This is a genomic window from Methylobacterium sp. E-016, from assembly GCF_022829745.1.
GTDB lineage: Bacteria > Pseudomonadota > Alphaproteobacteria > Rhizobiales > Beijerinckiaceae > Methylobacterium.
On record NZ_JAKSYF010000085.1, the window covers coordinates 1 to 112,701 of the forward strand.

Here is a 112,701-nt window from a genome sequence, read left to right on the forward strand (position 1 = left end):
ACCTTCGTCGTCTGCAACGCGTTCAGAAAATCGCCGACGGCTGCCGGGTTCGCGCCGGTTCCGCCGCCGCAATCGGTCGGGCCCGGCCAGAACCCCCACTCCGCGCCGGCGTGGTAGGCGCCGAGCCCGGCGCCGTAGAGCAGGCCGGCCGCGGCCAGCCCGAGGGCGAGGCGCGAGAGCCGCTCGGGCAGGAACAGCGCGAGGACGGCGAGCGGCACCGCCGCGTAGTAGGGCAGGCGCTCGGTCAGGCAGAGCTTGCACGGCGCGTAGCCGTAGCCGAACTGCAGCACCAGGGCGGCGCCGACCGTGAGGATCGAGCCGATCAGGACGGCGAGCGCGGCGCGGCGCAGGCGCAGCAGGGCGGCGTAGCTCATCTAGAGGATCACCTTGAACAGGACGAAGCCGAGGACGATCACCGCGACCGAGATCGCGACGACCGCGTTGAGATGGCGGTCGAGCACGCCGCGGATCTGGACGCCGTAGCGCCCGAGCAGCCCGGCGAGGATGAAGAAGCGCGCGCCGCGGGTGACGATCGACAGCAGCGTGAACCAGAACAGGCTGTAATGGGCGAAGCCCGAGGTGATGGTCACGAGCTTGTAGGGGATCGGCGTCAGCCCCTTAAGCAGGATCACCCAGTGCCCGTACTCGGCATAGGATTGCTGGAAGGTCGCCGCCTTGTCCTGCAGGCCGTAGAGCCGGATCAGCCAGGTTCCGAGCGAGTCGAACAGCAGCGCGCCGATGGCGTAGCCGACGAGGCCGCCGAGCACCGAGCCGACCGTGGCGATCAGCGCGTAGAACCACACCCGGTCGGGCCGGCTCACCGCCATCGGCACCAGCATCGCATCGGGCGGGACCGGGAAGAAGGAGCTCTCGGCGAACGCCACGGCGCCCAGGACGTAGGGCGCGGAGGGCTTGCCCGAAAGTGCGAGTATCCACTCGTAGAGGCGGCGGATCATCGGGCCTGTCTGTGCATCGGGTTCCTCGGGGCAGGGCGCCCTTTGAGCACAGCCGGCCCGACCGCACCAGCGTGCCGGCTATCCGCCGCACGCCGTGCGCGACCCCGGGAAAGGGCTTGGCCCGGCCACGGGACCTGTGCGAAAAGGCTCCCCGTCGCGGGTATGGTGGAACTGGTAGACGCGGGCGACTCAAAATCGCCAGCCGCAAGGCGTGGGGGTTCGATTCCCTCTACCCGCACCAACCTTCTCATTCCTGCTCCAGGAATCGTCGGATCCAGCCCGCCACCCGGTGCCGGTCGTCCGGTGCGTCGAGCGAGGCGAGCGCCGCTTGCGCCCGCTCCGGATCGTCATGCGCATCGGCATGGCCGGCGATCAGGGCGCGGGTGTAGTCGGGCTCGAATTCCGGGTGGAACTGCACCGACAGCGCGGCGCGGTCCCGGTATTCCAGCATCGCGTAGGGCGTGAAGGCGCTCGCCGCGAGCACGCGGGTCGCGGGCGGGGCCACCACGACCTGATCCTGATGGAACGCCGCCACCGCGATCCGCGTCGCGTCGTCCATGAACGGCGCCCGCTCCGTCACCGCGTAGCCGTGCAGGCCGAGGGCGCGCCCCTTCTCCGAACGGATCGCGCGGCCGCCATAGGCCTCCGCCATCACCTGATGCCCGAAGCAGATGCCGACGAGGCGCTTCTCCGGCGGGAGCGCGCGCAGGGCCGCGATCAGCGGCGCAATCCACGGCAGCGGATCGTAGACGCCGGCCGCCGAGCCGGTGACGGCGTAGCCGTCGAACGCCTGCCAATCGGTGGGCATCCGTCCTGCGCGGACATCGAAGATCGTGCTGTCGTGCGCCGGCCCGATCATCCGAGCCGTCATCGCGCCGTAGGAGGGGAAGCGGTCGAGCCGCGCCGGCGGCGATCCGGCTTCGAGGATGGCGATGCGCACGTGACCGACCGCTGCTGATGATCCGCGACCGGCATCGCGCCGTTCGCGCCGCGATGCAACCGGGTCAGGCGGGGCGCGCCGTCCGCCCGACCCGTCGCGGCCGGACGACGGGCTTGAGGCGGATGTCCATGGCGTTGCCGCGCCAGACGATCGCGCGATGGGTCCAGGCCGCGCACCAGACCAGCGGGATCAGCGCGTCGCGCAGAACGAAGGCGAGGAGCAGGCGGGGGGCGTGGAACCAGCCGGCGCGCGTCGCCAGCCGGAGCTCGGCGGCGTAGCCCAGGGCTGCGAGAGCGGCGAGGCCGGCCGCCGCCGTCCAGGTTCCGGCCAGGAGCCCTGCGAGCAGGAACGGCAGCAGCGTGCCGCTGGCGATCTCGGGCGCGAAGAACAGCGGGAACGTCACCCGGCGCAGGCGCGCCCAGCGGATCTGGCGGGACCAGACCTCGGACGCCCTGCGGCGCCCCAGCGGCTGTTCGAACGGCGCCGCGACGAGGTGGACGCGGCGGCCGGCCGCGCGCACCAGCTTCGTCGCCGCCGCGTCCTCGGCGATCTCAGCGGCCAGCGCCCGGATGCCGCCCTGCGCCTCGAGTAACGGGCGATGCCAGAGCATGCTCTTGCCCTGCGCGAAGCCGAGCCCCACCGCCTCGCCGGCATATTGCCAGCGCGCCTGGAGGGTGTTGAGGAAGGCGCACTCGACCGCGGCCCAGATCCCGTCCGGCCGCGCGCCGATCGGCGTCGAGCAGACGAGGGCGGTGTCGGCGCGCCACGCCGCCTGCATCCGCTCCAGGTAGTCCGCCGGCATCAGCACGTTCGAGTCGGCGATGACGATCCAATCGTGTCGCGCCGCCTCCCAGCCTCGCACGCAGTTGTTGAGCTTCGGGTTGTCGCTGATGCGCTCGTCGCCGATCAGGATGCGGGCCGGAACCTGCGGATGCGCCGCGACCAGGCGGCGGACCAGCGGCAGCACCGGATCGGCGGCATCGGCGACGCAGAACAGGATCTCGTAGGCCGGGTGGTCGAGCGCGAAGCCGCGGGCGAGGGTCTCCTCGCTGAAGGTCTCGAGGCCGCAGACCGGGCGCACCAGGGAGATCGGTGCGCCGGCCGGGAACGTGGTCTCGCCGGGCGAACGGCCGATCCGCCGACCCGCCACGATCAGGCTCGCGAGGTGGACGATCGTCAGGAGCGCGCACGGCGCGAGGGCGAGCGCGGTGCCGTCGAGGGCCGGTAAGGTGCTGGCGAGACCCATGCGGCACGCATCTCCGAACCGGCCTGTCCCGCGGCGTGCGGCCGCGCCGGCGGACTGCCCCTAACAGGGTGCGCATTTCAGCCGTATGACAGCCTCGGGCGCACCTAGGGGAGCGAAGCTTTGGCCGAAGGCGGAACCGTCGCGATCCTCGGAGCCGGCATGGCGGGCGGCGCCGCCGCCCAACGCCTCGCCCAAGCCGGCATCGCCGTCCGCATCTTCGACAAGGGCCGCGGCATCGGCGGGCGCATGGCGACGCGGCGCACCGGGACGGGCCAGCGCTTCGACCACGGCGCGCAGTTCTTCCGCGCCAAGGGCGACGCGTTCCGCGCGCAGTGCGCAACCTGGATCGCGTCCGGCGTCGCTGCGCCCTGGGGCGAGGACGGCCGCACCGTCGGCCTGCCCGGCATGCCGGCGCCGGTCCGCGCCCTGCTCGACGGCTTTCCGGTCTCACTCGAGACCACGATCATCCGCATCGCGCGCTCGGAGGCCGGCTGGATGCTGACGGATGCGGACGGCGTCGCCAGCGGTCCCTTCGCCGCCGTCGGCCTGACCTTTCCGGCGCCGCAGGTCGTGGCGTTGATTGCGGCGAGCGGTCTCGTCCTGGCCGGGCCGGAGCGGGCGACCTACGCGCCGTGCTGGTCGCTGCTCCTCGACCTCGACGAGCACCCCGGCTTCTCGGAGGCGCATCTGGCGTTCGCCGACGGTCCGATCGCGCTGATCGTGCGCGAGGAGACCAAGCCAGGCCGCGCGGCCGGTCACGCCCTGGTGGTGCATGCCGCGCCGGACTGGTCCCGCACGCATCTGGAGGATCCGCGCGAGGCGGTCCGGGCCGCGCTGTTCGGCGCGCTCGAAGCCCGTCTCGGCCGGGCGGTCCGCCCGGCCTACGCCGCCGTCCATCGCTGGCGCTACGCCATGGTCGAGACGGCGCTCGGCGAGCCCTGCCTCTATGATCCGGCGCAGCGGCTGGGCGCGGCCGGCGATTGGTGCCTCGGCCCGCGGATCGAGGCGGCCTTCGACAGCGGCCGGGCGCTGGGCGAGCGCATCGTCGCGGACCTGAAGGGCGCGCGGTGATCCCGCCGATCGTGTTCCACCCGGCCTACGAGGCGAGCCTGCCGGCCGGGCACCGGTTCCCGATGCGCAAGTACGGGCGGCTCGCCGAAGTCCTGACGGAGCGCGGGCTGGCGCCGCGCGGGTTCGTGACGCCGGAGCCGGCCTCGCCCGAGCTGCTGCGGTTCGCCCACGATGCGGCTTACGTCGAGGCCGTCCTCGCTCTTTCGGTCCCGCGGGCGATCGAGCGGGCGATCGGCCTGCCGGTGGACGCGAGCGTCGTCCGCCGCTCGCGCGCCTCGGTCGGCGGCACGCTGCTCGCGGCGCGCCTCGCCCTCGCGCAGGGTCTCGCCGGAAGCGCCGCGGGCGGGAGCCATCATGCCCGGCGCGAGCAGGGGGCGGGGTTCTGCGTCTTCAACGACGTCGCGGTCGCCGCCCGCGCCCTGCAGGCCGAGGGCGCGATCCGGCGGGCGCTCGTGGTCGATTGCGACGTGCACCAGGGCGACGGCACCGCCGACTGCCTCGCGCGCTCGCCGGACCTCTTCACCCTCTCGATCCACTGCGAGAAGAACTACCCGACCGCCAAGATCGCCGGCGACCTCGACATCGGCCTGCCCGACGGGCTCGACGATGCCGGCTACCTCGCCGTGCTCGAGGCGCGGCTTCCGCCCCTCCTCGACGCCCTGGCGCCCGACCTCGTGTTCTACAATGCCGGCGTCGACCCGCATCGCGACGACCGCCTCGGCCGGCTCGCGCTCAGCGACGACGGGCTGCTTGCCCGCGACCGCTTCGTCGTCGGGCAGGCGCGCGCCCGCGGCATCCCGCTCGTCGCGGTGATCGGCGGCGGCTACACGCACGATGTCGACGCGCTCGCGGGCCGCCACGCCCTGGTGTTCCAGGCGCTGGCGGCCAACGCCCTCTACTGATCCGCGGGCAGCGCCCGCGCCTGGGTCTCGAGAGCGTCGAACAGGCAATTCAGCGCCGCGCCGTCGAGGCGGTGGAAGTCGAGCGAGCGGCTCAGCATCAGGCCGAGGATCGAGAAGGTCAGCGCCGCACCCTGGCCCGCGCGCCCCTCGATCGCGCCCATCGCCGCGAGCTGCTCGGCCAGGAAGTCGGAGAAGGCCGCCACGGCCTCGGGGTTGTCGGCCGACGCGATCAGCAGGGCATCCGGAAACCCGCATTCCTCGGCGTACATCTCGCGGGCATGGGCGATCACCGCCAGCGGCAGTGCGGCGGGCCCTCGCGGGCCGGCGGCGAGGCAGGCGGCGATGCCGGCGCGAAGCCGGCCGACCTTGCGGACCGCCAGCGCGGTCACGAGCGCATCCTTCGAGGCGTAGTGGTGCAGCACGCCGCCCTTGCTCAGCCCGGCTTCCACCGCGACGGCGTCGATCGTCAGCGTGCGGCTGCCGGAGCGTCGCAGCAGGGCTTCGGCTGCGTCGAGGATCACCTCGGCGCGATCCTGTCGCCGGCTACGCGTCTTCGCCGTCCCGTCGTCCATCGACACCACCCGTAAAAACCGTCTGGACGGTCGGTAAGATAGCGGATAAGTTTCGGCCGCGATAGATCGAGTCGGGACCATGCACGCCGTGAACCGAGGTTTTTCCATCGTCCTGGCGTCGACGCTGCTGGCGGCGACCGCCGTCCGTGCCGATCCGGTGCCGCTGATGGCGCAGACCCTAGTGCGCACGGTGATCGCGGCGGAAAGCCCGATCGCCGGCGACGTCGTCTTCACCGGCGACGTGCAGGCGCAGGGGCAGACCAGCGTCTCGTTCCGCACCGCCGGCAAGATCGAGACCCGCCTCGTCGAGGTCGGCGACCATGTCGCGGCCGATCAGGTCCTGGCCCGGCTCGACCCGCGCGAGCAACGCTCGAACCTCGCCAACGCGCACGCGGCGCTGGCCTCGGCCGAGGCGCTGTCGACCCAGGCCAAGCTCGGGTTCAAGCGCCAGGAAGCGCTAATGGCGAGCGGCTACACCACGCGGCCCTCCTACGACAACGCCGAGCAGCAGCTGCGCACGACCCAGGCTGCGGTCGATTCGGCCAAGGCGGCCCTCGGCACGGCGCAGGAGCAGCTGTCCTACACCGAGCTGAGGTCGGGCGTGGCCGGCATCGTGCTCAGCCGCTCCCTGGAGACCGGGCAGGTGGTGCAGGCCGGCCAGTCGGTCCTGACGCTGGCGCAGGACGGGCCGCGCGATGCGGTCTTCAACGTCTACGAGGCCTTGCTGGCGTCCCCTCCGCAATCCGGCACCGTCGACGTGACGCTCCAGGGCGACCCGTCGGTGACCGCCATCGGCAGCGTCCGCGAGATTTCGCCCAGCGTCGATCCGACCTCCGGCACCGTCCGCGTCAAGGTCGGCCTCAAGCAGACGCCGCCCGCGATGACCCTCGGCGCGGTGGTGATCGGCCGTGGCCGGTTCCAGAGCCACGCGGCGATCGTGCTGCCGTGGTCGGCGCTCTACCGCTGGGAGGATAAGCCCGCGGTCTGGGTACGCGATCCCGCCGGCGGCACGGTGGCGCCCCGCATCGTGACGATCGACCGCTACGGCCCCGACAGCATCGCGCTGTCGAGCGGGGTCGCGTCGGGCGAGGAGGTCGTCATCGCCGGCATCCAGTTCCTTCGCCCCGGCCAGACTGTGACGGTGGCCGAGCAGGTCGCGACGGGAGCCGCGAAGTGACGGTGTTCGAGCGTTTCTTTGCCGCCGCCTTCCCTTCCTCCTCCCGCGCAGGGGGGGGAGGGGGGCGGTTTCGGGCCCCTTCCATCATCGTCGGAACGTCGCTGCTCGCGCTCGCCGCCTGCAAGCCCGCCGAGGAGGCGAAGGCGCCGCCGGTGCGGCCGGTCCTGTACGCCGTCGCCAAGCCGATCGCGTCGGTGCGGTTCGGGCCGTTCGCCGGCACGGTCGAGCCGCGCTACCAGTCGCAGCTCGGGTTCCAGATCGCCGGCCGGGTGGTCGCGCGCGACGTCACCGTCGGCGACCTCGTGAAGAAGGGGCAGCGGCTGGCTGCCCTCGACACCGTGGTGCCGCGCTTCGCCATGACCCGTGCCGAGGCCGACGTGGCGGATGCCAAGGCGCAATCCGAGAACGCCGCCGCCACCGAGGCGCGGACCCGGCGCCTGATGGAAGGCGGCAACGTCACCCAGGCGCAGCTCGACAGCACCGTCGCCAACCGCGACACCGCGCAGGCGCGGCTGACCCAGGCGCAGGCGAGCCTGGAAAAGGCCCGCGACCAGATGGGCTACACCGAGCTCCATGCCGACTTCGACGGCGTCGTCACCCAGCGCAACGCCGAGATCGGGCAGGACCTCACCGCCGGGCAGACGGTGGTGACCGTGGCGCGGCCCGAGGTGCGCGAGGCGGTGGTCGACATCCCCGACGACCTCGTCGCGGCCATGCCGAAGGACGGCCGCTTCACCGTGGCGCTGCAGAGCGCCCCCGAGATCACCGCCGTCGGCACCGTGCGCGAGACCGCGCCCTTCGCCGATGCGAGCACCCGCACCCGGCGTATCCGGATGTCGCTCGACAACCCGCCGCGCGCGTTCCGGCTCGGGGCGACGATCACCGTGTCGCTGGTGCGCAGGATCGCGCCGCGCTTCGTGCTGCCCGCCACCGCCATCCTCGGCGCCGACGGGCGCGATTCCGTGTGGATTGTCAACGCCGCCGGCGACGCGGCGAAGCGGTCCCCGGTCACGGTCTCGGACCGGAAGGGCGACTATGTCGGCGTCGCGAGCGGGCTGGCGGCGGGCGACCGCGTCGTCGTCGCCGGCGTCCACTCCCTCGCCGACGGCCAGACGATCCGCCTCGCGGATGCGCCCATCGTCGTTCCCGGCACGCAGGACTTCTGATCGTGGGTAGCTTCAACGCATCGGAATGGGCGCTCTCGCACCGCTCGTTCGTGTGGTTCCTCATGGCGATCTGCCTGGTGGCCGGCACGCTCGCCTATCGCGGGCTCGGCCGCGAGGAGGACCCGCCCTTCGCGATCAAGACGATGGTGGTTCAGGCGGTATGGCCGGGCGCCACCATCGGCGACACGCTCGAGCAGGTCACCGACCGGATCGAGAAGGAGCTGCAGCAGGTCGCGACCCTGGACTACGTCCGCAGCTACACCACGCCGGGCAACGCGACGGTGTTCGTGCAGCTGCGCGACACCACGAAGGCGTCCGAGATCCAGCCGTCGTTCTACCAGGTCCGCAAGCGCCTCGGCGACATCCAGGGCACCTTCCCGCAGGGGATGCAGGGGCCGTTCTTCAACGACGAGTTCGGCGACGTCTACGGCAACGTCTACGGCTTCACCGCCGACGGCCTGAGCCACCGCCAGCTGCGCGACTACGTCGAGGGCGTGCGCACCGAGATCCTGAAGGTACCCAACATCGGCAAGACGCTGCTGCTCGGCACGCAGAAGGAGACGATCTTCCTCGACTTCTCGACGCGCAAGCTCGCCGGCTACGGCATCGACATCCAGTCGCTGATCAAGACGCTGCAGAGCCAGAACGCGATCTCGCCCTCGGGCGTCGTCCAGGCCGGGCCGGAGCGGGTCTCGGTGCGGGTGAGCGGGCAGTTCTCGTCCGAGACCTCGCTGGAGACCATCAACCTGCGGGTCAACGACCGCTTCTTCCGCCTGTCGGACGTCGCCGAGATCAGCCGCGGCTACGAGGACCCGCCGGCCGCGCTGTTCCGCGTCGACGGCAAGCCGGCGATCGGGCTGGCGATCGCCATGCGGCCGAACGCCAACCTGCTGCATTTCGGCGAGGACCTGAAGGCGCGCATGCGCCTGATCGAGGCGAAGCTGCCGATCGGCGTCGGCATCCACCTCGTCTCGGACCAGCCGCGGATCGTCGAGGAGGCGGTCGGTGGCTTCACCCAGGCGCTTCTCGAGGCGGTGGTGATCGTGCTCGCGGTCAGCTTCCTCAGCCTCGGCATCCGCGCCGGCCTCGTGGTCTCGATCTCGATCCCGCTGGTGTTGGCCATCGTCTTCGTCGTGATGCAGATCATGGGCGTCACCCTGCAGCGCATCTCGCTCGGTGCGCTGATCATCGCGCTGGGCCTGCTCGTCGACGACGCGATGATCACCGTCGAGATGATGGTCGCGCGGCTCGAGCTCGGCGATTCGCTGAAGAAGGCCGCGACCTTCGCCTACACCTCGACCGCCTTCCCGATGCTGACCGGCACCCTGGTGACGGTGGCCGGCTTCCTGCCGATCGGCTTCAACGGCTCGTCGGCCGGCGAGTACACCTACTCGCTGTTCGTGGTGATCGCCGCCTCGCTCCTGGTCTCGTGGGTGGTGGCCGTGCTGTTCGCGCCGCTGATCGGCGTGACGCTGCTGCCCAAGACCATGAAGAAGCACAGCCACGAGCCCGGCCGGATGGGGCGGTTGTTCCTGCGCGCGCTCGTCGCCGCGATGCGCTTCCGCTGGCTCACCGTCGCGGGCTGCGTCGCGCTGCTCGGCCTGTCGATGTACGGCATGACCTTCGTGCAGCAGCAGTTCTTCCCTGCCTCCGACCGCACCGAAATCCTGGTCGACTTCACCCTGCCGCAGAACGCGACGGTTACCGAGACGCAGGCCCAGATGGACCGTTTCGAGGCGACCCTGACGGGCAACCCCGACGTCGAGCGCTGGTCGTCCTATGTCGGCCAGGGGGCGGTCCGCTTCTACCTGCCTCTCGACCAGCAGCTCGCCAACAGCTTCTTCGGGCAGGTCGTCGTGGTGACGAAGTCGCTGGAGGCGCGCGACCGCCTGTTCCCCAAGCTCGAGGAGCGGGCGAAGCGCGACTTCGTCGGCACCGACGTGTTCGTGAACCCGCTCTCGCTCGGCCCCCCGGTCGGCCGGCCGATCCAGTACCGCTTGAGCGGGCCCGACCTCCAGGTGGTCCGCGCGAAGGCGCTCGCGCTCGCCGACATCGTTGCCAAGAGCCCGCATGTCGGCGTGCCGACCTTCGACTGGAACGAGCCCGGCAAGGTGCTGCGGGTCGAGATCCTGCAGGACAAGGCACGCCAGCTCGGCGTCACCAGCCAGGACATCGCCGGCATCCTCAACGGCGTCGTCGGCGGCACGGCGATCACGCAGGTGCGCGACTCGATCTACCTCGTCAACGTGATCGGGCGGGCGCAGGCGGCGGAACGGACCTCGCTCGACACCCTGCAGAGCCTGCAGGTGACGCTCGCCAACGGCTCGGTGGTGCCGTTGCTCGCCTTCGCGCGGATCGCCTACGACCTGGAGCAGCCGATCGTCTGGCGCCGCGATCGGGTCGCGACGCTGACGGTGCGCGCCCCGATTATCGACGCGACGCAGCCGCCGACCATCGTGGCGGCGCTCGCCGCCGACATCGACGCGTTCGCCGCGGCCCTGCCGGAGGGTTACGCGCTCGCCACCGGCGGCGCGGTCGAGGAGGCGGCCAAGGGCCAGGGCCCGATCGCCGCGGTGGTGCCGGTGATGCTGCTGACGATGGCGGTGTTCCTGATGATCCAGCTGCAGAGCGTGCAGAAGCTGTTCCTGGTGTCGAGCGTGGCCCCGCTCGGGCTCATCGGCGTCGTCGCGGCGCTGCTGCCCTCGGGCAAGCCGATGGGCTTCGTCGCGATCCTCGGCATCCTGGCGCTGATCGGCATCATCATCCGCAACGCGGTGATCCTGGTGAGCCAGATCGAGGAATGCGAGGCCGACGGCCTCGGGCCCTGGGACGCGGTGGTGGAGGCGACCCGCCACCGCATGCGCCCGATCCTGCTGACGGCCGCGGCGGCGAGCCTCGGCATGGTCCCGATCGCCCGCGAGGTGTTCTGGGGGCCGATGGCCTACGCGATGATCGGCGGCATCATCGCGGCGACCTTCCTGACGCTGTTCTTCCTGCCGGCGCTCTACGTCGGCTGGTACCGGATCCGGCCGCCGGCCCCGAGCCGCCCGGCCGCTACCGCGGCTTGATCGGCCGGCGCGGCGATGTCGGCGGCGCGGTCTCGTCAGGGGCGACCGCCTCGGGCGGGATCGCCACCGGCTTCGAGAACGCGCCGAGGTTGTCGACCAGCTTCGTCAGCAGGCGGATCGTCTCGGCGACCTCGTCCGCGCTGAGCGCGGCGAGGAAGTTGCGCTCGCGCTCCAGCGCCACGACGGTGATGCGGTCGTGCAGGTCGAGGCCGGCGGGCGACAGCGCCAGCAGGCGGCGGCGGGCGTCCTTCGCGTCGCCCTGGATCAGCACCAGGCCGCGGCTCTCCATCCAGGCGATGCTGCGGCTCACCACGGCCTTGTCGAGGGCCGACAGCTCGCAGATCCGGTGTGCGGTGATCCACGGCTCGGAGGCGAGCCGGTACATGATCCGCCAGTCGGTCAGGCCGACCCCGAAATGCTGCCGGTAGAAGATCGAGGCGTTGTTGGTCAGCGTGTTCGACAGGTGCGTCAGCAGTGCCGGAACGTAGACGTCGGGATCGACGATGGCGGGCTCGTCCCGGCTCACCGCGGGAAATTCCTGTGCGCCGGTGATCGATCCACCCATTGACCATGCCCCGCCGAGACGTGTTCCGCCGCGCATCCGCTCGCGCGTTGCCGGATCGTCCCGGTATCCGGAATACTTAGACCCGATCGCACCCGTTGCGCACCTGCCGGCTGGAAACTTGTCTCCGCCGACACAACCTTTTTGGCCGTGCGCGGATCCGATCAGGGCGGCGTTGGGTCGCACAGGGCCGGCACGAGCGCGCCGAGCACGGGCCGGTAGGCCGCAAGGTGGAGCCCGTCGCGCATCGTGCCGGGCTTGGCGAAGCCCGTCGCCCCGTCGCGGATCGCGGCGAAGGGATCGGCGAAGCGGCAGCCGAGCCGCGCGCACAGGGATTTGAGCCGATCCGAGTAATCCGCGACCGCGAGCGGGTCGAGGCGCCCGTCGAGCGCGCGACCGATCGGCGGCAGCGCTGTGACGACGAGGCGATCCGTGTTCGCCGTCAGCTGGCGGATGATCCGCGTCGCCGCCGCCTCGTAGCGCGCCGCCGCCGCGGCCTCGCGCGGGTGGTTCTTGGCCAGGATGTCGTTGGTGCCGATCGTCAGCACCGCCGCCCGCGGCCGGACCGGAAACCGGATGGTCGCGACGAGGTCGGCGTAGACCGGCGCGCTGGCGCCGCTGACCCCGCCGTTCACGAGTTCCAGGCCGCAGGGTCGTTGCGCCGGCGTTTCCAACTCGGCGTGGGAATCGCCGGCCAGGAAGACGTAGTCGGCGGGCGCCTCGTCGAGATGGACCTGCACCGCGGTGAGGCGGCCCTGTGCGTAGGCGCGGACGTTGACCGGCGCGACCGCGAGCATCCGCCCGATCAGGATGCCGGTGCCGACGAGGGCGAGGGCGGCGAGGCCGGCGACGATGCGGCGCCTCATGCGCGGGCGGTTCCGGCCCGGTCCACCGTCGCGTCGGGCCGGGAATCGGTCGTCGCATAGTAGGGCTTGATGTCGAGGAGCGGGGTGCCGTCGAGGCAGTCGAGACCGCGCACCGTCAGGGTCGCGCCGTCGCGTCCGAGCAGCTCCACCACCGAGAGCGCGATCGGGTTCGGCCGCGCCGGCGAGCGCAGCGAGAACGTGCCGCGGCTGCCGTCGGCGTGGCGCGGGCGCTGCACCAGCAGGCCGCGCTCGGCCCGGTCCATCCAGTACAGCAGGATCAGGTGGCTCGCGCCCTCGACGTTCTGCAGGCCCGGCGCGTAGCGCGGATCGACCGCGACGGTGCAGGCCGCGTCGGTCTGCAGCCCGTTCTTCGGGCAGTCTCCGCGAACCGTCCACGGCGTGCGGATACGGCCGATGAAGTGGAGCCCGGCATCGGCGCGATCGGGGAGGGCGACGGCCTCCTCGCCCGCGCGGCGAGCGAACGCGTCGCCGGCGGCGTCCATGCTGGTCGCGTTCTTGGCATCCCGATCGGTCATCCGCCGGCTTTCGGGCAACGCGACGCCGACCGCAAGCCCCGTCTCGCGCGCACGGGCGCCGGGGTGTAGAGCCGGGCGGGACGGGCCAGGCAGGATCTGAACGGGGAACGCGCGTGATCGAGAACGAACTGCGCCCGATGGAGGCGGTGGCCGACGTCGCGACCGCCGTCGACCGGCTGGTCGAGCTGCATGCCGGCGCGACCCAGGCCCTGCGCACCGCGCTGACCCGCACGCTGGACGGCGGCAGGCCGCCGGACGCCGCCGAGCGGCTGCAGTTCCGCTACCCGGAGCTTCGCGTGACCTACCGGCCCGCCGGCCCGGTCCCGCGCATCAGCCGCGCGACCGCCAAGATGCAGGCGCCGGGCACCTACAGCACCACCGTCACCAGCCCCGCCGACTTTCGCGCCTACCTGACGGCGCAGCTCGAGCCGCTGGTGGCCGATTACGGGGTCGGGCTCGAGGTCGGCCTGAGCGCGCAGGAGATCCCGTATTCCTACGTGCTCGAGCCCGGCACCGACCTCGGCGCGGGACGCGTCAGCCCGGCCGAGCTCGCGACCTGGTTCCCGGTGCCGCTGCTCTCGCTCGTCGGCGACGAGATCGCCGACGGGACCTGGCAGCCGATGGCCGACGAGCCGCGCCCGCTCGCCCTGTTCGACGCCGTGCGGGTCGATTACTCGCTCCGTCGCCTCGTGCACTACACCGGCTGCGACTGGCGCGAGGTCCAGCCCTGGATCCTGCTGACCAACTACCACCGCTACGTCGACCAGTTCGTCCGCCACGGGCTGGAGCGCCTCGCCTCCGGCGCGGAGGGCTTCACCAAGCTGGTCATGCCGGGGGGCATCACCGTGACGCGCGGCGAGGCCGCCTCCGCCGACCCGGCGGCGCTGATGGCCGCCTCGCCCTGGCACCGCTTCCAGATGCCGGCCTACCACCTCGCGTCCGAAGGTGCCGACGGCACCGCGCAGGGCACGACGCTGGTCAATATCGGCGTCGGCCCCTCGAACGCGAAGACGATCACCGATCACCTCGCGGTGCTGCGCCCGCATTGCTGGCTGATGGTCGGGCATTGCGGCGGCCTGCGGCAATCGCAGACCATCGGCGACTACGTGCTCGCCCACGGCTACATGCGCCGCGACCGCATCCTCGACGAGCTGGTGCCGCCGGACGTTCCGGTGCCAGCGCTCGCCGAGGTGCAGCTCGCGCTCCAGGCCGCGGCCGCGCAGGTCACGGGGGAGAAGGCCGACGCGCTGAAGCGGCGCCTGCGCACCGGCACGGTCGTCACCTACGACGACCGCAACTGGGAGCTGCGCTTCAGCCAGGAACGCCGCCGGATCAACCTCAGCCGCGCCATCGGCGTCGACATGGAGAGCGGGACGATCGCCGCGCAGGGCTACCGCCTGCGGGTGCCCTACGGCACGCTGCTCTGCGTCTCCGACAAGCCGCTGCACGGCGAGATCAAGCTGCCGGGCGCGGCCAACGCGTTCTACGAGCGAGCGGTGGCCGAGCACTTGCTGATCGGGCTAGCCGCCCTCGACATCCTGCGCGGCGACCGCCACGGCCTGCACTCGCGCAAGCTGCGCAGCTTCGACGAGCCGCCGTTCCGGTAGGCCGCGCCGCTACTTCAGCCTGCCGGCGATCCATCCGATGATCGCGTCGGCGACCTCGCCGTTGTTGGTCTCCAGCATCATCATGTGGCCGTTGCCGTGGATGCCGTGCTCGGCCAGCGCCAAGCGGTCGGGCTTAGCGCCCGCCTGCTCGAGGAAGGCGCCGGTGCAGTCGTCCATCGTCGCGCGGAACGAGGCCTCGGCCGTCACGATCACGGCCGGTACGCGGGCGAGATTCGGCAGCTTGCGTGCCGGCTCGGCCTGGAGCCAGCAGCGGATCTGGCCGGGACGGAGCGGCGCCTCGGACTGCGCTACGACGAGGTCGGTCGGGGTCGAGACCGGCGGATCGAAGGTGAGTGGCACGCGGGTGATGCCGTAGGGCCGGGCACGCGCCTCGCCGACCTTCTCGTACCAGGCCGCTCCCCCCTTGAAGCGGATGTCGTAGAAGGTCGGCCCGTTCGGCTCGACCGCGACATGCGCCTTCACCAGGTCGGGGCGCCGGTCCGACACCGCCCATCCGAACACGCCGGCCTGCGAATGCGTCAGCAGGACGGACGGCCCGATCTTCTCGAGCAGCGCGATCAGCGCGGGGTCGACGAGCTCCTCGCTGCGCAGGGCGCTGGCGATGAACGGCACCTGCGAGAAGTAGAACTGGTCGAACGCCGCGTTGCCCCTCACGCCGGCCCCGCCCGGCCAGCGGGTGTGAAGCTTGGCCTGCGGAAACAGGTCGAAGCGCTCCTGCCCGGTGAAGATCGTCTCCAGGTCGTTCGGCGCGAGCCGCGCATAGGGGCCGTAGGCGTCCGGATCGTCGCCGGACCGGCCGCGGCCGACCTGATCGACGACGTAGACGGCAAACCCCTTCTCGACGAACCGATCGACCCAGCCGGGACGCCCGTCCGGCGTGCCGAGGAAGTTCACGCCGGTCTGCGCCGTGCCGTGCACCATCACCACGGGATAGGGCTGCGCCACCTCGACCGGCGCGTGATACTGCACGAACATCTGCCCGACGGCGGCACCCTTGCCCGCGACCGTCTCGTAGGCGCCGCCGACGAAGAAGTAGCCCTCGCGCTGCGCCGGCTTGAAGGTCGCCGGATGGTCGGGCGCAGGCTCGGCCAGAGCCGGTGACCCGAAGCTCAGCAGCGCCCAGGCGAGACCCAGGACGGGTTTCCGCATCGTGACCTCCCGCAGACGTTCTTGTTCGAGTGGGATCGGACGCTAGCAGCCGCCGGCGACCGCGTCAGGCCGTTTGGCTCGCGGACCGATAGGGCGACGGCCGTCTGTCGCCGAACCCGACCCTCGAAGGCACGGGCGCCACCGGCAGAGAGGATCAACGCGGCGGGGTCGCCGCCGCCGATGCGGCAGCGGGGGGCCTTCCGTTTCCGCTCGCATCGGGCTTCCTCGACATCCTGCGCGGTGACCGCCACAGCACGCGCCGCATGTCCCGGCGCCGTCCGATCATGCCGCAGGGGACGCCGTCGAGCGCTGACGGAGCCCGTCACCGACGCCAGTGAATCCACGGGTGCGATGGGGTGGCGTCAGGCCGCCTCCGCGCGCGCATCGTACGATGCCTGTGCGGCGTCGATCCGGGCGAGGTTGTCGAACGCCCATCGCCCGAGCGCCTGGATCGGCTCCGCAAGGGAATGCCCGATCTCCGTGAGTTCGTAGTCGACGCGCGGCGGGATGGTCGGCGTCACCGTCCGGGTCACCAGACCGTCCCGCTCGAGATGGCGCAGCGTGAGGGTCAGCATCCGCTGCGAAATCCCGTCGACGCCGCGCTTGAGTTCGCTGAAACGGCACGCGCGCTCACGCAACAGCATGATCACGAGCACGGTCCACTTGTCGCCGATGCGCGACAGCAGTTGCGAGACGCGCAGGCACTCGGGCGAGTGCTTCGCCTGGGACGCGGTCACATCCATGTAACCTCGGTATCCGGTTTGTGCCGTCTTGCGACGGCTCCGCGAACTCATATCATGACCCGGTCACTAATCGAAACCGAGGCACGAGACGGAACCCCGTGCATCGGCGCGCGCGACCGGCGATCGCTCCGGCTTCACCGTCCAGCAAGGAGATCGCGCATGTCGCAGACCCTCGTCGCTCCTGCAGCTGCGCCCGCGCGCGCTCGCGACATCACCGTCCTGGTCCTGACGGCGTTGCTCGTCGTCGCCTTCCTGGAAACCGGCGGTGCCAGGCGCGGCGGCGTTCCGATCATGATCCAGTTCTTCGATCAGATCGGCCTCGGGCAATGGCTCGGGATCGTCACGGGCGTGATCGAGGTCGTCGGAGCCGCGCCCCTCCTGGTGCCGGGCTACGGATTCTTCGGTGCCGTCTGGCTCGCGGCGAACATGACAGGCGCGATCCTCGCCCACCTCCCGGTGCTGCCGTCCTCGCCCGCGCCGGCGATCCTGCTGCTGGTCGTGAGCCTCGCCGTCGCCCGGCTGTGCTGATGCCTCTCAGGATAGCGTCGGACGTCGTTTGCTCCGGCCGCATCGACCTTTCGAGCCCGCATCGAAGAGGAAAACCGCCTATGACCGATACCCCGTTCAAGCCCGTCATCTACCTGATGGCCGGCTGCCCGTTCTGCTTCAAGGTCCGCCTGTTCCTCCTGGAAACCGGGCAGCTCGACCACGTGACCTTGCGCGAGTTCGTCCCCGGCACGAAGGAGCAGACGGAGATCGGCAGTCTTCTCGCACGAACCGGAACCCGGGTCGCCTATCCGACGGCCGAGCTGACGCCCGGCGTCCTCACCGCCGAGTCCGATGCCATCGTCGCGCATTTCGCGACACGCGCGGGCGTCGCCGTAGACACCCTGCCGACCTACGCGTCGTATCTCGCCGGCGTCTTCAAGAGCCTCCAATTGCTCTACCGCGAGAACATGGAGCTGAAGAGGCGCCAACCGGCGGGCTGACGCGGAGGCGCGAACCCGGTCCCTCGCCCTTCCCACGAGTTCCGAAGCGAAAGCCTGCCCGCCATGACGGTCGAACCCATCCTGACCCTGGAAGGGATCCCCTTCCTGGACGACGCGACCCGGCCCAGGGCACCGGCCATCCCCGGCGTCACCCCGATGCAACGCGCCCGAGGGCGGCGCCTGGGCCTGTATCACCGGCACCACCTCGCCGAGCTTGCCGCCGTCCGCGCTGCGCTCGACCGGTTCCGGTCGGGGACCGGCACCGTCGAGGCCGTGTCCGAGGGCGTCGCGTCCCTGTCGATGGTCGCGAACTACCGCGCGTTCGGCAACCTGTGCGGGCAACAATGCCAGATGCTCCAGATGCATCACGACATCGAGGAAGGCAGCGTCTTCCCGGCCATCAGGCAGGACGCTGGCATGCGCCCGGTCCTCGACCGCCTCGGCGCAGAGCACCGGACCGTGCACGCCCTGCTCGAACGCATCCTGCAGATCGCGCGCGCCATCGCCGTGGATCCGCGCCACGACTACGCCCTCGCCCTGGGCAGGATCTACGAGCGCTTCGAGCGGATCGTGATCTCGCATTTCGGCTATGAGGAGCGCGAGCTCGAGGAGGCGATTGGGTTCTACAACGCGTTATGAACGGCCGCCTCGGACCGGAGCGCTGCGTCGATCGCCGCGGGCCCGGATCGGATGGAAGGCCCCGGGTAAGCCGGGACGTTCCCTCAGCGGCGCCCGCCCCACATCCCGGTGCGTTCCGACCGCGCCTGCTCCTCCGCCGCGAGCAGGTCGGGCGGCGCGTCCTCGCTGGCGCGGGCGCCGCCGGCCGAGAGGATCAGCGCGGCGAGGTCGTCGCCGTCGATGCGGCAGCGGGTGCCTTGGGTTCCGCCGGCATCGGGCGCGCACACCACCTCGCGGCGGCGCAGGTAGCGCGCGAGCTGGCGGGCGAGGTGGCCGCCCTGGCCGTCGACGCCGGCAAGCCGCACGGTGCGGCCGCGGAACGACAGGGTCCCGGTATCGATCACCTCGGGCACGCCGCGCGACTCGGGGCCGGCGGCCGGCGCGGCGGCCGCGGGCGGCGGCGCTTCGGCCGGCTGCGGCTCGGCCTTGACCGCGGAGGGGCGCTTGCGGCCCTTGGCCATCTGCGCCGAGGTCCGCTGCACGAAATCGCGGAAGATCGAGGCCGGGACGTCGCCGCCGCCGACGCGGTTCATCGCGGAATTGTCGTCGTTGCCGACCCAGACGCCGACGACCATGTCGGGCGTCATCCCGATGAACCAGGCGTCGCGGTAATCCTGCGTCGTCCCGGTCTTGCCGCCGACGGCCAAGCCGGACACGCGCGCGCCCTTGCCGGTTCCGCCGTCGACCACCGCCTGCAGCGAATCGAGCATCATCGTGCGGCTGTCGCCCGGCAGGCCGGCGGCGGGCTTGGCGTCGGGGCGCAGATAGAGCGGGGCCGGCGCTCCGCCGCGGATCGCGTGGATGTCGAAGCTTTCCACCGGCGTGCGGTTGGCCAGAACGCCGGCATAGGCGCGTGTCATCTCCAGCAGCGTCACCTCGGCCGAGCCGAGCGCGAGGCTCGGCACGTTCGGCAGATCGGACTGCACCCCGAGGGATTTCGCCGTCGCGATCACGGCCGGGATGCCGAGCTCCTCGCCGAGCTGGGCCGCCACCGTGTTGATCGAGAGCGCGAAGGCGGTCCGCAGCGGCACGGCGCCGCGGAACCGGTTGTTGGCGTTCTGCGGCTCCCAGTCGCCGATCTGCACCGGGCGGTCGACCAGCACGGTCTCCGGGGTCAGGCCGTTCTCGTAGGCGGTGAGGTAGACGAACAGCTTGAACAGCGAGCCGGCCTGGCGCTTGGCCTGGGTCGCGCGGTTGAACTGGCTGTCCTCGTAGTCGCGCCCGCCCACCATCGCGAGGATCGCGCCGTCCTTCGACATCGCGACGAGCGCGCCTTGGCCGATCTTCTTCTTGCCGCCCTCGGCGTCGAGGCGGCGTGCGACGATTCCCTCGGCGAGGCTCTGGAGGTCGAGGTTGAGGGTCGAGCGCACGGTGAGGTCGCCCGGCGCGTCGGTGAGCTTCTTGGCGTCGGCGGCGAGGAGGTCGAGGAAGTAGTTGCTGCCCGGCGGCGTCTCCGGCGGCGTGCGCAGCGTCACGGTCTTGGCCCGCGCCGCGTCGGCGGCCTCCGCGGTGATCGCGCCGGTCTCGACCATGGTCTGCAGCACCACGTCGGCGCGCTCCTTGGCGCCGCCGAAGTTGCGCGTCGGGGCGAGCTGCGAGGGCGCCCGCACCAGCCCGGCGAGCATCGCCGCTTCCGGCAGGGTCAGCGCCTTCGCGCCCTTGCCGAAGTAGCGCCGCGCCGCCGCGTCGGCACCGTAGGCGCCGGCCCCGAAATAGGCGGTGTTGAGGTAGCCGAGGAGGATGTCGTCCTTGCTCATCTCAGACTCGACCCGCAACGCCAGGAAGGCCTCCTGGATCTTGCGGCGCAGGGTCTTCTCCTGGTTGAGCGACGTCAGCCGGACATATTGCTGCGTGATCGACGAGCCGCCCTCGCGCACCCCGCCGCCGACGGCGTTGCGCCAGGCCGCGCGCACCAGCCCACGCAGGTCGATGCCCCAATGGCTGTAGAAGCGCCGATCCTCGATGGCGACGATCGCCTGAGCGAGATGCGGCGGAAGCTCCGCCTTGGTGATCGGCTGCCCCCGGAACGCGCCGCGGGTGGCGAAGACCCGGCCGTCGTCGGCCTCGACGGTGAGCGCGCGCTGGCCCTGGTCGATCACCACGCCGCCGAGCGGCGGCAGCGTCAGGAACGCGAACAGGACGTAGCCGGCCAGCGCGACGAGCGGCAACGCGACGACGGCGCCGGCAACCAGGAGGGCGGGGCGCAGCGAACGCCCGCGGATGGCGAAGCGCGACGGCGCGGACCCGGCGGTCGCCGGACCCGCGATGGGGGCGTCAGCCTCGGCCGGAGCTTTGGATCGGCGGCGTGCCGCGAGGACCCCGACGAGCGATCCGGTGGCGCGCGCCGCCTCCCGGCCCCTGCGCCCGGCGCCGCGCGCGGCACCGGCTGCGAGGATGCCGAGCTGGCGCGCCAGCACCTTGGCGGCGGCAGCCGCCTCCCGCGCCGCGGCACCGGCATCGGGCGAGGCGTCGTCGGGGGGGCGTCGATCCGGATCGGGTGAAGGCATCGTGTTCCTGAACGGCGGCCCGTGCGACGCCACAGCCCCGCCGGCGCTGCCGTTCTAGAACGATCGGGCGGAGCGAAGCTATGCCGTGTGGCGTCCGCCGGGACGTCCGGTCTCTCAGACGCCGTGGCGGAAGGGCATCGGCGAGCCGGCAGCCTCGTGGCGGTCGCGCAGGCGGAAGCCGAGGACGACCAGCAGGACGCCGAAGGCGACGGCGTAGGCGCCGAGCCACCAGGTGAGCACCAGCGCCGACATGCCCGGCTCGACGAGCAGCACCGCACCGAACAGGATCGAGACCACGCCGCCGAGGCCGAGCCACCAACGTCCGAAATGCAGGTGCAGGCGGAAGGCGGCCGCGATCATCAGCGCGCCCGTGACGATTGCCCAGATCGCGACGAGCAGGACGAAGGCCCAGACGGCGGCGCCGGGCACGAAGAAGGCCGCGACGCCGACCAGGATGTCGAGCAGGCCCTCGATCAGCAGGAAGCCCCAGCGCTCGTGGGCCTGTGCCGCCCGGACCGAGGCGACGATCGCGAACACGCCGTCAACGACCATGTAGGCGGCGAAGAACCACACCAGTGACAAGACGAAGGCAGCCGGCGCCACGAAGGCCATCACGCCGAACAGGATGGCGACGACGCCGCGCAGGGCGACGAGCCACCAGTTGCGCGCCAGCGTCCGGCTCATCGCGTCGAGGCGCGCGGTCCCGACGAGCGGGACGCCGGTCGGATGGGTTCGAGAGAAGAGGGCCATCGCATCGGCTCGCTGGTGATCGGTACGGTACTCCGGCGCGAAAACGCCGCACCGCAACGCCCGTTCCCCTCGGTCCTGTCCCGCGGGGTCGAACGGCGCGGCGAAGCGCAGCGGAACTTTGCCGTCGCATCGCCTTTTTAGTCGGTGAGGCGGGTTATTCGTTCGCTCCGGCCGCTTCGGCAGTGTTCGGCGCGGGCGCAGGCGGTTTCTTTTCGATGCTAGACGATCAGCGCCAGGCGACGGCCCTGGACCCGCAGACGCGCCCCGACGACCGGGAGGCGCCCGACCGACGCGACATCATCGATCTCAAGCCGCAGGAGAAGGATCCTCCCGCGGGCGACGAGGCCGACGAAGCCGACGAGAGCAAGGCCGAGCCCGATCAGGACGCGTCGTCCGAGGGCGAGGACGACGAGAACCGGCCGGGTATCCTCAAGCGCCATCCGTGGTGGTTCGTCCTCGGCGGGATCGCGATCGTGCTGCTCGGCATCGCCGGGTTCTTCTACTGGCAGATCTACCTGCACCCTTACGAATCCACCGACGACGCCTTCGTCGACGCGCGCCAGTTCTCGATCGCGCCGAAGGTGTCCGGCTACGTCGTCGCGCTCTCGGTCACCGACAACCAGCACGTCGACACCGGCGCGACCCTGTTCCAGATCGACCGGCGCGATTATCAGGTCGCCCTCGAGCAGGCTCAGGCGCAGATCGCCTCGGCCAAGGCGTCGATTCAGAACGTCGACGCGCAGGTCGAGGCGCAGAAGGCGCAGATCGACGTCGCCAAGGCGCAGGTGACGCAGAACCAGGCGGCGCTCGACTTCGCGAAGGCGGATGCCGCCCGCTACAAGGATCTCGCCAGCCGCGGCGCCGGCACCGTGCAGCAATCGCAATCCTCGACCTCGACCCTCGAGCAGCGCCAGGCCGCGCTGACGAGCGCGAACGCCAGCGTGGTGCAGGCGCAGAAGCAGATCGGCTCGCTCCAGGCGCAGCGGGCATCGGCCGAGGCCAGCCTCGCCAACGCCGAGGCGCAGGCGGCGCAGGCCGTGCTCAACCTCGGCTACACGACGGTGACGGCGGCGCAGCCGGGCCGGGTCGTGCAGCTCACCGGCGCGGTCGGGCAGTACGCTCAGGCCGGCCAATCGCTGGCGATGTTCGTGCCCGACGAGAAGTGGGTCGTCGCCAACTACAAGGAGACGCAGATCACCGACATGCGCCCCGGCCAGTCGGTGAGGATCGAGATCGACGCCTATCCCGACCGCAAGATCAACGGGACGGTCGCCTCGGTTCAGCCCGGCTCGGGCACCGCCTTCAGCCTGCTGCCGGCGCAGAACGCCACCGGCAATTACGTGAAGGTGGTGCAGCGCGTCCCGGTGAAGATCGTCGTCGACGAGTGGCCGCAGGACGTGTCGATCGGCCCCGGCATGTCGATCGTGCCGACGGTGCGGGTGCGATGAGCGCCGGGGCCGCCGCGGCGGGCGGCGGTTCGCGCAAGGCCGGCGGCAAGGATGCGGGAAAGGCAAAGGCGACGTCCGGCGGCCTGCCGCGCACCGCGGGCGGCCACAGCCCGTGGGCGGTGGCGCTCGTGGTCGCGCTCGCGACCTTCATGGAGGTGCTCGACACCACCATCGCCAACGTCGCGCTCCGCTATATCTCGGGCGGGCTCGCGGTCGGGCCGGACGAGGCGGCGTGGGTCGTCACGAGCTACCTCGTCGCCAACGCGATCGCGCTCACCGCATCGAGCTTCCTGGCCAAGCGCTACGGCCGCAAGGCGTTCTTCATCGCCAGCGTCGCGCTGTTCACCATCGCCTCGATCGCCTGCGGCTTCGCCTGGGACCTGAACTCGCTGCTGGTGTTCCGCGTGATCCAGGGGCTCGGCGGCGGCGGCATGGCGCCCCTGGCGCAGTCGATCCTCGCCGACTCGTTCCCCCCCGCCAAGCGGGGTCAAGCCTTCGCGCTCTACGGGCTCGCGATCGTCGTCGCGCCGGTCGTCGGCCCGACGCTCGGCGGCTGGCTGTCCGACAACGTCTCCTGGCACTGGTGCTTCCTGATCAACGGCCCCGTCGGCGTGATCGCGCTGGCGCTGATGTGGTGGCTTCTGGAAGATTCCGAAGCCGCGGTGAAGGAGCGCAAGGCGCTGCGGAAGAAGGGCATCCGGTTCGACGTCGTCGGCTTCCTCCTGGTGGCGACCTTCCTCGGCTCGCTCGAGGTCTGCCTTGACGAGGGCCAGCGCAAGGACTGGTTCGGCTCGCCGCTGATCCAGGTCTTCGGTGTTCTCGCCGTGGTGTCGTTCGTCGCGATGATCCCGTGGCTTCTGAGGGCGAAGAACCCGGCCGTCGACCTGCGCCTTCTCGGCAAGCGCCAGTTCGGCTCCTGCTTCCTGGTCATGCTCGCCACCGGCGCGATCCTGATCGCGACGACGCAGTTCATCCCGCAGATCACGCAGGACTATTACGGCTACACCGCCACCATCTCGGGGCTCGTGCTGGCGCCCGGCGGCCTCGTCACCGTGGCGATGATGCTGGTGATCGGGCAGGTGTCCGGCTACTTCCAGCCGAAATGGCTGATCGCCACCGGCGCGACGATCGTGGCGCTGGCGATGTACGACCTGACCCGGATCTACGGCGATTCCACGTTCTGGTTCTTCGCCTGGTCGCGGATCTACATCGGCATCGGCCTGCCGATGATCTTCATCTCGATCACCGCCGCCTCGTACGAGGGCATCGAGAAGTCGCAGACCGACCAGGCCTCGGCCTTGATCAACGTCGCCCGCAACGTCGGCGGGTCGATGGGCGTGTCGCTGGCGCAGAACATCCTGGCCTATCGCAGCCAGTTCCATCAGAGCCGGCTGTCGGAGAGCGTCACCACCACGAGCCCGGCCTACCAGGAGACCATGCGGCAGGCGACGCAGTACTTCACGGTGCACGGCACTCCCGGCGTCGACGCGCAGGGGCAGGCCACCGCCTGGATCGGGCAGCAGCTCGCGACGCAGACGGCGTTCTTCGCCTACATCGACGTGTTCTGGGCGCTCTGCCTCGTCTCGGCTTCGGCGGTGCCGCTGGCGATGATCCTCAAGCGGGTCGAGCGCGGCGGCGACGCGCCGGCGGGGCATTGAGGGAACGCCCTCCGAGATCCGGTGCGGCCGCGGATCGATGCGCCGGCGACGTTCGTCCGGTTCGACAGTTCGCGGGATAACGCTTACCGGCTGCAACCAGAAGAAATCATCTCGGCCCTGCGCGCCGAGCGGGAGGAAGCCGGCGTGCCGCGTTCATCGAGGACGACATCGACCGTTGCCGCCGTGGCGCTCCTTGCGCTCGCCCTGCCGGCGCGGGCCGCCGAGCCCGCCGGCGAGTGGCGGACCTTCGGGCACGACCATTCCAACCGGAATTTCTCCGATCTCTCGGCGATCGACCGGAGCAACGTCGGGCGGCTCCGGCCGGCCTGGATGTTCCAGACCGGGGTGACCGGCTACTTCCAGGCCCAGCCGGTGATGGTCGACGGCGCGCTCTACCTCTCGACCACGCAGAACAACGTCGCAGCGCTCGACGCGAAGTCCGGCCGGGTGCTGTGGACCTACACCCACAAGCCGCGCACCGAGAAGATCTTCGGGCCGCCCTCGAACCGCGGCGTCGCCGTCTCCGACGGCCTCGTGTTCCAGGCGACGATGGACGGGCGGGTGATCGCGCTCGACGCCAAGTCCGGAAAGGTCGTGTGGGACCACGAGGCCGTACGCCCGGAGGAAGGCGAGTCCGAGACCGCATCGGGGCTGACGGCGCAGCTCGGCGGCAAGCCAGTGCAGGGCTCGAGCCGCCTCGGCTTCAAGATGCCGCCGCTCGTCGCCGACGGTCTCGTCATCGTCGGGGTGAGCGGCGCCGGCTACGGGCTCCATGTCGAGGACGAGAAGGGCGGCCTCGACGGCGGCTCGGTCGTCGGGATCGAGGGCGGCTACGGGCGCCGCGGGTGGCTCGCCGCCTACGACGCGAAGACCGGCGAAGAACGCTGGCGCTGGTACGTCACCAAGGCCGACGGCTGGGAGGGCGGATACGTCGAGACCACCGCCGACGGCGTCCCGCTGCATCGCGACGTCGCCGCCGAGAAGGCGGCAGCGCCGGCCAACCGAGAGGCATGGCGGGTCGGCGGCGGATCGCTCTGGATGACCCCGGCCTTCGACCCGGATCTCGGCCTGATCTACCTCGGCACCGGCAACCCGGCGCCGCAGAATTTCGGGCTCTCGCGGCCGGGCGACAACCTCTACACGATGAGCCTCGTGGCGCTCGACGCGAAAACCGGCGCGCTGCGCTGGTACTATCAGCAGGTGCCGCACGACGAGTGGGGCTACGATGTAGCGAGCCCGCCGTTCCTGCTCGACCTGAACGGGAAGGACGGCCCGGTGCAGGCGGTCGCCTCCGCCAGCAAGACCGGCTGGATCTACGTCCACGACCGCGCCACGGGCCGGCTGCTCGAGCGCTCGGCCCCGCTGATCGCGCAGAAGAACCTGTTCGCTCCCCCGACCGCGGAAGGCACCGTGGTCGCGCCGGGACCCCTCGGCGCCGTGTCCTGGCCGCCGACGGCCTACGATGCCGCAAGCGGTCTCGCCTTCGCACAGGTCCGGCACGGGGCGACCACCTACACCGTCAAGACCGTGCCCGGCGGCCCCGGACGGCCGGAGATACGCTACACCGAGACCGGCGAGGCGAAGGGCGAGCCGAGCTTCAGCACGCTCACGGCGGTCAACCTCGCCAAGGGCGGCACCATCGCCTGGTCGGTGAGGTCCGAGAGCCGGCTTGCCGGCGGCACGCTGGCGACGGCGGGCGGCCTGGTCTTCTCCGGCGAGGAGGACGGCCATCTCGACGCGCACGATGCCGGCACCGGCGAGATCCTGTGGCGGTTCCAGTGCGGCGCCGGCATCAGCGGCCCGGCGATCACCTACAGCCTCGACGGTAAGCAGTACGTCGCGGTGGCGGCCGGAGGCTCGTCCTTCACCAAGGCGTCCGGCTTCGGCACCGGCGACGCGCTGGTGGTGTTCGCGCTGCCGGACTGAGCGTGATCGCTCAGCCCTTCGGCCGCGCCTGCAGGATCGCCGCGCGGACGAACGGGCGCTTCAGCGCGATGCCGACATCCTCGCGCTCCATGAAGACCCGTGCGCCCTGGTGGTTGCGCACCGCCTTCATCAGGTTCAGCCGATAGCCCTGCCGGAACACGAAGATCGGCGGCAGCGGGTCGGCGAGGTAGGCGGCCACCGCGGCGTCGACCTCCTCCTCGGCGATGTGGTGGGCGTTGCAGAGGTCGCCGACGGTCTGGAAATCGATCATCCCATCGACATAGGGCGTCGCGCCCCGCCTGTCCCGGGCCGCGACCGCCGCCGTCGCGTTCGGGTCAGGCGACCGGGCGGTAGGCGGTGCGCAGGCGCAGGCCGAACACCGCGAGCATGGTCATGCCGCACAGGACGGTGTTGGCGTTCAGCAGCACGTTCTCGAACGAGGCCGAGATCACCGCCAGCATCCAGATGCGCAGGAAGAACAGCGTCTGAGCGTCGAGCGGCCGCCCGGCGCTGGCCCGCTGCAGGTCGCGGATCGGGGCCACGACGAGAGCGTTCAGGAGCAGCAGCGCGCCGGGCAAGCCCATGATCAGTGCGGCGTCGAGGAAGGAGTTGTGCGCCTGCGTCGCGGTCTGCACCCAGTCCGAGCCCGGGTCGGCGCCGCCGCCGTAGACGGTGCGGTCGGTCAGCCAGAAGGCGCCGTAGCCCCAGCCGCGGATCGGGTGCACGACGACGTGCTCGATCGCGAAGGCCCAGATCTCGTTGCGCGCGGTGAAGGTCGCGTCGGGAATGATCGCGTCCAGCACCGTTCGGATCGGCGGCAGCAGCACCGAACCGATGGTCGCGACGATGAGCAGCGCCACCGGGCCGACCAGCAGCAGCCCGCGCATCGTCCCCCCGCGCAGACGGCTGCACAGGACCGAGATCAGCAGGACGAGGGGCAGCACGGCCAGCGGCGTCTTCGAGCCGGCGAAGACCATGAAGACCAGCGCCCCCGCCGTGATGGTCCAGCCCAGGCCCCGGTGCAGCACGGCGGCGACGTAGAGGCCGCAGACCGCGATCATCGACATCGCCGAGCCGGCCTCGTTCTTGTGGGTGAAGATCCCGCGCCACAGGCCGATGTGGTTGTATTCCCCGGTGACGTCGAAGGCCGAGTGGATGGTGAGGTTGGGTACGAGCGCGACGCCGAGATAGCTCGCGGCCAGCACGATGCCGGCGGCGAGCGCCAGCGCGGTGGCGAATTGGCGCCCGTTGCGCGCGACCACGAGAACGCCCGCGGCGAGCAGCGCGACGATGCCGAACAGCACGATCCGGCGGATCGACAGCATCGGGTCGGTGGAGAGGAGGGTGGTGATGCCGAGCCAGCCGCCGAGCAGCAGCAGCGGCCAGGAGGCGAGGGGGCGCAGCCTGGCGAAGCCGAGCCGCCCGAGCACCATCAGCATCGCCGTGCCGAGGATGACGAACAGCGCCTGGGTGAAGAGGCTGCCGGTTTCCGGGTCGCTCAGGAGGCTGCGGTTGGCGAGGTCGCTGAACCAGAGATGGTTCCAGAGCAGAACCAGCACGACGGTGACGAACGGCAGGCGGACGGCGTCCGGGATGTCGCGTCCCGGCAGCGATCGCGACCGCCTAACGGCCGCCTCAGCCCTGATGCCGTGCGCCGCTGACACGAACCCGCCCTCACCGGCCATCCGCGGTCTGGAACCGCGCTCCATCATAGTCCGGACGGAACACGCCGTCGCCCCGAACCTGCCCGCGGTCTCATCCGATCGCGGGTAACCTTGACGGAGCGATCAGCGCCGCCCGATCGTCATCGATTGCCGGCTCGCCGCCTGCGTCCGGAGGAAGGCCGCCATCTCGGCGAGCTCCGGCGCCTTCGACCGGAAGGTGACGGAGAGCGCGAGCAGGGTGTCGGCGTGGTCGAGCCCGGGATAGATCCGCTCTTGCACCGGCACGCGGGCGTTGCGCAGCGTCTCGGCGAGGCTCTGGGTGTTGCGCGGGCGGACGATCGTGTCGTCGGCGCCGGTCGCGAGGAAGGCCGGCGGCGCGCTCGGGCCGGCGAAGGTCACCGGCTGAGTCGCGCGCGGGTCCGGCGCTTGGCCGAACACCTTGCGCGAGGTGTCCTGGTCGAACGGTAGGAAGTCGTAGGGGCCGGACAGGCCGGCGACCGCACGGATCACCTTCGGGTCGACCCCGGCCGCCTTGAGGTAGCGGGTGTCGAGGCCGAGCATCACCGCGTTGTAGGCACCGGCCGAGTGCCCGGCGAGCACGATGCGGCGCGGGTCGCCGCCAAAGGTTGCGATGTTGTCGCGGACCCAGGCGACGGCGGCTGCGCCGTCCTCGAGGAAGCCGGGGAAGGGCGCCTCGGGATAGAGCCGGTAGTCCGGCAGCACGGTGACGAAGCCCTGCGCGGCGAGCGCCTGTCCGACGAAGGCGTAATCCGCCTTCGAGCCGTTCTGCCAGGAGCCGCCGTAGAAGAACACCAGCACCGGCGCGTTCTCGGGCGCGTTCACGGGCGCGTAGACGTCGAGGCGACGCCGCGGGCCCTCGCCGAACGGCTCGTCCCGCAGCACCTGCCGGCCGCCGGAATCCCGCGGGCCGATCGCATCGAACAGGGCGAGCGGCGAGCAGGCGGCGATGCCGATTGCGGCGAGCGCGAGGCATGCCAGGCTGGCGAGAGCCGTGAGGATTCGTGTCATTCGATGTCCGATTGGGCCGCGAAGGCCAGATGCATGCGGCTCTGGGCGGATTCATGACCGGATCGCGCCGAACTCCGTCGACGCGTCAGGTGCGCAGCACGATGCAGGCGCCGCCGACGCTGCGGATCCGGCCGCACAGCCCGTCGGCCGCCTGCCGGCTCTCGGCCGGGATGCGGATGCGGTAGAACGCGCGGGTGCCGCGATTGCGCAGGCGCGTGCCGATGATCATCGGGCGGACCTCGCCGACCACCTTGGCGTAGGTGGCGCGCGCCCGGGAGAAAGTCGCCAGCGCCAGGGACTTCGAGAAGTTGCCGGCGAGCTGGATGCCCCACGGCGCGGCCGGCCCTTCGTTGGCGCCGATGGCGAAGCGGTCGCCGCGCGACGGCATGCGCAAGGCGGCCGTGACCTGAAGGCAGGTCTGCGCCGGCTCGGGTGAGGTCTCGGCCTTCGCCGACGCGGGCACCCGGGCGTCCGCGGGCTTCGTCCCGCCGGGTTTGGCCTCGCCCGGCTTGGTCTCGGCGCTCTTGGTCTCAGCGCTCTTGGTCTCAGCGCTCTTGGTGTCAGCGCTCTTGGTGTCAGTGCTCTTGGCCTCGCCCCCTTCCGGCGGCCCCATCTCGATCCGGGATGCGCCGCCGCGCCAGTCCTCGGCGGGCGCGCCGGTGATCGCGAGCACGTAGGCGCGGGTCTCGGCGGGCAGGCCGCCGCTGCCGGCAAGCCAGCTCGTCACCCGGCCCGGGCCGCCGTTGTAGGCGGCCGCCGCCAGGCCGAGATTGCCGAACTGCCGCTTCAGGTCGGCCAGCAGGTGGGCGGCATGCGGGATCGCCTGCTCGGGGTCGAACGGATCGGCCAGCCCGCGCTCGCGCGCCGTGCCGGGCATGAACTGGGCGACGCCCTGCGCCCCGACCGGGCTGACCACGCCCACGCGGAACGCGCTCTCGCGCCAGATCAATCGCGTCAGGAACGGCACCGGCAGCCCGCGCGCCCGCGCCGATCCCTCGATCAGCCGGCACAACGCCTGCTCGACGGTCTCGGTGGCGCCGTCGGAGGGGACGGCGTGTGCGGGCGTGGCGAGGAGGAGGGTGGTCGCCAGGAGGGCGAAGGCGGCGCGATGCCGAGGGGATTTGAGCAACCCTCCGGCGATGCGAGCGCATGCGTTGCACCAGGCATAATCAAGAATGCTGGTGTGATACCGCTCCGAACACGCGCGTTTCCCTCCCCCCTCTGCGGGGGAGGGAGGGCCTCGCGTCAGCGAGGGTCGGGAGAGGGGAGCGACAGTGCCGGATGCGGCGCTCCCCTCTCCCGACCCGCTGCGCGGGCCACCCTCCCCCGCAGAGGGGGGAGGGAAGGGTGCTGAACGAGGGGGTATCTGGAAACACCTCACGCCACGAATGGGAATGGTCATGCCTCGCGATCGTGCCCCTTGCGGTCGCGGGCGCCGTGCGCCGCAAGACCGATCCATCCCACGTGCACCGTTCTAGCGCCCTGCAACCGGCGATCAATCCGCCGCGTCACGTCCAGGCGGGGCGGTCGGTGCCGAGGCGGCGCGCGGGGAGGGACCATCGGACCGGCGCGCCGGCGACCGCCAGGGGCGGGCGCAGGCGATGGGCCGGCCCCCACGGCGTCGCCTCGACGCCGGCATCGAAGTCGTCGTCGGTTTCCGGCGCGAACGCCTCCATCGAGCCCGTCCGCTCGGCGTCGAGGAGCAGCCGCGCCGTCCGGGCCAGCGAAAGGCGCGCCGCGCCGGCACGCCCGTCGCGCAAACGTCGCTCAAGGAGGCGGATCGCGGCGGCGGCCAGAAGGTAGCCGGTGGCGTGGTCGAGGGCCTGGACGGGCAGCGGCACCGGCCGGTCGGCGTTCCGCCACGCCTGCCCGGCCTCCGCGATGCCGCAGCTCATCTGCACCAGGCTGTCGAAGCCGCGGCGTCCGGCCCAGGGGCCGGTCCAGCCGTAGGCGTCGAGGCTGACGTCGATCAGCCCGGGCGAGAGGGCACGCCGTGCCGCGGCGCCGTAGCCGAGGCGGTCGAGCGCTTCGGGCCGGTAGCCGTGCACGAGGATGTCGGCGCCGGTGAGCAGCGCCTCGAACCGGTTGCGGTCGGCCTCGCGGCGAAGGTCGAGCCGGGCGCATCGCTTGCCCAGCGTCACGTCCGCCTCGACGCCGGGCTCGTTCCAGCCCGGCGGGTCGATGCGCAGGACCTCGGCGCCGAAGCCGGCCAGGAACCGGGTCGCCACCGGCCCGGCGAGCACCCGCGTCAGATCGAGGACGCGCAGGCCCGCGAGCGGCCGCGCGGGCTCGGGCTTCCAATCGGAGCGGGCGGCCGCGCCGGGATCGAAGGCGACGAGCGGCTCGGCCGCGACCGCCGCCCCCTGCGGATGCGCGGCCCAAACCTCGACCGAGCGCATCACGGCCGCGCAGCCGCCCTCCGCCACGATCGCCGCCTCCAGATCGGATTTGTCCCAGCCGGCGACGGCGGCCGCCATGCCCGCGCGGTCGGCTTGCGCGCCGAGCACGCGCTCGGCCGCCGCGCGGTGATGCGGCGCATTGGTGTGGAGCCGGATCCAGCCGTCGCGGGTGCGGTAGTCGCCCGCCACCGGGTCCCACAGGTCCGGCAGCGTCCATCCGATCGGGCGGAGCGAGGTGCGGAACCACAGCGAGGCGAGGCGGCGGTCGACCGAGACGGCCGGCGTCGCGCCGACGGTGCCGACGAGGTCGGCGATCGCCAGCCCCGCCGCGGCGACGGAGCCGGCGGCGAGGTCGGTGACCGGAAAGGCCGAAGGCAGGGTCCCCGTCCCGGTGATCGTCCGCGCCCCGGTGCCCGCCGCGCTGCCCAACGCCGCACGGATCGTCGCCGCGAAGGTCTCTGCCGACATGCCGCCCCCCTGTTGGCCCCCGGGTGGTTCGCCGTCGGGCCGCCGCCGCGCTATAGAGACCGCACCTGCCCCGGAACGAACGCGATTGATGCCCGAGCCGCTGCTTTCCGTCGAGGATCTCTCGGTCGCCTTCCGATCGCGCGAAGGCGAGAGCCGCGCCGTCGATGGCGTGTCGTTCACGATCCTGCCGGGCGAGACCGTGGCGCTGGTCGGCGAGTCGGGATCGGGCAAGTCGGTCACCGCGCTCTCGATCCTGCGGCTCCTCGACGGCGCCGCCCACCATCCGGGCGGGCGGATCGTGTTCAAGGGGCGCGACCTGCTCGCCCTGCCGGAGCGCGCGATGCGCAAGGTCCGCGGCGCCGACATCACCATGGTGTTCCAGGAGCCGATGACCTCGCTGAACCCGCTCCACACCATCGAGCGGCAGATCGGCGAGGTTCTGGGATTGCACCGCGGCCTGTCCGGCAAGGCGGCGCGGGCGCGCATCCTCGAATTGCTGGAGCTGGTCGGCCTGCGCGATGCCGCGCGCCGCATGGGCGCCTATCCGCACGAATTGTCCGGCGGCCAGCGCCAGCGGGTGATGATCGCGATGGCGCTCGCCTGCGAGCCGGATCTGCTCGTCGCCGACGAGCCGACCACGGCGCTCGACGTGACGGTGCAGGCGCAGATCCTCTCGCTGCTGGCCGACCTGCAGAAGCGGCTCGGCATGGCGATGCTGTTCATCACCCACGACCTCGGCATCGTCGAGCGCATCGCCGCGCGGGTCTGCGTGATGCTGAACGGTCGGATCGTCGAGGCCGGCCCGGTCGCCGCGGTGTTCGCCGACCCGCAGCACGCGTACACGCAGCGCCTGATCGCCTCCGAGCCGAAGGGCCGGGGCAACCCGGTCGCGGCGGATGCCGAGGCGCTGGTCGAGGCCGGCCCGCTGAAGGTGTGGTTTCCGCTCAAGGAGGGCTGGCTCCGGCGTACCGCCGGCTACGTCAAGGCGGTCGACGGCGTCGCCCTGCGGGTCCGTGCCGGCGAGACCGTCGGCGTCGTCGGCGAATCCGGCTCGGGCAAGACCACGTTGGGCCTCGCGCTGCTGCGGCTGACGGCGTCGGAGGGGCCGATCGTCTTCCTCGGCCGCGACATCGAGACCTACGGCGTCGCGGCGATGCGGCCCCTGCGCAAGGACATGCAGGTGGTCTTCCAGGACCCCTACGGCTCGCTCTCGCCGCGGATGTCGGTGGCCGACATCGTCGCCGAGGGGCTGGTGGTGCAGGGCGTGCCGAAGCGCGAGCATCGCGCCATCGTCGCGCAGGCGCTGACCGATGTCGGGCTCGATCCGGCGGCGATGGACCGCTACCCGCACGAGTTCTCCGGCGGCCAGCGCCAGCGCATCGCCATCGCCCGGGCGATGGTGCTCGACCCCCGCTTCGTCGTCCTCGACGAGCCGACCTCCGCGCTCGACCGCTCGGTGCAGTCGCAGATCGTGACCTTGCTGCGCGACCTGCAGCGCACCCGCGGCCTCGCCTACCTCTTCATCAGCCACGACCTCAAGGTGGTGCGCGCGCTCGCGAACTACGTGCTGGTGATGCAGAACGGCGTGGTGGTGGAAGAGGGACCGGCCGACGAGATCTTCTCCCGGCCGAAGACCGCGTACACCCGCACCCTGTTCTCGGCGGCCTTCGCGCTGAAGAGCGACACCGTCGCCGACGTCGAGCCGGTCTAGGATGATGGCGCGGGCACTGCTCATCGTCCTCGATTCCGTCGGAATCGGCGGCGCGCCGGACGCCGAACGCTACGGCGACGCCGGCTCCGACACGGTCGGCCACATCGCCGAGGCCTGCGCCGCGGGGCGGGGCGACCGTACCGGCCTACGTTCCGGCCCGTTGCGCCTGCCGCATCTGGCCGCCCTCGGCCTCGGCCTCGCCTGCGAGGCCGCGACGGGTCGGATGCCGCCGGGGCTCGCGCCGCCCGGCGCGCTCGCGGGCGCCTGGGGCCACGCCGTCGAGAACGCGGCCGGCAAGGACACGCCGTCCGGGCATTGGGAGATCGCCGGCCTCGCCATGCGCGAACCGTGGGGATACTTCCCGGATATGCGGCCGGCCTTTCCCGAGGCGCTGACGCGCGACCTGATCCGGCTGGGGGACCTGCCGGGCATCCTCGGCGACCGCCACGCCTCCGGCATCGCGATCATCGATGCGCTCGGCGCCGAGCACGTCCGGACCGGCAGGCCGATCTGCTACACGTCCGCCGACAGCGTCTTCCAGATCGCGGCCCACGAGGACGCCTTCGGCCTGGAGCGCCTCTACGACCTGTGCCGGATCGCGCGCGAGCTCTGCGACGCCTACCGGATCGGCCGGGTGATCGCCCGGCCCTTCGCCGGGACGGCCGAGGCAGGCTTTCGCCGGACGAGCCACCGCCGCGACTTCTCCGTCGCGCCGCCGGCCGACACCCTGCTCGACCGCCTCCAGGCCGCGGGCCGCGACGTGGTCAGCGTCGGCAAGATCGGCGACATCTTCGCCCACCGGGCCACCGGCCGTGAGATCAAGCCGGGCGGCAACATGGCGTGCCTCGACGCCGCGCTCGATGCGCTCGGAAGCCTCGCCGATGGCGGGCTGGTCTTCGCCAACCTCGTCGACTTCGACAGCGAGCACGGCCACCGCCGCGACGTGCCGGGCTACGCCGCCGAGCTGGAAGCGTTCGACGCCCGCGTTCCCGACATCCTGGCGACGCTTCGCCCGGGCGACCTTTGCCTCGTCTCCGCCGACCACGGCAACGACCCGACCTGGCACGGCACCGAGCACACCCGCGAGCAGGTGCCGGTCCTGGCCTTCGGGCCGGGGATCGCGCCGGGCCCGCTCGGGCGGCGCGCGACGTTCTCCGACATCGGCGCCACCGTCGCCCGCCATCTCGGCCTGCCGCCCGGCGCCGGGACGCCGGCCTTGTGAGGAGTTTTGTTATGCGGGACGACGACGAGCGTGTGAAGCGCCCGGTCCGCCACGAGATCGGGCAGGGGATCGACACCCTGTCGGTGGACGAGATCGATCACCGGATCGCGCTGCTGCAGGACGAGATCCGGCGGCTCGAGGCGGCCCGGACGGCCAAGCAGGCGGCGCTCGGCGCCGCGGACGCGTTCTTCAAGCGCTGAGGCGGCGCGTTCAGTAGCGCGTCGTGAGCGCGTTCAGCCAATCCGGCGAGGCGTCGACCAGCACCGCCTCGATCCGCTTGTCGGCGCCGAGCACGATCACCAGCCCGGTGGCGACGAGGATGAGACCGAGCGCCGCCTTCATTCCCTTGCCGGCCCGCATCAACCGGTCGCGCCAGCGCATCAGGACGGATCGCGAGAGGGCGCCGAGGATCAGGAGCGGCAGGGCCGCGCCGAGGCCGAAGACCAGCATCGTCAGGCCCACCGCCCCGAGGTCGCGTCCCTGCGCCGCCAGGATCGAGGCGGCGCCGAGCGTCGGGCCGACGCAGGGGCTCCAGACGGCGCCGAGCAGCAGCCCGACGCCGAACTGGCCCCACAGGCCGGTGGCCGAGAACCCGCCGAAGCGCGCCTCGGTCCAGTTCGCGACCGGCCCAGCGGCGACCGCGAGGCGCGTCTGCGCCGACGGCACCAGCAGGACGATCCCGACGAGGATCAGCAGGATCGCGGCGACGCGGCGGAACACGTCGCCGTCGAGCCCGAGGCCGAAGCCAATCGTGGCGACGAACAGGCCGATCGCCACGAACGACAGGGCCAGCCCGCCCGCCAGCGCCGCCGGCCCGTAGCGATGCTCGGACGCCGCCGCCCCGAGCACCAGCGGCAGCAGCGGCAGCACGCAGGGCGAGAGCGTCGAGAGCAGTCCGGCGAGCAGCGCGAGGCCGAGGTTGACGAGCATCGCGTTCGGCCTAGAGGGTCTTCTCGACCAGCCCCTCGATCCATTCGGGCTGCGTCTCGCCGACCGAGCGGCCGGTCTCGACGGCGCCCTTGTAGGCGATCAGCGTGCTCTGCATGCGGACGTCGAGCTTGCGCAGCAGGTCCTTCTGGCTGTCGAAGTCGATGTCGAAGATCTGCAGGTCCTTGAAGCGCGGGTCGGCGCTGAGCTTGGCCAGGATCGGCTTCTGCGTCTTGCAGATCGGGCACCACGGCGCGCTGACCTCGACGAGGATCGGCTTGCCGGCCTTCTGCGCGGCGTCGAACGCCTCCTGCGAATAGAGCTTCATCTCCCCGGCCTGCGCCTGGGCGAAGGCCAGCGGCGCGAGGGCGAGGAGGGCGATGAGCGTACGGCGGCGTGTCATGAGCGTCGGATCCCCGGTTGGCGAAAGCCCGGCCCGCTCGGGCCGGGCGCGTCGTCGTCGATCAGTTGCTGACGGCCGGCACCGGGAAGGTGTGGTCGAACGTGCCGCCCTGGCTGTCGGTGGCCGCGACCGTGATCGGCGCGCTGCCCTCGGGGCGCATCTCGAAGCCGATCACCGGGTTCGACGAGATCGAGATGTCGCCTTCCAGCGTGAAGACGTTGCGCGCGCCCTGGCTGACGCTGATCCGGTCGAGGTAGCGGGCGGGCGTGTACTCGCGCGAAACCTGGTTCATCTGCATGCCGGAGAAGTTCGGGTGGCGGATCATCAGCGTCGCCGGCATCGCCTTGTCGGCGGTGAGGTCGGAGAACTTCATCCGCATGTCGCCCATGCCCTTCATCGCGTCCGCGTCGGTCATCCCCATCGGCGCCGAGCAGCCGCCCGATGCCTTCACGAAGATCTCGGACGCGACGAGGCGCCCGTCCTTGGTCTCGGCCACGGCGTGGACGTTGGAATAGGTGTTGACCCGCACCCGCATCTTCAGCTGCGCCGGGTCGCCGGCCGGCCCGAAGTCGACATGGGCGGCGAGCGGTGCCGGGTTGTCGTCGATGATGAGGTACAGCCCCTTCACTTGGTCCTTGTCGGCGACGGTGAGCGTCACCGGGACCAGGGCGGCGTCCTCGGCGCGCACCGGCATGTCGATCGACACAAGCTTGCCGGGCTCGACCTTTCGGTCGCCGAACACCTGCTTCTGCAGCTCCTGCCAGCGTGCCGCGCGCTCGGCGTCGCCGTCGCCGGCCGCCGCGAAGGCGACGCCGGCCGAGGCCAGCACGGGCAACGCGACGGCGAGGCCGACGACGGTCTTTTGGATGATGTGGCGCATGGCGTTTCCTCGTAATCTCTTCGTTCGTTGCATCGGTGCTCTTGATGGCACCGCCGTCACGATAGACTTATAGAGGAGATTGCCGAATTTGCCCGGTCAAAACATAGTGCGCCGCGCGTCGTGCCGAGCCGCCGGCACGGTTGCGCCTAAGATGCGTTCGGCTTGCGGAGCACCCGCTCGTCCACGACGAGCCGCTCGAGCTCGGCCTCGCCGACCGCATCCATCGGCGCGCGGATGCGGATCGCCCGCGTCGGCTCGTTGGCGCGCATCACCAGCACCACGGTCTCGATGTCCGGGCAGCCGGGGTCGGCGCAGGCGATCTCGTTGACGGTGATCGCATCCTCCGCGCCGAGCCCGAGGGCATCCGAGCATGCGACCTTCAAAAGCTTGGCGCGCTGAGCCTGCTCGGCCGAGCGCGCCCGCCACGCCTTCAGGCTGACGAAGGCCATGCTCTCGATTCTCCGTTCCGCGCCGAAGGGGGCCGCACGGCATCCCGAGCCCTGCCGATCACCGGATGAAACACTGTTGCATCGGGCGTGGCTGTCAAGCCTCACGCCCGCGTCCATCGTCGACTGGTAGACGCAACGATGTCGGGGAAAGCCGGATTTCTGGTAAGCTCGCACGATCGCCGAAACAAACGCGACGCTCGCTCGTAAACGTCGCGCGCCCGCGTCCGGGGTGCAGGTGAGGAGTACCCGGTGCGACCCTGGCGAGACGGACCCGCTGATCGACGTGGCTACCACCACGGCAACCTGAAGGAGGCGCTGATCGAGGCCGCGCGCCGCTTCATCGCCGAGCGCGGCATCGGCGGCTTCACCCTGGTCGACGCCGCCCGCCTCGTCGGCGTCACCCCGGCCGCGCTCTACCGGCATTTCCGCGGCCGCGAGGCGTTGCTCGAGGAACTCGCCGGTCGCGGCTTCGCGGATCTGGCCGAGCGGCTGGCGCGCGCGCTCACAGCCCGCGGCACCCCGCTGGAGCGCTTCACCCGGATGGGCGAGGCCTACCTCGCCTTCGCGGAGGAGGAGCCGGGCTACTACGCGGCGATCTTCGAGACCCGCGGCGTCCACGCCCCGAACGAGGCCGGGCCGCGCCCGAGCCCGTTCGACCTCCTGGTCGAGGCGTTGCAGGCGACCTTCCCCGACGGGTTCGGCGGCGTCGCCCCGCGCTTCATCGCGCTGGAGGTCTGGGCGCTTTCGCACGGGCTAGCGACCCTCGCGGCAGCGGGACACCTGCCGAAGGGGCCGGGCATTCCCGACAAGTACGAGCTTCTGCGCGCCGGCGTGCTCGCCCTCGTCCACGGCGCCGGAGCGGGCAAGCCGGGGTGATGCGCATCGCGCGTCGCACCCCTTGAAAGGCCTTCGCGCCACCCGCATGTTAACGCTGTTCACATGAACAGCGGAGCCTTACCGTGAGCACTTCCACTTCCTCCCCCTGGGCGAGCGGCAAGGTCAGCCGCTGCGGCCCGTTTCCGCGCCGCTCGATCGAGATCGGCGCGATCGTCGTGAGCTTCATCTACTGGTGGCCCGTCGGCCTCGCCCTGGTGGCGTGGAAGATCGCCGGGTATCCGGCCCTCGGGGAACTCCGCGACTACGCCAAGCGCGGCGCCGCGGGCTGGGAGGGCGGCACCGCCCGGGCCTCGCGCTTCGCCCGCGCATTCGAGGCCTCGAACCGCCGCGGAACCACCGGCAACTGGGCCTTCGAGGAGTATCGCAAGGCCGAGCTCGACCGGCTCGACGCCCAGCGCCGCGCCCTGCAGGAGGAGAGCCGCGCCTTCGCCGAGTTCGTCGAGGAGCTGAAGCGCGCCAAGGATCGCGACCAGTTCGACGCCTTCATGGCCAAGCGCCGCGCCGACGGGACCGACAAGTCCTTCACCGCCTGATCCCGATGCGCGACCGACGAGATCGAGGGCCTTCCGTGCGAGCGAAAGGCCCTTTTTCGTGGGGTTCGCGTTGCGCCCGGGATCGCCGTTCGGCAAAGCGGGAGGGCACGCGTCGGGAGGACAGGATGAGCCAGGCAACGGTCACGGTGGTCGACCACCCCCTCGTCCAGCACAAGCTGACGCTCCTGCGCGACAAGAACCGCTCGACGCAGGGTTTCCGCAACCTGCTCAACGAGATCGGGATGCTGCTCGCTTATGAAGTGACGCGCGACCTGCCGCTGGAGCCGGTGACGATCGAGACGCCGATCCAGACGATGGAGGGGCGCCAGATCCAGGGCAAGAAGCTGGTCCTTGCCCCGATCCTGCGCGCCGGCGTCGGCTTCCTCGACGGGATGCTGTCGCTGCTGCCCTCGGCTCGCGTCGCGCATGTCGGGCTTTACCGCGACCCGGAGACGCTCGAGGCAGTCGAGTACTACTTCAAGGCGCCGTCGGACCTCGCCGATCGCACGGTGCTGGTGCTCGACCCGATGCTCGCCACCGCGAATTCCGCCATCGCCGCGCTGACGCGGCTGAAGGCTCGCGGCGCGCAGGACCTGCGCTTCGTCTGCCTGCTCGCCGCGCCGGAGGGCGTCGCCCGGCTTCAGGCCGCTCACCCCGACGTGCCGATCTGGACCGCGGCGATCGACAGCCACCTCAACGATCACAGCTACATCGTGCCGGGCCTGGGCGATGCCGGCGACCGGATGTACGGCACCCGCTGAGACGCGCGGGCCTTGGACCCGGGCTTGCCAACGGAGCGTCCGGCAGCAACTAGGGGCGAACCCTCGCGAGGAGACCGCCCGATGACGACGACGCTGCCCGAGACCATGCGCCAGGTCTGCTTCAACGGAGCCGGCGGCCCCGAGGTGATCGGCATCGAGACGGTGCCGCTGCCGAAGGCCGGGCCGGGCCAGGTGCTGATCGAGGTGGTGTCGGCCGGCGTCAACCGTCCGGACGTGATGCAGCGCGGCGGCAAGTATCCGCCGCCGAAGGGCGCCACCGCAGTGCCGGGCCTCGAGGTCGCGGGCCGCATCGCGGCGCTCGGCGAGGGCGTATCCGGCCTCTCCCTCGACGACGAGGTCTGCGCACTTCTGATCAGCGGCGGCTACGCCGAGTTCGCGGTGGCGGAGGCCGGGCATTGCCTGCCGAAGCCCGAGGTGCTGTCGCTCGTCGATGCCGGCGGCATCCCCGAGACGTTCTTCACGGTCTATTCCAACGTGGTGCAGCGCGGGCGGCTCGCCGCGGGCGAGACCTTCCTCGTCCATGGCGGATCGAGCGGCATCGGCTCCACGGCGATCCAGATCGCCACGCACCTCGGCGCCCGCGTGCTGACGACGGCCGGCTCGGCCGAGAAGTGCGCGTTCTGCGAGTCGCTCGGCGCTGACGCCGCGATCAACTACCGCGAGGCCGACTTCGCCGAGGAGGTCCAGCGGCTGACCGACGGCAAGGGCGTCGACGTCATCCTCGACATGATCGGTGCGAGCTACCTCGCCAAGAACCTCGCCTCGCTCGCGATCGAGGGTCGCCTCGTGCTGATCGCCCTGATGGGCGGCAACAAGGTCGAGGCGCTCAACATCACGCCGATCATGATCAAGCGGCTCACCTTCACCGGCGCCACGCTGCGGCCGCGTCCGAACGCCGAGAAGGCGGAAATCGCCGACGGGCTCCGCCGCGACGTGTGGCCGGAGCTCGATGCCGGCCGCATCCGCCCGGTGATCCACGCGACCTTCCCCCTGGAAGAGGCGCAGAAGGCGCATGCTCTGATGGAGTCGAGCGCCCACCTCGGCAAGATCCTGCTCGTCACCGGCCGCTGAGGCCGAGCGCGGCCGTATCGGGAGGAACCCCCGGCGACGGACCGGCGTTTGCCGGGTCGAGAACGCGTGCCGCCCTTCGGCACGCGGCGACGCCCTGACGGCGTATCGGTGAGGTCCTTGGAATGGTCGAGAAGCTTCCCAATCAGAACGCGCGCCAGGGCGAGCGCGGCAAGTCGGTGCTGTGGGTGCTGGTCGGCAGCCTCGTGCTGCTCGCGGTCGCCACGATCGGCCTGCTGACGTGGAACGGAGCCAACGCGCCGAAGGATTATGCCAGCCAGAGCCAGGACGCATCGCGCAAGGAGATCACCGGGTCGGTGACGGGCTCGAGCAATGCGCCGGCGTCGAGCAACACCGGCGCCGTTCCGGCCGGAAACCCGACCTACCCGCAGCCGGCCCAGCCGAGCGCCAACGGCAACCAGCCCAAGTAGGCGATGAAAGCGACCCGGCCCGCGCTCAGCGGGTCGGGACCGGCGTCTCGCCGCGATAATCGTAGAAGCCGCGCTTGACCTTGCGGCCGAGCCAGCCGGCCTCGACGTACTTCACCAGCAGCGGGCACGGCCGGTACTTCGAATCCGCCAGACCCTCGTAGAGCACCTGCATCACCGACAGGCAGGTATCGAGGCCGATGAAGTCGGCGAGCTGCAGCGGGCCCATCGGGTGGTTCGCGCCGAGCCGCATCGCGGTGTCGATCGATTCCACCGAGCCGACGCCCTCGTAGAGCGTGTAGATCGCCTCGTTGATCATCGGCAGCAGGATGCGGTTGACGATGAAAGCCGGAAAATCCTCCGACATCGTCGAGGTCTTGCCGAGCTTTGCGATGAACGCCTTGGCCGACTCGTAGGTCGGGTCCTCCGTGGCAATGCCGCGGATCAGCTCGACGAGCTGCATCACCGGCACCGGGTTCATGAAGTGGATGCCGATGAAGCGCTCGGGCCGGTCGGTCGAGGCGGCGAGCCGGGTGATCGAGATCGAGGACGTGTTGGTGGCGATCAGCGCATCGGGACGCAGCGACGTGCACAGCGTCGAGAAGATCTGCCGCTTGGTCGCCTCGTTCTCGGTCGCGGCCTCGATGACGAGGTCGCAGGGGCCGAGGTCGTCGTAGCTGCGGGCGGCGACGATGCGCTCGCGGACGTCGCGGCGCTGTCCCTCGTCCATCGTGCCCTTCAAGACCTGGCGGGCGAGGTTGCCGTCGATGTTGGCGAGGCCGGCGTTCAGGCGGTCGGGATCGCGGTCGTTCAGCAGAACGTCGAGGCCGGCCGCTGCGCAGACGTGAGCGATGCCGCTCCCCATCTGCCCGGCACCGATGATGCCGACCCGCTTGATATCGATGCCCATCTGTCGATCCATGCCCCCGACGCCGACGACCGAAGCGGTTGTCGAGCTGCCCTACGCCGCACGGCCCACCATCCGACGCCAAAGCTGGAAGGACTGTGCGGCGTTTCTTTTAGACCCTTCGTCGGCCCAAGTGGAACCCGTCGCGCACGCGATCGCGCGACGGGTTCGACCGGGTGACCCGATCCGACGACCTTCGGATCGCGACGAACGACTTCAGTTGCCCTTGGCCTTGCCGATCTCGGCCTGCAGTTCCGGCACGATCTGGAACAGGTCGCCGACGAGCCCGTAATCCGCCACCTGGAAGATCGGCGCGTCCTCGTCCTTGTTGATCGCGACGATGACCTTCGAATCCTTCATGCCGGCCAGGTGCTGGATCGCGCCGGAGATGCCGACGGCGACGTAGAGGTCGGGCGCGACCACCTTGCCGGTCTGGCCGACCTGCCAGTCGTTGGGGGCGTAGCCGGCATCGACCGCGGCGCGGGAGGCGCCGACGGCGGCGCCGAGCGAGTCGGCCAGCGGCTCGATCAGCTCCTTGAACTTGTCGGCCGAGCCGAGCGAGCGACCGCCGGAGACGATGCTCTTGGCCGCCGCCAGCTCCGGCCGGTCGGACTTGGCAATCTCCTCGCCCTTGAAGGTCGAGCCGCCGGCAGGGGGCGCCGCCGCCGTCACCGCCTCGACGGGGGCCGCCGCTCCGCCCTCGCCGGTGGCCTTGAAGGCGGCGGTGCGGACGGTGATCACCTTCTTGCCGGCGCCGGCCTGGACGGTCTGGATCGCGTTGCCGGCATAGATCGGGCGTTCGAACGTGTCGGGCGACACGACCGCCATGATGTCGGAAATCTGCGCGACGTCGAGCAGGGCGGCGACGCGCGGCAGGATGTTCTTGCCGGTGGTGGTCGCCGAGCACACGATCGCGTCGTAGGGCTCCGCGATCGCGACGATCAGCGCGGCGACCGGCTCGGCGAGGTCGTGGTCGTAGGCCGCGTCCTCGGCCAGCAGCACCTTGTCGACGCCGTCGAGCTTGGCCGCCGCGTCGGCGGCGGCCCGGCTGCCGGCGCCGACGACGAGGGCGTGGATGGGGGCGCCGAGCTGCTTGGCGGCGGTGAGCGCCTTCAAGGTGCCGTCCTTGATCTCGGACTGGCCGTGCTCGACGAGGAGGAGGGTGGTCATCGGTTCAAACCTCGGATCTCGGATGAGGCGCGCGCTCGACCGGATGCGGGAGCGCGCGCTGCGGGACTAGATGACGTTGGCCTCGGTCTTCAGCTTCTGCACGAGCTCCGCGGCCGAGCCGACCTTGATGCCGGCCGAGCGGCCCGGCGGCTCGGCGGTCTTGAGGACCTTCAGCTTCGGGGTGACGTCGACGCCGAGGGCGTCGGGCGCCATCTCCTCGAGCGGCTTCTTCTTCGCCTTCATGATGTTGGGCAGCGAGGCGTAGCGCGGCTCGTTGAGGCGCAGGTCGGTCGTGACGATCGCCGGGAGCTTGAGCGACACCGTCTGCAGGCCGCCGTCGACCTCGCGGGTCACGTCGAGGCTGCCCTCGCCGGCCTCGATCTTGAAGGCGAAGGTGCCCTGCGGCCAGCCGAGCAGCGCCGCGAGCATCTGGCCGGTCTGGTTCGAATCGTCGTCGATCGCCTGTTTGCCGAGGATCACCAGCTCCGGGTTCTCCTTCTCGACGATCGCCTTCAGGATCTTGGCCACCGCCAGCGGCTCGCAGACCGTGTCGGTCTTCACCAGGATCGCGCGGTCGGCGCCCATGGCGAGCGCGGTGCGGAGCGTCTCCTGGGCCTGCTGCGGGCCGATCGACACCGCCACGATCTCGGTGACCTTGCCCTTCTCCTTCAGGCGGATCGCCTCCTCGACGGCGATCTCGTCGAAGGGGTTCATCGACATCTTGACGTTGGCGAGCTCGACCCCGGAGCCGTCGGCCTTGACGCGGATCTTGACGTTGTAATCGACGACCCGCTTGACGGGCACCAGAACCTTCATGGCGGTCTACTTCCTCCGCGGCCGGATTGTTGTGATCGGCGAATTTCGGAGCGCCTTCGCAGGCGGCTCGCACAGGGCGCGGACCGTAACGGCCACATTTCCGCCTTGTCAACGCGGCGCGCGCACGCGCTTTCGAAAAGCCGCGGACGGTCGGCGAAGGGAATTCGGATCGGCGGTACGGCGGCGGGCGCGGATCGGCCCGGGCCCGCCCTAGCGGTTCTTGCCGGGCACCCAGAGCACGTCGTCGGCGCCGTCGGCGTTGGCCGCGCGGCTCGCCACGAACAGGAAGTCCGACAGGCGGTTGAGGTACTTCAGCGCTTCGGGCGAGACGATCTCGCCCTCGGTCGCCGCGAGGGCGACGGCGAGCCGCTCGGCCCGGCGGCTGACGGTGCGGGCGAGGTGGAGCGCGGCGGCGGCCGGCGAGCCGCCGGGCAGCACGAAGGACTTCAGCGGCGCGATGTTGGCGTTGAGCGCGTCGATGTCGGCTTCGAGCCGCGCCACCTGCGAGGCGACGATCCGCAGGGGCTCGTAGGCCGGGGGCGCGTCGCTCGGGGGCGTCGCGAGGTCGGCCCCGAGATCGAACAGGTCGTTCTGGATCGCGCCGAGCATCGCGTCGATGCGCGGCTCGGCGTGCTGGCGGGCGAGGCCGACGCAGGCGTTGGTCTCGTCGACGGTGCCGTAGGTCTCGACCCTTAGGTCCGCCTTCGACCGGCGCTGGCCGTCGGCCAGGGCGGTGGTGCCCTTGTCGCCGGTGCGGGTGTAGATGCGGTTGAGGGTGACCACGGGTGCGCCGACGCTTTCAGGTCAGAAGATGTAGCCGAGCTTGCAGATCAGAAGGTGTAGCCGAGCTTGCCGCCGAAGTTGGTCAGGCCGCGGTTCTCGCCGCACAGGCCGGCATTCGACATGTGCTCGACGGTCGCCATGATGCTCCAATGATCGGTGATGCGGAAGCCGAGCGCCGCGGCCTCGCGGAACAGAGGCGAGCAGCCGAGCGAGTTGAAGCCGTACGGGGCGAGCGCCTTCGGGCCGGTATAGCCGTTATGCGCGGCGCCGCCGAAGAAGCCGTCGATGAAGACGCGGCGGTCGAAGGTCTCGGGGAAGAGGTCGACCGACCAGGTCGCGCCGAGATAGGCGTAGCTGGTCCGGCCGCCGGTGTTGTAGCTGCCGCCCACCGTCGGGCGCGGCACGAAGGCCTGCCAGAACGGATCGGCGCTCACCAGCGGCTTCGAGAACAGGATCTCGCCGTTGACGTTCTGCTTCTCGAAGCCCGGGAGCTTGCCCTCGGCGCTGCCGGGATCCTGCACGGCGCCGCCGATCCGGACTTCGGAGACGATGCTGAGGGGCTGCACCGGCGGCGCGTAGGCCGCGGGCCGCGGCGCGTACCCGAGATCGGCTGCCGCGACGGGCGAGGCGATCGCGAGGGCGAGAGCGCCGGCGACGAGACGATGCGAGGAGGACTTCATGCGGGGCGGATCCGGTTGAACCCGGAATTCCTAGCATGGGCCGGCCTGCCGGGGGCGCCGTTTCATCCGGCCCGCGCTCGAATGCGCCCCGGTGCGGCCCGGCGGTCACAGTCCCGGGCCGCCCCGATCCATCAGGCCGAGCGCCACCAGGCCACGCCCATGATCACCAGAATCGCCACGAACTGCAGCAGCACGCGCAGGCGCATCAGGCGCTGGGACAGGTTGGCGTCGCCCCCGCGCATCATGTTGGCAAGGCCGAGGAGGAGGATGACCGCGACCGCGAGGCAGGCGACGAGGACGACGGAGTTGCCGGACATGGACGGACGATCTCGACTGCGAGCGATTCCGCCCTTGTAGGCGCTTCGCCGGGCGAACGGCAGGGGCGATGCGACGCGGGACGCGCCTCGGCTCAGTTCCGGCGCAGCAGGCGCTCGAAGTAGTCGAGCTCCTCCTGCGAGCGGGTCGGGTCGCCGAGCTTGCGCCGCAGCTCCTCCATGATCCGGCGCGCCCGCTGCACCGCCGATTCGTCGGCGGTCGGCACGCGCACGCGGCCGTCGCTCATGTCGCGCCCGCGGGTCGGGCGGCCGAGCGGGTCGTCGTCCTTGGCACCGGCCTGTCCCTGCTGGCCGGGCTGCTGGCCGTCGGGCTTGTCGCCCTGGCCCTCGCCCTCGGCTTCGGCCGATTCCTGCATCTGCTGCTGCATGCCGTCGGCACCGCGCTTGAGCCCGTCGAGGGCGCGGCCCTGCGCGTCGACCGCGTCGCCGTCCTGGCCGTCCTTCAGGGCGTTCTCGGCCTCGCGCATCGCATCCTCGGCATCCGAAAGGCCTTCCTCGCCCTTCATGCCGTTCTCCTTCATGCGGTTCTGAAGGTCCTGCAGGCGCTGGCGCAGGGCCTGCTGGCGCTCGCCGACCCCGCCCTGCTGGCCTTGCCCGCCCTTACCTTGCTGACCCTGGCCCTGCTGCCCCTGCTCGCCTTGACCTTGCTGGCCCTGGCCCTGCTGGCCGGGGCTCTGCTGCCCCTTCTGCCCCGGCTTCTGCCCCGGCTGACCGCGGCTCGGCGGACGCTGGCCTTGCTCGCCGCCGGGCTTCTCCTGGCCTTCCTTGAAGGTCTCGTCGCGCAGGCCCTGCTGCTCGCGGGCCATCTGGTCGAGCTCCTTCATCTGCTTCTGCATCTCGCGGGCGGTCGGGTCGGACTTGCCGCCCTGCTCGGCGCTCTGCAGGTTCTCCAGGATGTTGCGCAGCTGCTCCATCAGGCGCTGCGCCTCGGCCGTGTCGCCGCGCTTCATCGCCTCGGCCATGTCCTTGAGCATCTTGTCGAGGTCGTCCGGCGTCACGCTCTTCGATGGCTGGCCCTGCTTGTCGTGCGAGCCCTGCTCGCGCGGCTGCTTGCTCTGCTTCTCGGCCAGCTGCTTCATGAACTTGTCGAGGGCCTGCTTGAGGTCCTGGGTCAGGCGCTGGATCTCGTCGTCGGGCGCATTTTTCTCGATCGCCTCCTTGAGCCGGTCCTGCGCCTGCCGGAGCTTCTTCTCGGCGTCGGAAAGGTCGCCGTCCTCGATCTTGAGGGCCATCTCCCAAAGCAGGTCCGCGACCTCGGTGAGCGCGGCATCGTTGCCGGCCGTCCGCAGGCGCCGCGCCGCGGTCTTCAGGCCGAGGAACACCCCCGGCTGCGGCGTAAACATCTCGGGCGCGACGAGCAGTCCGTCGAGCGCCATCTGCACGCGGGCGCGGCCCTCGTCCGGCGTCACCACGAGGCGACGGCGCTCCTCGGCCAGCGCCCGCGCCAGCGGATCGCGGAAGGGGCGGGCGGGCAGCACCATCTCGATCGTCGGCGTGCGGCCCTCCTGGCCGGCCTCGTCCTTGACGAGATAGGTGAAGCGCACCTTCGCGCCCGACCAGGGGTTGTCGGTCAGGTCCACGAGCGTCTTGGTGTCGGTCTCGCCGCTCGCATCGCCCGGCAGCGCCAGGGCGATGCGCGGCGGCGGCACAAGCGAGCGCGTCCCCTCCAGCGGCTCGACGATCCCCTCGGCCGAGGCGATGCCGTAATCGTCCTTGGCGCGGTAGCTCAGGTTGAAGGTGCCACGCCCGTTCACCTCCGGGCCGCCGACCGCGTGGACCTCGGGCGGGGTGTCGGGGATCGCGTCGACGATCAGGCGCTGGGTCTGCCCCGGCGCGGCGATGGTGAGCTCGGCCGTCGGCCCGACGATCTGGAACCGGTCCTCGCGCAGGTCGGGTCGCGGCTCCTTGCCGGGCACGGCCTTGAGCCCGGCATTCGGCGTCAGCACGGTCTGCGCCGGGCCTTCGCCGGCGATGCGCACGATCAGCTGCGAATTCACCGGCACGCGCAGGCGCTGCTCGCCGCCAGACATCGCGACCGCGAGCGGCGGAAGCCGGGTGTAGAGCGGCGGGTCGATCCAGCCGTCGATGCGGTAGTTCGGGCCGGCCGAAGCGGCTTCGCGCCAGTCGAAGGCGCTGCCGAGGCGCTCGCGCCATTCCGGGCCGGCGACGAACAGGCTCGCCACCGCCGCGACCACGAGGCCGGCGCGCAGCGCGAACGGGTCGTGGCGCGGCATGCCGGGCCGCGGCCGGCCGACGCGCAGCGTCGCGACGGCGCTCGCCGCCCGCGCCTGATGCAGGGCCCAGAGCGCCCGCGTATCGGGATCGGTGGTGCCGACGGCGAGCGTGTCCTCGATCGTCGAGGCCGGGGCGTGAACCAGCGTCGCGTCGCGCGCCGCCGCCTCGCGGTCGATGCGGGCGAGCGCGGCGCGCCGGTCCGACCGGCGCAGCCGAGCGAGCGGGGCGAGCACGGCGACCAGCGCGGCACCGAAGGCGACGAGGCCGACGATGCGCCAGGTGGCGGAGAGATCGAGCCAAAGGCCGAGCCAGGAGACGGCGAGGAAGGCCAGGACGACGCCGAGGCCGCGCCACAGCACCGGCCAGGCCCGCTCCCACAGGCCGGCGGCGTTGGAGCGCGCCACCAGCCGGTCGAGCCGTGCGGCGGTGCCGGATCGCTTCGGATCGTTACTGCTCACGCCCGCAATCGCCTCGCCGCCCTCGAACCAGCACGTTCGTGCAGGCAAGCTAGCATGGTGCGCATCGTGCGCGTGCGGGTCAAATCCGCTCAGGGCGGGGCGGCCGTCCTCAGTTGTGCGACTGGATGAAGTTGCGCACCAGCGGGTAGGTCTGCCCCTCCCACTTGCGGCCCGAGAACACCCCGTAATGGCCGACGCCGGCCTGGAGGTGGTGGCTGCGCATGTGCGGGGGCAGGCCGGTACAGAGGTCGTGCGCCGCCATGGTCTGGCCGACGGCGCAGATGTCGTCGCGCTCGCCCTCGACCGTCATCAGCGCGGTCTTGCGGATCGCGCGCATGTCGATCCGGTTGCCGCGATAGGTCAGCTCATTCTTGGCCAGGGTGTAGTCCTGGAACACCGTCTTCACGGTCTCGATGTAGAACTCCGCCGCGAGGTCGAGCACGGCGAAGTACTCGTCGTAGAACCCGGCGATCGCGTCGGCCTTCTCGACCTCGCCGTTGGCCATGTGCCAGAACAGGTCCGCATGGCCCTGGACGTGGCGCTTGGTGTTCATCGAGACGAAGGCCGAGACCTGGACGAAGCCGGGATAGACCCGGCGGCCGGCGCCCTTGTGGCGCCGCGGCACGGTGGCGATCAGGTTCTTCTCGAACCACTCGATCGGCTTCGAGGTGGCGAGCGCGTTCACCGAGGTCGGGCTGATCCGGCAATCCACCGGGCCGGCCATCAGCGTCATGCTGCGGGGCGTGGCCGCATCCTTCGATTCCGCCATCACCGCGGCGGCGGCGAGCGCCTGGACGGTCGGCTGGCAGACCGCAAGCACGTGCGCGGGGCCCCCCATCGCCCCGAGGAACTGCACGAGGTGCCCGACATAGTCGTCGAACCCGAACGCGCCGTCGGAGAGCGGCACGTCGCGGGCGTTGTGCCAGTCGGTGATGTAGACGTCGTGGTCGGGCAGCAGGGTCTTCACCGTGCTGCGCAGCAGCGTCGCGAAATGGCCCGAGAGCGGGGCCACGACCAGCACCTTCGGCTGCTCGGAATCGATGTCCTTGCGAAAGCGCAGCAGGGTGCCGAACGGCGTGACGAGCACCGGCTCCTCGACCACCGAGACCTCGCGGTTGCCGACCGTCACCGCCTCGATGCCGAAGGACGGGCGCGCGAAGGTCAGTCCGGCGCGCATCATCATGCGGGCGCCGGCCGACATCCAGTTCACCGGATCGCCGAAGGCGGTCCAGGGCGAGACCGCATCGTGCAGCACGCGCCCCCAGGCCCGCGTCTGCTGGGCCAGGTCGCACTGCATCTCGAACGCGTCGTACAGCATGGGGCGGGCACTCGTGCGCGACCGGCCCGACAGGCGGGCGGTCGCGGCTTCGGGATGGGGCTGATACGCCGCTTCGTGCTGCATCATCATGCGGTGAGGATCAGACGGGCGCGCACCCACCGCAACCGTCTAAAAGTACGAAGCCGTCGGCCTGTGTCTTCGCAGTACCACGTTTGACGGCGCGGCGCTTGTCAGTTCGTGCGCCGCCATGCTCAACCGCTGAGATGATCGACGGAGGCAGGCCCGCGGCCGGGCAGACCAAACGCTATGCCCTCAAGCGCGGGGCGATCCTCGATGCGGCGGCACGGCACTTCAATGCCCGCGGCATCCGCGGCACGGCGCTCAACGACGTCGGCGGCAGCGTCGGGCTGATGCCCAACAGCATCACCTACTATTACCGCCGCAAGGAGGACCTCGCGGCCGCCTGCTACGTCAGCACGATCGCGTGGCACGAGGCGCTGCTCGCCGAGACGGCGGCGCTCGCCGACCCGGCAGAGCGCCTCTCCGCATTCCTGGCCGCCTACTTCCGCGACCTCGCGGCGATCGAGACCGGGGCGCGGGCGCCTCAGGTCCGGCTGACCGACATGCGCGCGCTGCCCGAGCCGCAGAGCGCGGCGGTCTACGCCGCCTACAACGCCTTCTTCCGGCAGGCGCGCGCCGCGTTCTTCCCCGAGGCCGCCTTCCCCGGCCTCGACCGCGACGCGTTGCGGGCACGGACGCACCTCGTCGTTTCGGTGGTGCACACGGTCCGCGCCTGGATCGACCGCTACGAGGCGGCGGATTACCCCCGCGTCGGGGCGCGGATCGCCGATCTCCTGCTGCACGGCTTGGCGAGCCCGGAGAGCCGCTGGAGCGGCGACGCACCGGACCCGATCACGGCCCAGGGCGACCCGACCGAGCCGTTCCTGCGGGCGGCGACGGCGCTGATCAACGAGGAAGGCTATCGCGGCGCCTCGGTTGAGAAGATCTCGGCGCGGCTCAGCGTCACCAAGGGCTCGTTCTACCATCACAACGACAACAAGGACGACCTGATCGCCCAGTGCTTCGCGCGCACCTTCGCCATCCTGCGCCGGGAGCAGGAGGCGGCCGAGGCGGCCGGCGGCACCGGCTGGACTCGGATCACCGCCTGCGCCCGTGCGCTGATGCGCCATCAGGTCTCCGAGGGCGGCCCGCTCCTGCGCTGCACCGCCGTCGGCGCCCTGCCGGACACCCTGCGCGCCGAGATCCCGCTGACCATGCGCCGCCTGTGGGAGCGCCTGGCCTTCCCGATCGGCGACGGCATCGCCGACGGCTCGATCCGCGCCGTCGACCCGTCGATCGCCGCGCAGGTGGTGAGCAGCATGATCGACGCCGCCTCCGACCTCGACCGCTGGTGCGACGTCGCCGGCGCCGATGCGGCCGAGATCTTCGTGCGCCCGCTGTTCATGGGGATCCACGCGGCCGCCGACTAACGCGTCCCCGGGGTTCTCGGATCGCGTCAGCCCGCGATCAGGCCGCCGTCGTCGGCGACGCGGCGCAGGTGGTAGGGCGTGTCGCCGAGCTGGTACTCGATCATCGCCAGGCGCTTGAAGTGGTGCGCGCCGATGTACTCCATGGTCATGCCGATGCCGCCGTGGAGCTGGACCGCTTCCTGGCCGAGGAAGCGGCACGCCTTGTTGACCTGCACCTTCACCGCCGACAGGGCGGCGGCACGCTCGGCGGCATCGCCGGCCTTGACCATCATCGCCCCGTAGATCGCCATGGAGCGCGCTTGCTCGAGGGCGATCAGCATGTCGACCGCCCGGTGCTGCAGCGCCTGAAAGCTGCCGACCGTGACGCCGAACTGCTTGCGCGTCTTGAGGTAATTGACGGTCAGCGCATGCAGCGCCGACATCGAGCCGAGGGCCTCGGCCGCCAGCGCCGCGATCCCATGCTCGGCGACGCGCACCAGCAGCGGCAGGCCGCCCTCGGAATCGCCGAGCACGTCGCCGCCATCGACGGCCACGCCGGCGAAGGTCACCTCCGCGGCCCGGCCGCCATCCTGGGTCGGATAGGGCTCGATGGTGACGCCCGGCGCATCGGCCGGCACCACGAACAGGCCGATCCCGTGCGGGTCGCGGCGCTCGCCCGAGACTCGGGCGCTGACGACGATCAAGCCGGCGGAATCGGCGTTCAGCACGACGCTCTTCTGCCCGTCGAGCACGAAGCCCGAGCCGTCGCGGCGGGCCCTGGTCGCGACATCGTGAAGGTCGTAGCGGGACTGCCGCTCGGTCTGGGCGAGGGCGAGGCGGGTCGAACCCTCCACGATCCCGGGGAGCCAGCGCGCCTTCTGGGCCGAATCGGCGCCGAGCCGGATCGCGGTGGAGCCGAGCACGCCGCTGGCGAAGAACGGCTCGACCGCGAGGTTACGGCCGATCGCCTCCATCACGATCATCGTCTCGACGGCGCCGCCGCCGAACCCGCCATCCTCCTCGGAGAAGGGCAGGCCGCAGACGCCGAGTTCGGCGAGCTTGCCCCAGCTCGGCTCGGAGAACCCCAGAGGCTCGCGGGCCCGGGCCTGGCGCGCCTCCAGCGACGGGTAGCCGTCGGCGCAGAAGCGCTCGACGCTGTCGCGCAACAGGTTCTGCTCGCCGCTGAAATCGAAGTCCATGGTGTCATCCGTTCGAAGCCGCGAAGAGGCTTCCGAGAGAAACGCGGGTCCCCTCTCCCGTGCGGGAGAGGGACAGGGTGAGGGCTCCAGGTCTTTCCTGCGACCTCGCATCCCTCTCCCCAACCCTCTCCCGAACGGGAGAGGGCGGCGCAGTGCGTCCTGCGGGAGGTCTCACAAGCCCAAGATGCCCTTGGCGATGACGTTGTGCTGGATCTCGTTCGAGCCGCCGTAGATCGAGACCTTGCGGTTGTTGAAGTAGCTCGGCGCGGCCGCGTCGACCCAGTCGAAGCCGCCGGGCGGGTTGTTGGCGCCGGCGCCGCGCTGGGGCGCGGCGAGCGAGAACGGCCCTGCGAGCTCCACCAGCAGCTCGGTCGCCGCCTGCTGCAGCTGCGAGCCGCGGATCTTCAGGAGCGAGGAGGCCGGGTCGGGCTGCACCGAATCGGCGCGGCCCTGCTTGGCCGCGACCCGCATCTGCGTGATCTCGAGCGCCTTCAGCTCGATCTCGACCTCGGCGACCCGTCCGCGGAAATCGCCGTCGTCCCACATCGAGCCGGCGCCGGAGGGCATCTCCTTGGCGAGGCGCTTGATGCGCTGGATGCGCTCCTTGGTCAGGCCGATGCGGGCGATGCCGGTGCGCTCGTTGGCAAGCAGGAATTTCGCGTAGTCCCAGCCCCTGTTCTCCTCGCCGATCAGGTTCTCGACCGGCACGCGCACGGAATCGAAGAACACCTCGTTGACCTCGTGGCGCCCCTCCAGGGTGATGATCGGGCGCACGGTGATGCCGGGCGACGTCATGTCCATCACGAGGAAGGAGATGCCGCGCTGTTTCTTCGCCTCCATGTCGGTGCGCACGAGGCAGAAGATCCAGTCGGCATGCTGGCCCAGCGTCGTCCAGGTCTTCTGGCCGTCGACGACGTAGTGGTCGCCGTCCCGCACCGCCTTGGTCTTGAGCGAGGCGAGGTCGGAGCCGGCGCCGGGCTCGGAGAAGCCCTGGCACCACCAATCGTCGAGATTGGCCGCCCGCGCGAGGAAGCGCTGCTTCTGCTCCTGGTTGCCGAAGGTCGCGAGCACCGGGCCGAACATGTAGCAGTTGAACTGCTGCGGCAGCGGCACCGCCGCCTGCAGCAGCTCCTCGGTGTAGATGTAGCGCTGGATCGGCGTCCAATCCTGGCCGCCCCATTCCTTGGGCCAGTGCGGCACGGCCCAGCCGCGCGCGTTCAGGATACGCTGGGACGTGACGACGTCGTCCTTGCCGAGGCCGCGGCCTTCCGAGACCTTGCGCCGGATCTCGGCCGGGATCTTCTCGCGGCAGAAGCTGCGGACCTCGTCGCGGAACGCGATCTCGTCGGCGGTGTAGCGCAGGTCCATCGGTGTCTCCTGATCGTCGCGGATCGCTAGGCGGCGATCTCGAAGAGGCCGGCGCAGCCCATGCCGCCGGCCACGCACATGGTGACGACGGCGTAGCGCGCCTTGCGCCGCCGGCCCTCGAGCAGGGCGTGGCCGACGAGGCGGGCGCCGCTCATGCCGAAGGGGTGGCCGACGCTGATCGCGCCGCCGTTGACGTTGACCCGCTCGGGATCGATCCCGAGCGTGTCGCGGCAATAGAGCGACTGGCTGGCGAAGGCCTCGTTCAGCTCCCACAGGTCGACGTCGGCGACCTTGAGCCCGTGGCGTTCGAGCAGGCGCGGCACGGCGAAGACCGGGCCGATGCCCATCTCGTCGGGGCCGCAGCCGGCCGAGGCGAACCCGCGGAAGCTGCCGAGCGGGGCCAAACCGCGCCGCGCCGCCTCCGCCCCCGACATCACCACGCAGGCGGACGCGCCGTCCGAGAGCTGGCTGGCGTTGCCGGCGGTGACGAACGCGTGCTCGCCGCGCACGGGCTTGAGCTTGGCCAAGCCTTCCAGCGTCGTGTGGGGGCGGTTGCCCTCGTCCTTGGCGAGCCGGGTCTCGACGGTGCGGGTCTCGCCCGTGGCCTTGTCGGTGACCGACATCATCGCGGAGATCGGCACGATCTCGTCGTCGAACAGGCCCCGCTCCTGCGCCGCCGCGGTGCGGCGCTGGCTTTCGAGCGCGAACGCATCCTGCGCCTCGCGCGAGATGCCGTAGCGCCCGGCGACGATGTCGGCGGTCTCGATCATCGGCATGTAGATCGCCGGCAGGTGCGCCAGCAGCCAATCGTTCCGGGTCAGCTCCTTCTGCACATTCGGCTGCACGAGGCTGATCGATTCGAGGCCCCCGGCCACCGCCACAGGGACGCCGTCGAGGATGACGCGGCGGGCGGCGCTGGCGATCGCCTCCAGGCCCGAGGCGCAGAACCGCGACACGGTCACGCCGGCCGACCCGACCGGGATGCCGGCGACGAGGCTCGCGTGCCGCGCGACGTTGCCGCCCGTGGCGTTCTCCGGGTAGCCGCAACCGAGGACCACCTCCTCGACCTCGCCCGGCTCGACGCGCGCGCGCTCGACGGCGGCGCGGATCGCGTGCGCGCCGAGATCGGCGCCGTCGGTGAGGTTCAGCGCGCCGCGGAACGCCTTGCCGATCGGCGTGCGGGCGGTCGAGACGATGACGGCGTCGGTCATGCAGGGTCGGCTCCGGTCTTCGCGCGCTCTTCGGCGACGAGCACGCTGGCGAGCAGCTTGCCCGCCGGGCTGCGGGGCAGGGCGTCCCGGAACTCGAGCGCCCGCGGGATCTCGTGGCGGCCGATGCGGCTGCCGAGGAAGTCGTTGAGCGCGTCGAGGCTGAAGCGCTCGGCGCCGGGCTTCAGGGTGACGAAGGCCTTGGCCGCCTGCCCGCGGTACGCGCAGGGCACGCCGATGACGATCGTCTCGGCGACGGCGGGGTGCTCGTAGATCGCGCTCTCGATCTGCACCGGATAGACGTTGTAGCCGCCGGAGATGATCATGTTCTTGCGCCGGTCGACCAGGTCGAACAGGCCGTTCTCGTCCACCCGCCCGATGTCCCCGGTGAGGAACCAGCCGTCGCGGAACGCGTCCGCGGTGGCGTCGGGTTGCTCGAAGTAGCCGACGAAGACGTTCGGCCCGCGGATCGCGATCTCGCCGGTCTCGCCCCTCGGCACCTCCACCGACGGTTCGTCGAGGGAGACGACGCGCATGTCGACGCCCTTCAGCGGAATGCCGATCACGCCGGGGCGGCGCTCCCCCGCCCGCGGCAGGCGGGTGCCCGCCGGCGCGGTCTCGGTCATGCCCCAGCCGACGGCGAGGTTCACGCCCATCAGCCGGCTGAGGCGGCTCATCACGTCGAAGGGCAGGGGCGCCCCGCCACTCATGCACGAGCGCAGCGACGAGAAGTCCACCGCCTCGATGCCGGGGCGGTTCAGCAGCGCGAACCACATTGTCGGCACGCCCGGCAGCGCCGTGGCGCGGCGGACCTCGATGTCGGCGATGATCTCGTCCAGGTCGAAGCGCTGGCGCAGCAGGATCTGGGTGCCGCCGCGGATGCCGCGCAGCAGCACCGTCGTCAGCGCGTAGATGTGGAAGAGCGGCAGCACGCAGACGGTGCGGGCCGAGGCCTCGCCCTCGTCCCCGTCGTCGGTCCAGAGCCGGTACATCGAGACGGAAGCCGTGAGGTTGCCGTGGGTCAGCATCGCCGCCTTCGGCAGCCCGGTGGTGCCGCCGGTGAACTGCAGCAGCATCACGTCGGAGGGCTTGCGCTGCGGCCAGGCCGCCGGACGCGGAGCCCGGCGCAGGGCCGACAGGGTCACGACGCCCGGGCGCTCGGGGATCGGCAGCGGCTCGGACACCGTCGAGGCGCCCCATTCCGCGTCGTCGCCGACGAGCAGGGTGTCGACGGCGCCCTCGTCGAGGAGCTTCAGCGCCACCGGCAGGAAGCCCGGGAGGTTGGTGGTGACGAGGACGCGCGCGCGGGTGGTGCCGAGCTTGTGCGCGAGTTCGCGCGGCGCATCGAGACCGGACAGGTGCACCACCCGCAGGCCGGCCCGAGCCGCCGCGAAAAAAGCGACCGGGTGGAACGGGGTGTTCGGCAGGTGGAGGCCGATCGTGGCGTCGGGCGTCAGCCCGCGATCGATCAGGCCGGCGGCAACCGCCTCGACGTGGTCGGCGAATTCGGGAAAGCCGATCGCGCGTCCGCGGAAATCGAAGGCCGGGCCCTTCGCCGCGGTGACGCCCGCTGCCAGCAGGTCTGGGATGGTGCCGATCTCGACCGGGCCGTCCCAGTCGCAGGCATCCGGGAAACGGCGTGCCCAGGCCTGTGCCCGCGACTCCGCCGTCGGCTCGGTCTCCCGGATCGCCTGATGCGACACGCCAACCTCCCAGACGCGGCCTCGTGCGGGCCGCTGTTCCATGATTGCGAAATTCGATCTATGCCGATGCCGGGCGGTGTCAACCGAACATACCGGTTTTTCGAAACTGGAACGGGCGGACCGGTGTCGAGCGGCGCCGCAGACGTGCCGGACACGGGGCCAGGAGGAGCCGATGGAGCGGACGACGGAACCGGACCTGCCGTTGGCGGGCATCCGCGTCCTCGACCTGTCGCGGGTGCTCGCCGGGCCGTGGTGCGGGCAGGTGCTGGGCGATCTCGGCGCCGACGTGATCAAGGTCGAGCATCCGACCCGCGGCGACGACACCCGCGACTGGGGCGTCGCCACGAGCCCCGGCAACACGACGTATTTCGACAGCGTGAACCGCAACAAGCGCTCGCTCGGCCTCGACCTGGCGTCCGAGGAGGGTGCGGCGCTGGCCCGAAGGATCGCGGCCGGCTGCGACGTGCTGATCCAGAACTTCAAGCGGGGCGGCGCCGACAGGCTCGGGCTCGGCTACGACCGCCTGTCGGCGGAGAACCCGGGGCTGATCTACTGCTCGGTCGCCGGCTACGTCGGCGACGGGCCGGAGGCGGAACGCCCGGGCTACGACCTCGTGGTGCAGGGCGAGGCGGGCCTCATGGCGCTGAACGGCCGCCCGGACGAGCCTCCGCTGAAGTTCGGCGTCGCGGCCGTCGATCTGTTCACCGGCCAGTATGCGGCCCAGGCGGTGCTCGCGGCGCTCCTTCAGCGCCACCGCACCGGGCGCGGCCGCCACGTCGAGATGGCGCTCTACGATTCCGGCCTCAGCCTGACCTCCTATGTCGGCCTCGCGGCGCTCGCGCTCGGGCGCGACCCCGAGCGGGTCGGCAACGCGCACCCGGCGATCGTGCCCTACGGCGTGTTCGAGGCGGCCGACGGCCCCCTGGTCATCACCGTCGGCAACAACGGCCAGTACCGCCGCTTCTGCACGGTGATCGGCCGGGAGGACCTCGCGGTCGATCCGGACTACGCGACCAACCTCGGCCGCTCGCGCCACCGCGACCGGCTCGCGCCCGAGATCGACCGCGAGCTCGCGCGCATCCCGCGGGCGACGCTGATCGCGGCGCTCCGGGACGCGGGCATTCCCTGCGGCGAGGTCGCCGGCCTGCACGAGGCATTCCGTTCCGATCGGACGGCCGAAGCGCACATGCTGCATGCGGGACGATCGCCCATCCTCGCGCCGCCCTACCGCCTCGACGGAGCCCGTCCCCCGGTGCGCCGGCCGCCGCCGGGCCTCGGCGAGCACACGCGCGCGCTGCTCGCGGAACTCGGCCTCGATTCGGAGCATATCGCCGACCTGCGGACGCGCGGCATCGTCGCGGGCTGACGCCGGCCCGCGCGACCGAACCCCGATCTCGAAAACCGCCGACGCCCGGACCCGGCCGGACGCGGCGCACGATGAGGAAGCCAGCATGACCGACACCCCGACCACCCTCCGCCGCGACGGCCGCGTCGCCGTCATCACGCTCGCCTCGCCGCCGGTGAACGCGCTCGGCGCGGCCGTCCGCGAGGGCCTGCGCGACCGGATCGCGGAAGCCGGGGCGGATGCGGAGGTCGGGGCGATCGTGCTCACCGGCTCGGGCAAGCTGTTCTCCGGCGGCGCCGACATCACCGAGTTCGGCAAGCCGCCCCGCGGCATGGGGCTCGGCGAGCTGCTCGACATCGTCGAGACCTCGTTCAAGCCGGTGGTCGCGGCGATCCACGGGCAGGCGCTCGGCGGCGGGCTCGAGCTGGCGCTGGCCTGCCACCACCGCGTGGCGACGCCCTCGGCGAAGCTCGGCCTGCCGGAGGTGAAGCTCGGCCTCGTCCCCGGCGCCGGCGGCACGCAGCGCCTGCCCCGTGTGGTCGGCCCGCAGAAGGCCCTGGAAATCATCACCTCGGGCCAGCCCGTCGGCGCGAAGGCGGCGCACGCGATGGGCTTGCTCGATGCGCTGACCGGCGCGGACACGCTGGTCGCCGACGCGACCGCCTTCGCCGAGCGCATCCTCGCCGAGGGACAGGCCTCGCCCCGCATCCGCGACCGCGACGACCGCATCGCGGAAGGGCGCGACGACCCCGCCCTGTTCGACGCCTTCCGCAAGGCGAACGCCAAGAAGTTCCGCGGCTTCGAGGCGCCCGAGGCCTGCATCCGCTGCGTCGAGGCGGCCTGCAACAGGCCGTTCGCGGAGGGCATCGTCTTCGAGCGCGAGACCTTCGAGCGGCTGATGCACGGCGCGCAGTCGATCGCCCAGCGCCACGTCTTCTTCGCCGAGCGCGAGGCCGCCAAGATCCCGGGCCTCGGCAAGGACGTCCCGACCCGCCCGGTCGCCCGCGTCGGCATCATCGGCGCCGGCACCATGGGCGGCGGCATCAGCATGAACTTCCTCAACGCCGGCATCCCGGTGACGATCGTCGAGGCCAAGGCCGAGGCGTTGGAGCGCGGGCTGAAGACGATCCGCCGGAACTACGACGGCTCGGCGAAGAAGGGACGCATCACCGCCGCCGACGTCGAGACCCGCATGGCGCTGCTCACCGACAGCCTCGACTTCGCGGACCTGGCCGGCTGCGACCTGATCATCGAGGCGGCGTTCGAGGACATGGATCTCAAGCGCACGATCTTCCGGACGCTCGACGCCATCGCCAAGCCCGGCGCGATCCTCGCCTCCAACACCTCCTACCTCGACATCGACGTGATCGCCGGCATGACCCGGCGCCCGCAGGACGTGATCGGGATGCACTTCTTCTCGCCGGCCAACGTCATGCGCCTGCTCGAGGTGGTGCGCGGCGCCGAGACCGCGCCCGACGTGATCGCCACCGCGATGGCGCTCGGGCGCCGGATCGGCAAGGTCGCGGTGCTGGTCGGCGTCTGCCACGGCTTCGTCGGCAACCGCATGCTGGAGCAGCGCCAGCGCGAGGCGAACAAGCTGATCCTCGAAGGCGCCCTGCCGCAGGACGTCGACCGGGTGGTGGAGGGCGTCGGCCTGCCGATGGGACCGTTCGCGATGAGCGATCTGGCCGGCCTCGACATCGGCTGGTCGGCGGAAACCTCGAAGGGCGAGAGCGTGCGCGACATCCTGTGCGAGCAGGACCGCCGGGGGCAGAAGACCGGTCGCGGCTTCTACGATTACGACGAGAACCGGAAGCCCTCGCCCTCGGATGCGGTCGAGGCGGTGATCCGTGACGTCTCCGAGCGCAAGGGCATCGCCCGCCGCACCGTCACCGACCAGGAGATCCTGGAGCGCTGCCTCTATCCGATGGTGAACGAGGGCGCGAAGATCCTCGAGGAGGGCAAGGCTTTGCGCGCCTCCGACATCGATACGGTCTGGATCAACGGCTACGGCTGGCCGGTCTACACCGGCGGCCCGATGCACTGGGCCGACGGCATCGGCCTCGGCAAGATCCTCGACCGGATGAAGACCTTCGAGGCGGAGCACGGGCCGGAATTCGCGCCCTCTTCCCTGCTGGAGAAGCTGGTCGCCGAGGGCGGGAGCTTCGCCGGGTACGATAGAGCGGCACGGAATATGGCGTAGAACCCGCGTCTCCCTCCCCCGCAGAGGGGGGAGGGCAATGCGCGGCGTCTACCCGATCGCCCCGCTGGCGATCGTCACGCCGCCGTCCACCACGATGGCCTGGCCCGTCGTGAACCGCCCCGCGGCCGAGGCGAGGAAGATCGCCGCACCGGCGATCTCGTCGGGCTCGCCGATGCGGCGCAAAGGCGCGAGCGAGGTCGCGGATTCCAGGACCTTCGGATCCTCCCACAGGGCGCGGGCGAAGTCGGTGCGGACGAGGCCGGGGCAGATGCAGTTCACCCGGACGTTGTGCGGGCCGTACTCGACCGCGTAGTTCCGCGCGAGCTGCATGTCGGCCGCCTTCGAGACGTTGTAGGCGCCGATCACCGGCGAGCCCTTGAGGCCGCCGATCGAGGAAACGATGACGATCGCGCCGTCGCGCCGGGCGATCATCGCCGGCGCCACCAGCTGGATCAGCCAGTGGTTCGAGACGATGTTGTTCGACAGGATCTTGGTGAACTGCTCGTCCTTGATGTCGGCCAGCGGCCCGTAATACGGGTTGCTCGCGGCGTTGCAGACCAGTGTGTCGACCGCGCCGAAACGGTCGTTGGTCTCGCCGATCAAACGGACGAGGTCCTCCTTCACCGAGATGCTGGCCGGCACCGCGATGGCGCGGCCGGCGCCGTGCGCCGCCTCGATCTCGGCGACGACCGCGTCGCAGGCCTCGCGCTTGCGCGACGACACCACCACCCGCGCGCCCTGCTCGGCCATGCGGAGCGCGATGGCGCGCCCGATCCCGCGGGACGAGCCGGTGATGACGGCGACCTTGCCGGTGAGATCGAACAGCGACATCGGATCATCCTCTCGCGCGTCTGAGCTTGGCCATGCCGCCGATCCAGCGGTCGTGGTCGTCGGCCTTGCGGCGCACGTAACCGGCGACCTGCGGGTGCGGCAGGATCAGGAAGCGGCCCTCGGCGAGGCCGGCGAACGCCGCCTCCGCCACCGCTTCGGGGCTGAGCAGCCCGTCGAGGAGCGCCGGCTCGCGCGCCGAGGCGCCGCGCACCATCGCGGTGTCGACCCCCTGCGGGCAGAGCGCGGCGACGCGGATGCCATGGTCGCGATGGGTGATCGCGAGGTGCTCGCAGAAGCCGAGGGCGGCGTGCTTGGTGGTGGAATAGGTCGCGCTGCCGATCTGGCTGAGCAGGCCGGCCGCAGAGACCGTGGCGAGGAAGGTCCCCGCGCGTCGGGCGATCCAATCCGGCAGCAGCGCGCGCGACGCGTGGACGTGGGCCATCACGTTAACCGCCCAGGCGCGCGCCCAATCGGCATCGGGCGCGGAGGCCGCATTCTCGGGATCGGGGTCGCGCAGCAGGATGCCGGCATTCGAGCAATAGACGTCGACCGGCCCGTGCTCCCGGATCGTCCGCGCGACGAGGTCGGCGACGCTCTCGGCCGCGCCGACGTCGCAGGTCGCGGCGACGCCGCCGATGCGCGCCGCGGTCTCGGCGGCGCCGGCCGCGTCGACGTCGGCGGCGATCACCGTGGCGCCGTCGGCGGCGAAGCGCTCGCACAGCGCCCGGCCGATGCCCTGGGCTGCGCCCGTCACCACGACGACGCGCGCCATCGCGGTCAGGCCCCGGCTTTCACGGCGAACGACCACGCGGCGTCGGCGAGCTTCGGCACGCGGGCGGCCATGTCGGCGGCGTGCTCGCTCGCGGCGGTGCCGGCCTTCATCCGGCCGGCGATGCCCTGGAGGATGCCGACGAGGCGGAACAGGTTGTAGGCGAAGTACCAGTTCAGGTCGGGCAGGCCGTCGCGACCGGTCTCGCGGCAGTAGAGCGCCACCGCCTCGTCCTGCGTCAAGATGCCGAGCGCGTGGAGATCGAGCCCGCCGAGCGCGCTGCGGCCGTCCGCCGGCAGCACCCAGTGCATCAGAAGGTAGCTGAAGTCGGCGAGCGGATCGCCCAGCGTCGACAGCTCCCAGTCCAGCACCGCGGCGACCCGGCCATGGGCGAAGATCATGTTGTCGAGGCGGAAGTCGCCGTGGACGATCGAGACCCGGTCCTGCTCCGGCACGGTCCGCGGCAGCCAGGCGATCAGCCGCTCGGCCGCCTCGAGCCGGTCGCCTTCGGCGGCGCGGTACTGCTTGGTCCAGCGGTCGACCTGGCGGGCGAAGTAGTTGCCCGGCCGGCCGTAATCGCCGAGCCCGATCGCGGTGGGGTCGGCCCGGTGCAGGCGGGCGAGGGTCGTGATCATGCCCGCGTAGACGTCGCGCCGCTGCGCCGGCTGAAGCTCCGGCAGGGCCGCATCCCAGTGCACGGCACCCTCGACCGCCTCCATCACGTAGAAGGCCGCGCCGATGACGCCGGCATCCTCGCACAGGGCGTCCGCCCGCGGCACCGGGAAGCCGGTGCCGTGCAGCGCCCGGATCAGGCGGTACTCGCGCTCGACCGCGTGGGCCGAGGGCAGCAGCGGGCCGAAGGGCTTGCGCCGCAGCACGTAGGCGCCCCCCGGGGTCTCGACCCGGTAGGTCGGGTTCGACTGGCCGCCCTTGAACTGGCGCAGCGTCAGCGGGCCGTCGAACCCGGCGACGTGCTCCGCCATCCAGGCCGCCAGGGCGCCCTCGTCGATCCGGTGGCGTGGGTCGACCGCCTTGGTGCCGGCGAAGGCGGAATCCCCCGTCCCGCTCACGCGGCGGGACCCGCGTTGCTTTGCCGGGCGAATTCGAGGCGGGCGATCGAGCGGTTGTGGACCTCGTCCGGCCCGTCGGCGAGCCGCAGGGTGCGGATGTGGGCGTAGGTGCGGGCGAGGTCGAAGTCGTCGGAGACGCCGGCGCCGCCATGGACCTGGATCGCGTCGTCGAGCACCTTTAGCGCGATGCGCGGGGCGGCGACCTTGATCATCGCGATCTCGAGCTTGGCCGCCTTGGCGCCGACCTTGTCCATCATGTCCGCCGCCTTCAGGCAGAGCAGGCGCGTCATCTCGATGTCGATGCGGGCCTCGGCGACGCGCTGCTCCCACACCGACTGGTCGGCCAGCCGCTTGCCGAAGGCGGTGCGCGCGAGCAGGCGCCGCACCATCGCCTCGAGGGCGGCCTCGGCCGCGCCGATAGTGCGCATGCAGTGGTGGATTCGGCCCGGGCCGAGGCGCCCCTGCGCGATCTCGAAGCCGCGGCCCTCGCCGAGGATCAGGTTCTCGGCCGGCACGCGCACGTCGCGTAAGGTGACCTCGGCGTGGCCGTGCGGGGCCTCGTCGTAGCCGAACACCGAGAGCAGGCGCTTGATCTCGACGCCGGGCGCGTCGAGGGGCACGAAGATCTGCGATTGCTGTTGGTGGCGCGGGGCGTCGGGGTCGGTCTTGCCCATCACGATCGCGACCTTGCAGCGCCGGTCGCCGACGCCGGTCGACCACCACTTGCGGCCGTTGATCACGTAATGGTCGCCGTCGCGGCGGATCGAGGTCGCGATGTTGGTCGCGTCCGACGAGGCGACCTCGGGCTCGGTCATCAGGAAGGCGGAGCGGATCTCGCCCGCCATCAGCGGCTTGAGCCAGCGCTCCTTGTGCATCGGGCTGCCGTAGCGGTGCAGCACCTCCATGTTGCCGGTGTCGGGGGCCGAGCAGTTGAACACTTCCGAGGCCCAGGCCACCCGGCCCATCTCCTCGGCGCAGCGCGCGTAGTCGAGATTCGTCAGCCCGGCGCCGTGGAACGCATCGGTGTCGTGCTCGGGCGAGGGCGGCAGGAACAGGTTCCACAGGCCCGCCGCGCGCGCCTTCGCCTTCAGGCCCTCGATCGCCGCGGAGGGCGCCCAGCGGTCGGGCACGGACTGTGCCGTCTCGGCCTTCACGGCGTCGAGCGCCGGATAGACCTCGGCGGCCATGAAGTCGCGCACGCGCTTGAGCCAGAGCTCCTGCGTCGAGGACGGGGAAAAATCCAATGTTCCACTCCCTGAGCCCGCCGACGTCGTCGCGTGGCTGGGCGGTCCGAGCGTACTCCCGCTTCGAATCGGGCCACAAGCCCCAACCCGGCCGGCCCTGACAGATCGGCGCCCCCGTCCACGACCGCCCGGCGTACCGAAACCTTGAACCGACGTTCCCACGGCGATCGGCGCTACGACGGCGCGGCCGCTCCGTGCTGTCGAACGAAGGCTCCGTTTGGTACAGAGGCAAGCATTCGCTCGCTGTGACGCCGGAAATGTTGCAGATCGACGCTTGGAAAATCTATAAAAGACTTAACGTGCGTGAAGGCTCGCCCGTCCGATCGATGGCATTCACGGCGGGCCGGGACAGCGTTTCTCCTCCGGCGGCACCTTCGCCGGTCAACGTCCCCCGACCTCCCGGCGAAGGTGCTTTTCGTCGCGGCAGCGCGTCAGGCTTCCATGCCGCGAGGAGCCGCCGCGCCCCCAGAAAGCGGAGTGCCCGTCGTGTCCGAGCCGATCACAGCGCGCTCCCTCGTCGGTCGGGATCCCGCCGTGACGATGATCATCTTCCTGGTGCTCCTCGTCGAGAGCGTCTTCCTGCTCGCCTGCCTCCTTTACCTGTAGGGCGCCGCGGGCGGAGCGGGGCGACGGACGCCATCCCCCGCCCGGCGTTCGCAGGACCATGCCCGAGGTCGGCGATCCCGCCTGAGGGGTCCGGCCGCGATGAAGCGCTTCGGGCTTCACGTTTCGTCAACCCTATCGCTAGGTCGCCGACGCTCGCGCTTTACATGGAACAAAACAGGAACAAAGTAGGGTCATTGAAACGGAGTGCCCGACATGCTCAAGCGGATGGTTCTGGTCGGCGTCGCGGAGTTCATGGCCTTCGGGCTGCTCGCGGTCGCGGTGGCGGGTTGGGCGGTAGCCTTGGCCCCGATCCGTTGAGGGATGCCTTCGGCGCGGGCGGCCGGACTGCCCGTGCACAGGATAATCGGTCGCAGGCCGCGCGTCCGAAACGCCACATCGGCGGTGGATATCGGCAATCGCGGCCTGCCGGCCATCGACTCCTGCGGCCGAAGGACGGATCTCTGGGGCACCCGCACAAGGACCGTCATGGCGCGCCAGCTCAAGGAGGTCGGATTCGTCCACCTCCACGTCCACTCGTCCTATTCCCTGCTCGAGGGCGCCCTCAAGGTGGGCGACATCGTCAAGTCGGCTCTGGCCGACCACCAGCCGGCGCTGGCGCTGACCGACACCAACAATCTGTTCGGCGCGCTCGAGTTTTCCGAGAAGGCCGCCGGCAGCGGCATCCAGCCGATCGCCGGGATGCAGCTCTCGGTGGCGTTCGAGGCCGTCGACCCGATGGCACGGGTGGCGCGGCCCGCCGGCAGCCTCGTCGTGCTGGCGCAGGACGAGACCGGCTACGGCAACCTGCTGCGGCTGGCGAGCCGCGCCTACTTCGACACCGGGCTCGGCGAGGCGCCCTGCGTGAGCGCCGCGGCGCTCGCCGAATCGTCGGCGGGCCTGATCGCGCTCACCGGCGGCTTCACCGGCCCGCTCGACGCGGCGCTGCGCGCCGGCCGCCCCGACCTCGCCGAGGCGCGGCTCGCCGCCCTGCGCACCACCTTCGGCGAGGGCCGGCTCTACGTCGAGCTCCAGCGCCACGGCCTCGACGACGAGGGTCGGATCGAGGCCGAGCTGCTGCGCATGGCCGACCGCGACGGCCTGTCGATCGCCGCCGCCAACGAGCCGTTCTTCGGCAAGGCGGGCGACTACGACGCCCACGACGCGCTGCTCGCGATCGCCGACGGGCGCGTCGTCTCCGACGACCGCCGCCGCAAGCTCACCGCGCGCCACGGCTTCAAATCCCGGGCCGAGATGGCCGAGCTGTTCGCCGACCTGCCGGACGCCCTGCAGGCGACGGTCGAGATCGCGATGCGCTGCGCGGTCCGCGTCCGCACCCGCAAGCCGATCCTGCCGAACTTTTCGCGGGTGGCGGCGGGCGGGACCGCGCCGATGCAGGACGCGCTCGCCGACGCCGCGCCCTCGGTGCCGGTGGAGGTCGCGGCCGACGAGCCGACCGAGCTGCGCCGCCAGGCCGAGGCCGGCCTCGCCCTGCGCCTGAAGCAGCACGGGCCGTGCGAGGGCTTCACCGAGCAGGCCTACCGCGACCGCCTGGCCTTCGAGCTCGACGTCATCGTCGGGATGAAGTTCCCGGGCTACTTCCTGATCGTCTCCGACTTCATCAAGTGGGCCAAGGACCACGACATCCCCGTCGGCCCGGGCCGCGGCTCGGGCGCGGGCTCGCTCGTCGCCTACGCGCTGCTGATCACCGACCTCGACCCGCTGCGCTTCGGCCTGCTGTTCGAGCGCTTCCTCAACCCCGAGCGCGTCTCGATGCCGGACTTCGACATCGACTTCTGCGTCGAGGGGCGCGAGCGCGTGATCCAGTACGTGCAGGAGCGCTACGGCCACGAGCAGGTGGCGCAGATCATCACCTTCGGCACGCTGCAGGCGCGCGGGGTGCTGCGCGACGTCGGCCGCGTGCTCGAGATGCCCTACGGGCAGGTCGACAAGCTGACCAAGCTGGTGCCGCAGAACCCGGCCAATCCCGTGACCCTGGTCCAGGCGATCGAGGGCGAGCCGAAGCTGCAGCAGGCGATCGAGGAGGAGCCGATCGTGGCTCGCCTCATGGAGATCGCCAAGAAGCTCGAGGGCCTGCACCGCCACGCCTCGACCCACGCGGCAGGCGTCGTCATCGGCGACCGGCCGCTGGAGCAGCTGGTGCCGCTCTACCGCGACCCGAAGACCGGGATGCGGGTGACCCAGTTCAACATGAAGTGGGTCGAGGCCGCGGGCCTGGTGAAGTTCGACTTCCTCGGCCTCAAGACGCTGACGATGCTCAGGTGCTGCACGGACCTGCTCAAGCAGCGCGGCATCGAGATCGACCTCGCGGCGCTGCCGCTCGATCAGCCCGAGACCTACCAGCCGATGGGCCGGGGCGAGACGGTCGGCGTGTTCCAGGTGGAATCGGCCGGCATGCGCAAGGCGCTCTGCGAGATGCAGGCCGACCGCTTCGAGGACATCATCGCGCTCGTCGCCCTCTACCGGCCGGGCCCGATGGCCAACATCCCGGTCTATTGCGAGCGCAAGCTCGGTCGCGACGCCGGCAACGAGGCGACGTGGTACCCGCATCCCAAGTTGGAGCCGGCGCTGAAGGAGACCTTCGGCATCATCGTCTACCAGGAGCAGGTGATGGAGATCGCCAAGCTCCTGGCCGGCTACTCGCTCGGCGAGGCCGACATGCTCCGGCGCGCCATGGGCAAGAAGATCCGCGCCGAGATGGACGCCCAGCGCGACCGCTTCGTGAAGGGCTGCGTCGAGCGCGGGCTGACCAAGCCGAAGGCCAACGAAATCTTCGACCTGCTGGCCAAGTTCGCCGATTACGGCTTCAACAAGAGCCACGCGGCGGCCTACGCCCTGCTGACCTACCAGACCGCCTACCTGAAGGCGAACCATCCGGTCGAGTTCCTCGCCGCCGCGATGAACCTCGACATGGACAACACCGACAAGCTCGCCGAATTCCGGCAGGACGCGCAGCGGCTCAAGATCGTCGTCGAACCGCCCTCGATCAACACATCCGGCGTCACCTTCGAGGTCCATGTCGACGACAATGGCGTCGGGCGCATCCGCTACGCGCTCGCCGCGATCAAGGGCGTCGGGCGCGAGGCGGTGAAGTCGATCGTCGAGGCGCGCGGCGAGCGCCCGTTCAAGGATCTCGCCTGCCTCGCCCGCCGGCTCAACCCGCGCCACGTCAACAAGCGCACGCTCGAGAGCCTGGTCGCCGCCGGCGCGATGGACGACATCGAGCCGGACCGCGCCAAGGCCTGCGCCGCGGTCGAGCCGATGATGAAGCTGGCGCAGGGCGCGGCCGAAGCCGAGAGCGCCGGCATCGCCGACATGTTCGGCGGCGTCACCTCCACCGACGTGAGCTTGCGCATCCCGGCCTACGAGGGCTGGCCGATGGCCGAGAAGCTCAAGCGCGAGTATGACGCGATCGGCTTCTTCGTCTCGGGGCACCCGCTCGACGAGTATCAGGACCTGCTGGGCAAGCTCCGGGTACAGAGCTGGGCCGAGTTCTGCCGCTCGGTTCGCGCCGGCACCTCGAGCGTCGGCAAGGTCGCGGCCTCGGTGCTCGACCGTTCCGAGCGCCGCACCAAGACCGGCAACAAGCTCGGCATCGTCACGCTCTCGGACCAGACCGGGCATTTCGAGGCGATCATCTTCTCCGAAGGCCTCGGGCATTACCGCGAGATCCTGGAACCCGGCCAGCCGCTGGTTCTCCAGCTCCAGGCCAACCTCGAGGGCGAGGACGTGCGCGCCCGGATCCTCGCCGCCGAGCCGCTCGACGCTGCGGTGGCGCGTTACCAGAAGGGCATGCGGATCTACCTGCGCGACGAGGGCCCGATCGGCGCCGTGCAGCAGCGCCTCGCTATGCGCGGCGAGGGCGAGGTCTCGTTGATCCTGCTGCTGGACGGCGGCGAGCGCGAGGTCGAGATCAAGCTGCGCGACAAGTACCAGGCCACCCCGCAGATCGCGGGGATGCTGCGCGCCGTGCCGGGCGTGATCCAGGTGGAGGTGAATTAGGCCGCAAGGGCCGCCTTCATCCTTCGCAAACCATGTTCGCCGGTAAACGCCGTCGCAGCCGGCTCGATGTGCGCCGGCGCAACCTCCTCAAAACCGACCGATCCTACACAGCCTCGCTTAACCAAGCGGGACGGGGTCGATGCGGACGAAGGTGGTGCTGGCGCTGACGGTGGTCGTCTACCTGACGACGGGCCGGGCGCCGGGCTTGCGCGAGTTGCGCAACCCGGATGCGGAGCATGGCGGCGGCCGCGTCGTGACGGCGCTGAAGCGCGCCTGGGTCTGAGGCCGCGTCGATCCAGGCGTCCGCTCTCGCCGCCGCGTGCCTATCGCGGTTTGCAGCCCGAGACCGGCGGGCCGAGATCCAGGCGGGCGGCGACCAGGGCCTGCAGGTTCCAGAGGTGCCGGTCGCGGATGCCGAGCGCCTCGCAGGCCTCGACCGTGCGGAATAGGTACTCGGCGCTCGGCCCGAGATGCCCGCACGCGACCGCGATCCGGTCGGCGATCTCGGCCTCCGTCAGGCGACCGGAATAGCGGTCGCTCGCGCGGTTCACGAGAAAGGTCAGCGCCGAGACCGTTCCCGCCGCCGTCGCCACCGGCAGCCAGCGCGCGACGTAGCCGCGCCCGCGCATCTCGCGGCGCCAGACCGGCATCAGCGTCTCGCGCAGGTTGGTTCCGGCCAAGCGGAACGCGACGCCCCGGCACGAGCCGCCGCGGTCCAGCGCGAGCACGAAGCCGGGCCGCTCCGGCGTGCCGCGAAAGCGCCGTTGCAGCAGGCAGAAGCGCCGGTGGAAGCCGCGCACCGTGCCGATCCGGCTCTCGGCGAAGGCGAATTCCGGCCGCCACATCAGCGAGCCGTAGGCGAACACCCAGAGGTCGTCGGCGCCGCCGCGCTGCTCGATGATCGCGTCGAGGCCGGGCTTCAGCTCCTCGTCGGTCATCACCTGCAGCGCGCTCTCGTCGTCGGCGACGGGAACGGCGTGGGCGCGTGCGATCAGGTCGAGGGAGAGGGCGAGCGGCGTGTTTCGCATCGGTCCGGGGGAGCAAGGACGGGGCCGGAACAACCCGGATCAGCCCCCGATGGTGCCGGCCTTCGCGTTGCCCAGGGTCTCCAGCTCCGGGAACGGCTCTGTGCGGTGGCCCTGGCAGACCTCGTCGTCGTCGATCGCCGTGAGCGCGTTCGCCGCCTTGTCCTCGCGGATCACGACCTTGGGTCGCTCGCCCTTGCCGAAGGTGCGACCCTTCATGTGGCTCGACACGCAGTAGAGCGTGCGCCCGCCATCCTCGAACGGCCCGGCGATCCGGCTCGATTCGAACCGCACCGGCAGCAGCGAGACCGACCCGAACGCGACCTGCCGCAGGGCGAGGGCGGCGATGCGCTCGCGGACGGGTTTTGACGACGCCTGTGCGGCGGGGGAGGGCGCCTCGCCGCGCCCCATGCAACCGGTGAGGATCACGGTGATGGCGAGGATGGGCGCGTACCGTCGAAATGCCCGCCGCGTGGGACGCGCATCGGGTCCCGAGATCGAATTCCGCACCAGCATCCAATCCCCGCAACCTCTCCCAATGCCCGAAGCTACCGCGGCTTTCAGTCCTAGGAAACACGCACCCTCACGCCGCACACCAAAAACGCCTATGTACGGCGGATGCAGTGGACCGATGACGCGCTCGTGCTCGGCGTGCGCAGGCAGGGCGAGACCGGCGTCGTCCTCGAGGCGATGACCCGCGCGCACGGGCGTCATCTCGGCCTCGTCCATGGCGGGCGTTCGCGCCGGTTGCAGCCGGTGCTGCAGCCCGGGAACCTGGTCCGCGCGACCTGGCGCGCGCGGCTCGACGACGGCCTCGGCGCCTTCGCGGTCGAGCCGCTCGAATCGGCCCTGTCGCGGCTGATCGGATCCGGCCTGGCGCTCTACGGCGTCGGCCACCTCGCCGCCCTGCTGCGCCTGCTGCCCGAGCGCGATCCGCATCCCGAGATGTTCGAGGCGGCCCGGGTCCTGATCGGCCACCTGCACGACCGCACGATCGCCCCGGTGCTGATGGTGCGGTTCGAGCTGGCGATCCTGGCCGAGCTCGGCTTCGGCCTCGATCTCGGCGCCTGCGCCGCCACCGGCGGGAACGACGCCCTGATCTACGTCTCGCCGAAGAGCGGGCGCGCCGTCAGCGCCTCGGCCGGGGAGCCCTACCGCGACCGCCTGCTGGCGCTGCCGGCCTTCCTGCGCGACGGCGGGCGGTTGGAGGGCCCGGACGACGTGCGGAATGGGTTTACCTTGACCGGCTACTTCCTCACCCAGCACATCTGGGGTCCGCGGGCGCTGCCCGTCCCCGAGGAACGCTCACGATTCGTCGCGGCCGGCCTGGATGCCGCGCCGTGATGTTCGTGTTATGTTCCACGTGAAACATCTGAGAACGGAGCCGTGATGGGCCAGCCCTTCGAGCCGCCGACCGGGGACGGCATCGAGAGCGTCGAGCTGAAGTCCGCGCTGGAAGAGCGCTACCTCGCCTATGCGCTTTCCACGATCATGCACCGGGCGCTGCCCGATGCCCGCGACGGGCTCAAGCCGGTGCACCGCCGCATCCTCTACGGCATGCGGCTGCTTCGGCTCGATCCGAACACCGCGCACAAGAAGTGCGCCAAGATCGTCGGCGACGTGATGGGCGATTTCCACCCGCACGGCGATCAGGCGATCTACGACGCGCTGGTTCGGCTGAGCCAGGACTTCGCGCAGCGCTATCCGCTGGTCGACGGCCAGGGCAACTTCGGCAACATCGACGGCGACGGCCCGGCCGCCTACCGCTACACTGAGGCGCGGCTCACCGAGGTCGCGCGGCTGATCCTCGACGGGTTCGACGAGGACACGGTCGACTTCCGCCCGTCCTACAACGGCGAGAAGGACGAGCCCTCCGTCCTGCCGGCGGCGTTTCCGAACCTCCTCGCCAACGGCAGCCAGGGCATCGCGGTCGGCATGGCGACCTCGATCCCGCCGCACAACGCCGCCGAGCTCTGCGACGCGGCGCTCTACCTGATCGCCAACCCGCAGGCGACCTCGGCGCAGCTCGTCAGCTTCGTGCAGGGGCCGGACTTCCCCACCGGCGGCATCCTGATCGACTCGGCCGAATCGATCGCCGAGGCCTACCGCACCGGCCGCGGCGCCTTTCGCGTGCGCGCCCGCTGGACCAAGGAGGACCTCGGCCGCGGCACCTGGAACATCGTCGTCACCGAGATCCCCTACGGCATCCCGAAGGCGCGGCTGATCGAGAAGCTCGCCGAGCTGCTGCAGGAGAGGAAGCTGCCGCTGCTCGCCGACGTGCGCGACGAATCGGCCGAGGACGTGCGCGTCGTGCTGGAGCCGCGCTCGCGCAGCGTCGACCCGGTGATCCTGATGGAATCGCTGTTCCGGCTGACCGAGCTCGAAGCCCGCATCCCGCTCAACATGAACGTGCTGGTCGGCGGCCTCGTGCCCCGGGTGATCGGGCTCGCCGAGGCTTTGCGCGAATGGCTCGACCATCGCCGCGTCGTGCTGCAGCGGCGCTCGCGCAACCGGCTCGGGCAGATCGAGCGCCGGCTCGAGATCCTGAACGGCCTGCTCATCGTCTACCTCGACCTCGACGCGGTGATCCGCATCATCCGCGAGGAGGACGAGCCGAAGCCGGCGCTGATGGCGCATTTCGGGCTGACCGAGGTCCAGGCCAACGCGATCCTCGACACGCGGCTGCGCTCCCTGCGCAAGCTCGAGGAGATGGAGCTGAAGCGCGAGCTGGAAACCCTGACGCGCGAGAAGGACGGGCTCGAGGCGCTGCTCGGCTCGGATGCCGCGCAGTGGAAGGCGATCACCCAGCAAGTCCGCCAGGTGAAGAAGGCGTTCGGGCCCGACACCAAGCTCGGCGCCCGCCGCACGACGCTGCAGAACCCGCCCGACACCGCGGGCATCGACTTCACGGCCGCGATGGTCGAGCGCGAGCCGATCACCGTCATCGTCTCGGAGAAGGGCTGGATCCGCGCGCTGAAGGGCCACGTCGCCGACCTGTCGGGCGTCGCCTTCAAGGGCGACGACCAGATCAAGATCGCCTTCCCGAGCGAGACCACCGCCAAGATCCTGGTGCTGGCCTCGAACGGCAAGGTGTTCACGCTCGACGCCTCGAAGCTGCCGGGCGGCCGCGGCTTCGGCGATCCGATCCGGCTGATGGTCGACCTCGACGACGGCACCGAGATCGTCGCGGCGCTGCCCTATCGCCCCGAGACCCGCCTGCTGATCGCCGGCTCTGACGGGCGCGGCTTCCTCGCGCCGTCCGACGGGCTGGTCGCCAACACCCGCAAGGGCAAGGGCATCCTGGGCCTCGACGGGGACGCCAAGGCGGTGCTGCTGGTACCGGCCGAGGGCGACCACGTCGCGGTGACGAGTTCCGACAAGCTGTTGCTGGTCTTTCCGATCACCGAGCTGACCGAGCTCGTGCGCGGCAAGGGCGTGCGCCTCCAGCGCTGCCGGCAATCGACTCTCGTCGACGCCTGCGTCTTCGCCCTGGCCGAGGGCCTGCCCTGGCGCGACGGCTCCCCCCAGCCGCGCCTTGCCAACGCCGGCTTGCTGGAGAAGTGGATGGGCCACCGCACCGATGCGGGCACGCTGATGACCCGGAGCTTCCCGAAGTTCGAGCGGTTCGGTCGGTAGAGAGGGCTTGGTTCTGGATCGCCGGAAGAGGGGGAGCGGCTTCTCCGAATCCGGCGCTCCCTCTCCCGACCCGCTTCGCGGGCCACCCTCCCCTCGAAAGGGGGAGGGAAGAGCCCGAACGCGATCGCGAGGCTTATCCGCTCACCGCACCACCCCCTCGCGCTTCAGCAGTGCCCGCTTGCGCTCGATGCCCCAGCGGTAGCCGGACAGGGCGCCGTCCGTCCGCACCACCCGGTGGCAGGGGATCGCGACGGCGAGGGCGTTGGCGCCGCAGGCGCGGGCAACGGCCCGCACCGCCGCCGGCGTGCCGAGGCTCCGGGCGATCTCGGCGTAGCTCGCGGTCGTCCCCGCCGGGATCCTGCGCAGGGCATCCCAGACGCGCTGCTGGAAGGCCGTGCCGCCGATGTCGAGGGGGAGGTCCACCGGCCGCCCCGGCGCTTCGACCAGGCCGACGACCTGCGCGACCAGCGCCTCGAACGCGGCGTCGCCGCCGGCGAGCGCCGCGTTCGGAAAGCGGTCCTCCAGGTCGCGCAGCAGCGCGTCCGGATCGTCGCCGAGCAGGATCGCGCAGACGCCGCGGGCGGTAGCCGCGACGAGGATCGCGCCGAGGCTGCACGGGCCGACCGCGAAGCGGATGGTCTCGCCTGTCCCACCCTTGCGGTAGGCGGCGGGCGCCATGCCGAGCCGCTCGCCGGCCCCGGCGTAGAAGCGGCTCGCCGCCCCGTAGCCCGCCTCGTAGAGCGCCTGCGTGACGCTGCCGGCGCTCGGCAGGGTCTTCGCCATCCGTTCGGCCCGGCGGGCCTCGCCGTAGGCCTTCGGCGTCACGCCGGTCGTCGTCTTGAACACCCGATGGAAGTGGAACGGGCTCATCCCGGCCGCGCGGGCGAGAACAGCGAGCGCGGGCAGCGATTCGGCCTCGTCGATCAGGCGGCAGGCGCCGGCGATCGCCCCAGCGCGCCTCGTATCGGGCGACGCCTCGTTCGGCCGGCAGCGCTTGCACGAACGGAAGCCCGCATCCTCGGCCTCGGCGCAGGTGGCGTGGAACGCGACGTTCTCGGGACGCGCCGCGCGCGACGGGCAGCTCGGTCGGCAATACACGCCGGTGCTGCGGACCGAGTAGACGAAGCGGCCATCGTACGCCGCGTCTCGCGCCGACACGGCTTCGCGCCGCGCGGCATCCCCTGAGAGATCGGGACGGGTGGCCTCGGTCGTCGGCATCGCAGCCTCATCGATGATCGGGGCCGGATGCGGCCCGCGCGGTCTCCCCGTCATGCGCTGCTCGCTCACGGGCCGCATCCCGTCCCTTGCTCTCGAATCCGGCGGGCATCCTGCGCGCGCACGGCGTCCCCCTCAATCCGCCGGCCGCGCCGCATCGGCCGCCCAGAGGTGCAGCGCCGCGTAGGCGCGGTATGGGCGCCAGCCTTCAGCGCGCAGCAGCAGCTCCGCCGGGCTCGGGCGCCCGGCGCCGTCATCCAGGGCCCGCAGCAGGCCGACGTCCCCGGGCGGAAACGCGTCCGGCGCGCGCAACGCCCGCATGGCGATGTACTGCGCCGTCCAAGGCCCGATCCCGCGGATCGCGGTCAGGCGGGCGACGGCGGTGGCGAGGTCCTGGTCGGGCGCGAACGGATCGGGCTCGGCGAGGCTCGCCGCCGCGAGCGCCCGGATCGCGGCGCCGCGCGCACGCGGCATCGTCAGGATCTGCGCGACGTCCGCCGCGGCCACCCGCTCGGCGGTCGGGAAGACATGGGTCAGGCCGGGTTCGGCAAGGGCCGGGAGGAGCGTTCCGAGCTCGGCGACGAGCCGCCCGGCGAGCCGGGTCGCGGCCGCCACAGAGACCTGCTGCCCGAGGATCGCGCGGAGGCCGAGCTCGAACCCGTCCCAGGCCCCCGGCACCCGCAAGCCGGGCCGCGCGGCGACGAGGGGCGCGAGACGAGGATCGGTCGCGAGATGCGCGCCGATCGCCGCCGGGTCGGCGTCGCAATCGAACAGGCGCCGGAGCCGGGCCGCGATTCCGGGAAGCTCGGCCTCCGCCACGCCCGTCACGATCGCGACGAGCCCATCGCCGCCGGGCGTGATCGCGATCGATCCGGTGCGCCCTGCGACGGCGATGGTGCGCGCGTAACGATCCGGGCCCACCGCCTCGATCCCGGGGATCGCCCGGCCGGCGAGGAAGTCGCGCATCGCCGGCCAGTCGTAGGGCGGGCGGCAGGGCAGGGCGATCGACGCAGGCACCGCGGCCGTGATCCGGGTCAGCCGTTCACCGCCCGCCGCACCGGCGCGGCGTCGCGGCCCGGAAGCCAGCGCGCGATGGCGGCGTAGAGGACCGCGCGGTCGAACGGCTTGCCGACGTGGTCGTCCATGCCGGCCTCGCGGAACTGGCGCACCTCGGCCGGCAGCACGTTGGCGGTCATCGCGATCACCGGCACGTTCGCCGCCGGGCCTTTCAGGCGGCGGATCATCCGCGTCGCGGTGATGCCGTCCATGCCCGGCATCTGCACATCCATCAGCACGAGGTCGAACGCGCCGTCCTCCACCGCCATCACGGCGGCGGCGCCGTCGGCGACCACGTCGACGGTGTGGCCGGCGGCCTCCAGCACCAGCCGCGCCAGCTCCTGGTTGATCTCGACGTCCTCGACCAGGAGGATGTGCCCGGTGGCGTGCGACGCGACGACGGCCGGCACGGCGGTGGGTGCGTCGACGTCGACGCCGCGCGGCAGCGTCACCGTGAACCAGAAGGTCGAGCCCTCGCCGTCGTCGGAGGCGACGCCGATCGTCCCGCCCATCAGCTCGACGAGGCGCCGGCAGATCGCGAGGCCGAGGCCGGTCCCGCCGAAATCGCGGCTCACCGAATTGTCGACCTGCGAGAAGCGCTCGAACAGCCGGTGCTGCTTGGCCTGCGGGATGCCGATGCCGGTATCGCTGACGCTGAAACGGATGGTCTCGCCGGCGGGCGTGGTGCCGGCATGGCGCACCGCGAGGGTGACGCTGCCGCGCCGGGTGAACTTCACCGCGTTGTTCAGGAGGTTGAGCAGGATCTGGCGCAGCCGGGCCTCGTCGCCGACGAGGCTGGGCGGCAGGTCCGGGTCGATCCGGCCGATCACGGTGAGACCCTTCGCGGAGGCGAGCCCGCGCACGATCGAGAGGCCGTTGTCGGCCAGCGCCGCCGGCGCGAAGGCGCGCTGCTCGAGATCGATCGCCCCGGCCTCGACCTTCGAGAAGTCGAGGATGTCGTTGACCACGGTGAGCAGGGCGGAGCCCGACGAGCGCGCCAGCTCGGCGTGGCGCTGCAGGTCGGGCGCCAGCCGCTCGGAGCGCGCCAGCAGGTCGGTGAAGCCGATCACCGCGTTCAGCGGCGTGCGGATCTCGTGGGACATCGCGGCGAGGAAGTCGGTCTTGGCGAGGCTCGCGCGCTCGGCTTCCAGGCGCGCGGCCTCCGCGGCGGTCTTGGCCGCCTGCAGCGCGAGCTCGGCCTGCTTGCGATCGGTCGCGTCGAGGTTCAGGCCGATCACCCGCACGGGCCGCCCGGCGGGATCGTAGTACGCACGGCCGATGCTCTGCAGCCAGCGCTCGACGCCGTCGCCGCCCATGATCCTGAACTCCATCACGAAGCTGCGGCGCGAGGCGATCGCCTCGGCGGCGTCCGCCAGGGCGCGCTCCCGGTCCTCGGGCATCACCAGGGCCTTCCAAGCCTCGATCGGCATGCGCAGGGGTTCGGTGCTCGACAGCCCGTGCAGCCGCGCGCTCTCGGGCGAGAGCAGGACGGAACCGGCGACGAGGTCGAGGTCCCAGGAGCCCGCCTCGGCCGCGTCCTGGGCAAGGCGCAGCAGGTCGCTGGTCTCCTCCAGGGCCCGGCGCGCGGCGATGATGTCGTCGATGTCGAGGGCGGTGCCGAGCCAGCCGACGATGGCGCCCGCCTCGCGGATCGGCATCATCACGATCTTGTGCCAGCGATAGGTGCCGTCGTGCCGGCGCAGACGGCCTTCGATCTCGTGCCCGCGCCCGTCGCGCACGGCCGCCGCCCGGGCCGCCTCCATGCGCCCGGCATCGTCCGGATGGTTGGCCGCGAGCCTTTCGGCAAGGCCGGTCCCGATCGGCCCGTAATAGGCCTCGAAGCGCTGGTTGACGTAGGCCGCCAGGCCATCCTCGGCCCGCACGATCCAGACGAGCTGCGGCAGCGTGTCGGCGAGCGCCCGGTAGCGCGCCTCGCTCGACCGCAAGGCATCCTCCGCCTGATGGCGCGCATCGACGTCGCGGACCGAGGCGACGAAGCCGGCGGGACGGCCGGCGGCGTCCCGCACCAAGCGCCACGAGCCCTCGACCCAGATGTAGGAGCGGTCGCCGCGGCGCAGGCGATAGGTCGCCACCGCGGTCTCGGCCTCGCCTCCCGAGAGGCGGGCGATCATCGCCGAGAGCGCGCCTGCGTCGTCGGGATGGGCCTCGTCCTCCGGCCGCGTCCCGACGAGGTCCTGCGGCGCCAAGCCCAGCAGCGCGTGCGAGGCCGGCGACGCGTAGATCCGCCGCCCGTCGAGGCCGACCTGGACGATCATGTCGCTGGCGTTGTCGGCGAGCAGGCGGTAGCGCGCCTCGCTCAGCGCGATCGCCTCCTCGGCCCGGCGCAGATGGGTGATGTCGCGCACGCTGATGAAGACGCGCGCCACGCGGCGGCCGCCGGCCTCGCGCAGGGGCACCAGGATCACCTCGAAGCGGTGGGTCCCGTCGCCGCCGACCCGCTCCTCCTGGCGCCGCGCCGGCTCGCCGGAGCGGATCACGCCCTCGATGTCGGCCCGCACGATCGCGGCCATGTCGGGCGGCATCACCTCTTCCGGGGTCTTGCCGCGGACGGCCTCCTGCGGGTGCCCAATCAGCGCCGCGGCGCTCGGGTTTAGGGTCTCGAGGGCGAAGCTGCCATCCGCCGCGACGGCGTGGACGAAGAGGTGGTCGGTGGCGTTCTCGAACACGCCGCGGAACAGCGTCTCGGCCTCGCCGAGGGCCCGGTGGGTCTCGACCAGCAGCGCCTCGCGCCGCCGCCGGCGCTCGAGCTCGCGCAGCAGCACCAGGCATCCGAGCAGGATGACCGCGCTGGCGACCGCCCCGACCGCCAGCGCGTTGCGCCGCTCCGCGACGAGCGGCGCAAGCACGACATCCACCGACTTGCCGACCGTGACGACGAGCGGAAGGTTCTCCGTGGCGCGATATCCGAAGATGCGCGCGCGCCCGTCGAGGCCGCTCTCGACAGCGTAGGTTCCCGCCGGCGCCTCGGACAGGCGCGCGAACAGGCCCTGACCGTCGAGCCGCCGGGACAGGTCGCGCTCGTACATGCCCGGCATCGCCGGCTCGCGGATGCGGACGTAGCCGTCGCGGCCGAACAGCCCGACGACCGCGTCGGCGCCGACGTCGAGCGCCTTGAAGCGCCGGGCGAGGTAGTCCGGGTCGACGGCCACCATGAGGACGCCGCCGAAGCTGCCGTCCGGGCGCGTCAGCCGGCGCGCGAGGTTGAAAGTGAAGGTATCCATCAGGCGGCCGCGGATGGTGCGCCCGACATAGAGGCCGGCTTCGGGATTGTCGGCCAGCGACCGGAAGTAGGGCCTGTCCGCGACGTTGGTCCTGCTGAGGGCGGAGGGCACGGCGTCGCGCGTGGCGACGAGGTCGCCGTTCGCGTCGAAGATCGCGATCTGGCGCGCGCTCTCGGCCAGCATCGTGGCGCGCTTCGACCAGCGGGCGAAATCGAAGGTCTCGGGATCGTCGGCGTAGTCGGCCTCGATCAGGCGCATCACCTGGTCGACGCCCTCGATCAGGCGCGAGACCTGCTCGGCCAGCGCGATCGACAGGTTCAGCACGTCGCGCCGCGCCTGGAGCATTTCGCCCTCGCGGCGCTGCTCAAGATGGAACAGCAGGCCGAGCCAAACGAGCGCGAGGAAGACGAGGCCCCCCGTCGCCACGAGCGCTTGCGGCAGCCGGCCGGCGAGGCGATTCGGCACGAGGCCGACCCTCCGTCGTTCCGGCATCTGCGTCGTCGCCACCATCATCCCGCTCACCCAGAACCCGTTCCGCGCGATCGTGGCATGCCGATCGTCACGAAACTGAATACGCGGCGCGGCGTCAGGACGTTTGCGCGACGTCTTCCAGCGCGCGCACGGTCTCGTCGCGCAGGGCGCGGATCTCGGCGAGCGCGGGCGCGAGGTCGGCGCCGTCCTTCGCCTCCGCTTCGAGAGCCCGGCAGGCCGTGGACAGCCGCTCGCAGCCGAGCATGCCCGACATCGAGATCAGGGTGTGCGCCTCCCGCGCGATCTCGCCCGGCGCCCGGCTTCCGGCCGGGAACGCGGTGCGCAGGCTGTCCGTGAATCGGACGATCAGGCGCCGGAGCTTCTCGGCGCCGATCACGCCGCCGAGGTCGTCGAGGACCGGGCGGCTCAGCAGGGGCAGGGTCACGGTCGCGCTCCGAAGTCACGTCTTGCCGGCGGCGCCTTCGCGGACGACGTCTGCATCGTCCGCCCTACGTCGGCCCGGACTGCGAAGTTTCCGTTGCCGACCGGTCGGCAACGGCAGCGGACGCGGCGCTAGAGCAGCGTGCCGCGCAGGATCAGCAACGCCACCGAGAAGTAGATGACGAGGCCGGTCACGTCGACGAGCGTCGCCACGAAGGGCGCCGAGGCGGTCGCCGGGTCGAAGCCGAGCCGTTGCAGCAGGAACGGCAGCATCGAGCCGGACAGCGACCCGAAGGTGACGATGCCGACGAGCGCGCCGCCGACGGTCGCCGCGACCAGCGGCCAGTGCTCGCCGTAATCGTACAGGCCGGTCTTCTGCCAGATCGCGATCCGCACCACGGCGATCACCCCGAGGATGCCGCCGAGCACGAGGCCGGTGGGCAGCTCGCGCAGGGCCACCCGCCACCAGTCGCGCAGGCGGATCTGGTGCAGTGCCAGCGCGCGGATCAGCAGCGAGGTCGCCTGGCTGCCGGAATTGCCGCCCGAGCTCATGATCAGCGGGATGAACAGCGTCAGGACGATCGCCTTCTCGAGCTCGCCCTCAAATCCCTGCATCGCCGAGGCGGTCAGCATCTCGGAGAGGAACAGCGCGCAGAGCCAGCCGGCGCGCTTCCGGATCATCGTCATGAAGCCGATATCCATGTAGGGCTCGGGCAGCGCCTCCATGCCGCCGAAGCGCTGCACGTCCTGGGTCTGCTTCTCGACCATCGCGTCGATCATGTCGTCGACGGTGACGATGCCGATCAGGTGGCCGACCGCGTCGACCACCGGCAGGGCGAGCAGGTCGTATTTCGAGATCAGCCGGGCGGCCTCCTCGCGGCTCGCCGTCGGCGACACCGCGAGCGGGCGGCGGCCGGCGGCGACCGAGAGCACGTTGTCCTCGGGGTTGCCCGAGATCAGCCGGCGCAGCGGCACCGCCTTGGTCAGCGCGCGGGTGCGCGGGTCGAGCACGAAGATCGCATAGATCGTCTCGCGGGTCTTCTCGACGCGGCGGATGTGGTCGAGGGTCTGCGCCACGGTCCAGGTGCCGGGCACGGTGACGAACTCGGTGGTCATCAGCGAGCCGACGGTCTCCTCGCCGTAGGCGCTGAGGCGGTCGACGGCGCCGCGGGTCTCGGCGTCGAGGCGGGCGCGCAGGTCCGAGCGGCCGGGCTCCTCGATCTCGCGGAACACGTCGGTGACGCGGTCGGCCGACATGCCCGACAGGTAGGTGGCGACACGGTCGCGCGGCAGCATCTCGATGATGTCGGCGGCGTCGTCGAGCTCGGGCTGGTCGAGCACCTCGATCGCGCGATCGTGCGGCAGGCCGAGCAGGATCGCGGCGGCGACCTCCGGCGCCTCGGCGTTCAGCGCCTCGACGATGTCGGGCGCACGCTCGTCGGAGAGGCGCGCAGCCAGGACGGAGGGGTCGACGCGCGGATCGATCGGCACGACCGCGTCGGGGACCGGCAGGGGGGGGACCTGTTCAACCATGGGCCTCGCCTCGCGGGCCCGGCGGCGCGCCGTACGGCACCGGCCGCGACCGGCTGCGCGGCGGAGCCCGGCGCGAGCCCCTGAGGGGCTCAGGCGGGATCGCGGCGTGCGGCCGGCCACGGCTCGGACGATCGGTCTGGCGTGTCGCTGGGCATCGGATCTTCGTGGGAATGGCGTGCGCGGATGCCGACGGCCGTCTCCGCGCGCGGCAGCCTGTGCGCCCGGCGGTGCGACGCGTCAAGCCGAAAGCGCGCCCCTCGGAGAGAGCGTGGCGGCAGGGGATGGAATGGGGTTGGCGATTTGGCGCCATCGGCACCATCTATCTGATCGGAAAGCCGAATTCGGCGTTTTGGAGATGAATGCCGGGGCGACCGAGCGCCCGCTCGGTGATCCTATGAGAAATATAAGTGTAGCGCCCGCTTGTATTGCGCCCAAGGTATCGCCTATCTTCCGGTCATCGAAGTTCACGAGGAGAAACGCCATGGCCTGGTCCGCCCCCATCGTTCAGGAAGTCTGCGTCGGCATGGAAGTGACGAGCTACGAGTCCGCCGAGATCGACACCTTCAACTGAGCCGATGACCGGCTCGCGAGCGAGCCGGCAAGACATCCCTTTCGCCCGCATCCCATTCAGGAGAATTCACATGGCTTGGTCCGCCCCCGTCGTTTCCGAGATCTGCGTCGGCATGGAAGTCACCAGCTACGAGTCGGCCGAGATCGACACCTTCAACTGAGCTTTCGATCGGCCGCCGATGCGGCCGGTCTCGTGAGCGCCGCTCCCTCGGGGGCGGCGTTTTGCGTTGGTGCCGGGCGTGAAACGACGAAGCCGGCCGTCCCTCGCGGGCGGCCGGCTTCGTCGTGTTCGGCGTGACCGAGGTCTCAGAGGCGGTAGCGGATCTGGTCGGTCCAGAACCGCTCCAGGCGACTGAGAGCGGTGTTGAGCCGGCCGAAATCGTCGTCGGAGATGCCGCCGATCGGCTGGATGGTGCGGGCGTGCTTGTCGTAGAGGCCCTGGATGATGTCGTGGACCATCCGGCCCTTGTCGGTGAGGCTGATGCGCACCGAGCGGCGGTCGGTCTTCGAGCGGGCGTGGTGCAGGTAGCCGGCCTCGACCAGCTTCTTGACGTTGTAGGAGACGTTGGAGCCGAGGTAGTAGCCCTTGGTCCGCAGCTCGCTGGCGGTGAGTTCCTTGTCGCCGATGTTGTAGAGCAGCAGCGCCTGAACGCTGTTGACGTCCTCGCGGCCGCGGCGCTCGAACTCGTCCTTGATCACGTCGAGCAGGCGGCGGTGCAGGCGCTCGACAAGATGCAGGGCTTCGAGATACGAGCCGGCGACGGCTCCGGTCTCGGGAGCGGTGTTGGTATCCGAGATCTTGACGGCCTGGGACTTCATCTTGTGCCTCGCCCGAATTGTTCTGCCGGAGCCTTCTGCCGTCCGGCACCGCTCATGGGGTGAAACTAGGCGGCGGAGATGAAAACCGCTCTAAGAGACAGGATGAATTCGCGATTTACTTCTGTCGGTAAATGCAAAGTGAAGTGATTCGTATAACCACTCGTTTACCGCGCTTCCTGTGCCGCGAGCCAAGAAAAAACGAAGTAGAAGATCACGATACTGGACTCGACCAAGACCAGAATCAGCGGCGTCTGCAACAGTTGCGGCGTCAGGACGGCGAGCGTCAGCATCGAGGTCACCGCCAGCAGCCAGACCACGCCGCCCCAGGCGCTGGTGAGCCACAGGCCGATCGCCGCGTTGGCGTCGATCACCGCGAAGTAGATCAGCGCCGCCTGGCGCCCGAACGGCTCTAGCGCGAACGGGCGGTGCCCCGGCACCACGTCGAGGATCGTCGCGAAGGAGAGCACGCTCTTGGCGAGCCACGCCAGGGCCGTCAGCCGCATGAACCAGACCAGCACCGTGTCCCAGGTGCTCTTGGGCGCGGCCGAGCGCCGCTCGATGCGGTCGCTCGGGGCCTCGCCGACCGCGCTGCCGCGGGTGATGCGTCCGACCTTGCGCATCAGGCGAACCGAGGCTCCGGCGCCTCGGACGGCCCGAAGGCAGCGGCGACCGCGGCGTGGTCGACGGCCTCGAGCGTCGCCGGCCGCCAGTCCGGCCGGCCGTCCTTGTCGATCAGCACGGCGCGGACGCCCTCGAAGAAGTCATGCCCGCGCATCAGGCGGGTGACGAGGCGGTATTCGGTCAGCACCGCGTCGGCGAAATCGAGATTCAGCCCGCGCCGCATCTGCTCGCGGGCGATGCACAGGCTTGTCGGGCAGCGGGTGCGCATCACGGCCGCGGTCTCCGCGGCGAAGGTCGAGCCCGATGCGGCCGCGCCGTCCAGCCGTCGCAGGATGTCCGCGACGTCGTCGGCGGCGAACGCGTCGTTGATCAGGCCGCGCTCGGCGACGAGCGGCCCGGTCGGCGGGCGCGCGGCGCCGGTCTCGAGCGCGGCCGCGATCGGGCCGCCCTGGGCGAGCCGGTCGAGGATCGCGGCGAAATCCCGGGCGGGCGCGTAGGCGGTGGCCAGGCCGAGGGCGAGCGCGTCGCCCGGGCCGACCCGGCTGCCGGTGAGCGCGAGATAGGTGCCGACGCGGCCGGGCAGGCGCGGCAGGGCGTAGGTCATCCCGACATCGGGAAACAGGCCGATCCCGACCTCGGGCATGGCGAAGACGTACGTCTCCGAGGCGACGCGGTGGGCCCCGTGGAGCGAGATGCCGACGCCGCCGCCCATCACCACGCCCTCGATCAGCGCGACGATCGGCTTCTCGTAGCGCTGCATCCGGGCGACGAGGCGGTACTCGGCCTGCCAGAACGCGAACACCTCGTCGAAGCGTCCCGCCTGGCCGCAGGCATGGATGTGGCGGATGTCGCCGCCGGCGCAGAAGGCGCGCCCCCCGGCGCCGCGGATCGCCACGCGGATGATGCCGGCATCCGACGCCCAGGCGTCGAGCTGCGCGTGCAGCGCGCCGATCATCCCGAGGGAGAGCGCGTTCAGGGCCTTCGGCCGGTCGAGGGTGACGAGGCCGAGCGCGCCCCGCCGCTCGAACTGGATCTCGTCGTTGGCCGCTTCGGCTCCGCTCACGTCTCTCGATCCTCTCGCCGCGTGTCCGCTCAGCGGGGGTTAGAGGCCGTACCGGCCCGGGCGTCAACGCCGGGCACCGGCGCGGGTGTCAGGCCGGCGCTCGGTCCGCGTGCGATGCGGAGGGCAGACCCATGCGGCGGTAGAGTTCGGCCTGGACCGCGATGCTGGTGACAAGGGACAGGATATTCACCGGGCTCATCAGGGCCGGCTTCACCAGAGCCGACCTCACGACGGCCGCTTGGAGCCAAAGCGTCGCCGCGATGATCGCCAGGAGGACCGGCAGGAGCACGGCGCCGACGAGAAGCCCGGCGAACGTGATTTCCCAGACCCGTCCCTTCGTCGCCGAGACCGCGCCCGACAGGCTGAGCGGGAGGACGCCGAGGGCGCCGAGGGCGAGCGCGGGGCCGGCCAGCGTGAGCCGGATGCAGATCCACCAGCTCGGCACGAGCAGTCCCAGAACAAGGAGGACGGGGATCCCGAGCCGATCATGGAGGTTCCAGAGCCAGAGCCAGGCCGCTCCGCCGAGGAAGAGCGGGAGATCGAGGGCGACGACGTTGAGGATGGCGCGGCGCCGCGCGCCGGGTTTCGGGATCGACGGCGGCCCGAGGTCCCACATCACCTCGTACAGCCGGACCCTGTAGGGCGCGACGAGGACGAAGACGGCCGCATGGAGCAGCAGCCACCATCCGGTCACGGCGGGCACGTCGTTCTCGTGGCGCATCAGGGCCTCCGCGCCGTCGCCCGCGAGCAGGATCACGAACGCGATCGCCGTCGCCGGCCCGAGCGCGCGCATCGCGCGAAAGCTCCGTCCGTACGCGGCCGGAATGATCCCCTTGAGCGTGAACGATGCCGTCATGAGCCCCCCGACCAACACCTCGACCGGCGAATCGAACGCCGGAGCGATGTGAAAGAATTCCGATCCGCTACGGGATGTCACGTGCCGAGGCGACGGCGTCACGCAGGCGTGAACCGTTCGGGGACGCTGCCGCGCTGCGGGCGGGGCGCCTCCGGCGGCTCGTGACGTCGCGGCGCTTCGCCGGCTTCGCCCGCCCAGCCACTTATGCTACGCCGCGCCACCCGCGAACCGATCACAGCGAACGCGATCCCATGCCCTTCGAACACGCTTCCGACGACACGCCCCGGCCGCGCCCGCTCGCCGTGGAGACCGCGCGGGAGGGGACCCGCGCCGAGGGCCTGAAGATCACCCAGCGTCCGCGCCGCAACCGCAAGGCCGACTGGTCGCGGCGGCTGGTGCGCGAGAACACGCTGACGGTCGACGACCTGATCTGGCCGATGTTCGTGATCGAGGGGACGGGCCGGCGCGAGCCGATCGCCTCCATGCCCGGCGTCGAGCGCCTCAGCGTCGACGAGATCGTGCGCGACGCCGAGCGCGCCGCCCGCCTCGGCATCCCGGCGATCTCGTTCTTTCCCTATACGGAAGCGAGCTTGCGCGACCCCACAGGCTCCGAGGCCCTGAACCCGGACAACCTCGTCTGCCGGGCGGTGCGCGCGGTGAAGAAGGCGGTGCCGCAGATCGGCATCATGACCGACGTCGCCCTCGACCCCTACACGTCGCATGGCCATGACGGCCTGCTCTCGGACGGCGCGATCCTCAACGACGAGACCGTCGCGCTGCTGGTCGAGCAGAGCCTGATCCAGGCCGAGGCCGGCACCGACATCATCGCGCCCTCCGACATGATGGACGGGCGCGTCGGCGCGATCCGCGCCGGGCTCGACAAGGCCGGCTTCCTCGACGTGCAGATCATGGCCTACGCGGCGAAGTACGCCAGCGCGTTCTACGGCCCGTTCCGCGACGCGATCGGCACGCAGGCGGCGCTCGTCGGCGACAAGCGCACCTACCAGATGGACCCCGGCAACGGCCTGGAGGCGTTGCGCGAGGTCGCCCTCGACCTGGAGGAGGGCGCCGATTCGGTGATGGTGAAGCCCGGGCTGCCCTATCTCGACATCATCCGCCGGGTGAAGGACGAATTCGGCGTGCCGACCTTCGCCTACCAGGTGTCGGGGGAGTACGCGATGATCGAGGCCGCCAGCCGCAACGGCTGGCTCGACGGCGAGCGTGCCATGGTCGAGAGCCTGCTCGCCTTCAAGCGCGCCGGCGCCGACGGCGTGCTGACCTACTACGCCCCCCGCGTCGCCGAGCGGCTGCGCACCGGCGCGTGAGGCGCCGGCGGGGCAGGGGGGTCGTCGCCCTCGGGATCGTGCTCGGATTTCTCGGCGGTCTCGGCGCCTGCGAGAGCGCGGTGCAGCGCCAGCGCCTGTCCATCTGCCGGAAGGCGGTGCCGGCGCTCGTGCCGGACAAGACGGCGGTGCGGATCCTGCGCGCCGGCACCGGTGCGGCCCCCGACAGCATCCGCGTCGACTACGTGCTCGGTCACCATCCTCACTATGCGTTGTGCCGCTTCAACGCCGGGGCCGTGCTCGACGGCATCTCCACCGACCGCACGACGCTGTCGGAGGCCTCCCTCTACCTGCTCAAGCGCTACTATCTCGACACGCCGGACGCCGACGAGCCCAAGCAGAAGATACCTTGAGCGCTCGGCGCTCGAAGGAGGTCAGCGTCACGTAGTCTCTACGGTGACGTGTTTTGAGGCAGACGGACGGTGACTTGCTTGCAAGAGAAGCAATTACAGCTCAAGTCAGCAAAAATTAACAGCAGCCCATGCCTCGCGCTTTTAAGATTTGCAAAAATATTACAGTTCTAAGTCTATATTACTACGGACTCATACAACCTTCTCCCCCACAGGTACGCGTCGGCGTGCCCGCGGCGGCGCGCCCAGGAGATTCCATGGTCCCCCAGCGCATCTCCGAAGATGTCGGCCTCGCGGAACTGGTCGACCGCTCCACCGGCCAGCTGAAGACCTCGACCCAAGCTAGCATCGGCGCGATCAACACCATCACCCGCCGCATGCATCTGCTGGCGATGAACGCGATGATCGAGGCGGCGCATGCCGGCGCGCAGGGCGCGGGCTTCTCGGTGGTGGCGCAGGAGGTGCGCCAAGTCGCCGGCGAGATCGACGGCCTCGCCTCGGCGCTGGGCACGAAGCTCGGCGACGGCGTCGACACGCTGACCCGCGCCGTCGGCCAGCTCGCCGACCACGCCCGCGCCACGCGTTGCGTCGATCTCGCCCTCAACGCCGTCGAGGTGATCGACCGCAATCTCTACGAGCGCACCTGCGACGTGCGCTGGTGGGCGACGGATGCCGCGATCGTCGACGCCGCCTCCGATCCGACCGAGGCGGCCGCCGCCCATGCGAGCCGGCGCTTCGGCGTCATCCTGTCGTCCTACACGGTCTATCTCGACCTCTGGCTGTGCGACCTGCACGGGCGCGTGATCGCCGGCGGGCGCCCGGACCGCTTCGCCGTCCAGGGCCGCGACGTCCGCAACGAGGCGTGGTTCGCCAAGGCGCGCGCCCTGACCTCGGGCGACGACTTCGCGGTCGCCGACATCGCGCGCTGCGCCGGGCTCGGCGGTGCGCAGGTCGCGACCTACGTCGCCTCGGTCCGCGCGGACGGCGAGGCGCACGGCAAGCCCCTGGGCTACCTCGCGATCCATTTCGATTGGGAGCCGCAGGCCCGCGCGATCGTCGAGGGTGTCCGCCTCGCGCCCGACGAGCGGGCATCGAGCCGCGTGATGCTGCTCGACGCGCGCCATCGCGTCATCGCCTGCTCGCGGGGCCGCGGCATCCTCACCGAGCGCTACCCGCTGCAGGTCGACGCCGCCAGCGGGCATTACCGCGATCCCCAGGGGCGCCTGGTGGCGTACCACGCCACGCCCGGCTACGAGACCTATGCCGGCCTCGGCTGGCGCGGCGTCATCGAGCAGGCGACCGGCTGAGCCGAGGGGGCCGGGCCTTGAGGGAGATCGGGGCGATTCCCATGTAACGGTCCAGCGATGTCACGCGAGATCACGGCGATGCTGAACCCCCGCTCCGATTACGCCCGCCCGTTCGAAGCGCCGAGCTACCTGCCCCCCGTGACGATGCCGGCGGTCCGCGCCAGCCTCGGCGGCCGCACGGTCGCCTACCTGCTCGACATCCTGTTCATCCTCGGCTTCAGCGCCCTGCTCTGGGTCGCGATCGCCTTCCTCGGCGTGGTCACCTTCGGCCTCGGCTGGGCGCTGTTCGCGGTCCTGCCGGCGAGCGGCGTGATCTACAGTGCGATCACCGTCGGCGGCTTGCGCCAGAGCACGCTCGGGATGCGGATGATGGGCCTGCGCGTCGTCGCGCCGGAGACCGGGCGGCCGGTCGACCTGATCACCGCCGCGGTCCACGCGCTGCTGTTCTACGTCGCGATCTCGACCTTCCTGCTGTGGTTCGTCGATCTCGCCTTCGGCCTGGTCCGCAGCGATCGCCGCCTCGGCCACGACGTGCTCCTCGGCCTCGCCGTCGTGCGCGCCGGCTGACGTCGCGACCACGCCGGCAAACGGTTTCGGCCGCGCGCACCGGCGCGGCGAAATTGTCGCCTCGCCTTGGCCGGCAACCCATTGAGCGCGGCCACGGCCGCGTTACACTGCAGCGGCGGCCCGGCGCAGGAACCCGTGGCGAGAGGGCAGCGCGAAGCGTGACGAGCCACCCGCGCGACACACCGCAATTCTACCTGACGGCGCCGTCGAACTGCCCCTACCTGCCGGGGCAGGAGGAGCGGAAGGTGTTCACGCACCTCGTCGGCCGTCGCGCCCGCGATCTCAACGAGATCCTGACGCAGGGCGGCTTCCGCCGCTCGCAGACCATCGCCTACCGCCCGGCCTGCGAGACCTGCCGCGCCTGCATCTCGGTGCGCGTGGTGGTGTCCGACTTCGTCGCCAGCGGCAGCCAACGCCGGATCCTGTCGCGCAGCGCCGACCTCGTCGGCACGCCCGAGCCGAACCGCCCGGCCTCCGAGCAGTACGCCCTGTTCCGCCGCTACCTCGACGCCCGCCACGGCGACGGCGGCATGGTCGACATGACGGTGCTCGACTACGCGATGATGATCGAGGACAGCCACGTCGACACGCACCTCGTCGCCTATCGCCGGCGCGGGCCCGACACCGCGATCCATGGCCGCGGCGTCGGCGGCCTGGTGGCGCTCTGCCTCACCGACGTGCTCTCCGACGGCCTGTCGATGGTGTACTCGTTCTACGACCCGGCGGAGGCCCACCGGTCGCTCGGGACCTACATGATCCTCGATCATATCCGGCGCGCCCACGAGATGGGCCTGCCGTACCTCTACCTCGGCTACTGGGTCGAGGGCTCGCGCAAGATGGACTACAAGGCCCGCTTCCTGCCGCAGGAGCGGTTGCAGCCGCAGGGTTGGGTGCGGGTCGAGCCGAAGGCGTAACGCCAGCGCGGTCAGCAGGGCCGGCCGGCCCTGCGGTGCGTTCACCTCCCGGCTCAGCCGTGCTAGGCGCGCGGCACGATACGCCCGCGAGATCCGAGACGCCGATGATCCCCCGCTACAGCCGCCCCGCGATGACGGCGATCTGGTCGCCCGAATCCCGCTTCCGGATCTGGTTCGAGATCGAGGCGCACGCCACCACGGCGCTCAGCGAGATCGGCGTCGTGCCGAAGGAGGCCGCGGACAAGGTCTGGGAGAAGGGCCGCGACGCGGTGTTCGACGTGGCCCGCATCGACGCGATCGAGGCGGTGACCAAGCACGACGTCATCGCCTTCCTCACGCATCTGTCAGAGATCGTCGGGCCGGAGGCGCGCTTCGTCCACCAGGGCATGACCTCGTCGGACGTGCTCGACACCTGCCTCAACGTCCAGCTCGTCCGCGCCGCCGACATCCTGATCGCCGACGTCGATGCGCTGCTCGCCGCCCTGAAGCGCCGCGCGCTCGAGCACAAGCTCACCCCGACCATCGGCCGCTCGCACGGCATCCACGCCGAGCCCGTCACCTTCGGCCTCAAGCTCGCCCAGGCCTACGCCGAGTTCGCGCGCAACCGCGCCCGGCTGGTGTTGGCGCGGGAGGAGATCGCCACCTGCGCGATCTCGGGCGCGGTCGGCACCTTCGCCAACATCGACCCGCGGGTCGAGGCCTACGTCGCCGAGAAGATGGGGCTGACGGTCGAGCCGGTCTCGACCCAGGTCATCCCGCGCGACCGGCACGCGATGTTCTTCGCGACGCTCGGCGTCGTCGCCTCGTCGCTCGAGCGGCTCGCGATCGAGGTGCGTCACCTGCAGCGCACCGAGGTGCTGGAGGCCGAGGAGTTCTTCTCGGAAGGCCAGAAGGGCTCGTCGGCGATGCCGCACAAGCGCAATCCGGTGCTGACCGAGAACGTCACCGGGCTCACCCGCATGGTGCGCGCCTACGCGCTGCCGGCGATGGAGAACGTGGCGCTCTGGCACGAGCGCGACATCTCGCACTCCTCCGTCGAGCGGATGATCGGGCCGGATGCCACCGTCACCCTCGACTTCGCGCTCGCCCGCATGACGGGGGTGATCGACAAGCTGCTGATTTACCCGGCCCAGATGCAGAAGAATCTCGACCGGCTCGGCGGCCTCGTCCACTCGCAGCGGGTGCTGCTGGCCCTGACGCAGGCGGGCGTCAGCCGCGAGGACGCGTATCGCCTCGTTCAGCGCAACGCGATGCCGGTCTGGCGCGGGGAGGGCGACTTCCTCGCCCTGTTGAAGGGCGATGCCGAGGTCACGGCGGCCCTGTCGCCCGAGCAGATCGAGGAATGCTTCGATCTCGGCTACCACTTCAAGCACGTGGACACGATCTTCTCGCGGGTCTTCGGGGACGGCTGAACCCCGCACGAATCCTGCTTGGAACGATATCGACCGGTCATCGCAAAGGGCATCCGCCGTGGCGTCACCCCGCATCGTCTACCTCAACGGCGAATTCCTGCCCTTCGACCAGGCCCGCGTGCCGGTGATGGATCGCGGGTTCCTATTCGCGGACGGGATCTACGAGGTCTCTGCGATCATCGACGGGCGCCTCGTCGACAACGCGGCGCATCTTGCCCGCCTCGACCGGTCGCTCGGCGAGATCGGCATCCGCAACCCGCACGACGCGGCCGCCTGGGAGCGCCTGCAGACCGAGCTCGTCGCCCGGAACGGGGTCGTCGAGGGGCTGGTCTACATGCAGGTCACGCGCGGCGTGCACGAGCGCGACTTCGCCTTCCCGCCCGCCGGCACGCCGCCGACCGTGATGATGTTCACGCAAGCCAAGACCGTGCTCGCCAACACGCTGGCCGAGACGGGCGCCAAGGTAGTCACGGTCGAGGACCTGCGCTGGAAGCGGCGCGACATCAAGTCGGTCGCCCTGCTCGCCCAGGTGCTGGCCAAGCAGGCGGCCGCGGAGGCCGGCGTCGCCGAAGCCTGGATGGTCGAGGACGGCGCGGTCACGGAGGGCTCGTCCTCCACCGCCTTCATCGCGACCAGGGAAGGCCGCCTCGTCACCCGCCCGCTCTCGACCGCGCTCCTGCCCGGCATCACCCGCGCCGCGGTGATGCGGCTCGCCGCCGAGACCGGCCTGACGGTGGAGGAACGCCTGTTCTCCGTCGAGGAGGCCTACGCGGCGGCGGAGGCGTTCTACACCAGCGCCTCGGCCTTCGTGATGCCGGTCGTCGCCATCGACGACCGCACGATCGGCGAGGGCGTCCCCGGCCCCATCGCCCGCCGCCTGCGCGAGCTCTACATCGCGATGGCGCGGGGGAGCTGAGGCGACCTTTCGCGACCCAGTCGGAGACATTCCTCGCCGCGCCTTCGCTCCCCCCTGGAGCGGGGGAGGGTGGGCCTCGCGTCAGCGAGGGTCGGGAGAGGGAAGCGACAGGTCCGCACAGCGCGCCCCCCTCTCCCGACCCGCTTCGCGGGCCACTCTCTCCCGCAGAGGGGGGAGCGAAGCGGCGCTCGATTCGAACGAGGCATCCGCGTCCCAAAAGATCGCGATAGGAACGGTTCCCCGGCCTCGGTGTTTGCTTCCCGATCGCGAACGAGAGGGAGGTCTTCGTTGTCAAAGGTCCTGACGGGGCTCGCCGCCTCGGTCTTTGCGCTGGTCGCCACGGCCGCGCTCGCCCAAAATCCCGATGCGCCGCTGAAGGGTCGCGACAGCGATCCGGTGCTGCCGCCCCAGAACCAGACGCCGCCCGATCGCGTGCGCCCGAATGCCGACGCGCCGCCGGCCGATTCCACGCTCAGCGACAAGCTGCGGCAGAGCGACGGCGTTATCAAGCCGCCGGGCAACGCGGCCCCCGGCATGGTGGTCGAGCCGCCGAACCCGAACGCCGGCTCGATGCCGGTGATCAAGCCGGGCGAGCTGCCGGGGCAGAAGCCCGGAACCGAAGCCAAATAGGCTCCGCGCCGAAGCTCGTCCCCTGCCGGTTCGACACGGCGAGGGCGGTTTGCTTGATTTCCCGGACCGGATCGCGGAAACACCCTCACGGCAACGGGTTTTCTCTCGCGCGGCGCAACGCCGGGCGCCCGCGAACGGGCCACGGGTCTGAAGGCACGCATGGCGAACGTCGTCGTCGTAGGCGCCCAATGGGGCGATGAGGGCAAGGGCAAGATCGTCGACTGGCTCTCCGAGCAGGCCGACATCGTGGTCCGCTTCCAGGGCGGCCACAATGCCGGGCATACGCTCGTCATCGACGGCGTGACCTACAAGCTGGCGCTGCTGCCCTCGGGCGTGGTGCGCGGCGGCAAGCTCTCGGTGATCGGCAACGGCGTCGTCGTCGACCCGTGGCACCTCGTCGACGAGATCGCCCGCATCCAGGCGCAGGGCGTCGAGGTCTCGCCGCGATCCCTCCGCATCGCCGACAACGCGACGCTGATCCTGCCGCTGCACCGCGAGCTCGACCATTTCCGCGAGACCGCCAACGCTGGGCTGAAGATCGGCACGACCAAGCGCGGAATCGGCCCGGCCTACGAGGACAAGGTCGGCCGCCGCGCGATCCGCGTGGTCGATCTCGCCGATGCCGACACCCTGCCGGCCAAAATCGAGCGGGTGCTGACCCACCACAACGCCCTGCGCCGCGGCCTCGGCATCGCCGAGGTGGACGCGGGCGCGCTGCTCTCGGAATTGAAGGCGATCGCGCCGACGATCCTGCCCTATGCCTGCCCGGTCTGGGCGCTGCTCGACGAGGAACGCCGCGCCGGCAAGCGCATCCTGTTCGAGGGCGCGCAGGGCGCGCTGCTCGACGTCGACCACGGCACCTATCCCTTCGTCACCTCGTCGAACATCGTCGCGGCGCAGGCGGCGACCGGCTCGGGCCTTGGCCCGGGCGCGATCGGCTACGTGCTCGGCATCGCCAAGGCCTACACCACCCGCGTCGGCGAGGGCCCGTTCCCGACCGAGCTGTTCGACGAGATCGGCGAGACCATCGGCCGGAAGGGCCGCGAGTTCGGCGTCAACACCGGGCGCAAGCGGCGCTGCGGCTGGTTCGACGCGGTGCTGGTGCGCCAGACCGTGCGCACCTCGGGCATCGACGGCATCGCTCTGACCAAGCTCGACATCCTCGACGGGTTCGAGACGATCGAGGTCTGCACCGGCTACCGCCTCGATGGCGCGGTCATCGACCACCTGCCGGCGAGCCAAGCGGCGCAGGCCCGGGTCGAGCCGATCTACGAGACGATCCCCGGATGGTCGGAGACGACCGCCGGCGCCCGCTCCTGGGCCGAGCTGCCGGCGCAGGCGATCAAGTACGTCCGGCGCATCGAGGAGCTGATCGGCTGCCCGGTGGCGCTCCTCTCGACGTCGCCGGAGCGCGACGACACCATCCTGATGCACAATCCCTTCGAGGATTGATCGTCCGGTCCGCGCGACGCGCGGACCGCGAACCCGCGGATCCCTGAGGACATGGCCGATTACTACCCGTTGCTGGCGCGGGCGCTCGACGCCCTGCCCGACCGGACGCCGGCCATGCGCAAGGCGGTCTACGAGCGCGCGCGCAACGCCCTGATCGGCCAGCTCCGCTCCCTCGACCCGCCGCTGCCCGAGGCGGACATCGATCTCGAGCGGCAGGCGCTCGACAACGCCATCGCGCGCCTGGAGGTCGATTACGGCGCACCTGCGCCGGCACCGGAGGTTGCCCCGCCGCCCGCGCCGGCGATCGTGCCGCCTCCGCCGCCGCAACCGCCGATCCCCGAACCGACCCCGGCGCCGCTGCCGGCCCCCGTGCTCGAGCCCGAGCCGCAGCCCGAAGCCACGCCGTTCCTCCCGCCGGCTCCGGCCCCGTCCTTCCTGCCGAAGGCGCCGGAGGAGCCGCGCGAGGCCGCCGTGCCGATCACCGCGCGCAAGCCCAAGGGCGCGGATCCGATCCCCGAGCCGGAGCCTGCCGCGGTCCAGCCGGCTGAGGCCGTCGACGATCCGATCGCCGCCAACGATGCGGCGAACGGGCGGCAGCGCCCGCGCATCGACGTGGTGGCGCCGCGCGGCGGGCGCTCGCGGATGCTGCGCAACGCCTTCGTCGGCATCGTCCTGACGGTGGTGATCGGACTGATCGCGGTCGCGGCGTTCCTGCTGCGCGACAAGCCGGCGAACCTGCCCTCCGGCGGTGCCGAGACGGCGGAAACCCAGCCGGAGGGCGCCGAGACGAAGTTCTCGGACCGGATCGGCGGCGACCCCGCCCCGAAGGCATCGCCGCCGGCCGTCGCGACGGATCAGGCCGGGTCGCGCAATCCCGCGAGCCCGCCGAGCCAACCCGGGATCGCGGTGGCGCAGCGCGCCGTCCTGATCGAGGAGAACACCGCGGGCCAGAACGCGGCGCCGACCTCGACGACCGGCCGCGTGGTCTGGCGCCTCGATTCCGTTCCCGGCGAGCAGGGCCAGCCCCTGGAGACGGCGATCGTCGCCACGGTGACGGTGCCGGAGGCCGGCTTGACGCTGGTGATGACGATCCAGCGCAACCTCGACCAGACCCTGCCGGCCTCGCACACCATCAATCTCGTCTTCACCGGCACCGGCGCGGACGGCGAGAAGCGCTCGGTGCAGGATATCGGCCTGCTTCAGGCCAAGGACGACGAGGCCGCCCGCGGTTCGCCGGTCTCGGGCCTACCGGTCCGCGTGCGGGAGAACCTGTTCCTGATCGGGCTGTCGTCGCTGCGCGGCGACGTCGACCGCAACACCGACCTGCTGCAGCACAAGCCCTGGTTCGACATCGCGATCCGCTACGCCAGCGGGCAGCGCGCCGTGCTCAATTTCGAGAAGGGCAGCGCCGGCACGCAGGTGGTGCAGGAGGCGTTCGACCAGTGGAAGTGAGCTGACCGCTCCGACGGAAGGCCGTGCCGCCCTCCCCGTATGGGGGGAGGGGACATGCCCGGATGTCGCCGCCGACGCTGGTCTCGGCGTCACGCACCCATGCGCGGCAGTTCCCGCGTCGCGAGGTTGCGTTTGACTGCTTCCTGGACCTTCTCGAACGCCCGCACCTCGATCTGGCGGACGCGCTCGCGCGAGACGCCGAACTCGCCCGAGAGGTCCTCCAGGGTGATCGGATCGTCGGCGAGGCGCCGCGCCTCGAAGATGCGACGCTCGCGGGCGTTGAGCACCGAGAGCGCGTCGCGCAGCGCCGAGAGCCGGTTCTGGCCTTCCTGCTCGCCGGCCAGCACCGTCTCCTGGCTCGGCGCGTTGTCGACGAGCCAATCCTGCCACTCGCCCTCGCCCTCCTCGCGCAGGGGCGCGTTGAGGGAGGTGTCGCCGGACAGGCGGCGGTTCATGTCGATCACGTCCTGCTCGGGCACGCCGAGCCGGGTCGCGATCTGCGCCACCTGATCCGGCTTGAGGTCGCCCTCCTCGAGCGCCGAGATCTTGCCCTTGGCCTTGCGCAGGTTGAAGAACAGCTTCTTCTGGTTGGCGGTGGTGCCCATCTTCACGAGCGACCACGAGCGCAGGATGTATTCCTGGATCGCCGCCTTGATCCACCACATCGCGTAGGTCGCGAGGCGGAAGCCCTTGTCGGGATCGAAGCGCTTAACCGCCTGCATCAGGCCGACATTGCCCTCGGACACAACCTCGCCGATCGGCAGCCCGTAGCCGCGATAGCCCATGGCGATCTTGGCGACGAGGCGCAGGTGCGAGGTGACGAGGCGGTGCGCCGCCTCGCGGTCGCCGCCGTCGCGCCAGTTCTTGGCCAGCGTGAACTCTTCCGTCGGCTCCAGCATCGGGAACTTGCGGATCTCGTCGAGGTAGCGCGACAGGCCACCTTCGTTGGCGAGCACGGGCAATGCGCCGGCCATGGCATTCTCCTTGACGATGGTCCCCCTGGCGGGCGGACACTCTGGTGCGGAGCACCGCTTCTCAAGCCGGCTCTCCGAATCCCCATGGTAGAGGGGAAAACTCCGAGCCGGTAGCGGGTCCGCGACGCGAACATAGACCTCAACGCATCACGCCTCCGGAAGGTCGAACCTGTCACGATCGGTCGCGGGCCTCGGTGCGGTTTCACACGCTGGTCCTTGACCGTGGCCCGGCGGCCACGCGGCTCAGCGCTCCGCCAGCGCCGCCACCAGCCGCGTCATCTCCGGCGGGAGCGGGCTCTCGAAGCGGAGGTGCTCGCCGGTGCGCGGATGGGCGAAGCCGAGCAGCGCCGCGTGCAGCGCCTGCCGGCCGAGGGCCTTCAGCGCGGCCTGCGCGGTCTCCGACAGCCGCGCCGCCTTGGTGATGAAGGCGCCGCCGTAGACCGCATCCCCCAGGAGCGGATGCCCGCGATGGGTCATGTGCACGCGAATCTGGTGCGTGCGCCCGGTCTCGAGCCGGCAGCGGACCAGGGCGGCCTCGGGGTAGGCCGCCTCGACCGCGTAGTGCGTCACCGCGTGCCGGCCCTCCTCGGGGCGCACCACCGCGATCTTCTCGCGGTTCTTGCGGCTGCGGTCGAGGTTGGCGTCGATGATGCCGACCCGCGGCTCGGGCAAGCCCCAGACCAGGGCGAGATAGGCCCGCTCCAGCGGCCCGTTGCGGCCGTGGTCGGCGAACTGCGCGGTGAGGCCCTTGTGGGCGGCGTCGTTCTTGGCGACGACGATCAGCCCGCTGGTGTCCTTGTCGAGCCGGTGGACGATGCCGGGCCGGCGCACGCCGCCGATCCCCGACAGGCTCGCCCCGCAATGGCCGATCAGCGCGTTGACGAGGGTGCCGGCCGCGTGCCCGGGCGCCGGATGGACCACCAGCCCGGCCGGCTTGTCGATCACGACGAGGTCGTCGTCCTCGTAGGCGATGACGAGGTCGACCGCCTCCGCCTGCGGCTCGGCCGACACTGCCTCGGGCAGCACCACCGCGAGCACCGTGCCCGGCCCGACCTTCACCGCCGAATCCAGGATCGTCACCCCGTCGCGGCGGACGTGGCCCGCCTTGACCAAATCCTGCAACCGCGCCCGCGACACGTCGGGAAATGCGATCGCCAACGCCCTGTCGAGGCGCACCCGCTCCGCCTCCGGCCCGATCACCGCCTGCCGCTCGCCTTCGATCTCGAAACCCTGCAACACGCCACTCCTCACGACCCGGCGAAAAAGGCTCCGCCCGGGTCTTGCTCCATCGCCGTACCGTCGCTATACGAACGCCTCGCCGGCCGATAGCTTCATCAGCCGCAGCGGCCGCGCCCATCGTCTAGCGGTTAGGACAGGTCCCTCTCACGGATCAGACCGGGGTTCGATTCCCCGTGGGCGCGCCACTTCCTTCCAATAAACAAACATTTTTCGTTCGGCAGCGAGAACGACCTCGCCGGATCGCCCGGCTTCGTCGCGGAAGAAGGCGTGCATCCGTCTCGCTCGTCCTGCGCCGGCTTTCGTGCCGCCGCTCATCTCGCTCCTCATTCGCGCCGCTTCTTCGCGCTGCGGTGGTGAAGCCTGAGAGAGCGCCTCAACGCCGGCTCTCCGGTCAACTGCGCGAAGGTCTCGAGGTCGCCGCGAGGCGTTCCGTCGGGCACCGCACGTCGGTCGGTCTGTCGGCCCTCCGCAGCCGACGATGAATCAGAGATCCGCGCGGGGCGCACAGCATCACCGTCGGTGGGCATTCCTATCCGTGATGCAATCTGAGGGTATCCAGGACTCTGGTCCCCGACGATTCGTTCCGCGTCCACTGGCCGGCAGCTTCGTGGGTCCGTTCGAGCGGCACTGGCTCGGCGGCGGCGACGGGCCGAGGAAGGTTCGGGAAGCGGTCATCATCGACACGTTGTTCAGCGCTACATCGTTGTCATAAAATGATCTTTTTTCACGGCGAGAACGCTGTCGGCAGCGTGTGATCGTCCGGGCCGCGGCAACTCAGCGTCGGTGCATTCGACGTCGACACACCGCCAACGCCGACCTCGGCCGCGTTACAAATGCGGGGGCGTGTTGATATATTTCCTAGGTCGGTCATTGCCCGGGCCGCATATGGCTAATAGTTCTTAACACGCATGAAAAAAAGCAGCTCCAAAAGCTGCCCTCGATGCAGCGTGACCATGTCCCCCTGCGTCGGGTTCGTCTGGGAGGCGGGCCGATCGATGTCGAGACCAATGAAATACATCCTGTGCAACCAGGAGATGTTGCCCCTGGCCGAGACTGTCGACCGGGCGACGCGTCGCGTTGCGGGTGGTGCACGCCTCTCGTGGGACGCGCCGCCGCATCCGGCCCGCTGCGATCGGCCATCCGTGCGACCGAGGATCATCCTCCTCTCACGCGACCTAGCCTGATCTCATTCGCGAAAAAATCGTCCGCGCCGATGCATCGCGCGTCGTTCGAAGGCTGAAGCGGTCAGCGCGGCGCGCGTTGCTGGCGCGCCTCGCTGCAAGCGTCGCCGCGTTCGCGGCGGATGCCCTCACGGCACCTGCCTCGAGACAATCAACAACGACGATCAGACCGGGGAGAGAGCATCATGGCCGTCTATGGCAACCTCAAGGGGCACACGTTCTTCGACACGAACGGCAACGGCACGCAGGAATACGGTGAGGGCAACCTGTTCGGCGGGTTCCCGGTCGGCCTGTACAGCGCGGACGGCAGGACCCTGATCGCGACGACCTTGACCGACGCCGACGGCAACTACGATTTCGGCCAGCGCCCCGACGGCACCTACGCGATCCGCTTCGGCAGCGGCGGCAGCTTCCGCGGCGACCAGGCCACGATGACCGCGGACGGCGCCAGCTGGATCACCAACGTCACCGTCGGCCGCGGCGCCACCACCACGGTCGACCAGGGCTTCTACGTCGGCGCCGGCGGCACGATCGGCGGCACGGTCGGGACCGACCTCGATGGCGACGGGCAGGTGACGGCAGGCGAGGGCCAGGGCGGCGTCCTCGTCCGCGCCTTCGACGGCGTCGGGAACCTCGTCGGAAGCACAAGCACCGACGCCGACGGCCATTACGGCTTCTCGGGGCTCGCCGGCGCCTACACCGTGCAGGTGGTCAACCCGCTGGGTCAGACCGTGGTCGGAAGCGCCTACAAGGCGGTCGCGACCTCGGTCGCCTCGGGGTCCGACGGCAACAGCTTCGTCCTGGCGGCCGCGCCGACGCTCGCGCCGTCCGCCGGCAGCGGCAGCGTCGGCGGCCACACCTTCTTCGACACGGATGCCGACGGCAGCCAGCAAGCCGGCGAGTACAGCCTCGGCGCCGGCTTCCCGATCGACCTCTATAATGCGGCCGGAACGGTCCTCTACGGCAGCACCGCCACCGACGCGAACGGCAACTTCGTCTTCGCCAACCTCGCCGACGGAACCTACGCGCTGCGGTATCACACCAGTGGCGGCTTCCACGGCGACCAGGGCATCACCACCGCCGACGGCTTCAACTGGCAGGCCGTCTCCGTCGATCACGGCGCGCCGACCCTCGTGAGCCAGGGGTTCAACCTGGCCCCCGCGGGCAGCATCAACGGCATCGTCTACGCGGATTCCAACGGCAACGGGCGGATCGACACCAGCGACGGCGGACAGACCGGCGCCGTCGTCACGCTGTACGACGCGAGCGGGCACGCGATCCAGACCACGACGACGGGCCCGAACGGCGCCTGGGCCTTTCTCGGCCTGGGCGGCGGGCAATACACGATCGCGTTCGATCCCGGTCTCGGGAACGCCGTCGTCGACGCGCCCGCGAGCGTCTCGCGGACGGTCGTGAACGGCACCGCCGTCAACTATGAGCACACCCTCGTCACCGGAGCTGCGAAGGTCGCGGCCAGCCTCTCGGGCACCGTGTTCGCCGACGCCAACGGCAACGGGCGCTTCGATGCCGGCGAGGCCGGCGTCGCCGGCGCGCACGTCGCGGTGATGGACGGCGGCGGCTACGTCGTCGCGACCCTTACCGCCGACCAGAACGGCCACTACACCCTGCCGGACCCCTATGCCGGACAGAACTACCGGGTCGTCGTCAGCCCGCCCGCCGGCTTCGCCAGCGAGGACGCCCGCGGCGTCTCGGGCCTGGCGCTCGTCCCGGGCCAGGCCCTGGACTATGTCGACCTCGCCGTCGTCGCGGCCACCCCGCCGGCCACCGTGGTTCCGCCCACGGTCAGCAAGGTCATCAACGTCGTCGTGCGCGGCCAGTCCAACACCTACTACCCCACGGTCGAGGGGCAGATCGAGGTGATGCGCCAGGAGATCCAGAAGCTGCTCGGCTTCGACGGCATCAACCAGCGCGTGAACGTCGTCGCGACGAGCAACGATCCGAACAAAGCCGACACCGAGATCGGCGGCACCTCGCTGACGGCCGACTGGCTCCATCCCAACGGACCCGACTGGTCCTCGACCTATCTCGAGCGCGGCTACCTCAGCGCGATCAACCAGCTGCCGGCCACCGACCGCGGCGCGCCGACCGCGATCGTGATGCTCCACAACGAGTGGGACAGCAACTTCACCACCGGGCTTACGGCCGACCGCTGGATGAGCGCCATGCGCTACGAGGCCGGCCTCGCCCGCGCCGTCCTCGGGCTGAGCGCCAACGACGCGCCCTACCTGTTCGTCTCGCCGATCCCCTTCGCCGCCGGCGCGCCGCAGCAGCCCCTGCAGAATCAGGCGATCGCGGTCGGGCAGGCGGAGCTCAGCGCCGACGCGGCGTTCAACGCGAAGGTGGTCACGCTGCAGAGCAGCGACGTGACCATGGATCACGACGGCGCCAACGGCGGGTTCCACCTCAATACGCAGGACCAGCAGGCGCTCTACGGCCGCGCCGCTTTCGGCTTGGCCCAGCAGTTCGCGGCATCGGCGATGCCGGGCTCGCCGATCAGCCTGGCCAACGGCAACATCGACAATCTCGGGCCGCAGGTCACCCAGGTCTCGGCGGTGGCCGGGCACGCCAACCAGCTCCTCGTCACCCTGGCCTTCGATCAGGCCGCGAGCCTGCAGGGGCTCGACGGCGTGGCCGCCTCGGGCACCGGTTGGTCCGTTCGCGCGGGCTACGACGACGCGACCGCGGAGGCCAACGGCACCGCCGCCCAGATCGTCGACGCCAACCACCTGCTGCTGACCTTCGACACCGCGGTGCCGGCCGGCGAGCGGCTGTTCTACAGCTGGGGCAGCTTGCGCCTGCAGCAGAACAACGGCCCGGGCAACGGCAACGCGATCTACGACAACAACGGGCTGCCGCTCTCCGTCGATCCGCACGGCCTGCCGATCAGCTACGTCGCCGCCGGGGGCCCGGCGATCACCGGCACGGTCGCCAACCAGACCACCGCGCAGGCCGCGATGAGCCCGTTCGCGACGACGACCCTCGCCGACCCGAATCTCGGCGCGACCGACACCCTGCGGATCACCGTCACGGGGGCCGGCGGCACGCTGTCCGGCGCCGGGCTCGTCGCCACCAACGACGGCGCCTACATCCTGTCCGGCTCGGCCGCGACCATCACCGCGGCCCTGCACGCGCTCACCTTCGCGCCCACGATCGGCCAGCCCGGCACGACGACCTTCACCCTGCAGGCGATCTCGAACGCCTACCCGACCGCCGCCACCGACAGCACAACCTCGGTGGTGATCAAGGCCCCCGGGATCACCACGGCGCTGGCACAGGACACCGGCACGTCGGCGATCGACGGCATCACGGCGAACGCCACGGTCAGCGGCGTCACCAATGCGGGCGCGACGGTGACGCTGGTCGACGAAGCCGGCCGCACGGTCGGCCGCGCGACCGCCGATGCGACCGGGCAATACACCATCGCCCCGGCCGGGCTCGTCGACGGCGTCCACACGTTGACGGCGACGGAAACCTATCTCGGCGTCGCCGCGGGCTCCGCACGTGTCGGCCTCGTCCTGGACCGTGCCGCGCCGGGCACGCCCGGGCTCGCGCTCGCCCACGACACCGGCGCATCGGCGAGCGACCGGATCACCTCGGACGCATCGCTCACCGTGAAGGCGGCGGAGGCCGGCGGAAAGCTGGGCTACGTCGTCGACGGCAGCGCGGTCGCGGCCTACGACCCGAGCGCGCTGAAGGACGGCGCCCATACGGTCTCGGTGACCCAGTCGGACGCCGCCGGAAACGTCTCTGCCGCACGCACGGTCGGCTTCACCCTCGACCACACCGCGCCGGTTGCGCCGACGATCGCGCTCGCCCACGATACCGGCTTCTCCTCGACCGATCGGATCACCGCCGACGCGACCCTCAAGGTCACGCCGGCCGAGGCCGGCGGCAAGCTGAGCTATGTCGTCGACGGCAGCGCGGTCGCCGCCTACAACCCGAGCACGCTCAAGGACGGCGCCCACACCGTCTCCGTCGTGCAGACCGATGCCGCCGGCAACGCCTCCGTCGCCGGGTCCCTCGGCTTCGTGCTGGATCACGTCGCTCCGACCCTGAAGGCCGACACCGCCTCCGGCACCGGCTTCGCGGCGGCGCTCGCCGGCAACGTGCTGGCCAACGACACCGGCGCCGCCGGGCTTCACCTGGTGGCGGTGCAGTTCGGCAACGGGCCGTCCCACGCCGTCCCGGCCACGGGCACGGTCCAGGCCTTCGACCCGAGCGGCACGCTCACCGTCTCGGCCGACGGCAGCTACAGCTACCAGCCGACGAAGGTCGGGCACGCGGTGTACACCGAGACGGTGGCGGATGCGGCCGGCAACACCGGCCAGACCACGCTGACGCTGAACGTCGCCAAGGCGGTGATCCCGTCGTTGCTGAGCTTCGGCTTCGCGCTGACCGAGGCGCACTTCGACTTCCGCGACGGTCACGCCCTGATGACGGCGCCGAACGGCATCGTCACCGACCTGACCGGCGTCGCCACCATCGCCTTCACCGACGGGACCGTGCGGGAGAAGGACGAGTCGCCCCTGGTCGACGACCTGTACTACGACGCGCACAACCTCGACGTCTGGCGCGCCCACATCGATCCGGACACGCATTACGCGCAGTACGGATGGCACGAGGGCCGCGACCCGAACGCCTCCTTCTCGACCAACGCCTACCTGGCGGCCAATCCGAAGCTCGGTCCCGCCGGCGTGAACCCGCTGACGCATTACGACGTGCGCGGGTGGCTGGACGGTCGCAGCCCCGGCGCCGACTTCTCGGCCGAGGCCTACCTGGCCGCGAACCCGGACGTGGCCGCCGCGAAGACCGATCCGCTCAAGCACTACCTCGCGACCGGACAGGCGGAGGGCCGCGCCGCGTTCCCCGGGCTGACCATCGCCAACGGCACGGGCGACCATCTCTACGGTGACTTCGACGCGACCTACTATCTCGCCCACAACCTCGACGTGGCGGCCGCCGCACGGTCGCAGAGCGGGTCGGCAGATTCGTTCGCCTTCACGCACTATCTGACTAACGGCGCGCACGAGGGCCGCGACCCGAACGCCTACTTCTCGACCGACGGCTACCTCGCAGCCAACCCCGACGTCGCCGCCTCCGGGACCAATCCGCTGCTGCACTACGAGCAGACCGGCTGGTTCGCGGGACGCGACCCGAGCACGGCCTTCCACACCGACGCCTACCTCGCCGCGAACCCGGACGTGGCGGCTTTCGGCATGGATCCGCTCCACCACTACCTGCAGTTCGGCATGGCGGAAGGGCGCCATCTCGCCTGAAGCGCGCGGCGCCGGTGCGCCGCCTCGGCGGGACGCACCGGCGCTCTCCGGCCGGCGAAGAAACCGGCTCGGCGCGAAAGCGTGCACCGGGGCCAGGGTGCGCTCCGTCAGCCGGATTGTGCGAATCGGGGCAGGCTTGCGCGGCGACCCCGACGGCGGGTCAGGCGAACAGCCCGACGAGCGCGTAGCACCCCGCCGCGATCAGCGCGGCGGCGGGCATCGTCAGCACCCAGGCGATGACGATGTTGCCGGCCACGCCCCAGCGCACCGCCGAGGTGCGGCGGGCGGCACCGACGCCGACGATGGCGCCGGTGATGGTGTGGGTCGTCGAGACCGGCACGCCGAGCCAGGTCGCGGCAAACAGCGTGATCGCCCCGCCGGTCTCGGCGCAGAACCCCTGCATCGGGTTCAGGCGGGTGATGCGCGAGCCCATGGTGTGGACGATGCGCCAGCCGCCGAGCAGCGTGCCGAGCGCCATCGCGCCCTGGCAGGCGAGCACGACCCAGAGCGGGATATAGAACTCGGATCCGAGCAGCCCCTGCGAGTAGAGCAGCACCGCGATGATGCCCATGGTTTTCTGGGCGTCGTTGCCGCCGTGCCCGAGGGAGTAGAGCGAGGCGGAGAGGAACTGCATCACCCGGAATGTGCGGTCGACCGCGAACGGCGTCGCGCGCACGAAGCTCCAGGAGACAGCGAGCACCAGCAGCAGCGCCAGCAGGAAACCGAGCAGCGGCGACAGCACGATCGCGGCGATGGTCTTGCCGAGGCCGGCCCACACGATCACCGGCGGCCCGGCCTTGGCGAGGCCCGCGCCGACGAGCCCGCCGACGAGGGCGTGCGAGGAGCTCGACGGGATGCCGAGCACCCAGGTGGCGACGTTCCAGGCGATCGCGCCGATCAGCGCGGCGAAGATCACCGGCGCGTCGACGATGCTGGCGTCGACGATGCCGGTCCCGAGCGTCTGCGCCACGTGGAGGCCGAAGAACAGGAAAGCGATGAAGTTGAAGAACGCCGCCCAGATCACGGCGTAGCGCGGCCGCAGCACCCGCGTCGAGACGATGGTGGCGATCGAGTTGGCCGCATCGTGCAGGCCGTTGAGGAAGTCGAAGACCAGCGCGACGGCGATCAGTCCGACGAGCCAGGGCAGCGCGAGCGCGGTGATCGTCATCCTCAGACGTTCTCGATGACGATGCCGCTGATCTCGTTGGCGACGTCCTCGAACCGGTCGACCACGCTCTCGAGGCTGCCGTAGATCTCGCGTCCGATCAGATAGCGCATCGGGTCGGTGTGGCCGTGGGCCTGGTACAGCGCCTTGAGGCCCTGGTCGTGCAGCTCGTCGGAGCGGCCCTCGACGCGGGTGATTTCCTCGGTGAGGGCGGAGAGCCGCGTGGCGTGGGTGCCGATCGCGCTCAGCAGAGGGACGGCCTCGGCGGTGAGGCGGGCCGCCTGCACCACCGTGTCGCCCATCTCGCGCATCAGCGGCTCGAAGGTGCGGATCTCATAGAGCTCGATGGTCTTCACGGTCTTCTGCATCTGGTCGATGGCGTCGTCCATCGACTGGATCAGGTCCTTGATGTCGCCGCGGTCGAACGGGGTGATGAAGCTGCGGCGCACCGCGAGCAGCACCTCGCCGGTGATCGCGTCGGCCTCCGCCTCGCGCGCCACGATCGTGCGGCCGAACTCCGGCACGGCATCGCCGCCCTGGAGCAGGCCGTGAAGGGCGTCGGCTCCGGCGACCAACGTCTCGGCGTGGCGCGCGAACAGATCGAAGAACCGATCCTCGCGCGGCATCAGCGCCCGGAACCATCCCAGCATCGCGGCGATACCCCTCGGCGCCCGACCGTCGACGCGCCGCTTCCGGTCCCTCGTGGCACGCTTTGCGGCTCGGCGCGAGGGCGGGCGCGTGAAAGGCTCGACCGATCATGCCGAAGCGTATCGGACGGCGCTACACCACCTTTCTCGTCGCGGTGACCGCGGACGCGGCCACAAGCACGGTGCCGGCTTCGGTCTACGCCGTGATGGCGCGACGCCCGGACGAGGCGTTGGAGATCGTGCGCGCGCAGGCCGACGGGAGCGACGAGGTCGTCGTGGTCGGGTCGCTGTCGAGCCGCATGGCGAAGGCGATCCGGCTGTCGGCGGGCGAGATGCGCGCGATCTGAACGGCGAGCCCGCGCATCGCCGCGACGGCGCCCGGCCGGGATCGTCGGATCCCGGGGACGGCATCGGATCAGGCCCGCACGGCGGTCGCCGCGGCAGCCCGATCCGGTTCGGCCGATCCACACACCCTCGGCGCCGACCTCGGACGCGAAGGCGGTCGAGGTTCAGCGGATCACTCCGCCGCCTGCTGCAGCCGCAGGCGCTGGTTCTGGCCGATGGTCCGGGAGATCACCGAGCGGCGGGCGCTGTAGCTCGCCGAGACCAGGGGGTAGTCGATCGGGAGGCCCCACTTGCTGCGGTAGGCCTCCGGCGACAGGCCGCGCAGCGTCAGGTGCCGGCGCAACGCCTTGTAGGGCTTGCCGTCCTCGAAGCTGATGATCGAATCCTGGCGGATCGAGGCGCGGATCTGCGCGTCGGTCGGCCGGGCGAGCACCGGCTTCGGCGGCGTCTGCAGGCCGGTGATCGAGCCGTGGACCGTCCGGATGAGGTCCGGCAAGCCGGCGGCCGGCACCGAGTTTCGGGCGACGTAGGCGGCGAGAATCTTCGCGGCGAGATCGATGGGGTCTGAGGTGGTCTGCACGGTCGTGTCCTTCCGAATTCAATCTGGTGGGTGCGCCGGGGCGCGAAGTCGTCGAAACCAGGATGCTTCAGCGGTCGATCGCTCTACAGGGACGCGGCGGGAGGAGCCGCTGCCGAACGATTATGCGCCTGCGCGCTCAAAACACAACTTATGCGCGATCCATTCAGTGCGTTAAATCTACTTAGAATTGATTAACGCGCTCAAGCGGGTTGCAAATGCACGCACGCAGCGCGCTCCGGTCGACCATTTCGCTCACGGAGACAATCCCTTAGGCGAACCCTAAATCGTCCGCCGATCGCGCGAATCGCTATACACTTTCTAGTTGTATGCCTCGCGCTTCCGCCCGGTGCGACGCCCTCGACGAGGCACCGGGCCTTTACCGGTCCGGCGACCTCGCCGAGAACGGGCGGCGGAGGATCGCATCATGGAAGTCCTGGTCGTCGGTGCGGGCGTCGTCGGCCTCGCGACCGCGCGCGCCCTGGCGCTGCGGGGGCACGAGGTCGTCGTCGCGGAGGCGGCGGAGGCGATCGGCACCGGCGTGTCCGCGCGCAACTCCGAGGTGATCCACGGCGGGATGTACTATCCGGCGGGCTCCCTGCGGGCGAAGCACTGCGTTGACGGCGCGCGCCGGCTCTACGCGCTCTGCGAAAGCCACGGCATTGCCCACCGCGCCTGCGGCAAGCTCATCGTCGCCACGACGGAGGCCGAGGCGGAGACGATCGCCGCGATCCGGGATCGCGGCGTCGCCAACGGCGTCGAAGGACTCGATCTGCTCGACGCCGCCCAGGCCCGACGCCTGGAGCCGAACCTCGCCTGCACCGCAGCGCTTCTGTCGCCGCGGACGGGAATCGTCGACAGCCACGGCCTGATGCTGGCGCTGCAGGGCGATCTCGAGGATCGCGGCGGTGCGATCGCCCTGCACACCCCCGTCACCGGCCTGGCGCGCCGCGACGGACGCTGGGCGGCGGCGTTCGGCGGTGCGAGCCCCGGCGACTATCCGTGCGACGCGGTGGTCAACGCGGCGAGCCTCGACGCACAGGCCCTGGCCGCGCAGACCGAGGGCTACCCGGCCGAGCGGGTGCCGCGCCGTGTGCTGGCGCGCGGCAACTACTTCGGCTTCACGGGAAAGCCCGCGTTCTCCCGGCTGATCTATCCGGCACCGGTCGAGGGCGGCCTCGGCACCCATCTCACCCTCGATCTCGCCGGGCGGATGCGCTTCGGCCCCGACGTCGAGTGGATCGAGGCGGTCGACTACCGGGTCGATCCGGCGCGCGGCGACGCCTTCTACGCGGCGATCCGGCGCTACTGGCCCGGCCTGCCCGACGGCGCGCTGGTCCCCGATTACGCCGGCATCCGCCCGAAGCTCACCGGCCCGGGCGAGCCGGCCGCCGACTTCGTGATCGACGGGCCGGCCGAGCACGGCCTGCCGGGCCTCGTTCACCTGTTCGGAATCGAGAGCCCGGGCCTGACCGCCAGCCTGTCCCTGGCCGAGGCGGTGGCCCACCGCCTCGGCGCGTGACGGCGCGCTCTCAGGACAGAATCCGCAGCGCCAGCGGCACGAAGATCGCGGTGAGGAAGGCGTTCAACCCCATGGCGATGCCGGCGAAGGTGCCGGCGACCTCGCTCACCTGGAACGCCCGCGCGGTGCCGACGCCGTGGGCGGCGAGCCCAACCGCGAAACCGCGGGCGCGCATGTCGCGGATGCCCAAGGCCTGCATCAGCGGCGTCACCAGGATCGCCCCGGTGATGCCGGTCAGCATCACCAGCACCGCCGTCAGCGTCGGGTCGCCGCCGAGCGCTTCCGAGATGCCCATCGCCACCCCCGACGTGACCGATTTCGGGCTGAGCGAGACGATGACGGGCTCCGGGATGCCGAGGAGGCGCGCCAGCACGATCGCGCTGCCGAGCGCCACCGTGCAGCCGGCGACGAGGGCGGCGAGCATGGGCAGGAGCGCCCGCATCACCGTGGCGCGGTGCTCGTAGAGCGGCATCGCCAGCACAACCGTCGCCGGCCCGAGCAGGAAGTGGACGAACTGCGCGCCGTCGAAGTAGGTGGCGTAGGGCGTGCCGGTCAGGGTCAGCACCGTGCCGGTGATCGCGATGGCGATGAGCACCGGGTTCGCCACCGGGTGGCGCCCGCTCGCGGCCGAGATCCGGTCCGCCACGAGGTAGGCGGCCAGCGTCACCGTCAGCCACAGCAGCGGCGTGCGCGCGAGGTAGACCCAGACCGCGAACTCGCCGCTCACCGGTCGCCCCCGATCCGCGCCGTCAGCCGCGCGACCCAGAGGAACACCAGAACCGTGGCGACGAGCGCCGCCGCGGTCGAGACCACGACCACGATCGCGAGGCGAAGCCCCTGCGCCTGCACCACGTCGAGGCGCCCGACGATTCCGGCGCCGGCCGGAACGAACATCAGCGACAGGTTCGCGAGCAGCCCGCGGGCCGTGTTCTCCAGCGTCCCGTCGGTCAGCGGCTTCGGCAGGACCCGTGCCAGGTGCAGCGCGCGCCGGTCGCGCAGCACCAGGAAGCCCAGCATCAGGGCCATGCCGAGGACCGGGCCGGGGAGGGGCAGCCCGGCGCTGCGGGCGAGCACCTCGCCGAGGAGCTGCGCCAGCAGGATCAGGGTCAGGCTCGCGATCATCGATCGCCGCCGCTCAGGCCGGATCGGCGGCGATGCCGGGGATGCCCTCGCCGCGCGCCCGCGCGATCCCGGCCTCGTCGAAGCCGAGGAGCTTGCCGAGCCGCCAGACCAGCGCCTCCTCGAACTCGTCGACGTGGCCGTCGGCGGCGGCGACCGACCACGCCATCGCCAGGATGCGCCCGCGCTCGCCGGCATCGGCCTCGTGCGGCAGCATCTCGACGAGGCTCGCCACGTCGCGGGTCTCGGAATCGAAGGCGGCGGCCCGGGCGATCAGGGCGTCGGCGGCCTCGGCGCTCTCGGCGTAGCGCCCGCGCACCAGCCGCGCGAGGCGCTCCGATTCCGCCGGCGCGAGGATGCCGTCGGCCCGGGCCACGTGGACGAGGAGCGCGGTGGCGGCCAGGTGGGTGTCGTCGCCCGGCGTCTCGTGCGCGGCGACCCCGAGGGCCTCGGCGGCATAGGCCCGCAGGCGTGCGATCAGCGACATGGCGATGTTCCCGCGACCGGCGCGCCCGGTGCGGTGGGACCCTTCCCGCCGGATCCGCCCCCGTCAAGGACGCGAAGCGCAGCCCCGACCCTTCCCCGCGCCGCCGTGTCCCGCCTGCATCGCAGCCGGCTCCGCGAACGGTGCCGCCTTGCCAACGGCAGACCGGACGGCTATGCACCGTGGCCTCGGCGATCGCACCCTGCGACCGCGGACGGATGCCGCTTTAGCTCAGCTGGTAGAGCACCTCATTCGTAATGAGGGGGTCGGGGGTTCGAATCCCTCAAGCGGCACCATTTTGGTTGCGCTCTCCGCAACGGTCGTGAACACTTCAGCTCGAATCGATGTCTGCCGCTCGCGCAGCAGTGACCCTGTGCGCCCGATCGGCTCGACGTCTTTGGAGCGATCGCCTGGACCATGCGATCCCGCGGGGTGGCGTCACGCTGTCGCCTGGAGCCGATGCGGCGCTCGCGGCCCGCCCCCAGCGCAAGCTTGCAATCTTGCCGAACGAGGACGCCGACGCTGGCAATCTGCTGTAGTTGCGGCAAGCTTTTTAATCCCGGCCGGTGCGTGCGCGGCGGCACGTCGGAAATGTAAGCGGCTCACCATCTCAGTCTCAAGCAGAGAGAAACGGACCCGGATCAGGGTTTGTCCTGCAGAGGAGCTGAGACGCCACCATGAAGACCCGTATCGCCGCCATCGCCGCCGCTACTATTCTTGGCGTCGCCACGATCTCGTCGGCAATGGCCTACGACCGTCCGGCGCGTTACACCGGTTTTGCGCCCTACGACGTCGAGACGACGGGTTCGTTCGACGGCTTCGATCAGCGGTTCGACCGCAATCCGGCTACCTGCCGGATGAGTTCCGCCGCCGAGGGCAATGCCAACCAGCAGAACTTCCCGGTGAAGCAGTACGGCCAGACCGCCGGCGGCAATCGCTGCTGATCGGCTGGCGGGCTTGGAGGTCGTCGCCGACGTCGTCCGTCGGGTCATTCCCCGCGGCGTGATCGCGACGGTCATAACGCGCGGGCCGTCGTCGGTGAAAGGCGGCGCGCCCGAGCAGAGGGCCGAGATCCAGCGGCGGGGTGCGAGCCCTGCCGCTTTCTCATGCGTCCGAGGCGGATCGACCGGCTGAGGCCCGGTCGCGGCTTTTCAACCGGGCGTTGGGGCGACATGGTCCGCGCCCGAGGTCCGAAACCCGCGCGAGCTGTCATGACCCTCTCCGATGCCGTCGCTCCGTTCCGCAGCCTCCTCGGCGAGGGTGGGGTGCTGACCGGCTCCGACACCGGGCGCTACACCCGGGACCAGCGCGACCTGATGCAGGGCGAGACGGCGGCCGTGCTGCGGCCGCGGTCGGTCGCCGAGGTGCAGGCGCTCGTGCGCCTCGCGAAGGCCGAGGGCTTTGGGCTCGTGCCGCAGGGCGGCAACACCGGCTACGTTGGCGGGGCGACGCCGCAAACCGGACGACGGCAGCTGGTCGTCAGCCTGGAGCGGATGACGCGGATCCGATCGGTCGATCCCCTCGATTTCTCGCTCGCCTGCGATGCCGGGGCGATCCTCGCCGACGCTCAGGCGGCCGCGGCCGCGCACGACCTCCTCCTGCCGCTGAGCCTCGGCGCGGAGGGAAGCTGCCGCCTCGGCGGCAACCTCGGAACCAATGCCGGCGGCCTACAGGTGCTGCGCTACGGCATGACCCGCGACCTGGTCCTCGGGCTGGAGGCGGTCCTGCCGGACGGGTCGCTTCTCTCCGACATGAAGCGGCTGCGCAAGAACAACATCGGCTACGACCTGAAGCAGCTCTTCGTCGGCGCCGAGGGCACGCTCGGCATCGTCACCGGGGTGGTGCTGAAGCTGTGGCCGGCGCAGAGCTTCCGCGCGACCGCGTGGCTGCAGCTCGCCGCCGGCGCGCCGATCTCGGAGATCGCCGCGTTCCTGCGCCGCGAGACCTCGGACCTGGTTTCGACCTTCGAGCTGATCTCGGCCTCGTCGCTCGCTCTGGTCGCCGAGATGCGCGGCGCCGCGACCGGCTTCGCCACCGGAGCCGGCGGGGCGGTGCTGCTCGAGCTCTCGTCCTCGTCGCGTCACATCCCGCTCGACGACGTGCTGATGGCGGCCCTCGAAGCCCTGATGGAACGGGCATGGATCACCGATGCGGTGCTGGCGAG

Annotated in this window: 100 protein-coding genes and 3 tRNA genes (1 of these 103 only partly in view); 47 read left to right on the forward strand and 56 right to left on the reverse strand. The window is 71.0% G+C overall.

Translation table 11 applies throughout. From position 1 onward, the window contains the following. Positions 1 to 374: disulfide bond formation protein B (locus tag MKK68_RS11165; protein WP_244030299.1), on the reverse strand; the 374-nt coding region annotated here is incomplete at its 3' end. Further along, positions 375 to 956: a YqaA family protein gene (locus MKK68_RS11170; protein ID WP_147727379.1), complete on the reverse strand. Its 582-nt coding sequence runs from the start codon at positions 954 to 956 to the stop codon at positions 375 to 377. Positions 957 to 1,112: 156 nt separating this feature from the next. Here MKK68_RS11170 and MKK68_RS11175 point away from each other — a divergent pair. Next, positions 1,113 to 1,197: transfer RNA gene (locus MKK68_RS11175), tRNA-Leu, on the forward strand. 6 nt (positions 1,198 to 1,203) lie between these two features. Here the strand turns inward: MKK68_RS11175 and MKK68_RS11180 are convergent. Together MKK68_RS11180 and MKK68_RS11185 are read right to left on the reverse strand one after the other, a co-directional pair. Then, a complete protein-coding gene (locus MKK68_RS11180) occupies positions 1,204 to 1,896 on the reverse strand; it encodes a glutamine amidotransferase-related protein (RefSeq protein WP_244030301.1) in 693 nt (230 codons plus the stop codon). 64 nt (positions 1,897 to 1,960) lie between these two features. After that, entirely contained in the window at positions 1,961 to 3,142 is a 1,182-nt protein-coding gene (locus MKK68_RS11185) for a ceramide glucosyltransferase (RefSeq protein WP_244030303.1), read from the reverse strand. A gap of 120 nt (positions 3,143 to 3,262) precedes the next feature. Here MKK68_RS11185 and MKK68_RS11190 point away from each other — a divergent pair, with 120 nt between their 5' ends. Both MKK68_RS11190 and MKK68_RS11195 read left to right on the forward strand, forming a co-directional pair. Next, positions 3,263 to 4,213 (forward strand): NAD(P)/FAD-dependent oxidoreductase, encoded by a 951-nt coding sequence (locus MKK68_RS11190; protein WP_244030305.1) that lies wholly within the window; start codon positions 3,263 to 3,265, stop codon positions 4,211 to 4,213. Further along, a complete protein-coding gene (locus tag MKK68_RS11195; RefSeq protein ID WP_405042385.1) occupies positions 4,210 to 5,115 on the forward strand; it encodes a histone deacetylase in 906 nt (301 codons plus the stop codon). Before MKK68_RS11190 ends, MKK68_RS11195 begins: the two co-directional genes overlap by 4 nt. Here MKK68_RS11195 and MKK68_RS11200 read toward each other — a convergent pair. Then, positions 5,109 to 5,687: a TetR/AcrR family transcriptional regulator gene (locus tag MKK68_RS11200; protein ID WP_147726499.1), complete on the reverse strand. Its 579-nt coding sequence runs from the start codon at positions 5,685 to 5,687 to the stop codon at positions 5,109 to 5,111. The two genes, MKK68_RS11195 and MKK68_RS11200, sit on opposite strands and share 7 nt — an antisense overlap. 79 nt (positions 5,688 to 5,766) lie before the next feature. Here MKK68_RS11200 and MKK68_RS11205 point away from each other — a divergent pair, with 79 nt between their 5' ends. The 3 genes from MKK68_RS11205 (at position 5,767) to MKK68_RS11215 (ending at position 11,098) form a co-directional block, all read left to right on the forward strand. Next, positions 5,767 to 6,864 (forward strand): efflux RND transporter periplasmic adaptor subunit, encoded by a 1,098-nt coding sequence (locus tag MKK68_RS11205; protein WP_244030307.1) that lies wholly within the window; start codon positions 5,767 to 5,769, stop codon positions 6,862 to 6,864. Between the two features lie 83 nt (positions 6,865 to 6,947). Beyond that, complete coding sequence (locus MKK68_RS11210; protein WP_244030408.1) at positions 6,948 to 8,030, forward strand: efflux RND transporter periplasmic adaptor subunit; 1,083 nt, start codon at positions 6,948 to 6,950, stop codon at positions 8,028 to 8,030. A gap of 2 nt (positions 8,031 to 8,032) precedes the next feature. After that, positions 8,033 to 11,098, forward strand: coding sequence for an efflux RND transporter permease subunit (locus MKK68_RS11215; protein ID WP_313899224.1), 3,066 nt, complete (start codon positions 8,033 to 8,035; stop codon positions 11,096 to 11,098). On the opposite strand, the gene MKK68_RS11220 is transcribed toward MKK68_RS11215, so the two are convergent. The 3 genes from MKK68_RS11220 to tsaA form a co-directional block, all read right to left on the reverse strand. Beyond that, complete coding sequence (locus tag MKK68_RS11220) at positions 11,085 to 11,624, reverse strand: MarR family winged helix-turn-helix transcriptional regulator (RefSeq protein WP_243935357.1); 540 nt, start codon at positions 11,622 to 11,624, stop codon at positions 11,085 to 11,087. The two genes, MKK68_RS11215 and MKK68_RS11220, sit on opposite strands and share 14 nt — an antisense overlap. Positions 11,625 to 11,824: 200 nt before the next feature. Further along, entirely contained in the window at positions 11,825 to 12,526 is a 702-nt protein-coding gene (locus MKK68_RS11225) for an SGNH/GDSL hydrolase family protein (protein ID WP_244030308.1), read from the reverse strand. Continuing rightward, positions 12,523 to 13,062: a tRNA (N6-threonylcarbamoyladenosine(37)-N6)-methyltransferase TrmO gene (gene tsaA / locus MKK68_RS11230; protein WP_409567217.1), complete on the reverse strand. Its 540-nt coding sequence runs from the start codon at positions 13,060 to 13,062 to the stop codon at positions 12,523 to 12,525. The genes MKK68_RS11225 and tsaA overlap by 4 nt, the downstream gene beginning before the upstream one ends. A 113-nt stretch (positions 13,063 to 13,175) precedes the next feature. On the opposite strand from tsaA, the gene MKK68_RS11235 reads away from it, so the two are divergent. Next, positions 13,176 to 14,669: an AMP nucleosidase gene (locus MKK68_RS11235; RefSeq protein ID WP_409567218.1), complete on the forward strand. Its 1,494-nt coding sequence runs from the start codon at positions 13,176 to 13,178 to the stop codon at positions 14,667 to 14,669. Between the two features lie 9 nt (positions 14,670 to 14,678). On the opposite strand, the gene MKK68_RS11240 is transcribed toward MKK68_RS11235, so the two are convergent. Beyond that, on the reverse strand, positions 14,679 to 15,839 hold the full coding sequence (locus MKK68_RS11240) for an alpha/beta hydrolase (protein ID WP_244030311.1): 1,161 nt from the start codon (positions 15,837 to 15,839) through the stop codon (positions 14,679 to 14,681). Between the two features lie 362 nt (positions 15,840 to 16,201). Continuing rightward, positions 16,202 to 16,582, reverse strand: a complete 381-nt coding sequence (locus MKK68_RS11245; RefSeq protein WP_147841832.1) for a winged helix-turn-helix transcriptional regulator — start codon at positions 16,580 to 16,582, stop codon at positions 16,202 to 16,204. Positions 16,583 to 16,741: 159 nt separating this feature from the next. Between MKK68_RS11245 and MKK68_RS11250 the strand changes: the two genes are divergently transcribed. From MKK68_RS11250 to MKK68_RS11260, 3 genes are all read left to right on the forward strand, one after another. Next, positions 16,742 to 17,110: a DoxX family protein gene (locus MKK68_RS11250; protein ID WP_244030313.1), complete on the forward strand. Its 369-nt coding sequence runs from the start codon at positions 16,742 to 16,744 to the stop codon at positions 17,108 to 17,110. Positions 17,111 to 17,190: 80 nt separating this feature from the next. Continuing rightward, the gene (locus tag MKK68_RS11255; protein ID WP_244030315.1) at positions 17,191 to 17,571 is read left to right on the forward strand and encodes a glutathione S-transferase N-terminal domain-containing protein; all 381 of its coding nucleotides are present in this window, start codon (positions 17,191 to 17,193) and stop codon (positions 17,569 to 17,571) included. A gap of 63 nt (positions 17,572 to 17,634) precedes the next feature. Next, entirely contained in the window at positions 17,635 to 18,210 is a 576-nt protein-coding gene (locus MKK68_RS11260; protein ID WP_244030317.1) for a hemerythrin domain-containing protein, read from the forward strand. Positions 18,211 to 18,293: 83 nt separating this feature from the next. Here the strand turns inward: MKK68_RS11260 and MKK68_RS11265 are convergent, their stop codons facing one another. Then, positions 18,294 to 20,756, reverse strand: a complete 2,463-nt coding sequence (locus MKK68_RS11265) for a PBP1A family penicillin-binding protein (protein ID WP_244030319.1) — start codon at positions 20,754 to 20,756, stop codon at positions 18,294 to 18,296. Between the two features lie 114 nt (positions 20,757 to 20,870). Continuing rightward, positions 20,871 to 21,506 carry an HdeD family acid-resistance protein gene (locus MKK68_RS11270; protein WP_243949597.1) on the reverse strand — a complete coding sequence of 212 codons (636 nt, stop codon included), beginning with the start codon at positions 21,504 to 21,506 and terminating at the stop codon, positions 20,871 to 20,873. A gap of 215 nt (positions 21,507 to 21,721) precedes the next feature. Here MKK68_RS11270 and MKK68_RS11275 point away from each other — a divergent pair, with 215 nt between their 5' ends. From MKK68_RS11275 to MKK68_RS11285, 3 genes are all read left to right on the forward strand, one after another. After that, positions 21,722 to 22,954: an HlyD family secretion protein gene (locus MKK68_RS11275; protein ID WP_244030320.1), complete on the forward strand. Its 1,233-nt coding sequence runs from the start codon at positions 21,722 to 21,724 to the stop codon at positions 22,952 to 22,954. Beyond that, on the forward strand, positions 22,951 to 24,612 hold the full coding sequence (locus MKK68_RS11280; protein WP_244030322.1) for a DHA2 family efflux MFS transporter permease subunit: 1,662 nt from the start codon (positions 22,951 to 22,953) through the stop codon (positions 24,610 to 24,612). Before MKK68_RS11275 ends, MKK68_RS11280 begins: the two co-directional genes overlap by 4 nt. A 183-nt stretch (positions 24,613 to 24,795) precedes the next feature. Continuing rightward, on the forward strand, positions 24,796 to 26,538 hold the full coding sequence (locus MKK68_RS11285) for a pyrroloquinoline quinone-dependent dehydrogenase (protein ID WP_409567219.1): 1,743 nt from the start codon (positions 24,796 to 24,798) through the stop codon (positions 26,536 to 26,538). A 10-nt stretch (positions 26,539 to 26,548) separates the two neighbouring features. Here the strand turns inward: MKK68_RS11285 and MKK68_RS11290 are convergent, their stop codons facing one another. The 5 genes from MKK68_RS11290 to MKK68_RS11310 form a co-directional block, all read right to left on the reverse strand. Beyond that, complete coding sequence (locus tag MKK68_RS11290) at positions 26,549 to 26,809, reverse strand: hypothetical protein (RefSeq protein WP_147727069.1); 261 nt, start codon at positions 26,807 to 26,809, stop codon at positions 26,549 to 26,551. A gap of 64 nt (positions 26,810 to 26,873) precedes the next feature. Then, positions 26,874 to 28,223: an O-antigen ligase family protein gene (locus tag MKK68_RS11295; RefSeq protein WP_244030324.1), complete on the reverse strand. Its 1,350-nt coding sequence runs from the start codon at positions 28,221 to 28,223 to the stop codon at positions 26,874 to 26,876. A 102-nt stretch (positions 28,224 to 28,325) separates the two neighbouring features. Then, positions 28,326 to 29,231, reverse strand: a complete 906-nt coding sequence (locus tag MKK68_RS11300; RefSeq protein WP_244030326.1) for an alpha/beta hydrolase — start codon at positions 29,229 to 29,231, stop codon at positions 28,326 to 28,328. Between the two features lie 85 nt (positions 29,232 to 29,316). Further along, a complete protein-coding gene (locus tag MKK68_RS11305) occupies positions 29,317 to 30,360 on the reverse strand; it encodes a transglycosylase SLT domain-containing protein (RefSeq protein WP_409567220.1) in 1,044 nt (347 codons plus the stop codon). A 379-nt stretch (positions 30,361 to 30,739) separates the two neighbouring features. Continuing rightward, on the reverse strand, positions 30,740 to 32,098 hold the full coding sequence (locus MKK68_RS11310) for a CoA transferase (RefSeq protein WP_244030328.1): 1,359 nt from the start codon (positions 32,096 to 32,098) through the stop codon (positions 30,740 to 30,742). Positions 32,099 to 32,186: 88 nt separating this feature from the next. On the opposite strand from MKK68_RS11310, the gene MKK68_RS11315 reads away from it, so the two are divergent. The 3 genes from MKK68_RS11315 to MKK68_RS11325 are packed head-to-tail and all read left to right on the forward strand — an operon-like array spanning position 32,187 to position 35,231. Continuing rightward, entirely contained in the window at positions 32,187 to 33,809 is a 1,623-nt protein-coding gene (locus tag MKK68_RS11315) for an ABC transporter ATP-binding protein (RefSeq protein WP_147843085.1), read from the forward strand. A gap of 4 nt (positions 33,810 to 33,813) precedes the next feature. Then, entirely contained in the window at positions 33,814 to 35,031 is a 1,218-nt protein-coding gene (locus MKK68_RS11320) for a phosphopentomutase (RefSeq protein ID WP_244030418.1), read from the forward strand. An 11-nt stretch (positions 35,032 to 35,042) separates the two neighbouring features. Then, positions 35,043 to 35,231 carry a DUF1192 domain-containing protein gene (locus MKK68_RS11325; protein WP_244030330.1) on the forward strand — a complete coding sequence of 63 codons (189 nt, stop codon included), beginning with the start codon at positions 35,043 to 35,045 and terminating at the stop codon, positions 35,229 to 35,231. A gap of 10 nt (positions 35,232 to 35,241) precedes the next feature. Here the strand turns inward: MKK68_RS11325 and MKK68_RS11330 are convergent, their stop codons facing one another. From MKK68_RS11330 to MKK68_RS11345, 4 genes are all read right to left on the reverse strand, one after another. Continuing rightward, entirely contained in the window at positions 35,242 to 35,961 is a 720-nt protein-coding gene (locus MKK68_RS11330; protein ID WP_244030332.1) for a cytochrome c biogenesis CcdA family protein, read from the reverse strand. A 10-nt stretch (positions 35,962 to 35,971) separates the two neighbouring features. After that, positions 35,972 to 36,361, reverse strand: coding sequence for a thioredoxin family protein (locus tag MKK68_RS11335; protein ID WP_244030333.1), 390 nt, complete (start codon positions 36,359 to 36,361; stop codon positions 35,972 to 35,974). 61 nt (positions 36,362 to 36,422) lie between these two features. Beyond that, positions 36,423 to 37,241, reverse strand: a complete 819-nt coding sequence (locus MKK68_RS11340) for a quinoprotein dehydrogenase-associated SoxYZ-like carrier (RefSeq protein WP_244030335.1) — start codon at positions 37,239 to 37,241, stop codon at positions 36,423 to 36,425. A gap of 146 nt (positions 37,242 to 37,387) precedes the next feature. Continuing rightward, positions 37,388 to 37,690, reverse strand: a complete 303-nt coding sequence (locus tag MKK68_RS11345) for a hypothetical protein (RefSeq protein WP_244030337.1) — start codon at positions 37,688 to 37,690, stop codon at positions 37,388 to 37,390. Positions 37,691 to 37,939: 249 nt separating this feature from the next. On the opposite strand from MKK68_RS11345, the gene MKK68_RS11350 reads away from it, so the two are divergent. The 5 genes from MKK68_RS11350 (at position 37,940) to MKK68_RS11370 (ending at position 41,401) form a co-directional block, all read left to right on the forward strand. Then, a complete protein-coding gene (locus MKK68_RS11350) occupies positions 37,940 to 38,566 on the forward strand; it encodes a TetR/AcrR family transcriptional regulator (protein ID WP_147727475.1) in 627 nt (208 codons plus the stop codon). A gap of 83 nt (positions 38,567 to 38,649) precedes the next feature. After that, complete coding sequence (locus tag MKK68_RS11355; RefSeq protein ID WP_147842950.1) at positions 38,650 to 39,120, forward strand: DUF2852 domain-containing protein; 471 nt, start codon at positions 38,650 to 38,652, stop codon at positions 39,118 to 39,120. Positions 39,121 to 39,245: 125 nt separating this feature from the next. Next, on the forward strand, positions 39,246 to 39,881 hold the full coding sequence (upp, locus tag MKK68_RS11360; RefSeq protein ID WP_147727477.1) for a uracil phosphoribosyltransferase: 636 nt from the start codon (positions 39,246 to 39,248) through the stop codon (positions 39,879 to 39,881). Positions 39,882 to 39,962: 81 nt separating this feature from the next. Continuing rightward, entirely contained in the window at positions 39,963 to 40,973 is a 1,011-nt protein-coding gene (locus MKK68_RS11365; RefSeq protein ID WP_244030339.1) for an NAD(P)H-quinone oxidoreductase, read from the forward strand. Positions 40,974 to 41,095: 122 nt separating this feature from the next. After that, complete coding sequence (locus tag MKK68_RS11370) at positions 41,096 to 41,401, forward strand: hypothetical protein (RefSeq protein WP_243935416.1); 306 nt, start codon at positions 41,096 to 41,098, stop codon at positions 41,399 to 41,401. Positions 41,402 to 41,426: 25 nt separating this feature from the next. Here the strand turns inward: MKK68_RS11370 and MKK68_RS11375 are convergent, their stop codons facing one another. The 8 genes from MKK68_RS11375 to MKK68_RS11410 form a co-directional block, all read right to left on the reverse strand. Continuing rightward, positions 41,427 to 42,308, reverse strand: coding sequence for a 3-hydroxybutyryl-CoA dehydrogenase (locus tag MKK68_RS11375; RefSeq protein ID WP_244030341.1), 882 nt, complete (start codon positions 42,306 to 42,308; stop codon positions 41,427 to 41,429). A gap of 213 nt (positions 42,309 to 42,521) precedes the next feature. Beyond that, positions 42,522 to 43,475 carry an electron transfer flavoprotein subunit alpha/FixB family protein gene (locus tag MKK68_RS11380; protein ID WP_147858070.1) on the reverse strand — a complete coding sequence of 318 codons (954 nt, stop codon included), beginning with the start codon at positions 43,473 to 43,475 and terminating at the stop codon, positions 42,522 to 42,524. Between the two features lie 66 nt (positions 43,476 to 43,541). Beyond that, on the reverse strand, positions 43,542 to 44,291 hold the full coding sequence (locus MKK68_RS11385) for an electron transfer flavoprotein subunit beta/FixA family protein (RefSeq protein WP_147842944.1): 750 nt from the start codon (positions 44,289 to 44,291) through the stop codon (positions 43,542 to 43,544). Positions 44,292 to 44,501: 210 nt separating this feature from the next. Then, a complete protein-coding gene (locus tag MKK68_RS11390; protein ID WP_147728509.1) occupies positions 44,502 to 45,074 on the reverse strand; it encodes a cob(I)yrinic acid a,c-diamide adenosyltransferase in 573 nt (190 codons plus the stop codon). Positions 45,075 to 45,121: 47 nt separating this feature from the next. Continuing rightward, entirely contained in the window at positions 45,122 to 45,754 is a 633-nt protein-coding gene (locus MKK68_RS11395) for an acyloxyacyl hydrolase (protein WP_147842942.1), read from the reverse strand. 131 nt (positions 45,755 to 45,885) lie between these two features. Then, the gene (locus MKK68_RS11400; protein ID WP_147728507.1) at positions 45,886 to 46,071 is read right to left on the reverse strand and encodes a twin transmembrane helix small protein; all 186 of its coding nucleotides are present in this window, start codon (positions 46,069 to 46,071) and stop codon (positions 45,886 to 45,888) included. Between the two features lie 92 nt (positions 46,072 to 46,163). Next, positions 46,164 to 48,782 carry a TIGR02302 family protein gene (locus tag MKK68_RS11405; RefSeq protein WP_244030343.1) on the reverse strand — a complete coding sequence of 873 codons (2,619 nt, stop codon included), beginning with the start codon at positions 48,780 to 48,782 and terminating at the stop codon, positions 46,164 to 46,166. Between the two features lie 109 nt (positions 48,783 to 48,891). Further along, positions 48,892 to 50,100 (reverse strand): polyhydroxyalkanoate depolymerase, encoded by a 1,209-nt coding sequence (locus MKK68_RS11410; RefSeq protein WP_244030420.1) that lies wholly within the window; start codon positions 50,098 to 50,100, stop codon positions 48,892 to 48,894. A 224-nt stretch (positions 50,101 to 50,324) separates the two neighbouring features. On the opposite strand from MKK68_RS11410, the gene MKK68_RS11415 reads away from it, so the two are divergent. After that, positions 50,325 to 51,551, forward strand: a complete 1,227-nt coding sequence (locus MKK68_RS11415) for a TetR/AcrR family transcriptional regulator (RefSeq protein ID WP_147726367.1) — start codon at positions 50,325 to 50,327, stop codon at positions 51,549 to 51,551. 26 nt (positions 51,552 to 51,577) lie between these two features. On the opposite strand, the gene MKK68_RS11420 is transcribed toward MKK68_RS11415, so the two are convergent. From MKK68_RS11420 to MKK68_RS11435, 4 genes are all read right to left on the reverse strand, one after another. Continuing rightward, the gene (locus tag MKK68_RS11420; RefSeq protein ID WP_244030345.1) at positions 51,578 to 52,729 is read right to left on the reverse strand and encodes an acyl-CoA dehydrogenase family protein; all 1,152 of its coding nucleotides are present in this window, start codon (positions 52,727 to 52,729) and stop codon (positions 51,578 to 51,580) included. 171 nt (positions 52,730 to 52,900) lie between these two features. Beyond that, on the reverse strand, positions 52,901 to 54,097 hold the full coding sequence (locus tag MKK68_RS11425; RefSeq protein WP_147726369.1) for an acyl-CoA dehydrogenase family protein: 1,197 nt from the start codon (positions 54,095 to 54,097) through the stop codon (positions 52,901 to 52,903). A gap of 26 nt (positions 54,098 to 54,123) precedes the next feature. Then, positions 54,124 to 55,308, reverse strand: coding sequence for an acetyl-CoA C-acyltransferase (locus tag MKK68_RS11430; protein WP_244030347.1), 1,185 nt, complete (start codon positions 55,306 to 55,308; stop codon positions 54,124 to 54,126). Beyond that, the gene (locus MKK68_RS11435) at positions 55,305 to 56,993 is read right to left on the reverse strand and encodes an AMP-binding protein (protein WP_409567223.1); all 1,689 of its coding nucleotides are present in this window, start codon (positions 56,991 to 56,993) and stop codon (positions 55,305 to 55,307) included. Before MKK68_RS11435 ends, MKK68_RS11430 begins: the two co-directional genes overlap by 4 nt. 187 nt (positions 56,994 to 57,180) lie before the next feature. Here MKK68_RS11435 and MKK68_RS11440 point away from each other — a divergent pair, with 187 nt between their 5' ends. Together MKK68_RS11440 and MKK68_RS11445 are read left to right on the forward strand one after the other, a co-directional pair. Beyond that, entirely contained in the window at positions 57,181 to 58,374 is a 1,194-nt protein-coding gene (locus MKK68_RS11440; RefSeq protein ID WP_244030351.1) for a CaiB/BaiF CoA transferase family protein, read from the forward strand. A gap of 85 nt (positions 58,375 to 58,459) precedes the next feature. Continuing rightward, positions 58,460 to 60,556 (forward strand): 3-hydroxyacyl-CoA dehydrogenase NAD-binding domain-containing protein, encoded by a 2,097-nt coding sequence (locus MKK68_RS11445; RefSeq protein WP_244030353.1) that lies wholly within the window; start codon positions 58,460 to 58,462, stop codon positions 60,554 to 60,556. 48 nt (positions 60,557 to 60,604) lie between these two features. Here MKK68_RS11445 and MKK68_RS11450 read toward each other — a convergent pair whose 3' ends face one another. From MKK68_RS11450 to MKK68_RS11465, 4 genes are read right to left on the reverse strand one after another with little or no spacing between them, the layout of a single operon-like run. Beyond that, the gene (locus MKK68_RS11450) at positions 60,605 to 61,387 is read right to left on the reverse strand and encodes an SDR family NAD(P)-dependent oxidoreductase (protein ID WP_147726374.1); all 783 of its coding nucleotides are present in this window, start codon (positions 61,385 to 61,387) and stop codon (positions 60,605 to 60,607) included. A 4-nt stretch (positions 61,388 to 61,391) separates the two neighbouring features. Beyond that, positions 61,392 to 62,168, reverse strand: coding sequence for an SDR family oxidoreductase (locus MKK68_RS11455; protein WP_409567224.1), 777 nt, complete (start codon positions 62,166 to 62,168; stop codon positions 61,392 to 61,394). Next, the gene (locus tag MKK68_RS11460; RefSeq protein WP_244030357.1) at positions 62,165 to 63,226 is read right to left on the reverse strand and encodes a phosphotransferase family protein; all 1,062 of its coding nucleotides are present in this window, start codon (positions 63,224 to 63,226) and stop codon (positions 62,165 to 62,167) included. The genes MKK68_RS11455 and MKK68_RS11460 overlap by 4 nt, the downstream gene beginning before the upstream one ends. Continuing rightward, positions 63,223 to 64,470, reverse strand: a complete 1,248-nt coding sequence (locus MKK68_RS11465; RefSeq protein WP_244030359.1) for an acyl-CoA dehydrogenase family protein — start codon at positions 64,468 to 64,470, stop codon at positions 63,223 to 63,225. Before MKK68_RS11465 ends, MKK68_RS11460 begins: the two co-directional genes overlap by 4 nt. 1,092 nt (positions 64,471 to 65,562) lie before the next feature. Here MKK68_RS11465 and dnaE point away from each other — a divergent pair. After that, positions 65,563 to 69,096 (forward strand): DNA polymerase III subunit alpha, encoded by a 3,534-nt coding sequence (gene dnaE / locus MKK68_RS11470; protein ID WP_244030361.1) that lies wholly within the window; start codon positions 65,563 to 65,565, stop codon positions 69,094 to 69,096. A 139-nt stretch (positions 69,097 to 69,235) separates the two neighbouring features. Then, positions 69,236 to 69,379 carry a hypothetical protein gene (locus tag MKK68_RS11475; protein ID WP_187274632.1) on the forward strand — a complete coding sequence of 48 codons (144 nt, stop codon included), beginning with the start codon at positions 69,236 to 69,238 and terminating at the stop codon, positions 69,377 to 69,379. 40 nt (positions 69,380 to 69,419) lie between these two features. Here MKK68_RS11475 and MKK68_RS11480 read toward each other — a convergent pair whose 3' ends face one another. Further along, positions 69,420 to 70,124, reverse strand: a complete 705-nt coding sequence (locus MKK68_RS11480; protein WP_244030363.1) for a gamma-glutamylcyclotransferase — start codon at positions 70,122 to 70,124, stop codon at positions 69,420 to 69,422. 39 nt (positions 70,125 to 70,163) lie between these two features. Then, the gene (locus MKK68_RS11485) at positions 70,164 to 70,637 is read right to left on the reverse strand and encodes a hypothetical protein (protein WP_409567221.1); all 474 of its coding nucleotides are present in this window, start codon (positions 70,635 to 70,637) and stop codon (positions 70,164 to 70,166) included. A 102-nt stretch (positions 70,638 to 70,739) separates the two neighbouring features. Here MKK68_RS11485 and recO point away from each other — a divergent pair, with 102 nt between their 5' ends. Beyond that, positions 70,740 to 71,465, forward strand: coding sequence for a DNA repair protein RecO (gene recO / locus MKK68_RS11490; protein ID WP_244030365.1), 726 nt, complete (start codon positions 70,740 to 70,742; stop codon positions 71,463 to 71,465). 45 nt (positions 71,466 to 71,510) lie between these two features. Further along, positions 71,511 to 73,757, forward strand: coding sequence for a DNA topoisomerase IV subunit A (parC, locus tag MKK68_RS11495; RefSeq protein WP_244030367.1), 2,247 nt, complete (start codon positions 71,511 to 71,513; stop codon positions 73,755 to 73,757). Between the two features lie 141 nt (positions 73,758 to 73,898). On the opposite strand, the gene ada is transcribed toward parC, so the two are convergent. The 5 genes from ada to mgtE form a co-directional block, all read right to left on the reverse strand. After that, entirely contained in the window at positions 73,899 to 74,975 is a 1,077-nt protein-coding gene (ada, locus tag MKK68_RS11500; RefSeq protein ID WP_244030369.1) for a bifunctional DNA-binding transcriptional regulator/O6-methylguanine-DNA methyltransferase Ada, read from the reverse strand. Positions 74,976 to 75,107: 132 nt separating this feature from the next. Continuing rightward, positions 75,108 to 75,989: an AlkA N-terminal domain-containing protein gene (locus MKK68_RS11505; RefSeq protein WP_313899225.1), complete on the reverse strand. Its 882-nt coding sequence runs from the start codon at positions 75,987 to 75,989 to the stop codon at positions 75,108 to 75,110. Between the two features lie 17 nt (positions 75,990 to 76,006). Beyond that, entirely contained in the window at positions 76,007 to 79,735 is a 3,729-nt protein-coding gene (locus MKK68_RS11510; RefSeq protein WP_244030371.1) for a PAS domain S-box protein, read from the reverse strand. Between the two features lie 121 nt (positions 79,736 to 79,856). After that, positions 79,857 to 80,186 (reverse strand): Hpt domain-containing protein, encoded by a 330-nt coding sequence (locus MKK68_RS11515; protein WP_244030372.1) that lies wholly within the window; start codon positions 80,184 to 80,186, stop codon positions 79,857 to 79,859. A gap of 128 nt (positions 80,187 to 80,314) precedes the next feature. Beyond that, complete coding sequence (mgtE, locus tag MKK68_RS11520; protein ID WP_147843416.1) at positions 80,315 to 81,715, reverse strand: magnesium transporter; 1,401 nt, start codon at positions 81,713 to 81,715, stop codon at positions 80,315 to 80,317. A gap of 481 nt (positions 81,716 to 82,196) precedes the next feature. Here mgtE and pqqA (MKK68_RS11525) point away from each other — a divergent pair, with 481 nt between their 5' ends. Next, a complete protein-coding gene (gene pqqA / locus MKK68_RS11525) occupies positions 82,197 to 82,286 on the forward strand; it encodes a pyrroloquinoline quinone precursor peptide PqqA (protein WP_147727216.1) in 90 nt (29 codons plus the stop codon). A 70-nt stretch (positions 82,287 to 82,356) separates the two neighbouring features. Next, complete coding sequence (pqqA, locus tag MKK68_RS11530; protein ID WP_007559225.1) at positions 82,357 to 82,446, forward strand: pyrroloquinoline quinone precursor peptide PqqA; 90 nt, start codon at positions 82,357 to 82,359, stop codon at positions 82,444 to 82,446. Between the two features lie 145 nt (positions 82,447 to 82,591). On the opposite strand, the gene ldtR is transcribed toward pqqA (MKK68_RS11530), so the two are convergent. From ldtR to MKK68_RS11550, 4 genes are all read right to left on the reverse strand, one after another. After that, positions 82,592 to 83,104 carry a transcriptional regulator LdtR gene (ldtR, locus tag MKK68_RS11535; protein ID WP_147727217.1) on the reverse strand — a complete coding sequence of 171 codons (513 nt, stop codon included), beginning with the start codon at positions 83,102 to 83,104 and terminating at the stop codon, positions 82,592 to 82,594. 164 nt (positions 83,105 to 83,268) lie between these two features. Beyond that, positions 83,269 to 83,724 carry a DUF6163 family protein gene (locus MKK68_RS11540; protein WP_147727218.1) on the reverse strand — a complete coding sequence of 152 codons (456 nt, stop codon included), beginning with the start codon at positions 83,722 to 83,724 and terminating at the stop codon, positions 83,269 to 83,271. After that, a complete protein-coding gene (locus tag MKK68_RS11545; RefSeq protein ID WP_409567225.1) occupies positions 83,724 to 84,821 on the reverse strand; it encodes an enoyl-CoA hydratase/isomerase family protein in 1,098 nt (365 codons plus the stop codon). The genes MKK68_RS11540 and MKK68_RS11545 overlap by 1 nt, the downstream gene beginning before the upstream one ends. 55 nt (positions 84,822 to 84,876) lie before the next feature. Next, entirely contained in the window at positions 84,877 to 85,644 is a 768-nt protein-coding gene (locus MKK68_RS11550) for a hypothetical protein (protein WP_244030376.1), read from the reverse strand. Positions 85,645 to 85,895: 251 nt separating this feature from the next. On the opposite strand from MKK68_RS11550, the gene hemB reads away from it, so the two are divergent. The 10 genes from hemB (at position 85,896) to MKK68_RS11600 (ending at position 95,987) form a co-directional block, all read left to right on the forward strand. After that, positions 85,896 to 86,969: a porphobilinogen synthase gene (gene hemB, locus MKK68_RS11555; RefSeq protein ID WP_147843353.1), complete on the forward strand. Its 1,074-nt coding sequence runs from the start codon at positions 85,896 to 85,898 to the stop codon at positions 86,967 to 86,969. Further along, entirely contained in the window at positions 86,966 to 87,340 is a 375-nt protein-coding gene (locus MKK68_RS11560) for a hypothetical protein (RefSeq protein WP_244030378.1), read from the forward strand. Before hemB ends, MKK68_RS11560 begins: the two co-directional genes overlap by 4 nt. Positions 87,341 to 87,594: 254 nt before the next feature. Next, positions 87,595 to 88,644, forward strand: coding sequence for a methyl-accepting chemotaxis protein (locus tag MKK68_RS11565; protein ID WP_244030380.1), 1,050 nt, complete (start codon positions 87,595 to 87,597; stop codon positions 88,642 to 88,644). Positions 88,645 to 88,722: 78 nt separating this feature from the next. Beyond that, entirely contained in the window at positions 88,723 to 89,211 is a 489-nt protein-coding gene (locus MKK68_RS11570; protein WP_244030426.1) for an RDD family protein, read from the forward strand. Positions 89,212 to 89,369: 158 nt separating this feature from the next. Then, the gene (locus MKK68_RS11575; RefSeq protein WP_147727422.1) at positions 89,370 to 90,125 is read left to right on the forward strand and encodes an arginyltransferase; all 756 of its coding nucleotides are present in this window, start codon (positions 89,370 to 89,372) and stop codon (positions 90,123 to 90,125) included. A gap of 104 nt (positions 90,126 to 90,229) precedes the next feature. Continuing rightward, complete coding sequence (gene purB, locus MKK68_RS11580) at positions 90,230 to 91,537, forward strand: adenylosuccinate lyase (RefSeq protein WP_147843351.1); 1,308 nt, start codon at positions 90,230 to 90,232, stop codon at positions 91,535 to 91,537. A gap of 58 nt (positions 91,538 to 91,595) precedes the next feature. Continuing rightward, positions 91,596 to 92,453 (forward strand): D-amino-acid transaminase, encoded by an 858-nt coding sequence (locus MKK68_RS11585; protein WP_244030382.1) that lies wholly within the window; start codon positions 91,596 to 91,598, stop codon positions 92,451 to 92,453. 288 nt (positions 92,454 to 92,741) lie between these two features. Then, positions 92,742 to 93,083, forward strand: a complete 342-nt coding sequence (locus MKK68_RS11590) for a hypothetical protein (protein ID WP_243938096.1) — start codon at positions 92,742 to 92,744, stop codon at positions 93,081 to 93,083. Between the two features lie 159 nt (positions 93,084 to 93,242). Then, on the forward strand, positions 93,243 to 94,535 hold the full coding sequence (locus MKK68_RS11595) for an adenylosuccinate synthase (RefSeq protein WP_147727418.1): 1,293 nt from the start codon (positions 93,243 to 93,245) through the stop codon (positions 94,533 to 94,535). 51 nt (positions 94,536 to 94,586) lie between these two features. Further along, a complete protein-coding gene (locus MKK68_RS11600; protein ID WP_244030384.1) occupies positions 94,587 to 95,987 on the forward strand; it encodes a histidine kinase in 1,401 nt (466 codons plus the stop codon). A gap of 89 nt (positions 95,988 to 96,076) precedes the next feature. On the opposite strand, the gene rpoH is transcribed toward MKK68_RS11600, so the two are convergent. Both rpoH and MKK68_RS11610 read right to left on the reverse strand, forming a co-directional pair. Further along, positions 96,077 to 96,961 (reverse strand): RNA polymerase sigma factor RpoH, encoded by an 885-nt coding sequence (gene rpoH / locus MKK68_RS11605; protein ID WP_147728070.1) that lies wholly within the window; start codon positions 96,959 to 96,961, stop codon positions 96,077 to 96,079. A gap of 243 nt (positions 96,962 to 97,204) precedes the next feature. Next, positions 97,205 to 98,182: an RluA family pseudouridine synthase gene (locus MKK68_RS11610; RefSeq protein ID WP_244030428.1), complete on the reverse strand. Its 978-nt coding sequence runs from the start codon at positions 98,180 to 98,182 to the stop codon at positions 97,205 to 97,207. A gap of 128 nt (positions 98,183 to 98,310) precedes the next feature. Here MKK68_RS11610 and MKK68_RS11615 point away from each other — a divergent pair. Beyond that, positions 98,311 to 98,385: transfer RNA gene (locus tag MKK68_RS11615), tRNA-Glu, on the forward strand. Between the two features lie 1,181 nt (positions 98,386 to 99,566). Then, positions 99,567 to 104,678 carry an SdrD B-like domain-containing protein gene (locus tag MKK68_RS11620; RefSeq protein WP_244030386.1) on the forward strand — a complete coding sequence of 1,704 codons (5,112 nt, stop codon included), beginning with the start codon at positions 99,567 to 99,569 and terminating at the stop codon, positions 104,676 to 104,678. Between the two features lie 160 nt (positions 104,679 to 104,838). Here the strand turns inward: MKK68_RS11620 and MKK68_RS11625 are convergent, their stop codons facing one another. Next, complete coding sequence (locus MKK68_RS11625; protein WP_147725666.1) at positions 104,839 to 105,846, reverse strand: inorganic phosphate transporter; 1,008 nt, start codon at positions 105,844 to 105,846, stop codon at positions 104,839 to 104,841. 2 nt (positions 105,847 to 105,848) lie between these two features. Beyond that, positions 105,849 to 106,493 carry a DUF47 domain-containing protein gene (locus tag MKK68_RS11630; protein ID WP_147725667.1) on the reverse strand — a complete coding sequence of 215 codons (645 nt, stop codon included), beginning with the start codon at positions 106,491 to 106,493 and terminating at the stop codon, positions 105,849 to 105,851. Positions 106,494 to 106,600: 107 nt separating this feature from the next. On the opposite strand from MKK68_RS11630, the gene MKK68_RS11635 reads away from it, so the two are divergent. Next, positions 106,601 to 106,837, forward strand: coding sequence for a hypothetical protein (locus tag MKK68_RS11635; RefSeq protein ID WP_147725668.1), 237 nt, complete (start codon positions 106,601 to 106,603; stop codon positions 106,835 to 106,837). Positions 106,838 to 107,007: 170 nt separating this feature from the next. On the opposite strand, the gene MKK68_RS11640 is transcribed toward MKK68_RS11635, so the two are convergent. Next, positions 107,008 to 107,415 (reverse strand): MucR family transcriptional regulator, encoded by a 408-nt coding sequence (locus MKK68_RS11640; RefSeq protein ID WP_147725669.1) that lies wholly within the window; start codon positions 107,413 to 107,415, stop codon positions 107,008 to 107,010. A 424-nt stretch (positions 107,416 to 107,839) separates the two neighbouring features. Here MKK68_RS11640 and MKK68_RS11645 point away from each other — a divergent pair, with 424 nt between their 5' ends. Continuing rightward, positions 107,840 to 108,934 carry an NAD(P)/FAD-dependent oxidoreductase gene (locus tag MKK68_RS11645; protein ID WP_244030388.1) on the forward strand — a complete coding sequence of 365 codons (1,095 nt, stop codon included), beginning with the start codon at positions 107,840 to 107,842 and terminating at the stop codon, positions 108,932 to 108,934. A gap of 10 nt (positions 108,935 to 108,944) precedes the next feature. Here MKK68_RS11645 and MKK68_RS11650 read toward each other — a convergent pair whose 3' ends face one another. From MKK68_RS11650 to MKK68_RS11660, 3 genes are read right to left on the reverse strand one after another with little or no spacing between them, the layout of a single operon-like run. After that, positions 108,945 to 109,661 carry an LrgB family protein gene (locus MKK68_RS11650; RefSeq protein ID WP_147725671.1) on the reverse strand — a complete coding sequence of 239 codons (717 nt, stop codon included), beginning with the start codon at positions 109,659 to 109,661 and terminating at the stop codon, positions 108,945 to 108,947. After that, complete coding sequence (locus MKK68_RS11655; RefSeq protein WP_147841528.1) at positions 109,658 to 110,056, reverse strand: CidA/LrgA family protein; 399 nt, start codon at positions 110,054 to 110,056, stop codon at positions 109,658 to 109,660. Before MKK68_RS11655 ends, MKK68_RS11650 begins: the two co-directional genes overlap by 4 nt. Positions 110,057 to 110,069: 13 nt before the next feature. Further along, the gene (locus MKK68_RS11660) at positions 110,070 to 110,540 is read right to left on the reverse strand and encodes a TerB family tellurite resistance protein (protein ID WP_243949680.1); all 471 of its coding nucleotides are present in this window, start codon (positions 110,538 to 110,540) and stop codon (positions 110,070 to 110,072) included. 217 nt (positions 110,541 to 110,757) lie between these two features. Between MKK68_RS11660 and MKK68_RS11665 the strand changes: the two genes are divergently transcribed. The 3 genes from MKK68_RS11665 to MKK68_RS11675 all read left to right on the forward strand — a co-directional run. Beyond that, positions 110,758 to 110,833 (forward strand) — tRNA-Thr (locus MKK68_RS11665). A 381-nt stretch (positions 110,834 to 111,214) separates the two neighbouring features. After that, a complete protein-coding gene (locus MKK68_RS11670; protein ID WP_147725674.1) occupies positions 111,215 to 111,481 on the forward strand; it encodes a hypothetical protein in 267 nt (88 codons plus the stop codon). A gap of 267 nt (positions 111,482 to 111,748) precedes the next feature. After that, positions 111,749 to 112,701: the 5' portion of an FAD-binding oxidoreductase gene (locus MKK68_RS11675; protein ID WP_244030390.1), read on the forward strand. It continues 466 nt past the right edge of the window; 953 of the gene's 1,419 nt are visible here — the first part of the coding sequence; the start codon lies at positions 111,749 to 111,751; its stop codon lies beyond the right edge, outside the window.

What these genes read in the sequence shown, in the direction of transcription:
- MKK68_RS11410 (WP_244030420.1), bottom strand. Translation starts at nt 50,100, where the DNA reads ATGCTGTACGACGCGTTCGAGATGCAGTGCGACCTGGCCCAGCAGACG.
- MKK68_RS11540 (WP_147727218.1), bottom strand. Translation starts at nt 83,724, where the DNA reads ATGCGCAAGGTCGGACGCATCACCCGCGGCAGCGCGGTCGGCGAGGCC.
- MKK68_RS11200 (WP_147726499.1), bottom strand. Translation starts at nt 5,687, where the DNA reads ATGGACGACGGGACGGCGAAGACGCGTAGCCGGCGACAGGATCGCGCC.
- MKK68_RS11430 (WP_244030347.1), bottom strand. Translation starts at nt 55,308, where the DNA reads ATGACCGACGCCGTCATCGTCTCGACCGCCCGCACGCCGATCGGCAAG.
- MKK68_RS11420 (WP_244030345.1), bottom strand. Translation starts at nt 52,729, where the DNA reads ATGGACTTCGATTTCAGCGGCGAGCAGAACCTGTTGCGCGACAGCGTC.
- MKK68_RS11270 (WP_243949597.1), bottom strand. Translation starts at nt 21,506, where the DNA reads ATGGCCCTCTTCTCTCGAACCCATCCGACCGGCGTCCCGCTCGTCGGG.
- MKK68_RS11250 (WP_244030313.1), top strand. Translation starts at nt 16,742, where the DNA reads ATGTCGCAGACCCTCGTCGCTCCTGCAGCTGCGCCCGCGCGCGCTCGC.
- MKK68_RS11245 (WP_147841832.1), bottom strand. Translation starts at nt 16,582, where the DNA reads ATGGATGTGACCGCGTCCCAGGCGAAGCACTCGCCCGAGTGCCTGCGC.
- parC (WP_244030367.1), top strand. Translation starts at nt 71,511, where the DNA reads ATGGGCCAGCCCTTCGAGCCGCCGACCGGGGACGGCATCGAGAGCGTC.
- MKK68_RS11635 (WP_147725668.1), top strand. Translation starts at nt 106,601, where the DNA reads ATGCCGAAGCGTATCGGACGGCGCTACACCACCTTTCTCGTCGCGGTG.
- MKK68_RS11365 (WP_244030339.1), top strand. Translation starts at nt 39,963, where the DNA reads ATGACGACGACGCTGCCCGAGACCATGCGCCAGGTCTGCTTCAACGGA.
- ada (WP_244030369.1), bottom strand. Translation starts at nt 74,975, where the DNA reads ATGCCGACGACCGAGGCCACCCGTCCCGATCTCTCAGGGGATGCCGCG.
- MKK68_RS11325 (WP_244030330.1), top strand. Translation starts at nt 35,043, where the DNA reads ATGCGGGACGACGACGAGCGTGTGAAGCGCCCGGTCCGCCACGAGATC.
- MKK68_RS11450 (WP_147726374.1), bottom strand. Translation starts at nt 61,387, where the DNA reads ATGTCGCTGTTCGATCTCACCGGCAAGGTCGCCGTCATCACCGGCTCG.
- MKK68_RS11300 (WP_244030326.1), bottom strand. Translation starts at nt 29,231, where the DNA reads ATGACACGAATCCTCACGGCTCTCGCCAGCCTGGCATGCCTCGCGCTC.
- MKK68_RS11315 (WP_147843085.1), top strand. Translation starts at nt 32,187, where the DNA reads ATGCCCGAGCCGCTGCTTTCCGTCGAGGATCTCTCGGTCGCCTTCCGA.
- purB (WP_147843351.1), top strand. Translation starts at nt 90,230, where the DNA reads ATGATCCCCCGCTACAGCCGCCCCGCGATGACGGCGATCTGGTCGCCC.
- MKK68_RS11295 (WP_244030324.1), bottom strand. Translation starts at nt 28,223, where the DNA reads ATGGCCGGTGAGGGCGGGTTCGTGTCAGCGGCGCACGGCATCAGGGCT.
- MKK68_RS11255 (WP_244030315.1), top strand. Translation starts at nt 17,191, where the DNA reads ATGACCGATACCCCGTTCAAGCCCGTCATCTACCTGATGGCCGGCTGC.
- mgtE (WP_147843416.1), bottom strand. Translation starts at nt 81,715, where the DNA reads ATGGTTGAACAGGTCCCCCCCCTGCCGGTCCCCGACGCGGTCGTGCCG.
- MKK68_RS11280 (WP_244030322.1), top strand. Translation starts at nt 22,951, where the DNA reads ATGAGCGCCGGGGCCGCCGCGGCGGGCGGCGGTTCGCGCAAGGCCGGC.
- MKK68_RS11570 (WP_244030426.1), top strand. Translation starts at nt 88,723, where the DNA reads ATGCTGAACCCCCGCTCCGATTACGCCCGCCCGTTCGAAGCGCCGAGC.
- MKK68_RS11480 (WP_244030363.1), bottom strand. Translation starts at nt 70,124, where the DNA reads ATGCGAAACACGCCGCTCGCCCTCTCCCTCGACCTGATCGCACGCGCC.
- MKK68_RS11475 (WP_187274632.1), top strand. Translation starts at nt 69,236, where the DNA reads ATGCGGACGAAGGTGGTGCTGGCGCTGACGGTGGTCGTCTACCTGACG.
- pqqA (WP_007559225.1), top strand. Translation starts at nt 82,357, where the DNA reads ATGGCTTGGTCCGCCCCCGTCGTTTCCGAGATCTGCGTCGGCATGGAA.
- upp (WP_147727477.1), top strand. Translation starts at nt 39,246, where the DNA reads ATGAGCCAGGCAACGGTCACGGTGGTCGACCACCCCCTCGTCCAGCAC.
- MKK68_RS11335 (WP_244030333.1), bottom strand. Translation starts at nt 36,361, where the DNA reads ATGACACGCCGCCGTACGCTCATCGCCCTCCTCGCCCTCGCGCCGCTG.
- MKK68_RS11670 (WP_147725674.1), top strand. Translation starts at nt 111,215, where the DNA reads ATGAAGACCCGTATCGCCGCCATCGCCGCCGCTACTATTCTTGGCGTC.
- pqqA (WP_147727216.1), top strand. Translation starts at nt 82,197, where the DNA reads ATGGCCTGGTCCGCCCCCATCGTTCAGGAAGTCTGCGTCGGCATGGAA.
- ldtR (WP_147727217.1), bottom strand. Translation starts at nt 83,104, where the DNA reads ATGAAGTCCCAGGCCGTCAAGATCTCGGATACCAACACCGCTCCCGAG.
- MKK68_RS11440 (WP_244030351.1), top strand. Translation starts at nt 57,181, where the DNA reads ATGGAGCGGACGACGGAACCGGACCTGCCGTTGGCGGGCATCCGCGTC.
- MKK68_RS11485 (WP_409567221.1), bottom strand. Translation starts at nt 70,637, where the DNA reads ATGCTGGTGCGGAATTCGATCTCGGGACCCGATGCGCGTCCCACGCGG.
- MKK68_RS11260 (WP_244030317.1), top strand. Translation starts at nt 17,635, where the DNA reads ATGACGGTCGAACCCATCCTGACCCTGGAAGGGATCCCCTTCCTGGAC.
- dnaE (WP_244030361.1), top strand. Translation starts at nt 65,563, where the DNA reads ATGGCGCGCCAGCTCAAGGAGGTCGGATTCGTCCACCTCCACGTCCAC.
- MKK68_RS11625 (WP_147725666.1), bottom strand. Translation starts at nt 105,846, where the DNA reads ATGACGATCACCGCGCTCGCGCTGCCCTGGCTCGTCGGACTGATCGCC.
- MKK68_RS11655 (WP_147841528.1), bottom strand. Translation starts at nt 110,056, where the DNA reads ATGATCGCGAGCCTGACCCTGATCCTGCTGGCGCAGCTCCTCGGCGAG.
- MKK68_RS11425 (WP_147726369.1), bottom strand. Translation starts at nt 54,097, where the DNA reads ATGGACCTGCGCTACACCGCCGACGAGATCGCGTTCCGCGACGAGGTC.
- MKK68_RS11275 (WP_244030320.1), top strand. Translation starts at nt 21,722, where the DNA reads ATGCTAGACGATCAGCGCCAGGCGACGGCCCTGGACCCGCAGACGCGC.
- MKK68_RS11340 (WP_244030335.1), bottom strand. Translation starts at nt 37,241, where the DNA reads ATGCGCCACATCATCCAAAAGACCGTCGTCGGCCTCGCCGTCGCGTTG.
- recO (WP_244030365.1), top strand. Translation starts at nt 70,740, where the DNA reads ATGCAGTGGACCGATGACGCGCTCGTGCTCGGCGTGCGCAGGCAGGGC.
- MKK68_RS11385 (WP_147842944.1), bottom strand. Translation starts at nt 44,291, where the DNA reads ATGAAGGTTCTGGTGCCCGTCAAGCGGGTCGTCGATTACAACGTCAAG.
- MKK68_RS11630 (WP_147725667.1), bottom strand. Translation starts at nt 106,493, where the DNA reads ATGCTGGGATGGTTCCGGGCGCTGATGCCGCGCGAGGATCGGTTCTTC.
- MKK68_RS11170 (WP_147727379.1), bottom strand. Translation starts at nt 956, where the DNA reads ATGATCCGCCGCCTCTACGAGTGGATACTCGCACTTTCGGGCAAGCCC.
- MKK68_RS11370 (WP_243935416.1), top strand. Translation starts at nt 41,096, where the DNA reads ATGGTCGAGAAGCTTCCCAATCAGAACGCGCGCCAGGGCGAGCGCGGC.
- MKK68_RS11205 (WP_244030307.1), top strand. Translation starts at nt 5,767, where the DNA reads ATGCACGCCGTGAACCGAGGTTTTTCCATCGTCCTGGCGTCGACGCTG.
- MKK68_RS11310 (WP_244030328.1), bottom strand. Translation starts at nt 32,098, where the DNA reads ATGTCGGCAGAGACCTTCGCGGCGACGATCCGTGCGGCGTTGGGCAGC.
- MKK68_RS11240 (WP_244030311.1), bottom strand. Translation starts at nt 15,839, where the DNA reads ATGCGGAAACCCGTCCTGGGTCTCGCCTGGGCGCTGCTGAGCTTCGGG.
- MKK68_RS11415 (WP_147726367.1), top strand. Translation starts at nt 50,325, where the DNA reads ATGATCGACGGAGGCAGGCCCGCGGCCGGGCAGACCAAACGCTATGCC.
- MKK68_RS11330 (WP_244030332.1), bottom strand. Translation starts at nt 35,961, where the DNA reads ATGCTCGTCAACCTCGGCCTCGCGCTGCTCGCCGGACTGCTCTCGACG.
- MKK68_RS11645 (WP_244030388.1), top strand. Translation starts at nt 107,840, where the DNA reads ATGGAAGTCCTGGTCGTCGGTGCGGGCGTCGTCGGCCTCGCGACCGCG.
- MKK68_RS11185 (WP_244030303.1), bottom strand. Translation starts at nt 3,142, where the DNA reads ATGGGTCTCGCCAGCACCTTACCGGCCCTCGACGGCACCGCGCTCGCC.
- tsaA (WP_409567217.1), bottom strand. Translation starts at nt 13,062, where the DNA reads ATGACCGATCGGGATGCCAAGAACGCGACCAGCATGGACGCCGCCGGC.
- MKK68_RS11320 (WP_244030418.1), top strand. Translation starts at nt 33,814, where the DNA reads ATGGCGCGGGCACTGCTCATCGTCCTCGATTCCGTCGGAATCGGCGGC.
- MKK68_RS11400 (WP_147728507.1), bottom strand. Translation starts at nt 46,071, where the DNA reads ATGTCCGGCAACTCCGTCGTCCTCGTCGCCTGCCTCGCGGTCGCGGTC.
- MKK68_RS11395 (WP_147842942.1), bottom strand. Translation starts at nt 45,754, where the DNA reads ATGAAGTCCTCCTCGCATCGTCTCGTCGCCGGCGCTCTCGCCCTCGCG.
- MKK68_RS11225 (WP_244030308.1), bottom strand. Translation starts at nt 12,526, where the DNA reads ATGAGGCGCCGCATCGTCGCCGGCCTCGCCGCCCTCGCCCTCGTCGGC.
- MKK68_RS11265 (WP_244030319.1), bottom strand. Translation starts at nt 20,756, where the DNA reads ATGCCTTCACCCGATCCGGATCGACGCCCCCCCGACGACGCCTCGCCC.
- MKK68_RS11290 (WP_147727069.1), bottom strand. Translation starts at nt 26,809, where the DNA reads ATGATCGATTTCCAGACCGTCGGCGACCTCTGCAACGCCCACCACATC.
- MKK68_RS11345 (WP_244030337.1), bottom strand. Translation starts at nt 37,690, where the DNA reads ATGGCCTTCGTCAGCCTGAAGGCGTGGCGGGCGCGCTCGGCCGAGCAG.
- MKK68_RS11600 (WP_244030384.1), top strand. Translation starts at nt 94,587, where the DNA reads ATGGCCGATTACTACCCGTTGCTGGCGCGGGCGCTCGACGCCCTGCCC.
- MKK68_RS11660 (WP_243949680.1), bottom strand. Translation starts at nt 110,540, where the DNA reads ATGTCGCTGATCGCACGCCTGCGGGCCTATGCCGCCGAGGCCCTCGGG.
- MKK68_RS11595 (WP_147727418.1), top strand. Translation starts at nt 93,243, where the DNA reads ATGGCGAACGTCGTCGTCGTAGGCGCCCAATGGGGCGATGAGGGCAAG.
- rpoH (WP_147728070.1), bottom strand. Translation starts at nt 96,961, where the DNA reads ATGGCCGGCGCATTGCCCGTGCTCGCCAACGAAGGTGGCCTGTCGCGC.
- hemB (WP_147843353.1), top strand. Translation starts at nt 85,896, where the DNA reads ATGCCCTTCGAACACGCTTCCGACGACACGCCCCGGCCGCGCCCGCTC.
- MKK68_RS11375 (WP_244030341.1), bottom strand. Translation starts at nt 42,308, where the DNA reads ATGGGCATCGATATCAAGCGGGTCGGCATCATCGGTGCCGGGCAGATG.
- MKK68_RS11445 (WP_244030353.1), top strand. Translation starts at nt 58,460, where the DNA reads ATGACCGACACCCCGACCACCCTCCGCCGCGACGGCCGCGTCGCCGTC.
- MKK68_RS11380 (WP_147858070.1), bottom strand. Translation starts at nt 43,475, where the DNA reads ATGACCACCCTCCTCCTCGTCGAGCACGGCCAGTCCGAGATCAAGGAC.
- MKK68_RS11620 (WP_244030386.1), top strand. Translation starts at nt 99,567, where the DNA reads ATGGCCGTCTATGGCAACCTCAAGGGGCACACGTTCTTCGACACGAAC.
- MKK68_RS11565 (WP_244030380.1), top strand. Translation starts at nt 87,595, where the DNA reads ATGGTCCCCCAGCGCATCTCCGAAGATGTCGGCCTCGCGGAACTGGTC.
- MKK68_RS11550 (WP_244030376.1), bottom strand. Translation starts at nt 85,644, where the DNA reads ATGACGGCATCGTTCACGCTCAAGGGGATCATTCCGGCCGCGTACGGA.